Raw genomic sequence first — 115,343 nt, 5'->3', positions numbered from 1 at the left:
ATTGCTTGATCGGGACGTCTCGTTTACCAGCGAGGAATCTCCCTCGGCATTGCTCAGCGATTCGCGCAAGTCGCACGAGCTCTTGGGCGCTCCGCCGACCACGCTGGACGAGATGATCGAAGCCACCGCCCAGTGGGTATCCCGCGGCCTGCCAACCTGGGGCAAGCCCACCCACTTCGAAGTGCGGGACGGCAAATTCTGACCGCTTTCATTCCCTGCTGGCAGGTACCTTTCAAGTGTCGGACACATTCGAGGCATTACAGAGCGGCCTGGTGATTCCCGCCCATCCCTTGGCGCTCACCGAGTCGAAGCAGCTCGACGAGCGGCGGCAACGTGGGCTTAGCCGTTATTATCTGGCCGCGGGCGCCGGCGGCCTGGCCGTGGGGGTGCACACGACCCAGTTCGAGATTCACGAGCCGCAGACTGGTCTGCTCGAGCCCGTCCTGGCGCTCGCTGCCGAAGAGATGGACCGCGCAGAGCACGCTAGTGGCAACCGCCTGGTCCGCGTGGCAGGCGTTTGCGGCGACACGCTTCAGGCGACTCGCGAGGCGAGCATGGCCCGCGACCTGCGATACGACCTGGGGCTCGTGTCGCTGGCGGCGGTTGAAGACAAGTCGGTCGCAGGGCTGCTTGACCATTGCCGCGCCGTGGCGGAGATACTGCCGGTGTTTGGTTTCTACCTGCAGCCCAGCGTGGGCGGCATCGATCTTTCCGTCGAGTTTTGGCGCGGCTTCTGCGAGATCGAGAATGCGAAAGCGATCAAAGTGGCTGCCTTCGATCGCTACAGGACGCTGGATGTCCTGCGAGCAGTGGCCGAAAGTGGCCGGCAAGACATCGCGCTCTACACAGGCAACGACGACAACATCGTCGTCGACCTGCTCACGCCCTACGAGTTCCATGTAGCGGGCCAGCAGAAGCGAGTGCGTTTTGTGGGCGGACTGCTGGGACAATGGGCCGTGTGGACGTCCAGGGCCGTCGAGCTGTTGCAGCAGTGTCGCGACGCGATGAACGACGGGCAACTGAACCCGCAGTGGCTCCAACTGGCGGCCGAGCTCACCGATGCGAACGGCGCCATCTTCGATGCCCACCACGGTTTTCACGGCTGCATCTCCGGCATCCACGAAGTTTTGCGGCGCCACGGGATGCTCGAAAACATCCATTGCCTGTCGCCCCACGAGTGCCTGAGCGCGGGGCAGATGCAAGAACTCGACCGCATCTGGGCTGCCTACCCGCACCTGCGGGACGACGAGTTCGTCGATCAACACCGCGACGAATGGCTGCGAGGTTGACCGCTGCCAAACACCCGACGGGGGGGCAGCCTCCTGTATACTCATGGCGCAATCGCCCCGTCCGCCTGTTGCTACGAAGAGAGGTCGCCTATGGACCCCAACCACGTGCCCGTTGCCGACTCGTCGCCCTATCACGACGCCCTTGCCGAATGCGCGGCCCATTGGGCGTTGGACCTGGAGGACACCGAGCTCATCCGCGATGGCATCAACCATGTGTTCGGCACCGTATCCGACGCTGGGCAGCCGGTAATCATCCGTATCAGCGATGGGTCGGTCCGCGAACGGAGCGAACTTTTGGGCGAGCTGCTGTGGCTCGATCATTTGATTCGCCACGGCTGCACGGTGACCACGCCCATCGAATCGCGCCGCGGAGAGTGGCTCGAGACCATCGAGCTCGACATCGGCGAGATGCACGTTAGTTGCTTCAAACGTTTCGCTGGCCAGTCGGTGAACCCGGCGACCAATCCCGCGTGGAACGACGAGCTGCTACAGAATCTGGGTCGCGAAATTGCCCGCGTGCACCGCGCCTCGGACGACTTACAGTTGCCTGCCGACGAAAATCGCAAGCCGTGGTGCGACGATAAGGAGATGCAGATCCCCGATCCGCTGCTCCCCTGCTACAACCCGCGAGTGACGGAAAAGATGGCCGCGTTTCTCGAACAGGTGAAACAATGGCCGACACCGTCGCGACAGTTCGGCCTGGTGCATCGCGACCTGCATGCGGGCAACTTCCTGGTGGAAGATGGCCGGATCGAGATCATCGACTTCGACCTGGGGTGCTATGGTTGGCGGACGTGGGACTTTGTGGTGCTGCTGTTCGGTCACTACTATTATCCCAGTCTCCGCGTGCCCCATGCGTCGCCGGAGCTTGCCGGGCATGTGCTCTCGAAAATGGTAAGCGGCTACCGCGAGGAATACACGCTGGAGCGCGAGCAACTCGACTCGCTGGACGAAGTGATGCTGCTACCCACCATCCTGAACTATCTGGTTACCAAACCGGCTATTGAGCATTGGCAAACTGCATTTGGCAACCCCGCCACCACGGTAGCGGAAAGCTTGGCATGGATCGAGCAATTCTGGCTCTCGGGCGAGAGAATGGACATTGATACGAGCCAGATCTAGCCAACGGCTAAATTGTGGATCGTTTCTCGCCAGGCATTTAATTTCTTCTGGTCCGAAGTCACGCTTAGCGCCGCCAAGCCTACCCCCTATACTCTAGGACCTTTTTTCCGGTGGTGACGGTTCGTAGCCCCGGGCTACCGATCGCGCCGACCACCGCAGAACAGTAGGAGATGGAACCATGCACAAGGCAGCAGTTGCGATTTTGCTTGGCACGCTACTCGGCATGACGTCCTGCCAACTCGTCCAGGCCGCCGGCTACATCAAGTTCGATGGGGTCGATGGCGAAAGTACCGACGCGGCACACCAGGGATGGTCCGACCTTTCCCGCTTTCAGTTCGACATCCTTCGCCCCTTCGACAACGGCAGATTAGGTCGGGAGTCGCTCTCCACCAAATTCAGCATGCCAACCGACAGTGCCTATCCGTTTCTCACCAACGCCCTGATGCTGGCGCGGTCTTTCGATTCCGTGCAGGTCGAACTGTGGGACGACGACCAGCTGATGACCAGCTACGAATACGAAAACGCCCTGACGCCACAATTGTCCGTGACCTACTCGGGTGGAGCGCCGGGACAACTCAACGGCACCCTGGTTTCGGAGAGTCTCACGCTGAGTCACTACACGTACGATTCCCGCGATGGATCGCTGTTGGACGTCGTAACATTTGAGTACGACTTCTCGTTCCCTGCAGGGGCCGTGAGCGCGGGACCACTGCCCGGCGATTACAACGGCGATGGCACCGTCGACCAGTCCGACTACGGACAATGGAAGTCCCAGTTCGGCACCATTCCCGTGCCAATCGGCTCGGGCGCGGACGGTAATGCCGACGGGCTGGTGGATCTGGCCGACTACAACGTTTGGCGCAACCACTTGGGATCGACAACGACGCCGTCCATGGCTGCTACCGAAGCGGTACCCGAGCCAACCCCCCTGGCACTTGCTATCTTGGGGATTGTGGGTGTGGCACTTGTGAGCCGGCACCGAACCGAACCGTTGGCGTAGCTACCCGTGCGAAAGATCACCAAGACTTACTGCGACCCGCTCGACCTGGTATGGCTGCACGCCGCACGGCAGATGGGCATGCGAGTGGAGCGCAGCGCGGAGGTGAACGCCTCGTGGGATGGCGCCGGCGTGCTGACGATCGGCACATCCGAGACGCTGGACCCGGACGACTCGCTGGCGCAGATGATTCTGCACGAAACGTGCCACGCCCTGGTCGAGGGCCCCGCCTGCCTGACGCAACTCGACTGGGGCCTCTCGAACACCGACCCCGCCAAGCGGGTGCACGAGCACGCCGCCTTGAGGCTGCAAGCAGCACTGGCCGACCAGGTTGGCATGCGAGCATTTTTCGCCTCGACCACCATGTTCCGCGCGTACTACGACCAGTTGCCCCAGGAGCCCCTGGCCCCCGGCGACGATCCGGCCATCGAGATGGCCCAAGCCGCCTGGCAGCGAGCGAAAGAAGGTCCCTGGAGCAAGCCGCTCGACGAAGCCCTGAACCGCACGGCTCAGATCGCCCAGGCGCTGGAGGGCGCGACGCCGGACGAATCGTTGTGGCATGGGCAGGGGTCGGGAGCGTAGCCCGTCGGCACGGCCACCACGTCGATTACCCGGACTCGTGAGGCGGTTTCCATCGCCTCCAGACCGCCCAGTTCACGCTGGCTCCGAAGAACGCGCCCAGGTGGACGACGTAGGATCGCCAGGCCACCATAATGTCGTTTGTCGTGCCGCTCGACTGGTAGTTTGCCGTTGAATTGTTGCCGACGGTCTCCGCGATGACGATCTGCATGACCACGCACATGACGAAGATGCCGGCCAGTCCACCATAAACCAGCACCCGCCAGGTGTGGGCTGACAGCACAAAATTGAGTGCGACAACAATCCCGGTAAGTATCCAGCAACTCACCGCAAAATCGATCTGCGTGAGAGCCAGGGCGGCCGAAAAGGCAGCAACAAAGCCTAGGAGGAATCGGAGTGACATGGTGTTCCGGCATCCTTGTGGCGTCAAATTCCTTGCCCAGAAAACCCTAGGATGTGCCCGCTGATCCGTTTGTTCTCGGGGATGAACAACTTGCACCCTATCATCCATCCAGCCTGGCTGACAAGAAGTTGTCCACCCTGTTGCTTGACTAGGGTGTGGTCCCCCAGCGACGAGAACACCGAGCGCAGGACTTCGGCTGTTCGCGAACATTTGTGTGGATTCACGGACCGCGAACTGCCGCGATTGGCAGTGTTCTCATAGATGTAAAAAAAATCGCCGTTGAACCTGCGCTGCGATTTGGTCCAATAAGGGTGCGGCGCGTTCTGTGCGTTTGTGGTGGGCGATGGGCATGGTGCTGGAGACCGGTGGTCACATGCTGAACCGCTACGGTTCTGCTCCGGACGCAGCATTTGATGATGTTGGTGTTTCGGGTTCGCCCACGCCTGGGTGCCTCACAGGGTTTTGGGCCAAAGGGGTTTTGGGCCAGCTCGCTGCACATGTGGGGAACAACATCAAGAGTTTTGGGTCCCTGCCGATTCAGAATACCCGAAAAAACAAGCGTTTTTGTCACTTGAGTGGGACCAGAACGCTGAGGGTTTTGGACCCATGAATGTTTGTCCCCCGGTACTGGCCCAAATCTCCGGTGCTGAACCAGGCCACGTGAAGCCGCGGCACAGCAGCAAAACCCCGTGCTTGATGCCAATAAAACGGTTGTTGCAGGAGCGAGGCAAATCCTCACCGAAGCGTTTCGGTATACTAGCAGTATTTCACTCCCCCAGTTCCCCCTGATCCCACCATGCGCCAGTTTGCTCTGCTTCTGATCCTTACGTTCTTCGCCAGTCTGCCCCGCGTCGTCGTGGCGGACGATGATTGGCAGCAGCTCTTCAATGGCAAGAATCTCGACGGGTGGTACGCCAACTTCGACCCCGATGCGTTTGGCGTGAAGGACGGTGCGATCCGCATCCAAGGTGTCGAAAAGCGGGCCGCTCACCTGTTCTACGTCGGCGATTCGGAGAAGACGCCGGTGAAGTTCGAGAACTTCGAATTGAAAGTGATCGCGCGGGCCGAACCGGAATCGAACAGCGGGGTGTTCATCCATGCGGGGCTCGAGCTGCGCAACAAGTGGCGACACCTGGAGAAGGGCTACGAAGTCCAACTCAACAGTTCGACCAAGGAGCGACTGAAGACCGGCAGCTTGTACGCGGTGGTCGACGTCACGGAGTCGCCCGTCGACGAACGGGAGTGGTTTGAGATGCTCATTCGTGTCGAAGGCAAGCGGATCCGCGTGTCGATCGAGGGCAAGCAGGTGATCGACTACACCGAACCGGACGACGTAAAACGCCCCGCGGATCGCAAAGGGCGCGTGCTGCAGCCCGGCGGTGGCGGCATTGCCCTGCAGGCGCACGATACCGAGAGCGTGTGGTACTTCAAAGAGGTAGCCGTGCGGCGATTGCCGTGACATGGCAGGCTTTACGCAGTCGGCAAAGCTTGCCAACACGCTATCGCTTCGCCAGAAGGTGCCAGCAGCGCGGCGGCCGGCTTTTTTGTGCGTGCTAGCAGCGAAACGCTGAACCAACTGGCGGTGACTTCCGAACTAACGGTGATGGAACACTGCGCGGCGGGAGCGCCGCATGGCAGTTTACTTTTCACGGACGATGAACTTGCACCAGGCTGGGTCTTTCCGCTCACGGCTGCGCGTCGCGCGCCTACGCCAAGCGGAACGGACCACGAGCGAGGATAGTCCGTGTCTGAAATTACAAAGCTATTAGCAGCCGCCGGTTTGATTTCGGCTGGTTTCTTCGGCGCTTCGATGTTTGGCTCGCCAGACTCGGGCGGCACCTCCACCGGCGCGCCAGGCGATTGGACACCACAGCGGTTGGTGCCTCTGCAGAGCGATACCACCGCGGTGGCCGTACCCCAATTGCCATCCAATTGGGACGAGAACGTTGCACCGGCCTCGCACAACGACGGCAACCAGTTTGCGCTGGGAGCTGGTGGCCCCGTGACGAACTCGGCGCCGAGAGAGCATTCGGTTGCTCGCCAGACTTGGCCCAACAGCGATGCCAACGGGGCCGCGCCGGTTGGTTTGCCGGAGATTCGACGCACGCCGACAGGCGCCTCGGTGGCAACATCCGCTGCGGCGAGTGATCCACAGGCACCCTCGTTGACGCCGCCGCCACTGTTCGAGACTCCTACCCATGCATCCCCGCTGCGGCGAGCGACCTTCCCCCCAAGAATGAGCACCGAGAACGCGCCAGCCGTCAGCACACCGCCGCCAGCGACGGACACTGGTCCCAGTATCACGCTGCCAGATTTCGAAACCCGCAGCGACTGGCCCAACAACTGGGGCGCGTCCAACGAAGTCCGCTCGATGGCGCCGCTTGGTTCGAATCCTCCTGAAGACAACGGGGAATTGGTTTGGCACGTCGTGAAGGACGGCGACCGGCTGCCGGACATCGCCCAACGATACCTGGGGGATCCGCAGCGAGCGCGGGAAATCTATGAACTGAACCAGGATCGCCTGGAGAATCCCGACCTGCTACCCATCGGAGTGGAACTGCGAATCCCACAGCGGCGGACTTCCCCCAGCGTGATCAGCGTATTCGACTCCCATGGCCCCGCGGCGCAGCAGTACGCACCGCAAAGCCGCCTGGTGCCGCTGCCGGAGTTGCCCGAGTCGGTCCAACGGGCACCACGAGCCCGTCTGCAACCGCCGGTGAGCGCATCGCTAGTGAACGCGCCGTAGATGGGACGCACTGGTCCCCTGCCAGGCAAGGCTTCTGAGGGCACTGGCGAAAGACTAGTCGCGGCCGCGTTTGAGCCAATCGAAGTTTTCCTTGGCGACATGCGCGTTGAGGAACTTGATGATGGCCAGCTCGGCACCAGCACCGCCTTGAGTCAGCAGCTTGGTGCCTTGCAGTTTGGTGTTCGGGCCCAGCAGCGCCAGCGAATTGGGCACACCTGGCTCCAGGTCGTCGGGCTCGGGGTGATAACGTTCGAGTTGCTTTTCGATCCGCTTGGCGTCCGCCAAGTTTTTGCGTTCGTCACCACCGTACATGACCAGTACCGCAATGTGCTCCCGCACGCCCGGGTGTCGGAGCGCCTTGTTCATTTGCAGCCCCTTGTATGACCACTCAGGGGAGATAAGCACCAGGCCTTTGACGTCCTGTCCCTGCTTGCCGACGGCCAGCGGCGGGAAGCTCCAGTCGAGCATCGACCAGTTTACCGCCACCGAGGCCCCCAGGCTGGCGCCGACGATGGAAAGTCTGTTGAGATTCAATTCGCCAGCATCGTTCTTCTCGACCAGGAACCTCCTCACGGCGTTCATATCGAACTGCACCATGGCTCCCAAGTCGTTGCGGTCGAGCTTCGCCGCATCGATTTCACGAGCGTTTGCGCCCAGCCGTTGTTTGGTACTATCGCCATGGCCGCGAAGGTCGACCGTTAGCACGGCGAACGAGTCCCATTTGAATCCTGCTTTGTCGTCGTTGCCGCCCGCCTGCATCCGTTTGGCCAACTGGTCATACACGGCTCGCGAGTCTTTCCAATCGGCCAACATCACCACGGGCGTGGCGTCCTTACCGGCGGTGCTCTTGTAGTAGGTGCCTACAAGTTCAACCCCGTCCTTGGTCTTCATGTTCACCACCAGCGGATCGGGCACCTTGTTGTTGGAGCTCTGAGCCATTCCAGCGGGGGCGAAAACTACAGGCGACACCATGGTGAGCGTCAGGATGGCAATAAAATGGCGAGAAATCATCGACTTTCGATCCGAAAAGCGGGTTGCAGAGTTTTCTGGCACGTTCGAAACGCAGATTGGAAGAAAAACCCGCGTTCTACCGTTTATTATAGCAGATGAAGCATTGGCGGTGTAATAACGTCCGCGACCGGTGGTCGCTAATAAAACAGTTGCCGGTTTGTCCCGAATTGCCGACAATAGTAGAAGTTCGTCCCTTATCACCGTCGCTATTCGCCTCGCGTATGAATCTCGTCGAAAAACTTCGAATCTGGTGGTACGAGCTCACCGGCTCGGACGAACTGCCACTGGACCGCGAGGTGACGTCATGGCTGGTGAGCCTGACGTTGCATCTGGCTGTACTGATTCTGCTGGCAACACTGGCCTTCCTGCTTCCCAACAACGACCAGTACATGATCACGTCGGTGCCGCTGGACGTGGAAGAGGACCTGCTGCCGGAGGAAGTGCACTTCTCGGAACTCACGCCAGTGGAGATTGGCGCGCTGGGCAACGAGTCGGTCACCAACGCCGAGGCGGCGGCCCCGATCGAGGCCGATATCTCCGAGATCCTGACCGAAATCGAACCGATCAGCGTGATTGGCGAAATGCCGGCGCTGGATGCCAACGTCAAGATGCTGACTGCGCCCAATCCCAGCGACACCATGTTGGTCAAAGGCACCGGCAACGTCGGCACTACCGCGGCCGTGGGGGCCATCGATCGCATCACCAACGAGATCCTGCTGTCGCTGGAACAACGTCCCACTTTGGTGGTGTGGTTGTTCGACGAATCGGGCAGCTTGCAGTCGCAGCGAGAAGCGATCTCCAAACGCTTCAACCGCGTTTATGAGGAGCTGGGCGTCGTCGAGGCTGCCGGTAATCCGGCATTCAAGCACGACGAAGACAAACCACTGCTGACGGTCGTGGCGTCGTTCGAATCGACAACCACCGTGTACAACAAGAAACCAACCGGCGAACTGGAAGAAATCCAAGACGCCATGCAGGCGATCGACGAGAAGGCCGCCATGATCTACGAGAATCCCGAGGCCGCCTCGGGACAGGAGAACGTGTTCGGCGCGGTCGCCCAACTGGCCAGGGAGTACCGCAAGTTTCGCACCAGGGCGCCGCAACGAAATGTGATGCTCGTGGTCTTCACCGACGAGTCGGGCAACGATTTTCAGAACGTCGATCTGGCCGTGGAAACCTGCAAGCGGAGCGTTATACCGGTCTATGTCGTGGGAGTACCGGCACCCTTCGGTCGCCGGCAGGCCTACGTGAAGTACGTCGACCCCGATCCGCGGTACGACCAATCGCCACAGTACGTTCCGGTGGACTCGGGCCCCGAGTCGCTGATGCCCGAGCGCATCAAGCTGCATTTTCTGGGACGCAACGACGGCGACGAACGGCTGGAGTCGGGCTTTGGCGCCTTTGGCTTGGCGCGATTGGCCTACGAGACGGGCGGCATTTTCTTCTCGGTCCACCCCAATCGTCGCGATGGCCACGTCGGGCGCGGCCAGATCGACAGCATGACCACGCACCTGTCGCGGTTCTTCGATCCGCTGGTGATGCGGAACTACCGCCCCGACTATATCAGCGAAAGTGAGTACCGCAGCCGCCTGGCAGGCAACATGGCCAAGGCCGCGCTGGTGCAAGCGTCGAGCCAGAGTTGGACCGAGCAAATGGAGGACATTCGGCTGCGATTCCCCGTGGCGGACGAGGCGGAACTCGCACGCAGCCTGTCGATGGCACAGCGCGAAGCCGCCAAGCTGGAACCGAAGCTCATGCAGTTGGTTGGCACACTCGCCCAGGGCGAACGCGATCGCGACGAGATTACCGAACCCCGCTGGCGGGCCGGATACGACCTGGCCATGGGTCGCGCGCTGGCCGCCAAGGTCCGCACCGAGGGCTACAACACCATGCTGGCGATGGCCAAGCAGGGTATGAAGTTCGAGAAACCGAACAACGACACCTGGGTGCTACGCCCCTCCAACAAGGTCACCACCGGCAGCGTGCTGTCGAAGGAAGGGGAAAAAGCCCGTATGTACCTGGAGCGTGTGGTCGAGGAACATGGCGACACGCCATGGGCCTACCTGGCGGCCAAGGAGCTCGAAACCCCCTTCGGCTGGGAGTGGACCGAGACGTTCACCAACGTTATCGCCCGTCGCCAGAATCAGGGCAACGGCAACGCGAATCCGCAACCCCGCATGGACAACGTGCCACCCAAGAAGCCAAAGCGACCGGTGCCGAAGCTGTAGGCCAGATGCGGTAGGCTGTAGGCCACTTATACCATTGGGTTGGTGGCCTAATGCCCCCGCACGGTGGCAGTTGGATTTACTAGCGGTTGGCCAGGGCGTCCAGGGCGAAGTCGGCATTGGGGTCATGCTTGTAGAAGTAGACCGCGATGCGACGCGCTAGAATGCCGATGTACTCACGCTCGAACTGCTTGGGCGCCTTGTCCTGAATGGGAATGGCGCTGTTTTGCGGGAAGAGCACCTCGCCCAGGTCTTTCTCCCACAAGATGGAGTTGTTGTCTTCAACGTCATACAGGGTGATTTTCAAGTCGGCCGCACCCTGGTACAGCGTCTTGCCTTTGTACAGATCGAAGTGCTCCAGGTCGATCACCAGCAACTGCTCGGCTTTCACGGCGCCGCCCAGTTCTTCCATGTTGTCCCAATCGCTCTCGTCCATCCACTTGTCGACTTCGCGCGAGTCGACCATATCGATCTTGGGAACATTTTCGCGAAGCAGTTGCGTGACGTTACGCGCCAGGATGCGCGACGCGCCCGCGTGACTGTATTCACTGGACGAAGGTGGACGGCAAACCACCACCACGCGTTTGCCTTCGAGCTTGTCGCACACGGCAGGCACCACGTTGCCCCCCTGCAGAACCCAGATGCTGGTAGCCAACAATTGGTGACACCCAGTCGAGGGAATCAGCGACAACAGCATCAATGCGACGGCCATCTTGTGCAGCGTGCGTCGCGAGCAGGGAGAACGGTCCATCGTTTTCCTGAGGGGTCGGAGGTTCAGGGGCAGCCAAGTCCTGCTACCCTTTTTCAGTGGAAAAGTACTTCGTGCTATGGAATCCGTTCCAGTAGCAGCGCAAGTCCCGTGTGACGCATCCAGTCGAAAACGACTACCAGAGCCACGACGACGAGGGCGGGTAGTACCAAACTGGCGGTGGGGCGTAAATAGCACCATTGCCCGGCGGCCGCACTTGCTAGCAACCAAGGCACGCCCGCCATCGCCGCGATACACAACATCACCCCGCCCGGGTTGGCAGCCACGGCCCCTGGCAGGTCGCCGTTTAGAAGTCGCGCCCACGCGGTCGTCATTCCGCATGAAGGGCAGCGCACGCCCCATTGCTGGACCACAAAGCACTCGCCCAAACCAAGTTTTTGGTGAGTGCCGTATCCCTGCGAACTGGGCTCCAGCCTGGCGGCGGTCACCAGCAGTGCCAGCAGCACGAGCGCGAACACCACTAGCACGACTCGCTTGTGGAGGGAGAATAGCGGCGGCGGAGAAGGCATGCTCATGGGGCTGACCGGCGACAAGTAGCTTACCCGCTATTCTTGCACGTTCCGGCCGAGATGTGCAACGAACTATGCTTCAGCCAGCCAGTTCGGCGGCCCGTTTCTCGTCCACACACACCCGACGGACGCCGGTGGCCAGACCTGTTTCCTCATCGACGTCGACGATCGTACCATTCAGCCGCACGTCCTGGGTGGCTACATCGAACGGCACGGGGCGGGAGGTCAGCGTGCTTTCCAGCACCCGATCGATCCGGCGACCGATAATGCTCTCATGCGGGCCGGTCATGCCCACGTCGCATTGAAAAGCGGTACCGCCGGGCAACACGCATTCGTCGGCCGTGGCCACGTGGGTGTGGGTGCCGAGCACGGCGCTCACCCGGCCATCCAGATAGCGACCCATCTGCTGCATTTCGCTGGTGGCTTCGGCGTGGAAATCGATCAACCGCACTTTGACATCCGTTGGAATCTCCGCCAGCAGGGCATCGGCCGCCCGCCAGGGACTGTCGATGGGATTCATGAACAACCGCCCCAACAGGCAGGCGAACGCCACGGGTACACCGGAGGCCGTCTGTACCATCGCCCACCGCGGGCCCACCGCTTCCTCCGGCAGGTTGGCCGGGCGGACGATGTTCCGTTCCGATTCCAGCACTTTGTAGATCTCACGGCGGCGATAGACGTGATCGCCCAACGTAAAGGCATCCACGCCGGCCTCGACCAACTCGCGATAGTTAGCCGGGGTGAGCCCAGAACCGCCTGCCGAGTTTTCGGCGTTGGCGATCACCAGATCGATCGACTCGGCCTCGACCAGCGGCCGCACCGCCTGCCGCACCACTGCCCGTCCCGGTTTGCCAACAATATCGCCAATAAACAGTAGTCGTACCATGCGAAACGTGAACCCAGATCAAAAGGCGTGGATCGTGTGGTGATTGTGCGGAGCCGCCTGCGTGGAAGTTACTTGGCGGTCTCCGTAAAGCGGCTTTCACGGATCATTGTCACTTTAATTTCGCCTGGATACGTCAGCTGTTGTTCGAACGCCTGGGCGATGTCGCGACACACCTTGGCGGCCGATTCGTCGGTGGTCTGATTCGTGTTGGCAATCACACGCACTTCGCGGCCTGCCTGAATGGCAAATGCCTGACTCACACCATCGAAGCCGGTAGCAATGGATTCCAATTCCTGCATCCGCTTGATGTACCGATCCAGCGTCTCGCGGCGTGCTCCCGGGCGCGAAGCGCTGCAAGCGTCGGCCGCAGCACACAGCACTGTGTAGGGCATATCCGAGCGAATGTCGTCGTGGTGGCCCAGCGCGGCGTGCACTACCACCTCGTTTTCGCCGTAACGCTTGAGCAGGTCGGCACCAATCTTAGGATGGCCCCCTTCGGTATCGTGGTCGGCCGCTTTGCCGATGTCGTGCAGCAGGCCTGCACGGCGGGCCAGATCGCCATCCATGCCCATCTCTTCGGCCAGCATGCCGGTAACGAAGGCCACTTCGATGGAGTGCCGCAAGACGTTCTGACTGTAGCTGGTGCGATAACGAAGCCGGCCTAGCAAGTGAATCACTTTGGCGTGCAAGCCGTGGACGTCGGCCTCCTGAGCGGCCTCCTCGCCGAACTTGACGATCTGCTTTTCGACCTCTTTCTCCGTCTCGGCGACCAATTCCTCGATGCGACTGGGATGGATCCGCCCATCGGCGATCAGCTTGGCCAGCGATAGCCGGGCGACCTCCCGACGCACCGGATCGAACGCGCTGACGATCACCACGCCGGGGGTATCGTCGATGATCACGTCGACGCCGGTGATTTTCTCAAACGCCCGAATGTTCCGCCCTTCGCGGCCGATAATACGGCCCTTCATGTCGTCGTTGGGGATGTCGACGGTGCTGGTCGTGGCTTCGGCGGTGTGGGCAGCGGCGAATCTCTGCAGCGAAGTGATGAGCATCTCGCGAGCCTTGGGCTCAACGGCTTCGGCAATGGCTTGCTCGCGTTTCTTGATCAGCAATCCCTGTTCGTGCGACAACTCGGTATCGAGTTTCTTGAGCAGAAGCTCTTTGGCCTCTTCGCTATTCAACCCACTGAGTTGATGTAGAGTCTGCCGCTGCACGTCCAACAGGTCGTCGAGCTCGGCCTGTCGGCGGGTGGCGTCTTCCAGCTTTTCGGCAAGCTTCCGCTGGTTGCTCTCCACCATTTTTTCCTGCTTTTGCAGTTGTTCGCTGCGTTGTTGCAGGTTGTCGTCCGCTTTGTCGAGAGTCCGCTCGCGTTCGTGCAGTTCTTTGCGGACTTCAGACAACTGCTCTTCGATCTTGGCCTTTTCCTGCAGGGCCATCTCTTTGGCCTCAATGCGGGCCTCTTTGAGAATCGCCTCGGCTTTCTCCTTGGCATTATCCTCCGTTAGCTTCGCCAGTTTCTCCACATCTCGTCGACGGAGATAGTCAATGAATTTGACAGCGCCTAACATCGCGAGCGCCGCCACCGCGGCAAGCCCGAAGGCGGCTGCCTCGCTCATGGCGCCTAACAGCAACAAGCTGCCTTCCATTCGATCACCTTTCTACAACGGAACGTCTATGCTTAATCGCCGGCGGTTGGGCGCGAAAAAGGACGTCCACGCACGACGGGTAACGGCCTGAGGGACGTAGTCGTAGCGCTACCGACCAGAACCCTGGCCGCAAGGCAGAGAGACCGTCGCCACTCGCACCATCGACGTGCGGCAAACGGTCCAGAATTGAAGAGACTAAGCGGAATGTTGGCCACGGTCTGGCGGACGCACCTCGACACTAGCCAGCTGGAACTGGCCGGGCCGAAGCAGGGCGCCAAGTTCGTACCAATCGCGAAAAGCTCGTGCCAACCAGCTATAACGCCAGTGGGCCCTCGCCCTTGCGAAAACCTCTGGCCACCAAAGCCTCACGCCAGACCAACCCGTCGACCGAGCCGCAAAGCGGACCGCACGCGGTGATCTTGCGGGCTTGGATTGCCACGCGGATATAGTTCGTCGCCGACGTTGCTGCGCGGTGCCGGCGGCGCGGGCAATTAGCCAGCTTGCCACTAGCAACAACAACAGCCATGCTGGCTGCGAACGTGTCGCAATACTGTTTACAATCGTGCTCAGTGTCATCAACTGGAGTACCTGCCAAGCGATTGCCCTGCGGTCGACAAAACCGCACAATCGCAACGCTACGGAAGTCCGTCAATCGCCTACGCACAGCAATTCGCCCCCCAAAAGACACTGGGGGATAGATTGCTGTAACTTGTATGCTACCAAATACTTGCCAAACCGCAACACGGGATTCATCAGGGGGTTAGCGGCAAGCAGACCCGACGTTGCAGCCGTTTCGACTCCGTTACCGCATCTCGAGCAGCAATCTCCTTCCCCCCGCAATATTATGCTTACCTCCGCCATTGAGAATGCCTGGCCCAGTAGCACCTGGCGTGCGTGCCACGTGGTGGTGGCGGTATCTGGCGGGGCAGATAGTGTAGCCATGCTACGGGCACTCGTCAGAATCCACCAACAAACACGGGGCAAAGGGCAACTCACCGTAGCGCATTTCAACCATCGTACCCGAGCTGCGGCCTCGGATGACGACGCCCAGTGGGTGGCGGAACTGGCTCGCAAACTCAACCTAGACGCCGTAGTCGACCAGGCCCGGGCCGCCGGTAGTCTGATAGCCGAAGAACAGGCCCGTCGCGCACGATACGAATTCCTCCGCTCGGTAGCCGAACAGCGAGGGGCTCGCTTTATCACAACCGCCCACACCCAGGACGATCAAGTGGAGACGGTGTTGATGCGGGCGCTGCGGGGGTCGGGAATCGATGGCCTGACGGGCATCCCAGTGGTTCGGCCGCTCGGTCCCGCCGTGACGCTGGTCCGTCCGTTACTGTCCATCTCCCGGGCGGAGGTGGAAAGCTATCTTGAACGTCTCGGCCAGGACTATCGCCATGACGCCAGCAACCTGCAGTCGCACTATACCCGCAATTGGGTTCGCCGCGACCTGCTTCCGCAGATCCGCGACCGCCTGCCAGGGGATCCCGATGCGGCCCTGCTACGACTTTCGGAGCAGGCAAGCCAGTGGCGCGATGCCATCGAGCAGATCGCCGTCAGGCTCGCGGCGCGGGCGGTACAATACGGTGCCGGCCAACCTGCTCCGACCGTACGAATCGACACGCCCCAACTGGCCGACGAGCCCGCCATCGTTATTCAGCAGGTGGCTCGCACTGCCTGGCGGCAGGCCGGTTGGGGCGAGCAAGCGATGGGCATGACCGAGTGGCAACGCCTGGCCGCTGCGGTGGTGGACGACAGTGCTAGCACCTTCGTCCTGCCGGGAAGTATCTCCGTCCGTCGGCAAGGTACCGATCTCGTGCTCGAACGGTCGTAGAACGCCGGCACCCGGTTCCAGTAGCAAACACTGCTAGCTGAGCACGGGGCAAGGTGCCATCCTCCCTCATTTCCCTTGACCCCCTGCCCTTGTGGCATCTACTATCCTGCCGCGTAAATCCGGGCTCGCCGTACGCGCAGCCCGGCAGTCGCCATGGACGGCGACCGCCCCATAGTCCCGCTACGCAAGGAAGCGATCACCATTATCTGCCGGTTGGTCAACCTCTGTTGGTTCGCCTTTAAGTGGAGCATCATTACGATGCTGCTCACGGTGGTAGTTGTTGGCGGTTACCTTTACTGGCGGCTGGACGACGAATTGCGTCGGTACGCCGAGAACCTGCTCGCCGATCACTACACCCAATTGGATGTGAAACTCGGCGCGGCGCGGTTCGAAGCGGGGCGGGGCGTCATGCTGCAGAACCTGACGCTTAGCCAACGCGGCGCCGATGGCCGCCTGCAGGTGCTTGCCGAGGTGGACGAGATGCAACTGCTGGGGGCGTTCGACATGGAGGCGCTCTCCTCGGGCGAGCCCATCGTCGAGCGCATTCGCATGCGTACGCCGCGTCTGCACGCGGTACGGCAAAAGAACGGCAGTTGGAACGTCGAGCAGCTGTTTCCGCCGCCGGCGACCAGCGAACACCCTCCCATCGTCGAGGTGGTCGGAGCCCTGGTAACGATTGACGACGGCGGCATGGAAGGCAAACCTCTGCTGCTGCGCGACGTGAACTTGTCGGCCAAATGCGTCGCGCAATCCCCCGCCGCCAGCGACGATGCCCCAACGCTGCGAACTTACCAGCTGGAAGGATCGGTGGGAGGGGAACTGGCCGATGTGTTCAACTTCGCCGGTACTGTCCGCACCGGGAGTCCGGAGTTCGATTTCAAAACGACGATTACTGGCCTCGATCTTTCCTCGTCGACCATGACCAAACTTCTCGGCCGCGTGCCACAATTGGTTCCCGTGAGCGAAGTGGCTGGGCGGCTCGATACGATCATTCAAGTGAGCCGAGGGCTGCAAGGCCCGCCTACCTGGAAGGCCGATTTTGCAGCCAAGGGCTGTCGGGTGGCACTCACAGGAGTCCACCGGCCACTTACCGCCGTGTCGGCCAAGGGTACCGCCAGCAGCGGACAGCTCCAGATCCACGAGGCCCATGCCAACTTTGGCAAGTCTCGCATCAGCCTGGCCCTGACGCGCAACGGCTGGACATCCAGTGCGCCACTCGCCCTGCGAGCCAGAGCCGAAGACCTCGCCATCGACGACACCTTGGCCGAGATGCTACCGCCGAAAGCCGTAGAGGCGTGGGACCGTTTTCAGCCGGCAGGGTACGCCGATGTGGAGGTTGCGTTGCAGTTCATCGACTCGCGATGGATTCCTAACGCCACGCTCACTTGTCGCCATGCATCGTTCACCGACCGCAAGAAGTTTGACTATCGCGTGACCGATGGCGCCGGCACGTTGAAGCTGGTCGACGCCCAGGACGGCAGCGGACCGATCTTCGTGATCGAGAGTCTCACGGGCCGCGTCGAAGGGACCCCCATCTCGATCGAAGGCCGTTTCAGTGGACTCCCCGGACTGGGGGAATGCCGCCGACTGGGGGGCGAGCCCCTGCCGCCGGTAGGTTGGCTCAAGGTCCACGGCGAACGACTCCCCATCGTCGATGCGGTGGTCGACGCCATCGAACCCGAAGAGGGAAAGGTCCGCCGGATTGTCGACGCCCTGGACGCCAAAGGACGGGTGACGCTCGACTGGAAATTCGAGCGCACCGATCCCTTCAACGAACCACGCACGACCACCGACCTGACCTTCCACGATGCCCGACTGCGGTTCGATGAGTTCCCCTACCCGCTGTCGCACATCGAAGGCACGGCCACCGAGCGAGATGGCAACTGGCGATTCGACAACCTGGTGAGCAGCACACCGGGCACCACGAGAGTGGTTCGCGCTGGCGGCACCTGCAACAAGACGGCCGCCGGACACCAACTGCAGCTAACCATCGTAGGCGAGCACTTGCCACTGGATGACACGCTCCGGCTCGCGCTACCCGAAGTGCACCAGGCCGCCTGGGAAAAAATTCGCCCCCGCAGCGGCCGGGTAAACTTCCGTGCGGACATTGGTCACCACATCGGAGTCGACACACGGCCCGATGTCCGGTTGGCAATCGTCCCCCTGCCCGGCTCGCAATCCATCGAGCCGGTCTCCATTGAGCCTACCAGCTTTCCTTACCACTTGAAGAACCTGACCGGTCGGATCGACGTGGTTGGCAACCAGGTGACCTTCAACGGTATCCAGGCCGAACACGGTCAAACTCACATCGAAACCGACGGCATCTGGGTGCCAAACCCGCTGGGCGGCTGGCGACTGGAGTTTAGTAACCTGCACGTCGACCGCTTGGAGACCGACTTCGACTTGAAAGAGGCCGCCCCCACCGAGGTCAAGCGGATCATCAGCTACATGAATCCGGCTGGCACGTTCAACATCCACAACGGCACCGTTCGCTTCTCGCAGCAGGCAGCCGGTTCGACCAACCTGCAAAGCGACTGGAACATCTCGATCGGTTGCCAGCAGAACAACCTCGAGGTGGGGGTTCCGTTGAAAAGCGTCTCAGGCATTGTCCACTTGACCGGCCAGCACAATGGCAACCTTCGCTTCACCGCCGGCAGGCTGGAACTCGACAGCGTGTTCTGGAATGGCATGCAATTAACCAACGTTCGGGGCCCTCTGTGGATCGACTCGCAAGAGTGCCGCTTGGGACAAGGCGCGTACGAGCAGATAGTCAAGAGCCAGATTCCGATCAGCAAAGATGTTACCAAGAGCATCGAGTCCGACTTGTACGGCGGTCGACTGGCGCTCGACGCGATTGTGCCGCTGGAAGCACCTTCGCGCTATCGGTTGGCACTAGGAATCAACAAATGCGATCTGGCACGCGTATCGACGGACTATTTCGGCGGCTCGGTCGATCTGACGGGTACACTGACGGGACAAATGACGCTGGGCGGCATGGGACACTCGCTGGATCTGTTGAGCGGCAATGGCCGCATCCAGGTGCGCGATGCCCAGATGTACGAACTGCCGGTCATGGCTCGCATGCTCAAAGTGCTGCGTAATCGTGTTCCCGACAAAACGGCTTTCACCGGCGTCGACGCGCAATTCAAACTCGATGGCTCGACCATCCATTTCAATGAGTTCAACCTGCTGGGCGATGCGCTGAGTTTATACGGGGCCGGCGACGTCACCCTCGATCGGCAGTTGAACCTTAAATTCTACTCCACCGTGGGCCGCAACGACCTGCACGTGCCGCTATTGAAGTCGATGATCGGGCAGGCGAGCGCGAATCTGCTGTTGATCAAAGTGACCGGTCCCATAGAGAATGCCCGCGTGGACCGGGAAGCGCTACCCGCAGTGAACGAATTCATGGAGCAACTAGGCGGCGAAGGGGTCGCTACCCCCCGACCAACGAGAGGATTTTGGAACAGATGACCGGCGGTGTGCATCAATGAAAGCTAGGCTTTAGCAGCGGCGAGCCGACCGAGGTAGCCGCGAAGGAAGGGGCGATTCGGTGACGAACCGCTTTCGCCCCACAACCACCCACCTGTGACGGACATCGCACGCCCAACAGAAAACTTCCATCCCCCGCCCCTATCATGAGCATCGGTTCTTTTGGTGGCATCCAAGGCAGCGCGGCTGGCGCGCCGCTATCGCAGACGCGTGGCAGCGAAACCGAGAAGGCGCAGCAGCAATCGGCCGCCAGCGAACGGCAGGCCGACGCCGCCGATAAATCGCAGCGTGCCGCGGGCATCGGTACCACCGAGCAGGATCAGGAAGCCAGCGATCGCGACGCCGATGGTCGACGCCTGTACGAGGACGGCAGCGATCAGCACGAGCAAGTCACCGAAGAGCAGGGCTCGAGCGAACCTTCCACCTCGGGCGAGCCTCCCAAGAGCAAAGACCCCACCGGCCAGGCGGGTAGCCAGCTCGATCTGATGGGCTAGGCGACAATTCCGAAATCCGCATGACGAATGATGAAATCGGGAGTCGCCCATCGCTCAGGGGCCGTAACTCACTCTAACGATCGAGGGGCCATTTGGATTACAATGGAAGAATAATCGCGGACCTCATCATTGTTCCCCCCTAATCCCCTTCCCTTCCCCAAATGCAATTCACCAAGATGCACGGGGCGGGCAACGACTACGTGTACGTCGACTGCTTCGCCCAACCGATACCCGACAACGTCGAACAACTCGCCCGCCAGATTGCCGATCGACACTGCGGCGTGGGTGGCGACGGATTGATCCTGATCTGCCCCAGCGAGCGGGCCGACGCCGAAATGCGGATGTACAACGCCGATGGCTCCTACAGCGAGATGTGCGGCAATGGAATCCGCTGCGTGGCCAAGTACCTGTACGACCACAACATCGCCAAGAAGGAGACGCTCGCCATCGAATCGGCGGGCTCGCTGCTTACCGTTGAGGTCTTTACCTCCGCTGGCAAGGTGAACCGCGTCCGCGTCGACATGGGCGAGCCGGTGCTCAACGCCGCGCGTATCCCGACGCTGCTTCCCGGCGACCCGGTGGTCGAAGTGCCGCTGAACGCCCTGGGCACGTTGTTTCGCGTAACCAGCGTGTCGATGGGTAATCCGCACTGTGTGTTGTTTGTCGATCACCCATCGGACGAACTGGTATTTCGCGCGGGCCCGATCCTCGAGCGGCACGAGGCCTTTCCCAACCGCGTAAACGTGGAGTTCGTGCAGCAGCTAGCACCCGACCGCCTCAAACAGCGTACCTGGGAACGTGGCAGCGGCGAGACGCTCGCGTGCGGCACCGGCGCCAGCGCCGTGTGCGTAGCCGGCGTGCTGACAGGCCGCACCCAGCGCAAGGTGACCATCGAACTGCTGGGTGGCGAGCTCGAATTGGAGTGGAACGAAACGGACAATCACGTGTATATGACAGGTCCGGCCGAAGAGGTGTTTTCCGGCGAGTGGAACCAAAGCTAGCAACTTGGCCTCCTTGCCGTGACTCCGGCCGGGAAATATTCAAGTTTCGCGTCTCAATGTTCGAAGCAGGCTATTGAGGCTCTTCCGTAGACACTTTTCGCTTGTCGGTTTCAGGTCCGATGCAACTTTTCAATCGATACATCACCAGCCTCTTGGGGCTGCTGACAACCAAGAGCATTGGCACCTGGATGAGTTCGCTGGACTACCGGGTCCTGTACTACGATCGCTCGATCGATCCGGCGCTGGGGCCACCTCAGCCCGGCATCTACATCTTCTGGCACGAGAACATTTTGTTCCCGCTTTATTTGCGGGGACGGTGCCACCTGGCGATGCTGCTCAGCCGGCATCGCGACGCCGACATCCTGGCCCAAGTCGCCCGGTTCAGCGGCTTTGGCACCGTACGCGGTTCCACGGGGCACGGCGGCCGTGAGGCACTCGAGCAACTGGTTCAGTTGAGCCGCACCGAGCACATCACCATTACGCCCGATGGTCCTCGCGGCCCCAGGCGTCAAATGGCGTATGGTCCGGTTTATCTTGCATCGCGAACTGGATTGCCCATTATCCCCTTGGGCTTTGGCTACGACCGTCCATGGCGGTTGAACAGTTGGGATCGATTTGCAATCCCCCGCCCGTTGACCAACGCCCGGGCCGTAGCCGGCCCTCCGGTGTACATTCCGCGCGGTTTGGAACGCGACGCCATCGAACCCTATCGCGTAGCCGTTGAGAAGTTACTCACCGATTTGACGGACGAGGCCAACGCCTGGGCCGAAAGTGGCAAGCGCCGAGTTGGCGAAGAACATCTGGCCCGAACCTTTGGCCCTCCACCCCAACCGCGGGCCGCTTCGTTGCCCGCCACTAGATCTCAAGCGGCCTGAACGGTTTTTGGCCTGGGCAGACTCGCAGATCGTCCAGCGTGGCTGCCGCGATGGCTAATCCGCATTTTGGGGGCTTTTTTCGCTAGCAAATCCTGAGAGAATGGCACATCCCTTCACGCTAAAGGATTGGCCATCGGATGAGTTCCGCCTCCAGCACCAACACGCCACCAGCCGGCACTTCGGATCAGGCCCCGCTATCGGTCGCCCAACTCACAGGACGGCTCAAGGGCCTTGTCGAGGAAAGCTTTCCCGACGTGTGGGTGGCGGGCGAAGTGTCTAACTTCTCGCGGCCGCAATCCGGGCACTGTTATTTCACACTGAAGGACGACCAGGCCCAGATTCGCGCCGTCATGTGGCGAGGCTCGGCCTCGCGACTCGATTTCAAACTAACCGATGGACTGGAACTGGTCTGCCACGGGCGGCTGGACGTCTACGCGCCGCGGGGCAGTTATCAACTGGTGGTCGATCGCGCGCATCCGCAAGGCGTCGGCGCCTTGGAACTCGCGTTGCGTCAACTTCGGGAGAAGCTCGCTCGCGAAGGACTGTTCGATCCGGAGCGAAAACAGCCGCTACCGAAGTTTCCCCGCCGCATCGGCTTTGTCACCAGCCCTACGGGCGCGGCCATTCGCGACTTCCTGGAAGTATTGCGGCGTCGTTGGGCAGGCGTCGACGTATTGGTCATCCCGGTCCGCGTGCAGGGAGATGGAGCGGCCGATGAGATTGCCGCCGGCATCAAGGCGGCCGCACGCATCGAGCCCGCTCTGGACGTGCTCGTTGTAGGCCGTGGTGGGGGCAGCCTGGAAGACTTGTGGGCCTTCAATGAGGAGCCCGTAGTCCGCGCCGTGGCCGCCTGCCCGATTCCTACCGTAAGTGCCGTGGGGCACGAGATTGATGTTTCGCTCAGCGACCTGGCGGCCGACGTCCGCGCGCTAACCCCCAGCGAAGCCGCCGAGCGGGTGGTGCCGGCTGCCGACGAAATGGCTGGTCAGATTGCTCGACTGGGCGATCGTTTGCATGGCACCGTACGCCGCATGATTCAGTTTGCCGCGCAGCGCGTCGAGTCGCTCGCGGCACGGCGAGTGCTCGCCCATCCACACGCCTCGATCGAAGACCGCGCCCGTCGCGTCGATGAACTGGATGCCCGCGGACAACGTGCGATGCGCAATCTGTTGGGCGAGCGAAACCACCGCGTGGCCGCCCTGGCTGGCAAACTCGAGTCGCTCAGCCCGCTGGGGGTACTCGGTCGCGGGTACAGCGTGACCCAAGACGCACGCACCGGCCAAGTGATTCGCGCAGCTACGGAGCTGAAGGTAGGTCAGGAGTTGCGCACCCGCCTGGCAGAAGGTGATGTGGTGAGTGAAGTAAAACGAATCGAAAAATAGCCCCTGCTGAGAAACTCATGGCGAAAAAGAAGAAGGTGAAACGCAAGCCCGCGGCCCAGGAGCAGGTGAGCTTCGAAGAGGCGCTGGCCGAGTTGGAGACGATTGTCGGCGAACTCGAAGGGGGCGAATTGGGCCTCACCGAGGCACTCGAACGCTACGAGGCCGGCATCGCTCATCTGAAGCAGTGTCACGCCCAATTGCAGCAGGCCTCGCGAAAGATCGAGCTGCTCTCCGGCTTCGACGCGGCGGGAAACCCGGTGGTTCGGCCGCTGGACGACGAAGAAGACGAGTCGCTGGAGGCCAAAAAGGGTGCGCGAAGTCGCCGCCGGAGCGGCGTGGACGGTGGGGCGACGCTGTTTTAGAATAGAACACTGACCTTTTAGTCCTAAATCTCGACTCGCCTGTTTTCACATAGTTTTGCCAAACAATCGACCTGTTGGCGAGCTCGCTTTCCCAATTGCCCTCCCCCCTGCCTTGTCCGACTCTGTGCCTTCGCTTGCCCCTGCCGCCGAATTGCTATCGGAAATGGATTCAATGCGCGCCGGGGTCGACCAGGCTCTGGCCGCGCGGTTGGAGTTCGACCATGGCTGTCCCCCTCGGTTGGCCGAGGCAATGCGATACGCCGTGCTCGCTCCCGGCAAGCGGCTTCGCCCGCTGCTGACACTTCTGGCCGCCCGGGCGTGCGGCGGCAACACCCAGCGTGCGATGCCGGCCGCGTGTGCGGTGGAGTTCATCCACGCCTATTCGCTGGTGCACGACGACTTGCCGGCCATGGACGACGACGACCTGCGCCGCGGATTGCCCACCTGTCACAAGAAGTTCGACGAAGCCACGGCCATCCTCGTGGGCGACGCCCTGCAGGCCCGTGCGTTCGAAGTGCTGGCCACCGAACTGTCACCCGCCACTGTGGCGGCCGAAGCGTGTGCCGCATTGGGCCGAGCGGCCGGCGCGACCCTGCTGGTGGGCGGGCAGGCCGACGACTTGGCTGGTATCGATGGCGGCGAAGAGCGACCGAGGCTCGAAGCGATTCACCACCGCAAGACGGCCGCCATGATTCTGGTTTCGCTCGAGCTCGGTGCCCTGGTGGCCGAGGCCACAAACGAACAAAAGTCGGCCCTGGCTACGTACGGAGAGAAGTTCGGCCTGGTTTTTCAAATCACCGACGACCTGCTGGACGCCCGGGGCGACGAAGAGGAGGTGGGGAAGCGCGTGGGCAAAGATGCCGACCGGGGCAAATTAACCTACACTACGCTGGTGGGAATCGAAGAAAGCCGTCAATTGGTCCAGCGACAGGTTGACGAAGCACAGGCGGTACTCGAAGTGTTCGGCCAGGCAGCAGAACCCCTGCGACTGTTGGCGCGGATGCTGGTGGATCGGACCAAATAAAAGCATGACCAAACACTCCCCCGAACCGATTCTGCCCTCCCTGACCTCTCCCCGTGAGCTGGAAAAGATGTCGCTGCCCGAGCTGGAACGCCTGGCGGACGAGATTCGCGATGTCCTGTGCCACCTCGTATCGGCCCGGAGCGCTCACTTTGCCTCGAACCTGGGCGTGGTGGAACTGGCCATCGCCCTGCACCAGACGTTCGATTTTCTGCACGACCGATTGATCTGGGACACCGGCCACCAGATCTACCCCCACAAACTGCTCACCGGCCGCTACGACGACTTCCCCTCCATTCGTACCAAGGGTGGCCTGATGGGCTATCCCAACCCGGTAGAGAGCGACTACGACCTGTTCTGCACCGGCCACGCTGGTTCGAGCGTCGCCACGGCGCTCGGTCTGGCCAGTGGCGACGATTTGGCGCGGCGCGACGAGAACCGTTGGAGCGTCGCAGTGATAGGTGACGGAGCGTTCCCCTCGGGTGTCGTGCACGAGGCCATCAACAACGCCAAACAACTTGGCCGCCGCTTGATGGTGGTGCTGAACGACAACGAAATGTCCATCTGCCCACGCGTCGGCGGTATGGCCGACTATCTCGATCGACTGCGGATGAACCGCGGCTACATTGGTCTGAAAGACGAAATTGCTCGCATGCTTTCCAGCGTGCCGGTACTGGGCGACCCGGTCGAACGCTTCCTGGTACAGGTAAAGGAAGCCGCCAAGGCGGGGCTGAGCGGCGGCATGATGTTCGAAGAACTCGGCATGCGGTACTTCGGCCCCATCGATGGCCACAATATTGCGCTGTTGCGAAAATACCTGCGTATGGCGCGGCAACTCGACGGACCGATCCTGCTACACGTGGTAACCGAGAAGGGTCACGGTTTCCGCCCCGCGGCCGAAGATCCGGTGCTGTTCCACGCGCCGCCCCAGTTCAGCCGCCGCGACGACGAGATCGTCGAGATGAAGCAGTCCTCGTCGCGCAGCTACACCCATGTCGCTCGCGATGCCATCGGCGCCGCGATGCGACGCGACGACCGGGTGACCGTGATGACCGCGGCGATGTGCCAGGGCAACAAGCTGGAGCCAATTCGCGAAGAGTTCCCCCAACGATTCTTCGATACCGGCATCTGCGAAGCCCACACCGTGGCTTTCGCCGCTGGCCACGCGAAGGTGGGCTTGAAGCCCATCGTCGACATTTACAGTACGTTCCTACAACGATCGTTCGACCACGTCTTCCAGGAAGTAGCCCTGCAGGACCTGCCCGTCACCTTCATGATGGACCGCAGTGGGCTGTCAGGTCCCGATGGTCCTACGCACCATGGTGTGTTCGATGTTGGCTACCTGCGGCTGTTTCCCAACATGGTGGTCATGTCGCCTGGCGATGAGCACGATCTGGTGGAGATGCTCGACTTTGCACTCGAGCACGACTCCCCCTGTGGCGTCCGCTATCCCAAGGCCAAAGCAGTCCGTGTGGCTCGCACCGACAAGCAGGAGCGGGCCCCCATCGAGCTGGGCACCAGCGAAGTGCTGCGATGGGGTCGCGATGGCACCATCGTGGCCTACGGCCCCCTGTTGGGCGAATGCCTAGCGGCGGCCGCGTTGCTGGACAAGGAAGGGCTTGACTTTGGCGTCGTCAATGCTCGCTTCGTCAAGCCGCTCGACACCGACACCATGCTGCGCGCGCTGCGAGACACACCGCTGGTAGTGACCGTCGAGGAAGCGGCCCTGGCGGGCGGCTTCGGTTCAGCGGTGCTCGAGGCAGCCAACACCGCAGGCGTCGATACCAGCCATCTTCGCCGGCTGGGTATTCCGGACATCTACGTCGAACATGGCGAGCGGGAAGAGTTGCTGGCCGATCTGGGGCTGGACGCCGCCGGTATCGCGAAAGCGTGCCGCGAAGGCGTGCATGCTGAGGAACTGGCGTCGTAGCCCGCGCGGCTGGCGAAGCTTGGGGCCGGCAAAGCTTGCGGCCGCCACGACCAGACCTCTAGAATGGAAACACGTTCGCCGCGCGGCGGATCCTTTCAGGGGACTACAGGAGGGCCTGGCTATGCGTCTAGTCGTCTCGCTATCGTTTGCCTTGTTGCTGCTCTCAATTCCATTGGCCGCCATGGCCCAGCAACCAGCCAAAGCATCTACGGCCAGTGCAGATGAGCACTCAAAATCCGACGCGACGAAGAAAACGGAGATCGTTCAACTCGAGCTCTGGGTGCTCCGACTGTCTCCCGAGGCCGATGCCCATGCGATCGAGCAGGCCAGCTTGCCTCTAAAGGACCGCAAGGCAGTACTTGCACGTGTTAGTGAGCTCGAAGAACTGGGACTGATCGCCCACTCGCAATACTTGATGGCCTCGACCATAGACGATGAACGGCTGCGTCTAAATCTCGCCGCGCGCGAGCCTCGCATCGTCGGCACCGCCATGACTCGTACGGGGCGTACCTCCAATATCCAGTACGACGCCATAGGCACCCTGCTCGACGCACGGCCGAGCATAAAATCTCCATCGCTTGTCACCTGCGATTTGACGTACGAGGAGTCGTACATGCAACCCACGGAGGTCGCTCTGCTCGAGGATGAAGAGGGTCTCCAAGGAAAAGTGGACCGAATCCGCACCTTCGTGCATCAAGGTACGGTCGGCTGCCCCAACGGCGGCGCTACCGTGCTGATGGCCTCCGGTGGCAACGAGGCCACCGACCAGCCCGCCATGCTGATATTCCTGGCCTGCCGAGTGATGGAATAGAGCTAGGTGTCCCGACTGAACACTCCGCCACAGCGGTAGCAGCGGTCGCCCATGCGGGTGCAATTCCTGGCCCTCACCCGAAAGCACTGCCCATCTTCCATCCACAACTGCACGCTCGAGGCGGGCAGCACTTGGACCGGTGTGTAAAATCCCGCCCCCGTGCGCGATACGTCGGACAGGTACACCGCGTAGAACCGGTCGTGATACAGCATCACGGCACGGCTGCGGAGATACATCCGATGGTAACCTCGCCGACTATCAGGCTTCACCGGCATCGGCCCTTCCTTCTCCAAGAAATCGACGAGCCGCTGCGGCAATTGAACCTTATCGGGAAGCGATCCCCAGTTCGGAACGTTCAGTTGTTCTTGACTGCTGATATCCAGCATTCTGCCATTTCCTTATCGAATTGGGTACCAGCCCGGTTGGCGACGAACTCGGTCGCCTCGCGCATGGTCATCGCTTTACGATAGGGGCGGCTGCCGGTCAGTGCGTCGAACACATCGACCACCGACAACAGTCGCGCCCAGGGATGTATTTCGCTGCCATGGATGCGGACGGGATACCCATTGCCATCGAAATGTTCGTGGTGCTGATAGACCATCAAACGCTGCTCGTGCGAGACGTCGTCTCGGGTAGCCAACTCTTCGTAACCACGCTGCGGATGGGTTTGCACCAACTCCCGCTCCTCGGCGGTAAGCCTGCCGGATTTGGTTAGAATGTGCTTGGGAATAGACCGCTTGCCCATATCGTGGAGCATGGCCCCCATCGCGATCTGATTCAGTTCAACTTCATCGGTGATGCCCAATCGCTCGGCCAGCATCGTGGCGTAGCCGGCCGTGTTGGTCACATGAGTGAATGTCTGCGAATCGTGCCGGGCGATGGCAAACAATTCATCTGGCAATAGATGGTTCTCCGTGACCAGTGTGCTGATATGTTGGGAGACTTCGGCCACCAACCCAATGTAATGCCCAGGGTCGACCGCCTTGAGCGTGCGCTCGACTTCGTAGCACACGGCCGCTTGCAGCACCTGAAAACGATCGGCCGTCGGCATCGACTCGTCGGCAATAAGGTCGTCGATCGAGTCCATCCACTCCGCGCAGGTGTTTTTGAAGTCGATAGCACGGATGAACAGTAATTCGCCCTTCGACTCGATCAGGTCGTCCAGCGTGGCTTCATCGACTTGAATCTCCGCCTGGCGAAACAGGACGGCGCGGTCCGATTCGCCATCGCAGTAGTAAAGGGCGATCGGCAGCTGGTTGATCTTCCGCAGCATACTGGACGAGAGTCGCACGTATCCTGCGGGGCAGCGAGGTTTTTGTTTGGTAGTAGTGAACATGTCTTGGTTCCAATTACCCGGTGACAGCAGGGGGGCTGTGGCAGGTACGGAGAAATCCTAGCTTACGACCTACGGGTTGCTGCAAAAAAGCTCGGATTGCCGAATCCAGCGGCACCGAATGTGCCAGTATTGCCAGTTCCACAAAAGAAGCGAGCATGCCCCGGCTCGCGGAACGCGAGCGTGGCGTCGAAAGTGACCACAGAACCGGCCGCCCCGGGCAAGTTTAGTCGCCTTGGTGAAACTCTGCGCCGCAGCGGTAGCAGCAGCTTTCCAGGCGTACGCAGTTCTTGGTTCGCAGCTTCAGACTCTGCCCATCCGCCATCCATATCTGGATATCGGAGACTGGCAGAAGCTGCACAGGGGAGAAGAGCCCCACTCCGCTTCGCGACAAATCGGAAAGGTAGGCCGCGTAGAACTGATCGTGGTACAACAGCACTGCTGGCGTACGAAGGTAAAGCCGGTGATAGTTCCGCCGGCTTTCCGGCATCACCGGCATCGGCCCCTCTTTGTCCAGGTACGCGGCGGGCACCTCCGGCAGCCGAGCGCGGTCTGGAAGAGCCTCCCACGCGGGAACTGTCAATTGCACTTGATCGCAGCCACCCAACATTCGGCTATTTCCTTGTCAAATTGCGTTCCGGCGTGGCTCTCCACGTAGTCTGCCGCTTCGCACAGTGCCAAGGCCCTGCGATAGGGCCTGCTTCCGGTCAGGGCTTCGAACACATCGACCACCGATAGCAACTTCGACCAGGGGTGAATCTCACTACCCGGAATCCGCACCGGGTAGCCTGTTCCATCGATGCGTTCGTGATGTTGGTAGGCCATCAATCGATGCTGGTCTGTTACCTCAGTGCAAGTCACCAGTTCTTCGTATCCACGCAATGGATGCGTTTGAATCAGTTTGCGTTCCTCGTCGGTGAGTCTGCCTGGTTTGGCGAGGATATGCCTGGGAATGCAGCGCTTGCCAATGTCGTGCAACATCGCCCCCATGGCGATCTGCTTCAGTTCGTTGTCGCTATAGCAACCAAGCCGATCAGCCAACATCACGGCGTAGCCGGCCGTGTTCGTCACGTGTGTAAAGGTCTGAGAATCATGCCTGGCAATGGCAAACAACTCGTTGGGCACCAGCCCCGTTTCGGAAACCAGCGTCGTGATGTGCCTGGAGGTGTTGGCACTCAGCGTAATGTACTGTGCCGGATCCACAGCATTCAGCGTGCGTTGAACTTCGAAGCTAACCACCACCTGCAAAATCTTGAAGCGATCGGCCGGCGAAAGTGTTTCGTCGGCCACCAAATCGCCAAGCGAACCGATCATTCCAGCGCAGGCATCTCTCAGGTCCGTGGCACGGATGCAGAGCCAGTCCCCCTTCGACTCGATCAGCTCCTCCAGGGTTGCTTCATCCACCTTGATGTCGGCCTGTCGAAACAGCACTGGTCGTTCCGAATCCTCGCTGCACAAATACAGGGCAATGTGCGCGGTGTTCAACTGCCGGAGCATGGTCGGCGATAGCCAGACGAACCCGCGAGGCGCGGCATGTCTCTTTGTCGGCAGGGCAGCGGCTGGCATGAGGCATCCAGATATTGGGGGGACAGCAAGGGCCGTAAAGCGTCCATGAAAGCGTAGCTCAAACAAATCGGCTAGCTGCAAAACGCCCGTCGACGGGCCGGTTGCCGTGATTTTGCCGTTGGTGCCGCTGCAAGTGAATCGAGCGTTTATTTGGGATGGTATTGCCCCGCTGCGGCCGGGCCGGGACACTTACGTACAGTTAGTCAATCTGGCCCCCGTCCTCCCGATTCTCCCGAAATCTCCTATGTCCACCGACAAGCGTCATCGTGCAGTGCTGGTAGCCGATGGAACTCGCCCTCATCTCTCGGGCGAGCTCAAGCGGCTGGAGCCAGTCGTGGCGAAGCACCTCGAGGTGGTTGGCCGCGTGCTCGACTTGTCCGAAGGGACCATTCCCGACGAAGCGGAACTGGTGATCGTATTCGGGGGCGATGGCACCATGCTCCGCACTGCACATCTGATGGGCGAGCGGCAACTTCCGGTGCTGGGAGTTAATCTGGGAAAGCTGGGATTCCTGGCCCACATTCGCCCCAACCATCTGTCGACCGCTCTGCCGAAGATCTGCAACCAGGAAGCAAGCGTGGTGGAGCATCTGATGTTCGATTGCTCGCTGATGCGTCACGGCGAGGTCGTGGAAACGGAATTGGGTCTGAACGAAGCTTCGGTGCTAGCAGGCCCGCCATTTGCGATGATCGAGGTCCAGCTTTACGTTGACGCTGAATTGGCTACCACCTATAGTTGCGACGGCTTGATCGTCAGCACGCCTGTCGGATCGACTGCCCACAGCCTGTCGGCAGGCGGGCCGATCCTGCGAAAGGACCTGCAGGCGTTTGTGATCTCGCCCATTAGTCCCCATACCCTAACCAACCGCCCCGTGGTCGATTCGGCCGATCGCGTCTTTGAGTTGGCCGTGCCCGAACCCAACGAAGGCACGTCCTTGATTGTTGATGGACGCATGATGGCCAACATTTGCTCGGGCGACCGAGTTCGCATTGCCCGCAGCCGCGCCACCTTCAAACTGCTTGGAATTCCCGACCAGGGTTACTACCGAACGCTTCGCGAAAAACTTGGTTGGGGCGGACAACTCCGAGAAGATCCCCCCACCCCCTAACCCGCACTCACCTCCCTCGCGTGGAAAGGATGCCACCATGAGATACCTGGCTTCGCTCACTCTCGTTACGTTGCTCGCTGCTTGCACCTCGGTTCGCGCCGACGACAATCAGAAGATAACGCTCACCTACAAACTGAAGGCGGGCGAAACTCTGCGGTACACCATCGACCACCGCGCCAGCGTCCGCAGCACTATCGAAGGCACAACGCAGAAAGCCATCACACGGAGCGAGTCCGTCAAAGCCTGGAAGGTGCAGGACGTCATGCCGGACGGGGAGATGGAGTTCACGCACATTGTCGAGCAGGTGCGGATGGTCAACCGCCTGCCCGACCGCGCCGAGATGGTGTACGACAGCGAAGAGGACAAAACTCCACCTCCGGGATTCGAAGACGCCGCCGCCGCTGTGGGCACCGTGCTGAGCGTGATCCGCATGTCGCCTCGTGGTGAGGTCATCGAACGCGATGTCAAACACCACCAGCCCGCCGCAGATACCGAAGCGCCAGTCACCCTGTTGCTGCCCGAAAAGCCGGTCGCCGTGGGCGACACCTGGAACGAACCACGCTCGGTCCCCGTGCAAACGGCCGATGGTGCAAAGCGAGAGATCCAGACCCGCCGCCACTATGAACTGATCAAAGTGTCAGCCGGCGTGGCAACCATCGAAGTGAGCTACCAGGTGCTTTCACCCATCGATCCGGCCATCGAGGCGCAGCTCGTACAGCGGCTGATGAAGGGCACCGTAAAGTTCGACATCGCAGCCGGTCGCGTCCTCAGTCAGGAAATGGAAGTCGACCAGCGAGTGCTGGGCTTCGCCGGCCCTACCAGCAGCATGCATTACCTGATGCAGATGGACGAACGCCTGCTGGATGGCGAGAAGAAGGAGATTGCTTCGAAACCGTAAGGTGTTTGACGCGGGTGGACTGGGGTAGGAAGATGCTGGGAACAATGAACTCCACTCTGCCTACGGTCCCTCACTGCCCTTCGGTTATCGCTCGGACATGACGAAAGAACTGATCATCGTCGGTGGGGCGAACGGGACGGGCAAGACAACCTTCGCCCTGGAGTACGTCGCACAGCACGGTGTGGAGTACCTCGGCGCGGACGCAATAGCCGCGGAGATTTCGTCCGACGATCCCACCAGCGCCCGCTTTCAGGCAGGCCGGCGGTTCGTCACAGCCCTGAATGAACGTGTTCAGGGTTCAGAGTGTCTACTGATCGAATCCACTCTGTCAGGCGTTGCACTCCGTAATGGGCTCAAGCGTGCTGCGCAATCGGGATTCAAAATTTCGATCTTCTTCTTGTTCGTTGACACGCCGGAAACCTGCATTGAACGAGTAGCTCAAAGGGTTCGCATGGGCGGGCATGACGTCCCGGTGGAAGACATTCGTCGGCGGTTCGGACGGAGTATCCGCAACTTCTGGAACATCTACCGTGAAATGGCCGATAGTTGGTTGGTCGTCTATAATGGTCCTGAGGGCCCCCTCGATGTAGTCGTCGGCTCCCAGGACGAAGAGAGTATTCGCGACGCGAGTTGGTACCAGACTTTCTTGCAGCTTCTGATGTCGAGCAATCCATGAACGGAAACTCAACACTTAGTGCCGAGACCTACGCGAAGGTCGATGAGTTCATGCGGATTGCACGGAGTGCCGTGGCCAAGGCACAAGAACGATGCCGGCAGCGGGGAGTTCCCAACGTTTACTCCATCAACGGTCGGATCTACTACGAACTTCCCAATGGTGAGCTCTCGCTAGAGGATCCGTATCCCAAGAAGGAAACCGACGAGGCGTAGCTCGTCGGCTATTGGCCGCCCAGTGGGACGCTGTGCGTCAGATCTATCACTCTGACGCTCACGCCCCTTCCACTTCGTGTACGATGACCACGTCGTGCACGCCGCTGGCCATTTGGTCGCCATCGGGGCCAGCTGCCAGGTGCGAGCCGCCTACGATCACGATGCGGTCGCCGCGTTTGGCGTTACAGATAGAGCAGGCCCACTCGTCGGCGTGGCGGATCAGTTGCTGCATGTCGCATGCCGGGGCCCCGCGGAGAGGCGTAACCCCCCAGTACAGGCACATCTTCCGCAGCGTCGATTCTTTGGTGCTGACTCCAATGGTCGGCACCAGATTGCGATGCTGCGAGAGCGCCAACGCCGTGTTGCCGGAATGGCTGGCCACCACGATGGTCTTCGCCTGCAGTTCGTTGGCCATCAAGCCGGCGCCGCTGACCACGGCGCGCGTCACGTCGTGGCGTGTGGCGTATTCTTCGCGATCGGGAGCGCGCCACATCATGGTGGGAATGGCCGTTTCGGTGGCACGCGCGATGCTGTTCATCATCGCCACCGCTCTTGCCGGATGATTGCCGATGGCCGTTTCGCCCGAAAGCATGCAAGCATCCGCGCCGTCGAGCACGGCGTTAGCAACGTCGGTCACTTCGGCTCGGGTGGGTCGCGTTGACTGGTGCATGCTCTCGAGCATCTGCGTAGCGATGATCACCGGTTTCTCATAGCGGTGGCAGACCCGAATGATGCGTTTCTGCTCCACCGGCATTTCGGCCACATTAATCTCGACGCCCAAATCTCCACGGGCGACCATCACGGCGTCGCTGACCGCCACGATATCTTCCAGCCGGTCGAGCGCTTCGCGTTTCTCGATTTTCGCAATGACGTCGGCTTGCGAGCCTGCTGACTTCAGGATGTCCTTGAGTGCTTTGACCTCGTCCGGCGCGCGAACAAAACTCAAACTCACGAAGTCGACCTTGGCCTTGGCTGCCCAGATGGCGTGCATGTGGTCGGTAACGCTGATGGCCGGCGCGCTGAGTTTGACGCCCGGCAAATTGATACCCTGCCGCGAGCGGACGTCGCCGGGCTGCGTAACGATCGCTCGAACCCGTCCCGGCTTGACGTCGACAACGCGCATGATCACCGTTCCATCGGCCAGCATGACGCTGTCGCCCTTGGACAACTCGGTGGTCAGCGGTTCGTAGGTGCTAGTCAGTTCGCGGGGATCTTCCGACTCGTCGCCATCAACGAAGGTGTACTCGTCGTCTCGTTCGCAGTGGATGCAGCCGTCCGCCACTTCGCCCAGGCGAATCTTCGGCCCCGCGAGGTCCACCAGCACGGCCACCGGCTGGTTGAGCTCGTCGCTCACCTGGCGGATAATATCGACCTTGGGCTGCTGCTCTTCGGGTCCTCCATGCGCCATATTCAGTCGAAATACGTCGACACCGGCGCACACGAGCTCTGTGATTCGTTCCTTAGTGTCAGAAGCAGGTCCAACCGTGGCGACGATCTTGGTATACGACCGCTCGCGAATATCTTGTGGCTGTGAAGTCATGGAGTCCTTTGACATGGGCTCGAACAATCAAGTAGGGCGCGACCACCCTGATGTTTGTGCAGGCCCTATTCTGACGCCAACTGGCGATACTGGGAATAAGGGTTCGTGCCGAAAGGATGGTATCCGCATTTCGTGCGATCTGGCAGCCATTCGCGAGGCCGACCGTTGGCGATTGCCCGCAGGCTCGATTATGATGGCACCTTGATTCGATCCCCTTATCGACTAGCAATATGCCCTCCTCGCACGACTACTGGAACCGAAAAGCCTGCCTGATAACTGGGGGATCGGCCGGTCTGGGGCGAGTGCTGGCCGAGACACTCGTACGACGGGGCGCCCGCGTCATCATCAATGGCCGCAATCCAGAGCGGCTGGCGGCCGCTGTAACCGAGCTAAAGCAGCTCGGTGGCGAGGTTACTGGTGCAGTGGGCGACATTGCCGCAGTGGGATTTGCCCAGCAACTGGTAACCGACACCGTCGACTCGCTGCAAGGGCTCGACTTCGTCTGTCACGCGGCGGGGCGTTCGATGCGCGGAGAATTGGCAAGCACCAGCCGTGAAGACTTCAAGTCGCTGTGGCGCGTCAACACCCTGGCCGCCTTTGAGTTGGCCCGTGCGGCCGTCGAGCCCCTGACCACCACCCGTGGTCACCTGGTGCTGATCGGCTCGCTGGCGTCACGCGTATCGCCTCGCTTGATCGGCGCGTACGCCGAAAGTAAATTCCCGCTTACCGCCATGGCCCAGCAGCTGCGGCTGGAACGAGGGCCGGCCGGTTTGCACACCCTGCTGGTCTGCCCGGGGCCGATTGCCCGCACCGAACAAACACCCAGCGACCGCTACGAAGCCGCCGAGCAGGGTCTACCCGAAGCCGCCTCCAAGCCCGGCGGCGGGGCCAAGGTTTCCGCGCTCGATCCGCAAAAGCTCTGCGACCGCATTCTGCAAGCGTGTGAGTCGCGCCAGGCGGAACTCATCATGCCCGGGCGGGCACGGTTGCTATTCGTGCTAAACCAGCTCTCGCCCAAGCTGGGAGACTGGTTGCTACGAAAAATGAGTGGCTAATTGCCTTTGGCGGTGGACCGCTCTTGAATATTGCCTGAAGCCGCTCAGGAAGTCTCTTTGCCCAACTCCCGCAGCACGTCCATCGTGTAGAGTCCGCTATTGTGGCCATCGCTGAATGCGATGTTGTAGGCGTAGTTGCCCGTTGGCCTCATACCGGTGATGTGCAGCGGTGTCCCCGCACTCGGCGGAAGCACCGGCAGCACGTTGTCTGGTGGTGCCGGAGCGTTGCGTTTCTCGCGACAGGTCGCGCAGGGGCACGCATCTCGCAATTCGCGGACCGTGTATTCGCGCACCAGACCATCCGACCAGGTAATCTGCAGCCGGTCGTCGGAGGGTTTTTCGAGTTTGGTAGGCAGAATCATAAGTCGCTCGGCGAGCCAGTCGTGTCCCCTCAAGCCGCTACGCTACACACCACCATACCGACGCGCCAACGGCGCCGCACAGCAGCAACGCGGCGGCGCCACAACCGGTTGCTTGGGCCGGCACTCGGTCGGGGTACTCTTCGCGTAGGCTGTCGGTGAGTGTTTCGATAAATTCCTTGGACTCCTTGAGTCCCTCGCCGGTCGATTCGCGATAGATTTTGATGGCCTCGATCTTCTGGCCTCGGAAGATGGCTTCGTTAATCTGGTCGCGTTTCTCGTCAGTCAGCGACATTGGCTGGGGCTCCTACACGGTCGCAAAGAGAAGTCTCATGTACTGCAGAATTGTCGCCTGCGACAGCGGCCAAGGTCAAGGTGAGCTTTGTCCCACGCCGGAGGCCGATAAGCTATGCCACCTCGGCGGTCCATCACAGGGGCCAGCACTCCGATTTCCCACCAGTGGCCGATGGTTAAAAGTTTTCGTCCTCGGCTGACTGCTGCGGACTCAGCCGAGGGCTACCCGCACGGACCCAATCGCAAGCCAGGCTATAGACCACTGCGACCACGGCGTAGACAAACATTCCGCCCATGGCTCGCACGGCCTCTTGTGGTTCGTTGCCCCAGGCGACGGGTGGCGCCACGAGCACAGCGGCGCCACCTGCCACGATGAGCGCAATGCCGAGCGGCTGCAACAGGCCCAGGAACACCGCGCGTCGCAGGCTGCGATCGATTTCGATGGACGAGAGCGCTGCCGCCCCCCACCACCAGATGCCCGCGTAGGTCAAGGCGTACACCAACCATATTACCCACCACGTGGCCGTCGGCTCGATTCCGCGGTGGACCGCTGCAGAAACCAACAGGATCGGAATCTGCATCATCATGAACAACGCCATGAAGTCAACGATCTGGAACCGCGGTCGCGACATGTTGGCCACCGCGATATCTCGTGTGATGTCGATGCTCCGCATCGCCCGCCAACTGCCATAGAGCGCGGCAACAGTGGCCGGAATCAACATCAATCGCAGGAAGTGCTCAGCCATCGGATTCAGCCGCCAGCGGCTCGGGCGGCAGTTTTGCCCCCGACTGCACGAAGCGGATACCCCACGTCAGAAAACAACCTATTGCCGCGACAACCAGCCAGATCGCCAGCCAGAGCATCAGTGGCATGTCCGGCGAATACAGCGAGGCGACGAACAACAGCAAGAGTACGGTGCCGATGGGACACGAGGCCATGATGATGGGAAGCAAAACGGCGAGAAATAGCGCGCGTCGCTCGGCGTTGGAGATCTCCAGTGCCGTAAGCATCCTTACGCCGTGCCACCACATGGCCAGGAACACCAGCAGCACTGGCAGACTCATGCACCAAAGTGATGAAGCTGCGATATAATCGATATTTCCCGTGGCCTTAATCAGGAGCAAGGCGGGCGACACCACGGCGAAGATCGCCATGTAGTCGATCAATTGCGCGCGAAACGATGCCTTGCTATGCCGCAACTCCTCGCGGCGAAATAGCCCGCCCACCGACAGCAATGCCTGCCACCAGCCGGCAGCAACCGCGGTGGCTGCGACTGATACTACCAGCAGCTTGATCATGCCCCCTGCCCTCAACCGGAAACGAAAGCTCCGATTGTAGCAGACCCCAAGCTGGTGTGTGTCGGCCTAGGTCAGGCTTACGGCAGGATCGCCGCGGTGCCGACGGTGGCCCCTGCTTGGAACGCTGCAGCCCGCCAGGTGAAAGGCACCGCCGGAATCATGTACGGAGCACAGTTGCCCGGTCGGTAGTAGCCCAAAGGATACAGGCACTCGTTCGGCGGCGTGATGCCCATGCAGTACGGCAGTACCGGCAGTCGGGTGAAGAAGTGAGCACCCGAGACCAGCGGCTGAACACAAGGTCCCCACGAGTGGCCATACCGCTCAAGTTGCACCTGCTCGAAGTACAGCGGCTTGTGGCAATTGGCAGCCGCCTTCCACATGTAGGTAACCTCGGGCCAACTGCGAGGCGCGTAAGCACGTCCGTCGTCCAGTTGGCATTCGAACGGATAGTTCCAGCCTTCCAGACCACTCTGATTGATGTTCAGATCGATATCCGTGATGAGGTCGGAGAACACCCGCTCGCGAGCTTCGCCACAGGCTTGGCCAGCCTTCTCGAGCGCTTCTTCATACAGTTGTTGATCGTTAGGCTTCAGTTCGGACACATCGGAGATGATTTTTTGTTCGACAGCTGACTCTTCCAGGTCCGGGTCGAGATCCAAATTCGATTCACCCGGCTCGCGGATGGGTGGAAATAGCTGGTCGTCATCTGGAGCACTTTGATCCTGTACCGGCATGCTCGAATCCGGCACTTCTTCCAGCAGCTCCGGCTCGGTGGGCTGGGGCAGCTCGTCGAGGTTCAACTCCGGCAAGTCGCTGGGTTGCGGTTCGTCTCGACCGTACGGGCGATTGAGTTCGCGGCTAATTTCGTCGTCTTCGAATGGGTTCTGGGCAACGTGGTTCGAAAACTGCGGACCATCGAACCGACGATCGCGCGGATGGACTACCACGCTCTTCAAACGGGCCGCGCCAGACACGCTGACCGAAGGCGATTCAATCTCCTCGTAGGCCACCTGCACGACGCTATAGCCGCGGTCGCTGTGTGGCCGGGTTGCGACGCGACGCACCGGCTGCTTGAGATTGGAAGCGGGCTGAGCTGCAGGCGTGCGCGATCGCCACTGGAGCTGGGCGGGTTCGCCACCGAAAGACTGCAGAGCGGTTACCAGCAGAACCAGCGTGGCAAGCAACGCCGCGGGCAACCAGGTGGTGTCATCGAAAGAAGAGCGACGCAGGACAAAGGACGACTCCGCACCGTCGTCCACCCCGGCGAGGCCCTCAGGCCCCACCAGCACATCCAACCGGGCGAGGTCAGTTTGATTCCCCGCCGTGGTATTCGGTGGTGTAGTTTGGTGCTTCTTGCGTGATGGCGATGTCATGCGGATGGCTCTCCCTAACACTTGCCGGTGTAACCCGGACGAATTGCGTTTCCTTACGCAACTCGGCGATGGTCCTGGTGCCACAGTACCCCATGCCGGCTCGCAATCCGCCTACTAACTGGTAGACGAATGGCCCCAGCGGACCCTTGTATGGCACTCTTCCCTCAACTCCCTCCGGCACCAATTTGCCGTTGCCGTTTCCGTCGTCTTCAACGTCGGACTGGCGATATCTTTCCTTCGATCCGTGCACCATGGCCCCCAGCGACCCCATGCCGCGATATGCCTTATAGGTGCGTCCCTGGTACAGTACACGCTGCCCGGGGCTTTCGTCCAAACCGGCCAGCAATCCGCCAACCATCACGACATGGGCTCCCGCGGCCAGGGCTTTGGTTATGTCTCCCGAGTAGCGAATTCCTCCGTCGGCGATGATGGTCGCGCCCGACCCTTCGGCGGCCCGCGCCGCCTCGCTGATGGCGGTAACCTGCGGTACACCAATGCCCGAGATGATTCGCGTGGTGCAAATCGATCCCGGACCAATGCCAATCTTCACCGCATCGGCACCGGCTTCGACCAGGTCGCGACACCCCTCGTAGGTCGCCACGTTGCCCGCCACGACGTCGATGTCGTATTGGCTCTTAATCTGCTTTACGGTTTCAATCACGTTGCCCGAGTGACCGTGTGCGCTGTCGACCACCAGGAAGTCGACTTCCTTGCCGATCAGACTCTCGACGCGGTCGAAATCGAACACGCCCACGGCCGCGCCCACCCGCAATCGACCTTGTGCGTCCTTCACCGCGTGGGGGAAGCGCCGCATCATGTCAATGTCTTTGATGGTAATCAGGCCTGTCAGTCTGTAATCTTCGTCAACCAGCAGAAGTTTCTCGACCTTTTTTGCCATCAAAATCTTCTCAGCTTCTTCAAGCGTCACAGTCCCGGTGGCAGTGACGAGCCCCTCCTTGGTCATTACGTCCGCTATGGGCAGGTCGTCGCCTTCGAGAAAACGCATGTCGCGACGCGTCAGGATGCCCACCAGCGTGCCATCGGGCTTGGTGATCGGCACGCCGGATACGTTCGACTGCCCCATGGTGCTGCGGGCAGTGGCAACGCTAGCATCGGGCGGCAATGTAACGGGGTCGACGATAATGCCATTGGCCGACCGCTTCACCTTGTCGACTTCTTCGGTCTGGGCCTCGATGGGAAGATTCTTGTGAATCACGCCCAAACCACCCACCTGGGCCAGACCGATCGCCATGCGGTGCTCGGTCACCGTGTCCATGGGCGAGGAGAGCAACGGCACGTTCAGTTGGATGCGGCGGGTTAGCTGGGTGGATACATCCACCTGACTGGGCACGACCTCGCTGTAGCGAGGCTGGATCAGCACGTCGTCAAACGTTAGTCCGGTGATGGCGATCTTGTCGGCACTGGTCATCGGGCACTCCGCTGGGTTTGGGGTAATCCGCCATTTTGCCGACTCTTGAGGGACTCTGGCAAGTGACCGGCGGGCGGCCAGCGCGCCAGACCGAAAGACACGCACGCTCATAGAATTGGTAGAGCGACGGCCGCCACATGCCGAGAAACCCAAAAAACGGGTCCATTCACCCGTCAATTCCGATTCGGGCACCGGCTTTGCATTACGGATAGTGGTGTCACAAACGGCGAGCGGATTCCCGTGAAACGCTTCGCGGGGACCACTCCGGCCGTTGCCTGCTCCTATCGGAACCGAGCCCCCCCAACGAGGTCCCAGAATGAACTGTCCAGTTGCCCCCCGCTGGTCATTGCGTCGAATTACTGCCACCACTTTGTCCTTAATCATGGCGCCAATCGCCCTCGGGCAGACGGCCGCTCCTGATGTCCTGCCGGGCGAGACCTCTGTGCTGGTCTCGCTGAAAAGGCTCAGCGACTCCACTGCCGAGCCTCGCTTGGCGAGCGTTCCCCTGTCGACCAACACCGCTACCTCCCGGGTGCCGGTCCAGTTTGTGGCCACGCAGGCGGAAGAAGCCCAGGTGCTGGAAGAAGGTCCAGTGCATGAGGCGTTTGCCGAACCCATCTCGGCGTCTGCCGACGAAGGCGAAGTGATTGCCAAGGAGCCGCCTCAACCCGTCGACGAAACCCCGCCCGAATACCGCCCTGACGGCGAGAACGTGGAGTGGATACCTGGCTATTGGTCCTGGCTCGATGAAAAGAACGACTTTGTGTGGGTAAGCGGCGTTTGGCGCAGCATCCCGCCGGGGCGTGCCTGGACTCCTGGTCACTGGGCCGAGGTCGAGGGTGGCTACGTGTGGATCAGCGGCTTCTGGAGCGACGTCACGGCACAGCAGGTCGATTACCTGCCGTTGCCGCCCGAGACGCTCGAACAAGGTCCCTCGACCGCCGCCCCCAGCGACGACTACTTTTGGATCCCCGGTTGCTGGGTTTGGGAACAACAGCGTTATTCCTGGCGTCCTGGCTACTGGTACCCTGGCCAACAAGATTGGATGTGGGTGCCCGATCACTACGTCTACACGCCCCGCGGTGCAGTGCTGGTCAATGGTTACTGGGACTATCCGCTGCAGCGTCGTGGATTGCTGTACGCCCCCGTGTACTGGAATGGTGGCTACCGCTACGGCGCCGGCTATGCCTACACGCCGAACCGCGTTGTGAACACGGCCCTGCTGTTGTCGTCGCTGTTCATCGACAATAACCGAGGCTTCTACTACTACGGACGCGGCTACGGCTCTCGCGACCGCTACCGACCCTGGTACGACAACAGCCGGCGGGGCTTCTACAGCCCGATGTACGGATATTATTCGTGGCAATACGGCCGCAATAGCAACGACTGGAAGAACCGCTTCGACTACGACCGACGCCGTGGCGATGATTTCCGCGATCGTGGCCCCAACGACAACGATTCGATGAGGCTTGTTGGTTCGGTCGATCAGCTCAAGCAAAGCATCGACCAGGATCGGCGTGACGATCGTGATGGTCGCCGGGACCGCTGGAACAGCAACTTCCGTAAGCTAACGGACAACGAACGCCGCGACGCCATGGATCGCTCGCAGAAGATGCAGCAATTCCGCAACGCTCGTTCCGAATTCGAGTCGAAGCAACGCGGCCCGTCCCGTGCTCAACTCACTCGCAACAGCGATGACGATGGTCGTCGGATTGGGCCGAATGCCAACGCCCCCGGCAGCTACAAGCCGTCGACGTTCAACCTGCAATCTTCCTCTGCTGCGGAAGATCTGCGTCTCAAAGCACGTGCACAGCACGAGCGATACCAGCAGCGTGTGATGCGCTATAACCTCGACAATCGCAACGAGGAGCGGAACCTCCGCGAGCAAGCCGGCCGCCAGCGGGACGACTTCCAGCGGCGTGTGGACGATTCTCGCAAACAGCAGCGACGACAGGTCGAAGAGTTTCAGGATCAGCAAGATCGACAGCGAGAGCGGATCCAAGACATGAAAGTCGAGCAGCGAGATCGCATGCGAGAGACCCGCAGTGAGGATATCCGCCGCACGACGAGACCTCCCCAGCAACCCATCGATCGGGGCCGCGAAGCGCGCGGCAACGACCCAATCCGTCGTGGCCCAACGCCTGAAACGCGGGGCAACGCGGGTGGCAATCGCGGTGGCGGCGAAGCTCGTGGTAACTCCAACGCGGGTGGCAATCGCGGTGGCGGCGAAGCTCGTGGCAACTCCAACCGTGGTGGAAATCGCGGTGGCGGCGAGGCCCGTGGCAACCCCAACCGTGGTGGCAATCGCGGTGGCGGCGAGGCCCGTGGCAACTCCAACCGTGGCGGCAACCAGGGCAACCGTGGCGGAAATCGCGGCGGCGGTGGCAACCGCGGCGGCGGCGGCGGCGGTGGTGGCAACAAAGGTGGCAAGAAATAGTTAGTTAGCCAACTGCTTCCGCTAACTGTCGCATAAATTCACCGGGTAGCGTTCCTGCTTTCTCAAGCAGGAACGCTACCTTTTTTTGTTGGCCACCAGGGACTGGACTTGCCAACGACTGCCGCTTGCGGAGAATTATTAGCACCCACTTCGCCTTAGCTTCTTCTCGTGAGTGCATCATGCCCCAATGGTACAACATTCTTGTCGGTGTCGATTTGTCTCGTGGCGACTGGCGGGCAAATCCCGAAGGGGAAACGCCATCCCAATTTGCCTGCGAACGAGCCATTCACTTAGCCCAGGCTCTCGATGCGCATCGCGAGGATCCAGCGAAGCTTCACTTTGTGGCGGTACTCGACCTCGACGAAAAGACACAGCGACTGATCGCCAAGTCGCAAGCAGACGAAGAGACCGTGGTAAGTTCAGCCGAAGAGGCACTCCGGCATCATGTGGATGCGGCCGCCAAGGCAGGGATCAAGGCCGACAGCGAAGTTCTGCTGGGCCGGCCTCGAGTTGAATTGCTCAAGTACGTCAACGAAACAAAACCCGATATCGTACTCATTGGCAACCGCGGGCACGGCATGCTGGGGAGCATCTTGGTTGGCAGCACGGCCATCTCGCTCATCGCCCAAAGCCCTTGCCCGGTAGGCGTGATCAAGCAGCGTCCTAATCCCACGGTCGATCGCATTTTGCTTGGCACCAATTTCACACCGGTGTGCAATCGTTTGCTCGATTTGGCCATTCGCCTGGCCAGGCTCTTCAAAGCCGAGCTGCACGTCACGCACGTCGTGGAACCAATGAAACGACCCTTCCTGCAATTCAGTGCAGTGTCAGACGATGAGGTGAACGCCGCGTACGACGAAGCTGTCAGTAAGGCGCGAGCCAAGCTCGACGAAATCGCCGCGCGGGAGGATGCCGCCGCTCTGTCTCCCAAGATGGTCACGCACCTCGAGGAAGGCATCGCCAGCGATGTCGTCTTCCGGCAAACCAAGGAACTCGACATCGACGTATTGATGCTGGGCACCGTAACCCAGGGCGGAATGTCCAGCATGTTCTTCGGATCCACGGCACAGCGACTATTGCCGAACCTTGACTGCTCGCTGTTGACGATGCGGCCAGCGGAGACCGCTTAGAACACATACTGAGCGTCGTCTGTCTGAATGCGGATTACACCGGTGAAGAAGATGTGCAGCTTCGATTCGCGGGGCTGGTCCTTTGGTTGGTCGGTCTCGACGAAGAAGTGGATATTCTCACTGTCGTCGATTTCCCAAGTCCCCTCGATCTTCTCCGCCGTTGCGTCTTCGCCCAGCAGTACCAGCAACAGGTCGGGCGGAATGTCCGTTCCCTCCAGCACGAAGCGGTCCTTTTCGAACGACCATTTGAAAGCCCCATCGTCTTGCCCCGTGCGGTTGGTGCACTTCTTGCCAATCAAGTCGGCCTCTTCCACCGGCGGATAGTTATCTCCCGGGCTGGGCATTCCCCCAACGGGCCCACATCCGACGATCACCGAACAGAGCAACAGGCCAGCCATACAAGAGCGAAACATGGTTGGGATCCTTCGATTTATGGAAAGTCTGAGGTTCCAGTATTGCAGCGACACGCAATTGACGAGCTGCCGATCTTGAAAGTTCCCAGTTTCTTCTCAGCCCCGCCCTGCGATGTCCAGCGGATGCCGCCGACGCCACCATTTATGCAGTTCCATTACCACCAGAACGCTGAACGCCAGAGCGATGAGCGTCGAGCTCTGCTGTAGCGAGACCGGAGCGATGCCCAGCACCTGTTGAGTGGCAGGCCAGTGCATGGCCAGCACGTGCAGGCCCATTGCCAGGGCGGAACCAGCCAAGAGCAGTGGATTCGACCAAAGTGGCTTGCGCAGGGCGGAGGTCGTCTCCGACCGACAATTGCCGATATGCACAATCTCGAATAGCACCATCAGCAACAGGAGTGCATTGCGGGCTTCGAATTCGCTCCAGCCGGCCACTTCGATCATGTAACTGAATGCGGCAAAGGCCACCACGGCCATCGTCACGGCCGCCAGGATGGTTCGCTCGATCATCAAGCGGTTGAAGATGGGCTCGCCCGGGGGCCGCGGTCGCCGCCGCAGCACGCCCGACTCGCCCGGTTCAAATGCCAGCGCCACGTCCTGAATGCCATTGGTCACCAAATTGAGCCACAACAGCTGCGCGGGCAGTAGCGGCAGGATCGCGGCCCCGCTCGCTGCCGAGGGCCAGCCGCTCAGGATGGCGAGCCCCAACAGTACGACCTCAGCGGCGCCGGTGGAGATGAGCAGGTAAATCACATTGCGAACGTTGTCGTAGGCAATTCGGCCTTCCTCGATGCCGGCCACGATGGTGGCAAAGTTGTCGTCGGTCACGACCAGTTCGGCCGCCTCGCGGGCCACGTCCGTTCCGCTGCGCCCCATGGCCACACCGATATTCGCCTGCTGCAGGGCCGGCGCGTCGTTTACCCCGTCGCCCGTAACCGCTACGTAGTGCCCTGCCGCTCGGGCCGCCTCGACCAGGTCGAGCTTTTGTCGTGGTGTGGTCCGCGCAAAGACTCGCACCCGCCGCACCAGGTCCTGCAACTCTACAGGCGTGCGGTCGTTCAACTCGCTTCCCGCAACAACCTGGTCGGGCCCGATGGCCAGGTCGAGCTGCCGAGCGATAGTCAGTGCAGTCACCGGATGATCGCCCGTAATCATGCTAACTTCGATGCCAGCCGCACGGCACGCTGCGACCGCTTCGCGAGCGCCAGACCTCAACGGGTCGATCATGCCCACAAAGCCTACAAACTCGAGACCAGCCGGCTCCGAGGGGACCGACGACTCATCCATGTTGGATACAGGCCCAGTCGCCAGTGCGAGCACGCGGTAGCCCAATTCGGCCAAGCCAGCAGCCCGATCCAGCAACACCGATTGCTCCGAATCGTCCATCGCGCACATGGGTAGCACCCGCTCGGGTGCTCCCTTCACGCTGGCTACGACGCCTCCCTCCAGGCGGTTGAAGGTGGCCGCAAACTGCCTCTCGGCCTCGAACGGGATATCGTTAACCAACGGTGCCTCGGACAGCAGCGCGGCGCGAACTACTCCCAATTTGTGAGCCATGCTCAACAGCGCGATGTCGGTAGGATCGCCGCGCCAGACCCACGATCCGTCGCGCTCATACAGGTCGCTTTCGTTGCACAGCACGGCCGTGCGTGCCAGCAGCTTCAGCGCAGGGTCCGCACTGGCTTGCACCGGCCGGCCACGGTCCAGCACCTCGCCTGCGGGAGCGAATCCCTCGCCGGAAACCTCCAGTTGGCGGCGGTCCGCCAGTTCGATGGTGCGAACGGTCAGTTCGTTGCAGGTCAGCGTGCCGGTCTTGTCGCTAGCGATCAACGTGCAGCTACCAAGCCCCTCGACGGCCGCCAGCCGTCGCACGATCACCCCACGCTTCGCCATCCGCGTTGTAGCCACCGCCAGCGCCACGGTCAGAGCGACCGGCAGTCCTTCGGGAATGGCCGAAACCGCCAGCGCTACGGCGAACATGAACACATCGGTTACGTCGTAACCTCGCCATAGTACCCCCAGCGTGGCAATCACGATCACCGCAACGACCATGCTCCAGGCCACGACCCGCGTAAAATCGGCCATGCGATCCAGCAGCGGCGGCCGGCCGCCCGTTTTGCTGGTGATATCCAGGGCCAACTGGCCAACAGCGGTCTGAGCGCCGGTGGCAACCACAACGCCTTCGGCCCGGCCCCGCTGCACCATCGAACCCGCATAAGCCATGTTGCGACGATCGGCCATCGGTGTCGCCGCTTCGAACACGCCGTCGGCATCCTTGGAGACTGGCAGCGACTCGCCGGTGAGCAACGATTCGTCAATCTCCAAACCATGCGACTCCGACAAACGCAAATCTGCCGCTACGCGATTGCCGGACTCCAGCCATACCACATCTCCCGGCACGACCTCCTCGCCGTCCACCTCGCACATCTCTCCATCGCGCAGCACCGTGGCGCGGACCTGCAGCAGTTGCTGCAGTGCCCGGGTGTTGCGTTCGGCTTTCCATTCCTGGAAACCGCCAATCAGCGCATTGAGCACCAACACCATGGCGATGAAAGCCGCGTCGGTTGGCTCGTCGGGGTGCGTGGCAAGCGACACAACGGCCGCCACGATAAGGATGAGAATCAGAGGGCTGGCGAACTGCCTGAACGCAATCTGCCAAATGGGCGTGGGGCGAGCCTGGGGCAGTCGATTGGGGCCGAACTTCTGCAACCGCTCTTCGGCCTGGTCGGACGTGAGCCCCAAATGCTGGATACCTAGAGTCCCCCGCACCTCGGCAATTGTCGCCGCGTGCCAGTTGTGTCGAGGCGTCTTGTGCTTGGGAGCCACCATGCGATAACCAGCTGTGCATCAAGCGAACAGCTATTGGCATTATAGAATTCCAACAACTCCGGACACAATCTGTTGGAACTCCGCCCCCAGCATTGGCGTCGAACATCCGTGCAGCGGTCTCCCCCTACTCAAATCATGAGGAACTTGTCATGAACAGAAGCTTGCTGAGTCTCAGTGTCATCCTGGTGCTGGCAGCCCTACCCGCAGCTCAGGCCGACGACGCGGTCGACGACGCGGCCTTGGTGGCCGAAGGCAAAGTTTCTGCCGTAACGGTCTATCAAGGGCAGGCCTTGGTAACGCGCACGGTCGATTTGGCCGAAGTGTCCGGGCTGGCCGAAGTGGTGGTTACCGATCTGCCGCAGAACGTGCTGCCCGGCAGTCTGTACGCCGAGCCGCGAGATGGGGTCGAGATTCGCTCGGTCCGCTACCGGGTGCGGCCCATGGAGCTGGATGTTCGCAAGGAAGTCCGTGAACTGGACCAAGAGATCCAGGACGTCCAAGACGAGGTGACCGCCGTCCAGCGCGAGCAGCAACTGCTCAACGAGCAGCAGCAATACCTTAACAAGCTCGAGCAATTCACAACCGTCACGGCCGATCGAGAGCTGAAGAACGGCGTGCTCAACGCCGAAACGCTCAAGGAACTGACCAGCTTCAACTTCGAACAGCGGAGCAACATCGCGGCCAACCAACTGGAAACCAACAAGGCGATTCGTGACCTGCAGCGACAACTCGAAGTGCTGCAGCGCAAGCGAAGTACCGTGGCCGCCGGTTCGGCCCAGACCTTGCGCGAGGCGGTAGTGTTCGTGAACGTGGCGCAGGCCGACGGCGCAGGGATGAAGCTCAGCTACTTGGTAACCAACGCCACGTGGTCGCCATCTTACAACCTCCGCGCCACCAACGATCGCGACAAGGTGCAGGTGGAATACAACGCCTCGATCCAGCAAATGAGCGGCGAAGATTGGACCGACGTCGAAATGACACTCTCCACCGCCTCGCCCTCACTAGTTGCGCAGGCCCCGTCGCTCGATCCCCTGGTCGTGAAGCTCGGCCGCGAGCAAGCCGAAGGGGCGGCTCAGATGGTCGCCGGCGCAAAGAACTACAAGCAAGCCAAGCAAGCCCTGGAGCAACAGCGCGAACAGCTGGCTCAGGTACGTGGCAACGCCATCAATCGCAGCTCGTCCCCCAACCAGGCGGCAGATGACTTGTTCGGCAGCCCCACCGCCAACACCGCCGTTCAATCCAATGCTCAACAAGGTGCGGCCACAGATTTTTCTGGGGGCGGATTCGGCGGGCAGGTAGATGCCCGCTGGGCAGCGAGCGATCGCGAATCGGCCGATCGGTTTCTGAACGAAGTTGCTCAGAAGATGCAGATTCTCGACTACAACACGGCCCGCATCGAGATCAAAAAGCCGGAAGACCGGCAACAAGTCGAAGGTGAGGGGGTCAGCGTGAGTTATCGCCTGGCCAGCCGCATGACGCTGCCCAGTCGTAGCGACCGGCAGCTGATCCAAATTGCGGCCCATCCGCTGGCGGCCAACTTCTATCGGCTAGCTATTCCCGTGCTTACTACCAACGTCTACGAAGAGGCCCGCGCCTCGAACACCAGCAACGAAGTGCTGCTGGCAGGCCCCGCCTCCACGTTCCTGGGCGACGAATTCGTCGGTCGCGGCGAAGTGCCCACCGTGAGCGTCGGCGAGCAATTCGGTGTGGGCCTGGGCATCGATTCGTCGCTACGCACTACGCGTGAGTTGGTCGACAAGGTCGAGCGGATTCAGGGCGGCAACCGCGTGGTCGACTTCACGTACGAATTGACCATCGAGAACTTCGGCTCCGACCCAGCCAAGGTCCGGCTGCTCGACCGCATGCCCACCGCTGGCGAAGCCGACATCACGATTACGCTGCTGAAGAGCGACAAGCCCGTGAGCGAAGACCGCGCGTACCAACAACGTGGCCTCGAAGAGGGGATGCTCCGCTGGGATGTCGAAGTGCCGGCCGGCGCCACGGGTGTCGACCGCTTCGTGATGAAGTACACGATGCAAATCGAATACGACAAGCAGTTGTCGATCGTCGGTTTGCCGGCCAAGCAATAGCCCGAGTGTTCCGCACCGGATCAGCGCGGATGGACACAGTACTCAATGCGGTTCGGTGTCTCATCCGTGCAGATCCGTGGCTCGGATCGGGCAAGGGTGCGACCAGGGCAATCCTCTTAGCGCCGTAAGGCTCTTGGCAGCCGGGCCGAGACTTCCACGCCACGGTCGCCACCAAAGTGCGTGAGCACCGTGCCGACGTCGCTGACCGGTGCGTAGTACAACGGGCGGCCGAACAGCACCTGCGACTCACTATCCAGCACACATGCGCCGAACTCGGCGTTGGCCAGCGGCCAGAGGGTAAGAGAGTCTTCCCGCAGACGAAACCTCGCGCCCAGCCAGCCAAACTTTACCGTGGCCGTGTCTGCCGCCTGGCTCCCCGGTTGAGGTGTACCCCGATACAAATAGTATTCGATCGTCCGCGCGAACACGCCTGGCATCGAGCCCGATTCGGCCACGAGGTCGCCCTCGGCCGAGGTGATCCGGCCGTCCTGCCAGTAGACGTTCAGGTTCTGCAGGTTGCCGACGGTGTCTAGCGGAATGCTGAGCGCCTGGGCGAGCGCCACGCCGGCGAGTTCGCCCGACAGCGTGCCACTGGTTCGGTCTGCGGAGCGGACGATGGACGCCTGGCCAGCAAAGGTGGCCTGCTCTCCCCCTTCGACCACCAGCGCCCCAAGCGACACCAGCCAATCGGCCGGCACCTGCTGTCCGGCCGTATCGAGCACCACGCGCGTTGCGGGCGGGGTGACTTGACGGTTGCGAAGCACCTCGATGCGGGGACCTGCCGCGTTGGTTTCGATCACGCAGCGGCGTCCCGTGATCTCGCCTTGCTGCTGAGTGCTCTCCAGCGTGATCACCAGCAACTGACCGGCGAGCAGTTCTCTGGCGGAGGGGTGAGCGTTCTCTTGCCAGGCTACGTTGGCCAGCTCCACCCGGACGCTTCCCGGCCAATCGACCTCCAGCGTGCGATGCAGCGACGTTGCCAGGTGCGACAGTTCACCCTCAGCCAGGCTCACGCCCGACAGCCGCACGCGGGGCGTCGGGCCTTCGGTATGCACATGGGCCACCGCGGCGGTGAGCACCACCTCGCCGGTCTCGACGTTCGCCAACTGCAGATCGCGGCACCGCACCACGCCGGGCAGCGGCGTATCGACCGAGCTAGCATCGACTCGCATGCCGAGCATTCGCTCGACTACCGCCAGGCGGGAATCGGCCGTGGTGGGAAGCCGCTGATAGGTGGCCCACGCCATCACTGCTAGCGTGGGCAGAATGCAGCCGGCCAAAAACACCACGCGGCACATTCGGCGTTGATTCGATTGAAGCATGCCCTGCGAGCCACGGGCGTGCAGGCAGGCGGATGTCCAATGGCTAAACCGCGAGCGGTCGCCGAGGTGTCCCCCTACCTCTCCCGGGCCATTTTCTGGAAGAGTTCGTAGCGAGCTTGCATCTCTGGCAAGCTATCCCCTCCAAACTTATCGACCAGGGCGGCGGCGATCTCGAATGCAACCACGTTTTCCACAATCACGCTAGCAGCGGGCACCGCGCAGACGTCGCTCCGCTCGTAGCTGGCCGCGTCGGGCTGCTTGGTGTCGAGGTTAATCGACTCCAGCGGCTTGGCCAGAGTGCTGATCGGCTTCTTGGCCGCCCGCACCACCAGCGGCATGCCATTGGTCATACCGCCTTCGAGCCCACCCGCGTTGTTACTGGGACGGACGTAACCCATGTTCGGCGAGTCCTTCTGCGACTCGTCGTAGAGGATGGGATCGTGTACTTTCGAGCCCGGCAGCCGCGCGGCTTCAAAGCCCATGCCGATCTCGACGCCTTTGATGGCTTGCACCGCCATCACCGCCTGCGCCAGTCGGCCGTCAAGCTTGCGATCCCACTGGGCGTGCGTGCCCAGGCCGAACGGCAGTCCGTCGACGCGAACTTCCATCACGCCGCCCAACGTGTCGCCCGCCTTGCGGGTTTCGTCGATTAGCTTCTTGATGTCGGCGTCCTTCTCGGGATTGAGCGAGTAGATCTCGCTTGCATCCCGCGCGGCCTTCAGGGTTTCGTAGTCGCCATCGATCGGATCGATTCGCTCGCCGCCGAGTTCGGTGACGTAACCAAGGGCGGTGATGCCGAACGGCGCCAACAACTGCTTGGCCAGCCCGCCGGCCGCCACACGGACGGCTGTCTCGCGGGCGCTGGAGCGTTCGAGGATGCCGCGGATCGATCCCAGGTACTTCATCGAGCCAGTCAGGTCGGCGTGTCCCGGTCGGGGACGAGGCAGATCGTCCAGCCGCTCGAGTTTGTAGTCGCGGTTGGCCACCTCCAGCACCAGCGGACTGCCGAGCGTGGTGCCGTGCCAGATGCCGGTGCGGATCTGCACCTCATCGGTTTCGATCCGCTGCCGGCCTCCGCGGCCGTAACCACCCTGTCGCCGGCGGAGTTCCACGTCGATTTGGCTGGGATCGAGCTCCACACCAGCGGGGAAGCCATCAACCAGGGCAATGAGCGTCTGCCCATGCGATTCGCCAGCGGTCCAGTAACGAAGCATCTTGAGAGGAGCCAGGGGGTGAAAGGGCAGGAATCGGGAAACCCCCAGTATAGTTGGAAGCGAAAGGTTGAACTATCGGGGGCAATCGAGCGGGAAGAGCGTGTAGAATGGGCTGCGAACGGCTTTCCCCCGGATATTAGGTATGGAAGACGAAAACCCTTACGCCGCACCACAGGCCAGCCTGGAGTCGACGGTGCCCCCGCTCGAAGAGGTCGGCGTCGTACGCGATGGCAAGCACTTGCTGCTGTACGAAGGTGCCACGCTGCCCTCACGGTGCTTCAGTTGCAATCAACCGGCCACTCACCCCACCAAGGTATCGGCCGTAAGGAACTACGGCCTGTGGATTGCCATGCGGCTGGGAACCATCGGCCTGGTGGTCGCCGGCATGTTGGTCGCTCGCAGTTACGTACCTCGCTCGGCCGAGCCGTTGGTCACAGTGGCGGCCGTCTTGGCAATCGCCCTGCTGTACGGAGTCATCCGCTCGAACAACGCCACCCAGTTTTGCTTCTACACCTGCACCAAACACCGGATGTTGAGGTACCTGACCGTGGCCATCGGCTGGTGTGGCTTGCTGTTGCTCCTGGGCGAGGCGTGGCTTGCCGAGCTGTTTCCTGCCGCAGGGCAACTCGATTTGCTCCTGCCATTTATTGGGTGCATTTTGATCAGCAGGGTGATCGCGCGAAAAGCGCGTTTGCAGCTTCGTTGTGTCCCAAATCAGCAACAGCCCTTTATGTTCCATGGATTCGGCGGAGAGTTTTTGGAGAGCTTTCCAGGCGCCGACGAGGCGTAGCGAATCGGACTCTGGTCGAAAGCAAATCGATGGATGACGAAAATCCCTTCGCTGCGCCGCAAGCGGATTTAGATCCGGCCGACTTCGCTATCGAAGGCGATCCGTCGGTGGTGCGCGTCGACAAAAAGCTGCGCATGCCTGAGGGGGCTCAACTGCCGACGCGGTGCGTCAAGTGCAACCGGCCGGCAAAGACTCAGTGGGATGTGGCCGCCAACAACGGACTGAGTACACGCTCCGGCACAAGCGCGATACTGTTCGTCCTGCTCGGAGCTTTCCTGCTTATCGTGTTCACCGCCCTTGATATCAGCCTGTTATGGTTAATTCCATTCGTTGCTTTGGCTATAGGCATCGTGGTATGGATGGAGCGTCAGGAACCGCGACCCGTCTGTACGACCTTCTACGTTTGCCCTATGCACAATCTGCTGCGATACGTCGCTGGCGTCCCCATTGCTATATTAGCCGTTCTACTACTCAGCAGTTCCCGGTTAACCGACTGGACCGGAATCGACTTCGAAACGTTCTTCGAATTTCCACGAACGCTTTTCCTGGTCCTCACAGCAAATCTGATGCTTATGTTCGCTCCGCATGTGATCGGGAAGAAGCTGGAAAAGGGTTACTTTGAATACCATGGATTTGGCGAGAAGTACCTAAAGAACTTTCCGACAATAGAGCAACAAGGAGCAGTTTTCGACGAGGCGTAGCTCGTCGGAAGAACCTCCCAAGCACCCCTACCTCACTTCCACGCAAACTCACCACCGCTAATCCGCTCGAAGGCTTCGATGTACTTCGCGCGCGTCTTCTCGACGATCTCTTCCGGCAATTCAGGAGGCGTACTGTTGCGGTCCCAGTCGCTGGCCAGCAGCCAGTCGCGGACGAACTGCTTATCGAACGATGGTTGCGGGCCGCCGGGTTGGTACTGGTCGGCCGGCCAGTAGCGCGAGCTGTCAGGGGTCATCACTTCGTCGATCAGAATCAGTTCGCCGTCGGCATGGCCGAACTCGTACTTGGTGTCGGCCAACAGCAGTCCACACTTCTCGGCGTGGGCCGAGCCCTTGTTGAAAAGCTCGATGCTGCGGGCCTTCAATTCTTCGGCCAGCTCGGTGCCGATCTCAGCGGCCATCCGCTCGAAGGAAATGTTCTCGTCGTGCTCGCCCATCTCGGCCTTGGTGGCGGGGGTGAAGATCGGTTCGGGTAACCGATCGCTCTCCACCAGGCCAGAGGGTAGCTGCACACCGCACACGGTGCCCGACTGCTGGTACTCTTTCCAACCCGAGCCTGCCAGGTAGCCCCGCACCACGCATTCCATTGGGACCACTTGAGCCTTCTTGGTAAGCATCACCCGGCCGCGAAGTACCTCGCGGTCGACCCCGTCGGGCAGCGGCATCTGGTCGACTTCGGTGGTCACCAGATGATGGGGAGTGTCCAGTTGGTCGAACCAGAATTGGCTCACTCCGGTTAGCACGCGGCCCTTATCGGGGATGCCGGTTGGTAGCACCCAATCGAAGGCGCTGATCCTGTCGGTGGCCACCAGCAGCAGGTGCTCTCCCAGGTCGTAAACATCGCGGACCTTACCGTGCCGCGCGGGAATATCTGCCAGCTGGGTGTCGATTAGGGGGGTGGAGTGCATGTCCGTCTCCGGCTTCCAGGGGGGATTTGCGGCAGGCACCAAGTATAGCGTTGTCGGGGCGGCAGGCAGAGTGCTTGCCTCGGACCGCGGGTGTCAACTAAACTGGATTATTCGCCGCAAAGCGTTGGAGACTGCTGCCCCTCCTGCCGGTCGGCTCAGTGTCAACAACCCTTCCGCTCCGGCCAGCCGCGGCGGCTCACGCTCACCAAAGGTCCGCACCGTCATGGGACTGATGCGACTGTTTGTACATGACGGTAGCCGACTCGAGAGTCTCGACCCGACGCGCGTCCACATGATCGGGTTTGAGGAGCTTCCCTGGTTCTCGAGCGTCTTTGTCTCTGAGAAACAGCTGGTCATTCAGCGGGCGGAAAGCGACTCGGGCACGGTCTGCGTACCCTGGTTGGTGGGCGACCGGGGGGAGATGCTACTGTCGACCTCCACGCTTATGGAGCGTGACACCCCCTACTTCCTGGAAGTGGAACTGGCCCGAGGGCTGGTGCATCGACTGCGGAATCAGCTGGAAGCGTGGCGACAACTGGGACTGATTGTGCCGCCCGACCTGGACGAGGAGGTGCTCGCCGCCACGCGGCATTTCGCCCGGGCGGCGTCGCGGCAGCACGAACCCGACACGGCCGCCACCGAAGCCAACCAGGCCATCGAGCTAGCAGTGGCCGCTGGCGAACGCCTGGCCGCGGTGTACGCCGAGCAGGCGCTCGGCATGCGGACACGCAACGCCCCGCTGAACACGCTGCTGGGGGTCGACCTGAGTGGCGAATTGCCGGACGAAGACCTCCGCGAGTCGGTCACCGAGACCTTCAATCTGGTGAGCCTGCCGATGTCGTGGCGTGACATCGAAGCCAGCGAGGGCAAGCGAAAATGGGACAACACCGATAACGAACTGCGGTGGGCCCAGAAGAACGGACTGAAGGTCGTGGGCGGGCCGCTGCTGGAGTTCGACGAACGCCGGGTGCCCGACTGGACCTACCTGTGGGAAGGCGACTACGACACGCTGTCGAGTTTCATGCTCGACCACGTCCGCCACACCGTGAAGCGCTACCGCAGCAAGGTGCACCTGTGGCATGTGGCAGCGCGGATGAATCGTCCTCGCGTGCTGTCACTTGGGGATGAAGACCGCCTGCAGGTCGTGGCGTCGGCCATTCATACGATTCGCGATCTCGATCAGCGGACGCCCATCGTGGTGAGTTTCGATCAACCGTGGGCCGAGTACATGGCCACACAGCAAACGGACCTCGCACCGATGCATTTCGCCGACGCCCTGGTGCGGGCCGATCTGGGCGTATCGGGGCTGGGCCTGGAGCTGAACATTGGCTCGCAGCCACTGGCCACGGCGCCACGGCCTGCCCTGGCCTTCAGCCGGCTGGTCGATCAATGGGGTCTGTTCGAACTGCCACTGTTCCTGATGCTCACCATCGACACCCGGCGCAGCAAAGACAAGCAAGCTGACGGCGGCCACTCGCACACTCGCGCGGAGTGGGTCGAGCGTTATTTGCCGCCGCTGCTGGCCAAGAACTGCGTCCAGGTAGTGGTGTGGAATCAGCTTTCCGACAAAGGCGCAGAATTCCCTGGGGCCGGCCTGTTCGATGATCAAGACCAACCCAAGCCGGTGCTCAATGCACTCGCAGCGCTTCGTAAGCAGTATCTTGCGTGACTTCTTCTGCCTTGTGGTCGGCTTCCGTATCTTCGGTTCCGAACACGGCGCAAGCAACAGACGAGTGGCTGGTCAACCGCGAGCGGAGCTTCGACTCCGCGCAGTACGAAGCCAACGTATCGGCTGACTTCTTGTTGAGACCACACACGCGCAACGCACCATCGTGCGATTCGAGACGGGTGCGAAAAGCATCGAGCTGCGCGATCACCATTGGGGTGAGGGACTTGAACTGGGGTCCGAACTCCAAGACCACGCGATACACCAGATGACGCGACACCACGTTCCACAAGTCATCGGATAACTGCTGCTCGTTGACCGTGGTGCCCGACTCGCCTGGACTGAGCCGCAGGAATACCCAGTTGGGGCCGCGACTCACATCAATCTGAAAACCGCTCTCTGTGCCATTCATAGGCTGACGCTCCATCGTATGGGGATCGAATGGCGGCCTTGCCAGTGGGGGCTACACAAGCACCCGCTCAACCACCGGCCGACCAGTCACGGGAAACTGGTTGCCACCAGCAGGCGGAAAGAAAAGCAATCGAATCTCTTCAGGTGTCCATCAACGCCGCCTGCGCCTTCATCTTATGACGGCCTTTGCTAGGAATGCAAGCTCGAAAAACACAAAAGCGGAAACGCGCCAGCTAGCAGCTCTCGCGAACTCTACCGGCGACGAATTGCATCCCTCTAGAGGGTGAAGTACGCAACGCACTCCGCACCCCTAAGCGTCGATCATTTCTTTGATGGTCTTCAACGCCACCTCAAGTGCCTCAGGTAGTTTCTCAGGTTGTTTACCACCCGCTTGGGCCATGTCGGGACGACCGCCACCACCACCGCCAAGCGTCTTGGCCACCGGCCCAATCCACTTGCCTGCGCTCACCTTCGCCTGCTGCAAGTCTTTCGAAATGCCGGCGATCAGGGTTACCTTTTCGTCTCCCTCGCGGGCAGCCAGCAGCACAGCCACGCTGTCCTCTTTGGCGCGGAGCTGGTCGATGAGCTGGCGCATCAGGTTTTGCGGCGCGCCGGGCGTCTCGGCGACCACCACCGTGGTTGCGCCAATCTTGGTGGCCGATTCCAACAATTTGTCGGCCGAAAGCGGTCCCGCTGCGTCGCGTTCGGCCAGTTGCCGCTTCATCGACTCGACCTCCGACAGCAGCGACTCCACCCGCTCGGGCACCGCGAGCGGCGCCACCGATAGCAGACGTCCCGCTTCGGTGAGCGTAATTTTCGCTTGCTGATAGGACAGTTGGTCGGTGGGACTCGAAAGCTTCGGGCCGGGTTCGTCGCTGGCCGCACCACCGCTGGAAAGCAGCTTCTTCAGCGAACGTTGCTCGGCGAGTAGCGCGGTGACGGCCTCGGGAACCTGGCTCGCAGCACAGGAGAGCAGCTTGGCGGTCTTGTCGAGTGCCGTGGTGGTTTCGACCACCTGCTGCTCGGCCCGCTGGCCCGTAAGCGCCACGATACGCCGGGTGCCGGCCGAGACCCCTTCTTCGCTGATGATTTCGAACGCTCCCACCTGCTTGGTGTTGGTCAGGTGCGTGCCGCCACATAATTCGCGGCTGTTGGTACCTGCAGAGAGCGGGCCCATCGACACCATCCGCACGGGGTCGGGGTACTTTTCGCCAAATAGCATCATCGCGCCCTGCTTGCGGGCCTCGGCCAGTGGCAGGGTCTCCCACTTTACCTCGGCCGCCGTGGCAACGTCGGACGTCACATCTTCGGTAATCGCCGCGAGCTGCTCGGGCGTCACGGGGCTGAGGTTCGTGAAGTCGAACCGCAGCCAGTCGGCTTCCACCTTCGAACCCTGCTGCTGCGCGTGGTCGCCCAGGTGCTTGCGCAAGGCATGGTGCAGCAAGTGCGTTGCCGAGTGGGCGCGGCGAATTGCGTCGCGGCGCCCAGTGTCGACTGCGGCCTGCACCGTGTCGCCCTCGCTCATGACGCCACTCTTCAAGTGACCGATATGGACGAACAGCTCGCCATCCTTCTGCGTGTCGATCACATCGAACTCGAAACCCGCGCCCATCAACTTGCCTACATCGCCCACCTGCCCACCGCTCTCGCCATAGAACGGTGTCTTGTCGAGCACGATCCGCACGGGATCCTCGTGGCCAATCTCCTCCATCTTGTCGCACAAGTGATCGTTGGGCGCCTTGCCGGCAATAATGCCCAGCACCGTGGCCGAGGCCTCCGTGACGTCGTAACCAAGAAAATCGGTCTTGTGGTGAACCTGCTTGAGCGAGTCGATCGGTCCCTTCGAGCCCATCACAGTATGGGTCAACTTGCCCGACGCTTCGCCGTGCTCCAACATAGCCTGCTCGTAACCGTCCCAGTCGAACGCCAGGTTGTGCTCGGCCGCCAGCGACTCGAACAACTCCGGCGGCACGCCGAACGTCTGGTACAAGTCGGCCGCTACGTGACCATCCACGGTGGTGCGGTTTTCCTTGCGCATTTCGTCGAAAGACTGCTCGATACGATTGAGCCCGCCATCGATCGTGGCAAAGAAATTGGCTTCTTCTTTCTCGATCACGCCAGCGACGCGCTCGGTGGTCTCCTTCAACTCGGGATAGGTGCCGGCCATCATTTCGACCACGGTCGGCACGATCTTGCAGAGGAACGGATCACGGAGTCCGATCTGGTGGCCGTCGAGCACCGCGCGACGCAGCAAGCGTTTGACGACGTACTTTTCCTTGTTGGCCCCCGGATACACGTTCTCATGCACCGCGAAGGTGCAAGCGCGGACGTGATCCGTGATGCGGCGGAGCCGGCGGCCGTTTTCGCTGTGGTATTCGTATTTCACACCACACACCTCGGCCGCTGCCTGAACAATCGGCATCAGGATGTCGATGTGGAAGTTGGTCTCCACGTCTTGCAGCGCCGCGGCCGTGCGTTCGAGCCCCATGCCGGTGTCGATATTCTTCGATGGCAGCGGGCGGAGGTTGTCCGGCGGATCGCCCACGCGGTTGAACTGCGTGAACACCAGGTTCCAGATCTCCAGGGCCTCGCGGCCTGGAGCGGTGTAGTAAATCTCGCTACAGGGCCCACAAACACCGTCGGGGCCCTGGCTCGGCGCGCTGGCCGGCCAAAAGTTCTCGTCCTCTTCTTCGTAGCTGATGCGGCTGGTGGGCACTCCGATCTTCTCGTGCCAGATGTCGGCAGCCTGCTGGTCGTCCTTGTAAACGGTGACACTCAGGGTCTCGGGGGGCAAACCGAGCCACTTCTTGTCGGTCAGGAACTCCCAGGCCCAGTGAATGGCCTCGTCCTTGAAGTAGTCGCCGAACGAGAAGTTGCCCAGCATCTCGAAGAATGTGTGATGCCGCGGCGTGCGGCCCACGTTGTCGATGTCGCCCGTGCGCATGCATTTCTGGCAGGTGGTCGCCCGCGTGAAGTCGAGCTTCACCTTGCCCAAAAAATGGTCCTTGAACTGGTTCATCCCCGCCGGGGTAAACAGCACGCTGGGGTCCCAGGTCGGCACCAGCACGTCGCTGGCCACGCGGGTATGGCCCTTGGTCTCGAAGAACGACAGGTACTTTTCGCGAAGTTCGTCAGTTTTCATCGCTAATAGGGACGTGAGAGTGAGTTCAGGGGCCAACCACTGGCGACCTACGTGCCGCCGGTAAGGACCGTTGGATTTTCGCTAAACCCTGAATAATAACGCACTTCGGGCCTTCTCGGCAGGGCAGGCAAAATCGTTGCAACGTGGAGGGATTCGGCCCATAATCTACAACGGTGACCCGGGCCAACGGGCCCTGGGTTCGCTTCCCCTTCCCCCTGCACCCCGATTTCTCGCCAGTGAAACGTGGTTCAACCGGACGACTCGCCCCCTGAACGCGGGCGATTCGTGTTCCCCCGTTTCGTCTCCTGGTGGTGTAGCGTCGATGGCCTACTTAGCGATTCCCCGTATCAGCAAATTGTCTTGCCTGCTGCTGTGCTGCGGCGTGCTGGTTGCGGAGCGGGCGTCCGCCTACGGCACCACTCGCCCTGGCTGGCCTCAGGAGAGCCCGGGTGCCCCGGTCTATCTGACCTACAGCTACCAGAACATGTTCGACGGTGGACTGTTGGATCCTGAAGGGAATCCGGTGCCCGAGTCGCAGATTCGCACCGCCATCGAGGAGGCGCTCAGTGTATGGGCCCGATACGCGCCGCTACATTTCACCGAAGTGCCCGACGACGGGCTCAGCTATGCCTACTCCATGGAGTTCGGCACGCTTCGCTTTCGTCACCTGCTGATCAACGGTCCCGACCCACCCGACGGCGACCCCACCACCAAGGCTCGAGCCCGTTTTCCGGGCACGACCAAAGTCAGCGGCGACGTCGACTTCGACCATGGTGATCCCTGGTCCCTGGTAGGCACCATCCGCGAGCCCGACATCCTGGGTGCGACAATCCACGAAGTGGGCCACGCCCTGGGGCTAACCCACACCGGCGAGGTAGGGGCCAACATGTACTGGATCTTCAAACGGTACACCGGGCCTGGCAGCGGCGACTTGGAACCCGACGACATCGCCGCCATCCAAAGCATCTACGGCGCAGGCAGCGGCAGCGTCACTCCACTACTGCAGGTTCCCGAACCCACGTCGCTCGCGCTGGTGGCCATGGCGCTCGTGGCGGGGCTCGTCTTCAGAATACGACGAACCTAGAGGTTCAGGCGCGCGCCGCGTTAGCGGGCGCTCCGCGCGTCCCAAACCAGCCAGCAAAGCACAAGCGTACATACCCAAAAATCTGGCGACATTCCCACGGGGTTCCTCCCGGTTACACAAGCAAAATGAAAAGAAAAGTAGCCGACCACCTCAACGGTCAACGCAAGCTATACGAGACAGTGTAGTTGTGAGTTCGCTTAATCAATCGGCAATATTCCTCCCTTTATCAAAACTTCATCGCGTCGCATTGCGCCACCGGCACGCATGGAAAACTCTGCCGCGCGATAGCATGGCAGCGCGACGGGCAAGCTGATCGCGCCCCGGCCAGAAACCACTGACCAGTTCCGTCCAGGACCACACCCGGGTGGCTAACTTGCCAACTCGATATCCAGCAGTTCGATCATCGCGTACACGAACTGCCGCTTTTCGGCATTGAAGTGCACCCGCACGCCGATGGTCTTATCGGCCCAGCCGCGGGCGCTGCCGCCGCATTGATGGAACTCCTGCGCCATGGCGGTCCAGTCGCAAACCATCTCGATCAGGTCGACCTCTGTCATGTCGTTGGGGTCGTCGTGGAACTCGGGGTGGTGGCGGTTGTGGCTCATGTGGTGTGCGATGGCCGCTTCCACCTCGGCCTCGACGCCCGGCGGGAAGTCAAACGGGTTGCCCATCTTTCGGCGGCGATGGTGCTCGGTCAGCCAGATATAGGCAGTGCGTTCCTCGGGCTCGAACTTCGTGGCGTCGTGCTGCGCGGCCCGCGCGAGCAACTCGTCGGCATGGTCGGTTACGCGGGCCATCACCTCCAGGCACCGCCGCACCCGCGCGATGTGCTCGCGGGTCCGCCGTTCGTAGAACGCGATCATATCGGAAGTGGGTTCAGGGACTGCCATACCAAGATTTTAAGCCGCGTCGCGGAGCGAGCATAGCAACCGGGCGGGCTACTCTTGTTGTTCTCCCCAGGTTGCTCGGTAGTACGGCCACGCATCCAACAGGTACAGGCCGAACGGCACCCACCAGACGAAATCGTTCGTCGCACACATCACCACTGTGGCCAGCGGCCACTTGCCCGTGGCGATGAGCCCGGCCAAGCCGATAGGGCCGAGCACCTTGCCCGCCAGCCCTACGGCCGCAATCAGCCAGCCCTGCTCTGGGCGGCGAGCCACTTCCAGGTATAGCACGCCGTACAGGCCGATCACCATGCCCATGGCGGTGAAAATCTGCGGATGCACTGCCGGCGGCATCTCGGCCACGCGGAACAGCCACTGCGGATCCACCGCGGCCCACAGTCCCCACGCAATGTTGTACACGCCAGCGGCGGCGAACACCCAGCGATGCAGACGGCGACGCTTCATCGTTTGCCCCGCTCGTTCGCCCAGGCGAACTGCTTGCGAACTTTTCGCACGCGGGCCTTCACCGAAGCGGCCGAGTCTGCTTCCGCCATCGTGAGGGCCGCGAGCGACGTCTTGCGATGCGTGGGATGCTGGTCGGCGAGATTCGCCAGTGCGCTGACCGCCCAGGCGCGGACGAACTTGTTCTCGCCTATCGCTAGTCGAGCGGTCGCCGCCTTGAGCCCGCGACCGCTGGCCTTGGGTATCTCCACTGCGGATAGCATCTGCAGCAGGTGCAACTGCGAGCCCCACTCCGTTTCCTGGGCCAGCAGCAGGGCCATTCCGGACACGGTGTCGGCCGTGAAGTCCACACCACGGTCGTGCCACCGCTTGAGCACCCAAGTGGCGCCCGCACGCACGAGCGGGTTGTCGTGTTCGCCGAGCGCCAGCAGCTTCTGGATGTTCGCCTTACTGGCAGGCGTGCCTGCCGCCACTTGCTCCAGCGGTTCGGCGTGCTTGCCATCGAACGATTGAAGAGTTCTCAGCAAGCTTTGCATGGCGGGTGAGTTCTGCAGACGGGTGCCCGGGGTCGCGTTGGTGCTCTCAGTTTGTGATTAGGCCACACTCTACGTTAGAATTCAATCGATACACGGCTCCCCTGAATCGTCCCCGAGGTTTTCCCATGTCGAAGCTGTCACTCTCGCGTGTCGCGTTGTTGGTCTTGTGCGTTTGCGGTGCGGCCGTCGCTTGGGCCCAGCCGCCGGTGAAAATCATCTTTGATACCGACATTGCCGGCGATGTGGACGACGTGGGTTCGCTCGCCATGCTGCACGCCCTGGCCGATCGCGGAGAAGCCGAGATCCTGGCCTGTACCATCTCGTCGAACAATCCAAAATCTGCCGCCTGCGTCGACGCCATCAACACCTGGTACGGCCGGCCCGACATTCCTATCGGCGGAGTCGACGTGCCTGTGGCGGGGAAAGCGTTCGAAAAGCTGGTCGGCTCACGCTATACCAGGCAAATTGCCAGTGAATTCCCCCAGGACCTGTCCGAGAAACGGCAGCTACCGTCGGCCGTCAAAGTCTACCGGCAGGTGCTTGCTGCCCAGCCGGACGACAGCGTGACCATCGTGTCGGTCGGCTTTCTCACGAATCTGGCCGAACTGCTCGACTCGCCCGCTGACGAATTCAGCTCACTCGATGGCAAACAACTGGTCGCAGCCAAGGTAAAGCAGTGGGTCTGCATGGGTGGCGTCTTCCCCGAGGGGCACTTCGCCAGCGGCGAGGGCGAATACAATCTCAAGATCACACCGGAGGCTACCCAGCGGGCGATCAACGGCTGGCCCACGCCCATCGTGTTCAGCGGCTACGAAATTGGCGAGCGAGTGCTGACCGGCGCCGGGCTCGAGCGAGCCGCTGCCGATAGCCCAGTCCGACGCGGCTACCAGCTGTACAACGGCCTGGGCGATCGCAATAGCTGGGACCAAACGGCCGTGCTGCACGCGGTACGCGGAGCGGGCGACTACTGGGAACTATCCCCACCGGGCGTGTGCCAGGTGCCGGAAGATTCAGCCGGTTGCCACGAATGGAGCGAGAGCCCCGAGGGAAAGCACCGGTACCTGATCGAGAAGATGCCGCCCGCGGAAGTTGCGGCGGAAATTGAAACATTGATGATGGCGGAGCCGGCGAACAGTGACGGGAAGTGACGCAGTCGCTGGCAAACTAATTTTGGAACACTAGTATTCGCTAATCTTCGCTAATGAGGATTAGTGTCGATTAGCGGAGATTAGTGTTCTCCCCTATCCCACAACCCAGCCGACCAATGAAACAGCACGAAATAAACGCCGCTAGCCGTCATCATCGCGATGGTTCCGGCTTGCCACATCATGTCGCGGTAGGCTTCCAACGAGGGCAGTCCCGGCGCTGCCATGACGTTCAGCACAAACATATAAACAAACCCGAGCGCAAAACCGGCTGCCAGGCCCTTGAGGAAACGCTGTGGTATGCCTTCGACCCACGAGTCGTGCTTCGTTCCGAGCAGCACGCTAGTACAACCGCCCAAGAGGCACGGAAAGCCTACCATCACTGTGAGGAAATTGTAGCCGCACAAGGCGTAGTAGGCCGCCCCGATGACTAAGCCAGAGAACACTCCAAAAGCAGCCCATGGAATTGACCGGCGAACCCACCCCGCCCATATCCCCACAAGTGGCGGATAGATGAATCCCAGGTTGTTTGCCAATCGCAAGTCGTGTGCCCCGGCAGTTGGCATACTGTTCGGAACAAGTCTCATCGCAACCAAGAACGCGATGCCTCCCACAACGAGTCCTGCCAGCGAGATCCAGCCGAGCGGGACCACGCGAGGCTCGCCTGCGGGCACAATGGAATGGGGAGTTCGTGGCGAGGCGAATGGATTCTCACTGGTATCCATGGGATCTGACATGCTGGTGAGGCTCAATTGTAGCAGGATTCAATTTAGGTGTTGCAGCGAAGTCGCTACCTCGTTGGCAGATAGCTTCGTTTCTACCGGCAGCGATACGAACACAAAGCCTCGCTAATGAGTATTAGTGTCGATTAGCGGAGATTAGTGTTCCCCTAAAAACCCTACGGCAACAGTTCCTGTGGAATCTCGCCCGCCAGCTTCTGATCGTTAACTCTCTCGAGCCGGGCGAGTTCAGCTTTCACGTCTTCGCCATTCTCCAACCGACGCTTGAGGATCTGAATCTCCAGGGGCAGGATGTTGATGAAGTAGCTTTCGGCATCGGAAGCACCAATTTCCTTCTCCTTCGCCAGCAACCACTCAAGGCACTTGATCTGCTTCTCGGTGTAGTTCAGCTCGGAGTTCGCTTCGAGCCATTTCACCAGGCCTCCCGCCTCGTCGAATGGCGTGCCTTCCCAGTACGGCTGGGTGTGGTTCTCTCCGTCGCGGCCTTTGCGCATCAGTCCGTATCTTGAATAATCCTCGGGGCGATTCTGCAATTGAAAGTAGAGGTTCCAGTAGCAGGCGTCTCCCACGGAGTTGCCCGTGTGGTGATTGCGGAAGTTGATCGACTGGCGTTTGTCCTCCAAATGCTCCACCAGTACTGGAAATGCCAGCTCCTTGTACTCCATCAGCTCTGCAAACGCCTTGTAGCAACGCTCGAACCTGGCGCGATACTCGTCCGAATTGTCCCTGATGCCCGGGCTGAGCGCAGGTCGGTTCGTTGCATCGCCATCGGCAAACACCAACTGATCCACCAACGCTCGGATTTTGGCTTCCTGCTGCTTCGTAGCCAACGGATCAGCCTTGCCAGGAGCTTCCTGCGTCGCCTGCTGCCGAACAACCTGTTTCGCTTGTTGTGCAGATGCCATACCAGCAGCCAACGTGGCAATCAGCATCCAACTCGTGACACCAGTCTTCGACATCGTCCAATGAATCCTACGCTTGAGGCTTTTGCATGACCGTGACTTATGACTCTCATTGTAGAGCCACTTGCCACTTATTCTACAACAACATCCACACCAGTACCGGCGTGAGCAGCAGAATCCAGCCGCACACGGCCAACATTACGCCGGGCGTGGGGTTCGTCACTTGCGGTCGGGTGAGACCGAAGCGCATGCTCGTCATCCGCGCGAGTTCTTCGGGGAACCAAATGCAGAGCAGCGGCACTACGACATACCCACGTACGAAGTGCATTGGAAACAGACCTCCGTTGTCGAAGGCGTCCGGTAGGACATAGGCCACCGCTGCCGCGACCGCCCCGGAAAGCAGCTTCGACGTGAGCAGCGAGTAGATTAGGCCGAGTCGACGCTCGCTCTGGATCTGTTTCCCGAGGGTGGTTGCCAGCCGGTCGACCGCCGTGTTGCCTTCGACGTACTCCTCCAGCTTGGGCATCTGCCAACCCTCGATCCAGTGACCCTGGCAATCGTCGCACCGTTGCAGGAACACGCCCGAATCGTGCGCATATTCTCGCCGATCCATCAGCTTGCCGCACTTAGGGCAAGGGTAGTCAGGTCGCGTCGCCGGGACCTGCGCGGACGCTTCTACCGATTTCGCATAGCTTCGCACCACGGGGCCCAGCTCCCCCTGGTCGAGCCACAAACCCCCGCATTCGGCGCAGCGGTCGATCCGCTGCCCTGCGCAGGCTTCTTCGCGGAGCGGAGTTTGGCAGGTGGGGCATTGCATGGCGGAGCGGGTCGGCCGGGGAACGAAAAAGGTGCGATATTCTCAGCTAATTCGCTGCGAGGCAGTAGAAATTGTACACGCCCCACAGTACTATACATGCGCCCACATGCGGGTCGATGGGGAAGGTATGCGCTGCTGGTGGGTGTTGCCGCGCCTGCGGAGACTTGCCACACCTCTGGGGTTTTCCCACAACTCTGGAGTTTTTCCGCAGTTCGGTTTACCGATGGGGAACTACTCCCTGCGATGGGTACCGTTCGAGCGTCGCAATACCTTACAAGCAAAGCACTTACAACAACGACTTCAGGACACACCGAACGAATAAAGGGCCCATGGATCGATAGCCCCCCGAGGTGTAGCAAAACCAGGTGGGACAAAACAACGTGGGGGAGAATCGCGGGCGTGACGGGAGCCTCGATCGTGGTGGCTGCTGTGGCCCTTTGCGAGGTGGCGGTCGATCGGCGAAAATGGGGCGGTTCGACCGCCCCGCCCCCGCCGATTGGCTTCCCGATGGACCGACCTGCCGACCCCACCGCCGCGCCGCCCGACGAGTTGCGCGAGGTGCTGCAGGAGTACTGGGGGTACGATAGCTTCCGGCCGCTGCAGGCCGAGGCCATGAACTGCGTGATGAGCGGCCGCGACTCGCTGGTGGTGCTGCCGACCGGCGGTGGCAAGTCGCTGTGCTACCAGGCCCCTGCGCTCGCCATGCCTGGCGTAGCGGTCGTGGTGTCGCCGCTCATTTCGCTGATGAAAGACCAAGTCGACGCCCTGCGGGCCAATGGCGCGCCGGCCGCGTTTATCAATAGTTCGCTGTCGCCTGAAGAACGTCGCACCGTCACCCAACAGGTTCGCAGTGGCGAGATTAAACTGTTGTACGCCGCGCCGGAACGCATCGTCCGCGACCATACCTTGTCGTTCCTGCGGTCGGTTGGCGTGTCGTTCGTCGCCATCGACGAGGCGCACTGCGTCAGCACGTGGGGACATGACTTTCGCCCGGAGTACACGGAACTCGGCAAGCTCAAGCAAGCCCTGCCCGGCGTGGCGATTCACGCTTACACGGCCACCGCCGCCGATCGCGTGCAGCAGGATATTGCTCGTGGGCTTTCGCTCGAGTCGCCCGAGCTGCTGATCGGTTCGTTCGATCGCCCCAACCTGGTATACCGCGTGCGGCGAGCCTCGCGAAAGCTGCAACAGATTCAAGAAGTCATCGAACGACACCGAGGCGACTCGGGCATCGTGTACTGCATTAGCCGCAACGAAGTGGAGAGCGTCGCCGCCGAGCTAAAGTCCGCGGGCGTGCGGGCCGCACCGTACCACGCCGGCATGAGCGACGTCGCTCGCGGGCGGAACCAGGAGGGTTTCCTGGGCGACCGCATCGACGTGATCGTCGCCACCGTGGCGTTCGGCATGGGCATCGACAAGCCCAACGTGCGATTTGTGATCCACGCCGGCATGCCCAAGTCGCTGGAAGCCTACGTGCAGGAGAGCGGCCGTGCGGGTCGCGATGGTTTGGAGTCGGAGTGCCTGCTGCTGTACAAGGGTAGCGACGGCGTCCTGTGGCGACGGATGATCGAAGAAGGCGAACCGGCGGCCCAGGAGGGGGCGGTGCGATCGCTGGAGGAGATGATGCGATTCACCACGTCGGTCGGTTGCCGACATCGGGCGATCGTCGAGTACTTTGGCCAGATGTTCGAGCGGGACAACTGCGGCGCCTGCGACTTCTGCCTGGGCGAGCTATCGTTTGCGGACGACGCCTTGGTGAACTCGCAAAAGATCATCTCCTGCGTGGCCCGACTCCAGCAACGTTTCGGCGCCAGTCACACCGCCAAGGTGCTGGCCGGCTCGAAGGATCAGAACGTAACGCGGTTCAATCACACTGAATTGAGCACCTACGGCATTCTCAAACACGAGCACGGCACCACAATCCGCGACTGGATCGAGCAACTGGTGGGGCAAGGGCACCTGGAGAAAGTGGGCGAATATGGCGTGCTGCAGATAACAACCACTGGCCGCGAAGTACTCCGCGGCGAGACCACGCCCCAACTGCTGGCCCCCGTGAAACGCGTGAAAGAGTCGCGCACCCGCACCGAAGCCAACTGGGAAGGGGTCGATCGCGGGCTGTTCGATAAGCTGCGTGAGCTCCGCGCCGAGCTGGCCGCCGAGAAAGGCGTACCGGCCTACATCGTGTTTGGCGATAACGCCCTGCGCGACATGGCCCGCCGCCGCCCCACGACGCACGAGTCGTTCGCCGGCGTACGTGGCGTCGGCGCCGCAAAGCTCCGCGACTATGGCGACGTGTTCATCCAAGCGATTGTCGCGTACTGCAGCGAGATGGGCCTGGCCACGGAAGTGGAAGAGAGCTTCTGACCCGGCCAACTGCGAGCGGTGTCCGCCACAGACACAAAAAAAGCGGGGTTGAGCATTGCTCAACCCCGCTTTGAGGGTTTCAAATTGTCAGCAGCCGAAAGCTGCCTAATAAGTCGAGGACTTACTTGCGGCGGGCGAAGCCAACCAGACCGACGAGGGCCAGACCGGCGATAGCCAGGGTGCTGGGCTCGGGAACAGTCGCGGTAACCGTAAATTGGAGGTCACCCTCGCTGGAGGGAACCGTCAGGATGCCCGTTTGCACACCGTAAGCTTTGGAAGCGGCCACTGCACGATTGATACCTAGATCAATCGAAGTCTCATCCCAAGCGGGGATGGTGAACACATCGTTGTCGATGGTCGGCTGGCCGGTAAAGACAGTGTCATCCAATGCACCAATGGCTCCGGCCAGCAGGTCGGAGAAATCCACCCACTTGTCGGTCAGGTCAATAGTGCTGCCAGGTGCGGGGTCAGTAGGATCGCCTGGATCACCACCAATGACACCATTCATGATAGGCACCGACAGCATGGTCAGCGGAGCGTCGCCAGGATCGGCGTTGCTGAAGTACTGCAAAGTACCATTGGCATCCGGGGACAGGGTGACACGTGCCGTGGGGACATCGGTACCACTGGGAATGTCGGTACCAACACCAGGTGCCCAGGCGTAGTTGAATCCATCCGTGTCGGAAATCTTGGCAGAGGAACCCGGTGCCAAATTGGCAGCGGCACCAACCGTCAAAACGGGCATGGCGGATGTTGAAGTCAAACCACCGATGGTGACAAAGGTGTCGAACTCAACGCCTGCGTCCACACCGAACAGGGCAGGATTCGGGGCAATATTAGCTCCGAAAGCGGCGTTTTGATAGATGTCACCCGAGGTGAGCTCGATGACCATCTGCTGACCGCGGAGGTTGCTGTCAAAACTGACCAGCACGTCATTCGCGATGTAACCAGCGCCCGCAGCCTCAGCTGGGGTCTGGGCAAATTTGACATCTAGGACTGCGGCATTGGCAAAGCCTGCCGAAATCATGATTAAGGAACAAACAGAAGCTGCAAATAGTTTACGCATGTTTTTTTAAACTCCACTGAGACTGCTAAGTATGTGTAACTCTATGCTGTCAGAGAAAATGTTAAACCGAAGGGCCTGACAGCCTTGAGTGCTAAACAACGCACTCAACCGGTGTACATCTGCATTAGCTAAATTCCTATCTGCTCAAGCCCAAATACAGTCTGTGCGAAGTCGAGTATATCGTCAAAACTCAATGACAATGTTATACCGCAGCGCCCCGACCAACGCTACTGCCAGCAGGATGGGCTACAACTTTACGACTGGCGTGCACGGAGGCCAACCAAGCCCATCAAGCCACCAACCAGCAACACCATCGTGCCGGGTTCAGGAACAGCCACGGCGGATACTGCACCGCTGAACGTATTCCAGTTCGACAGCAGACGAGTCAACTCGTCGTCATCAATATTGTCGCCAATCGGCTGATCACCATCCCAAGTGCCAGGAACCGATGCGGAGGGCGAGTTCCAGTTCGACAGCAACAGCGTCAGGTCGCCGTCTTCCACACCACCGCTTCCATCGAAGTCGCCCGGCAAAAAGTCAGGACCAACTGGCACCGTAACAGCAGGGATGTCATAGATGTCGTCAGAACCAACACCATTGTTGTTGTCCTGAGCAATCAGGCCACCAAAGGTGGCTTCGTTGACGGTAGTGGAGAAGGTCAAAGCCGCGTAGTCACCGGCAGCGGTGAAAAAGGTGCTTCCCAGCGGCACGAAGAGCGAGTCGACGGTGCCTGCACCCAAGTCGGCGGTAACACTGGCGTAGTCGGTCACACCCTCGGTGATACCACCACCGATGTAGGGGTCGATACCAGGATTGATGATGGTGCCGTCTTCCTGGAAGTCGGGAGCAACAATCGCCCAGGAATCCTGAATCAAGCCGCCATCGGCAACTTCGATCTGGAAGGCCGTGGCGAGCGAGCCGCCAACACCTTCGCCAGTGCCGAAGTCGGCGAACAGGCTGGCGTCCGGAGTAAAGGACAAAGTCCAGTCGTATTGGCCACCACCAGCGTCAACACCAACCAGTGAGGCGGAGGGTTGGGCAAAGGACTGGCTACCACAGAAGACAGCTACCACTGCTGCCGCAAAAAATCTCTTCATTGACATTGCTATCTCTCCACCCTCGTTGATTGAAAGACGACGATTGCGAAATTGGATGAACTCTAATTGTCTCGTCATTGGTGCAATGGCCGCTTGGCCACTCCTCTTCTACGGGGAACTTTCAGCTTGACCTCCGATAGAACGAAGGCGAGTTCGGTGTGACTTGAAAGCTAATTTCCGAACTGCTGAAACATTGCCCGTAGAAGATGAGTGGTGGTCAAGCAGACAAATCCAATTCGATGCTTCTAGTGGGACAATCCACGTACGAAGTTCCGCATTAGAATCTGTCTCTCCAAACCAATAACACAACTCTCTTGGTGACCACCAAACGGGCAGCGAGTTCAATGGTCGACACGGACGCATTATGTTAGGGCTTTTCGGGGCTGTCAAGCAGTTTCTAAGGTTAAAAGGGCTTTTTCGGTAAAATCTCACATACCCGCTTAAACGGTCCCTCTTAAACACGGCGTCGCCGCCGCGTTATAAGGGCTGCAATAGCGGTAAATGCGAGTAACGTAACGGTTTGTGGCTCGGGAACGGCCGCGGAGCTGATCGGTGCGGCGACGATCGGTGTAGCCGCTAAACCGAAGTTATTCTTCCAGACGGTGTAGTCTCCCGCATCTATGACGCCGCTTTGATCGCCGTCAGCGGCGGAGCCAACAGGCGAGACGGCCAATCCTAGCGTGTTTCGCCAGACTGTGTAGTCGGCGAGGTCGACAATGCCATCCTCGTTATAGTCGCCGAAGTCGGCGGTGGGGACCGTTAGATTGGATCGCACGATGGTGCTGGGCGTGATCAGGTCGGAACTGGCGCCAATGTCGGTGGCCCCTGAGGGGGCGTTTACAAAGACGTGCCCCTGAGGCATTTGTGCTGCGGTACTGTAGAAAGCGGGGCTTTGTCCTGCGGCGAAGGTTCCGGAGGCCAACACGGCGGCCTGGTCCCAATCGGGGTCGCCCAGGTCATCGCCATCCCCCCAAAGTGGGTTGTTGAGATTTTCGAGCGTGCTTCGCACCGGGCCAATCGCCGAGGCGTTGGGAAAATCGGTGGCCTGGTCGGTGTAGTTGGGCGTGGCCCCTTCCGGGTCGACAATGGAGCCTACACCGTAAAAATGCGTCTGTTCGGTGGCAGGAGCCGATGCGCTGGCCTGATAGAAGCCCAGGTTCACATAAGTGCTGTGGTTGGCCACGATCGGTTGAAAGCCAGCAATATTGCCGCCATTCACCGTGCCGTTGGGGGCCAGGTTGAGAATGCCGGTGGGGTTGATATCGCGGAGATAAAAGAAGACATCCAGCAGGCCAGACTCGTCCGTTTTGGCGGCCACCTGCCAGGTTCCCCCGGAGCTGGGATTGGTATCGTCGTTGTAGAACACGTTGAGACTGAGATCGATTGCGTCTGCTTGTACAACGCCGGAAAAGACGCTCAAAAACAGCGCAAGGGTCAGCCCAAGGCGGGGGGCAACTGCGGGGATACTATTCACGGATGAACCTCTGTTGATACCGCCTGCTCGAGGCGCTCGCCGCCGATTGCCCCGAAACCAAGATGCTTGGTGGCGCTTGGATCGCTCGACGCGAGTGTAATTTCCACGGCAAAAAACGCCGGTTGTGTGAGAGTTGCCCACCAATCCCGCGATAGGCGTGAAGGGGCAGGCAGTCTCTGTTCCATTTCTTCAGTTTACTCAGGTCTACCAAACCCTCAAGCAGTTTTTCTATTCGCCCGCGGGTCGGCTCGATTTCGCTCTCTATGGGAGATGCCGCAGTGGGAATTTGGACGCCGAAGGCGTAAACTCGGATAATTGGTCATCCCCCCCCGTACGAGTCGCTGGTCGACTTGGCGGTCGACCACTCTTTTAACCCTGGAAAAACCGAGGCAGAGCGCCAAAGTGGCCGAATTGCGGACCTTTGTCTTCTCCGACCTGGTGGGGTCGGTGGACCTGAAGAGCGAGATGCCTGGTGGCAGCGATGCCGAGCGGGACGAGGCGTTCGTTACCCAAATTCTTTCGCCCCACCGCGACCGGATTGAGAATTTTGCCACCGATTTCGGTGGGCGCGTCGTGTCCACTGCTGGCGATGGCCATTTCCTGGTGTTTGCCGACGCCGCATCGGCGGCCCGCTGGGCGATGGAAATTGTCCGCACCCACGAGGAGAAGCCGCTATCGAGCCCGCTGGGCACCAAAGCTCAAGTGCGAATCAGCATGCACCTGGGTTCGCCACAAATCGACCCTCGCGACCCGCATAACTTTGTTGGCAAGGCCGTCGATTACGCCGCACGGCTAAACGACTTCTCGGCGAGCGGCCAGATCCTGGTATCGCGGGCGGCTCGCGCCATTCTGGAAGATGCGGGGCTGAATGGGGTGGAGTTTCACTCGCATGGGCGCCGCGACCTGAAGGGTATCGGAAAAGTAGAAATACACGAGTTACTGTTCGACGGCCGCCAGCCACAGGACACGCGTCGCACGCCCAAGCCCGAAAAGCCACGCGACTGGACGGTGCATCCCGATACGGTTGCCTACTCGAAACTCGCTGGCATCTTGCCCGATGGAGGCGTGCCCGCCAGTACCACCACGGTGCGTCCCACGCGGTTGGGTAACTACGAACTCGGCGCCTTGGTCGGTGCCGGCGGCATGGGCGACGTATTCCAAGCGCGGCATTCGCAGTTCGGTCGGCTGCGGGCAGTGAAAGTAATCAAGCCGCACCTGGTGGCCGCTGGTCAGCACGAGGTGGTGAAGCGGTTTTATCAGGAGATCAAAGCGATTGGGGGTCTCGAGCACCCCAACATCGTGGTGGCAATCGACTCCTCGACGCCGGATGACGAAACCCACTTCCTGGTGATGGAATACGTCGATGGCACCAGTGCCGGCGACCTGGTCGAGCGGTTCGGGCCGATGTCGGTGGCCAACGCCTGCGAGGTAGCGCGGCAGACGGCCATTGGGCTCGATTACATCGCGCAGCAAGGGATGGTGCATCGCGATATCAAACCTTCGAACCTGATGATTACGTCGGTGGCTTCGCCACACCTGCTGGGCGCAGACACGCCGGCGGTATCTCACCAGCAGCCCCTGGTAAAAATACTCGACCTGGGACTCGCGCTACTGGTGGGCGACGACCATGAGCGGCTTACGCGCCTCGACCATCGGGCGATGGGCACGGCCATGTACATGAGCCCCGAGCAGTGGCGTACGACTAGTGTCGACATTCGTTCGGACATTTACTCGTTGGGCTGCACGCTGTACCACCTGCTAAGTGGCAAGCCGCCGTTCCTCGACTCGGAACTGCGGCCCGAGAAAGCGCACGAAAAGGGCAAGGTACCGCCGATCCGAGGTGGCCAGCAGATCCCGCGCCCGCTGTGGACCGTCCTGCGCAAGGCACTGGCCAAGGATCCGCACGAACGATATCAATCGCCCGCCGAACTGGCAGAAGACCTGGCGCAGTTTGCCGTGGGCAACACCCTGGTCGATCTGGTCGAACAGTCTCGGCACAAGCCAACCAATGCACCGACTCAGCAGGGCCACGCCAGCGACACGCTGGCGGCCAACGGTACTCACTCGGATACGCTCCTAGCGGGACGACAACTCGGCTCGTCACTCACCGCGACGCCAGCAGCCACTCGGCGGTGGTTGTGGGGCGCGATGGCGGCACTGGCGGTGGCCGTGGCGGCAGGCGTCTGGCTGGCGGATCAGGTTTCGCGAAGCGAGGCCCAACGGGCCCAGGACAAACGCGAAACCGCCGCCTTCGCAGCCGGCGTAGCCGCCAAGAACATCGCAACTGAGATCAACAGGCGGTTCGACCGTTTGATTGATCTATCGCTGTCGACCGCCCCCGTATTGCCAGGCCCGGACGGGGGCAAGGTTTCCTTGCAGAAGTATGTCCAGATAGTAGATGACGCCTCGCGGGACCCTTCGCTGGATGCGAGAGAGTTTCACGAGCTCTGGAAACCGCTAGGCGTGTGGCTGCAGGGGGAGAAAGACGACTACGACCGGCGCAGCCCTTCGGAGAGTTGGTTCATCGTGATTCGCGATGGCACTCAAGTGGCCCGGGCGCCCAACTCCCGCAGCGTGGGAAAGAACTACGCGCACCGCGACTACTTTCATGGCCAGGGCACCGATCTTGAGGAAGGTGCAACTGGCGTCGCCCCCATCGAGTTGCCCCACCGTTCGGCCGTGTACGAGAGCACTTCGACGAAGAAGATGAAGGTGGCCTTCAGCGTGCCGGTTTGGGATAGCTCGAGCCTCTCGATCAACAGCCAAGTGGCGGGCGTGTTGGCCATGAGTCTCGACCTGGGGGGATTCCTGGCCCTGGAAGACAGGCTGCCCCCCGGTAAGGAAGTCATGCTGGTCGATCTGCGGGTCGACGAGATCGAAGGGACTCCCAAGCGGGGACTCATTCTGCATCACAACGATCTGGCCAACCGCAACAAGGCGGGAAGTCTGGCGCGGTTGTCCGAAGATCTGCTGGTGCGCGTCGAGAAGGCGCTAAAGTCGGGCGAGCGACTCAAGATTATCGACGACTACAGCGACCCGCTTGGGCGGCCCGGTAAGGGGAAATTCTGGTGTGCGGTGGCTCCTGTCGAGGTACTGCGAAACAACGATGAAGTTATCCCCACTGACTGGGTGGTCTTAGTGCAAGAGGAAAAGTGACCTCCTTGGTGGCTTTCCGGCCACCACGCTGGTCGCCCACCTGCTAGCTAGCTGCTCGTCCGCAACTTCGGGGGCCCGTTCAGCCCCCCGCTGCTGCTCAACTATTGGGCAGCAATCCGCCGCTTCGGGCAACGTTTGGCCTCTTCTTGGGCACTTACGTCATTGGCACTCCGATTGCATGTCTGCGCCGCCCCGGCGTCACTTACCTTTCGCCGCAGGGATGCTGGCAGCCGCCAGTCGCCCACCCCCCCCGGAACAAGAACAAGGCAATTTCGAGTAACTGCATGGCTAGCTCGCCATTCAATCTGATTCTCTGTGCGCTCATAGCGGCCACCTCGGCATGCTGCGTAGCCAGCGCTAGCGATTTCTCCTTGGCGGACGTCGAGAAAATCGCCGAGCGGATGGCCAAGGAGCCCCACACGCCACCCACGAAGGTAGGTGGGCCCTTCCTCGACCTGAACTACGACACGTACCGCCTGATCGCACAACGCCACGAGAATGCTCTGTGGCGCGATCTCGGCTTGGAGACCTGGGTCGAGTTCTTCCCGGCCGGCTTTCTGTTCGAGTACCCCGTCAAAGTGCACGTGGTTGAAGGCGACCAGGTGACCGAAGTGGAATATGGCGACCGTTGGTTTCAGTTCCGCGGCGAAGCCGAGCGTCTGGCCGATGCGCCAGGTGGTGGTTTCGCGGGGCTGCGTTTGATGTCCCAACTGCCCGGCAACGAACACAAAACAGAATACTTGGCCTTTCTCGGCGCGAGCTACTTCCGCGGCATCGGCAGCGGTCAGTGGTATGGCTCTTCGGCACGCGGACTGGCCGTCGACATTGGGCTCGGTAAGCCGGAAGAGTTCCCGCGGTTTCTGGAGTTCTGGATCGAACGCCCCGACACCAGCAAGAGCGACTGCCCCCAGCGGATGTGGGCCCTGCTGGAAAGCCCTGGGGTCGTGGGAGCCTATGAGTTTTGCATTCGTCCAGGCGAGGAGACCAAGGTAGGCGTCACCGCCCGCATCTGGCAGCGGCACGGCATTCAGAAGCTGGCCCTGGCTCCGCTGACCAGCATGTTCATGTGGAATCCAGCTACCAAGCCTGCCAACGACCCGCGCCCCTCGGTGCACGATGCGGATGGCTTGCTCATCCACCGCGACGACGACGAATGGGTGTGGCGCGATCTGAAGCGTCCCGTGAAACCACAAGTCGAAGCGTGGCAGGTACAGCAACTTCACGGGTTTGGGCTGATGCAGCGGGATCGCGATCCCGATAACTACCAGGACAACGAAGCACACTACCACCTGCGGCCCAGCGTGTGGGTGGAGACCGGTGCACGCGACGCCTGGGGTCCCGGCACCGTCGAGTTGCTGGAGCTGCCCGCGGAGCACGAAGGCGTCGATAACATCGGTGCCTACTACGTGATCGACCAGACGAAGGTCGACCTTAGCCAGTCGATCGAGATCAACTACGAACTGAGCTTCGGCACCTCGCTGCCGTGGGGACATCAGGTTGCCCCCGTTATCGACTCGCAGATTCGGCAAGCAAACGGCACCGTGAGCGTTGAGTTCCAAATTCCTGAGAACCTCTCGGGCGACGACATCGTACTGTCGCCCGTGGCAAAGTGCTCCCACGGACGGATCACTTCGATCGACTACACGCCGAGCGGCAAGTCGACCGTCGAGGTATCGATTCGTTACCAGGCCGACGAAGCACGCGAAGCGCGGATCGAGGTCTGGCTGGAGAAACAACAGAAGAAAGTCAGTGAGGTTTTCAGCCATCGCTGGAGCCCCGCCGTAGAGAACCTGAGATTGGTGAATCAATGATGGATATTCAACACCCCGCACACGCGTTTACCGTCACCTCGCATGGTGTGGAAGAGTTCGACCAGCACGCCAGTGCCGAACTCCACCACCACCGCCAGCAGGCACGCATTCTGGTGGCCGACTACGCCCGGCATCAGGGACTCCGCGACCCCGACCAACTAGCCCGCCTGGCCAGCCAGTGCGTGCAGACGGCCGACGAATGGCTGGCCCGGCAGGTGTCCGAAAGCGAACTCCCTTCGCTCGAAAGCGTATCGGTTCGCATTGCGGCCCGCACGCTCGGGCTAGACCAACCACCCGCGGCGGAGGAGTCGCCCAGCCCAACGACTTGGGTTCCCGAGGGATGCCAGCGGCAAATGCCCGCCCAACCGCTAGGCGAGTTGGTAACGGCTGCGTCGCCCACATTCTGGAAACAGGTCCTCACGCAATTCACGGCGTTTGTGGCCATTGCCACATCGAAGATCGGGCTGTGATCCTCACCGCCACATTGCTTACCTCTGCCCTCCCCCGCAGGTAAACCACCATGTTTCAATGGCACTTGACTGCTGCGCGTGCTGCGCTGGTGATGGTCGCCGCCATGCTCGGCCTGTTCATCACTAGCACGCTGCTGCCCAATATGACCGTCGACGGGGTCACGCTGGCCGATGTGCTGGTAGCGGGACTGCTGTTTGTGCTGATCACCTGGCTGGGCCTGTGGTCCGGCGTGGCGACCATCGGTTTCCTCCTCGAGCTCACCGGCCGCCGAGCGTCGAACGTTGAACTGGCGCCGGAGCTTCGCAATCCCAACTGCACTACGGCCGTCCTGATGCCGGTGTACAACGAGGACCCCAAAGCGGTATACGCCGGCTTGGAAGCCATGCGCGAATCGGTCGCCGACGCGGGCCTGGGCGATCAGTTTCAGTTCTACATCCTCAGCGACTCCACCGATCCCGACAAATGGTTGGCCGAAGAGCGCGAGTGGCAGCAGCTCGACAAACGGCCCGAACTGCCGCGGGTGTTCTATCGCCATCGGCCGCAGAACACCTGTCGCAAGGCGGGCAATATTGCCGATTTTTGCGAACGATGGGGCGCAGCCTATCGTTATATGGTTGTCCTTGACGCCGATAGCTTGATGGAAGCAAGTGTACTCGCCGAACTGGTGAGACGTATGGAGGCGGATCGGCGTCTGGGCATCCTGCAAACTCCCCCCCTGCCCTTGGGCGATTCGTCGCTGCTGGCACGCAGCCAGCAGTTCATCGCCCGACTCTGCGGGCCCATGCTCTCGACGGGTCTCTCCTGGCTCTCGGGCGATGGTGGAAACTACTGGGGGCACAACGCCATTATCCGCGTTAGCGCGTTTACACGTTACTGTGGATTGAGCGAGCTGCCCGGCAAGAAGCCGCTGGGTGGCGAGATTCTCAGTCACGACTTCGTCGAGGCCGCCTTGATGCGACGCGCCGGCTACAAGGTTCAGCTGGCCGCCGACTTGCTGGGCAGCTACGAACAAAGCCCCACCACGCTGACCGCTTATGCCCAGCGCGACCAACGTTGGTGCCAGGGCAACCTGCAACACACGCGACTGATTGCCAGCAAGAACATCCCGCTGGAAAGCCGGTTCCACTTCCTCACGGGTGTGCTCGCCTATGGCAGTTCGCCGCTGTGGGCCATGTTCCTGCTGCTTAGTCCGCTGGCGTTCTATCATGGGCAGCAAGCTCCCGAAGGCCAGGCGGCGTGGGTGCCGGCTGCCATCTTCGCCACGGTGCTCGCGCTGCTGTTCCTGCCCCGGCTGATGGGATACCTGCTTGCCGTGAAGGACCAGCACGAACGCGCCGGCTTTGGCGGCGCAGGGCGACTTGCCCTTGGCACCCTGGGCGAACTGATGCTCTCGGTGCTGCTGGCCCCCATTATGATGACTTTCCATACGCTGTTCGTGTGGTCCACGCTCCGCGGCAAGTCCGTGGAATGGAATGCCCAGGATCGCACCGGTGGCGGACTCACCTGGGGCGACGCCTGGTGTGCCCACTGGTGGCAAACCGCGCTGGGTCTCATCGTGGCCGCAGTCTCCATCTGGATGTCTCCCACCTTGGCACTCTGGCTGTTGCCCATCACTACGGGGCTCGTCCTCTCGGTTCCGCTTTCGATCATGGTTAGCAGCAAGACGCTGGGCCAACGACTTAAGCGATGGGGATTGTTGACGGTGCCCGAGGAAGTCGAACCGCCGGCCATCGTGTGCCGCTACCGGCAGCACCTGACCGAGATCGCCACCCGCTCGCCCGCCGAGGTACCATTCCTCGATTTCCTCCGCGACGCCACGGCCGTGGGCGATCACCTGCATCTGCTCGAGTCCACCAAAGCGGTCCGCCCTGCCGAGCCCGCCGCCAAGCAAAGCATCCTGCAATGGGTGACCGCCCCGCGCGTGCGCGACCTGGCCCGCGACGAAAAGTGGGCCGTGCTGTCCGATCCCGAACTGCTCGAAGCGTGCCACGTCGGCGTCTGGACCGCCGCGACGACCTAGCCTCGCTAACAGCGAAATCGCGGCGCGCACCCCATCCGGCACCGCACGCAGGTCCGGCCCGTACCGCGCTCGTTTGGCGACTGCTGTTTGTGGTCCCGTTTTTTTGGGCCCAGCCCCCCCCCAATCGCATCCGTGGGCCCAAAACTCAGAGGGTTTTGGTCACCCCCCAAGTGGTGAAACCCCTTGTTTTCCAGTGCAAACCAACCGCCGGGTGCGACAAAACCCCACGAGTAGTCCCCACCTATCCGGCGAGTTGTCCCAATACTCCCAGGTGGGCCCAAAACCCTTGTGGTCGCCCAACCTCACCTACTCACCTACTCACCCGCGACTAGCGCCGTCGGCTCAGGTAGCTTGCGCACCTTCCGCGCATCCACCCAGCCCGCGCGGCACCTTCATTAGATCGCACCACTGCGCGATATCTACGGCAACTTTTTTACAACCGAGTTTTCGACGCCCGACCGCGCCGCCACCATCCACGATCCGAAACGGGGACACTCATCCCCGGCCATCCCTCACAGAGCACATCAGGCGAACGCCGTCCCCCAAATGAAGCAATCTGCGGGGCGGGATCTGGATGGGTGCCATGGCCCCGCTTTGTTCGCGAAGTCTCTTCGAGCGGGACAAAACCGGCCTGTGGGCAGGATTCCGGGCCAGCGTACTTACCAACGCCGTCCCCACACCCGCGGCTAGCGCCGTCGGCTCACTCCACCCCGCCAATCGTCGGCCTGGTTGCGGTAACTTAGCGCTTCCATACGCAATCTTTAGCTCTTAAAATCCGGGTGTCAGGCTTACCTTGTCATCAGCGCGACTATTCGGTGCGGAGTTTTACGATGTCCCCACAGGACCAGGAGCTAGCCTCCACCGTGCTGTTTTGCCGCTCGCATGCGAATGGGACGGTCGCCCCCTACTGGCACGAATCGGGCGACTTCGAGTTGCCGGGGCAATTCGAAATCGGTTTGACGGTCGCCGATCGCTATTTTCTGAAGGAGTACCTGGGCAGTGGCGCCATGGGGCGGGTGTTTCTGGCCAACGACTTGCGTCTCGAGCGGCCCGTGGCGATGAAAGTGGTGGCCCATCACTGCGAGAACGTCGATGATCTGGAAAAAATCCTCGAGCACGAAGCCAAGATGGGCGCCAATCTGCACCATCGCGGCATTGCGGCCGTTTACGACTTTGGCTTTCACGGCGATAAATCGTTCACTATTTACGAGTACGTCGAGGGCGAAACGCTGCGCAAGCTGCTCGAGCGGCGGCGTCGCCTGCCGCTGGAAGAAGCCCTGCCCATCGTCAGCGAGTTGGCCGTTGCCCTCGACTTTGCCCACCTTCGCGGTGTGGTGCATCGCGATCTGAAACCGGCCAACATCAGCTTCACCAAAGGGGGCGAGTTCAAGATCCTCGACTTTGGACTCGCCCGCGATACCCGGCAGGAGATCGAGGCCGGCGTCTATTCCGGCACGCCCGCCTACTCGTCGCCCGAGCAGTGCGCTTGCCGGCCGACCGATGGCCGATCGGACCAATACGCGCTGGCATTGATCGTGTTCGAGATGCTCACCGGCCAGAAGGCCATCGCCAGCGGCAACCCGGCGAGCGTGCTCAAACGGCAGATCCACGACCAGCCGCCACGCCCCCGCGAACACTTGGCCGATCTGCCCGAATCGACCGAACTGGCCATCCTGCGGGCGCTGAGCAAACATCCGGCCGACCGGTTCGCAACGTGCCGCGAGTTTGCCGCCGCATTGGGCGACGCCCGCGCGAGCGCCACGCACACGGTGTCGACGCCCGTCGAACGGCGGATCGGATTCTACGTGAGCCACGTGGCCGAGGAGTCGTTGCTGGCCCGGCAGATTGCCTGCGAACTGGAACACGAACGGTTTGTCACCTGGTACTACGGCCGCGACGCCATCCCTGGCATCCCGTTCTTCAGCCAGGCGAATGCGGCCATCGAGCGATCGCAGGCGGTGCTGCTGTTGCTGTCGCGGCCGGCCCTGCGCTCGGGCGACTTGCGCCGCGAGATCGAATACGCTCACCAGATCGGTTGCCCGGTGGTGCCGCTCTTGATCGACATGGCGCGGGAGGAGTTCGAGCAACTGGCGCCCGCCTGGCGGCAGCTTGTGGGTGGCTCGACCATGGTGGAGTACCGCCGCAATACGGCGCTGGCGCCGTTACTGGAGCGAATCAACAGCGCGGCCCAGGCCCTGGAAATAGCCGCCGACCGCCAGGAGCGTGGCGCCCCGCGCGTCGACACGCCCAAAGTAGTGGGCCAGACCTGGGCCACCGACGCCAATCAGATCGAAATCGCCGACCTGGACAAAGTGCTGTTCCGCAACGAACTGATCGACAGCTTCCTGAACAGCCCCCACCGCCACTTCATCTCCGCCACCAAGGGGTTTGGCAAGACGCTGCTGTTGACCTGCAAGCGGCACCTGCTCACCCAATCGAGCGCCTCGCGCAAGAAGGCGCCGATCATGGTGCCCGAGGGGCGACCCTACCTCGACTTCATGAGCGAGATGCGATCGGTGTCGTCCCGTTACGAGGAGCCGTTGTCGGACGTGTCGATGACCAAGCGGCTGTGGAGTGCGGCGCTCCGCGTGTCGGCCATCTCCCACTTTCCGACCGTCATCGACAAGGTCGAAGCGCGGGAGCTGGACGTCTATCCGAGCCTGATTCGTCATTGGCTCGGTGGCGTGAAGATTCAGCCTACCGTGGTGTTCAAGGAACTCACCACGCTGGGGGTCGGCGAACTGAACCGCCTGATCGACCGCACCGAGAACTTTCTCGACCACAACATGCGACAGATTCACGGGGGAGCCTACTTCTTCATCGATAAAGTCGACCAGGCGATCCGTCACTTGTCGCAAGACGCGTGGATCGCCGTGCAGGCGGGGCTGATCGAAGCGGCCTGGGACCTGATGAACGCCAATAGTCACCTCAAGGTGTTTGCCTCGATTCGCCAGGAGGCGTTCAGCAACTACCAGTCGGACATCAAGTCGAACCTGTTCGCCTCCACAATCTGCCTCGATTATTCCGACGAGGATTTGCAGGCCTTGTTCGATCAACTGGCCCAATGCTACGAAGGGCTGCCCGACTTCACCGAGTTTCTCGGCCTGAAGGTCATCCGGCACGGGCGTCGCCCCGCGCCCGAGGACGCGTTTGGTTACGTCCGTCGCCATACGTGTGGCCGCCCCCGCGATCTGGTGGCCATCGCATCGCGGGTGTCGTCCAACCGTTCGACGATGAACGAAAGTCGGCTGCGGGAAGTGGTTCAACAGACTTGCGCCGACGTGGTGGTCTCGAATCTGTTCGACGAGATGAGCGTTTTCCTGAACTGCCTGGGCGACCGAGACGCCCGCATGCGATTTTTGTCGCGGGTTCCCAGCAACATCCTCGAGCGGCAGGTTGCCGTTCGGATGTGCGAGGAATTCAACGGCCTGGAGCCGGACACGCTTGCCCACTTTGCGGACGACTCGAGCGCCGTCTACCATCCTTTCCGCGATCTCTATTTTGTGGGGCTGTTGGGCGTGGTGCGGCGCAACCCCGAGTCGGGCATGCTGGTGCAACGCTTCCGCCGCCCACACGATTCCGTTTCGCCCACGGCGACCGAACTGCTCGAATCGCCGGTGCTATTGATCCACCCGGCGCTCGACACGTTCATCCGCCGGCAACGCATCGGCTCCGATTTCATCCAGTTCCAGCACATCCGCGTGGGCGAGAAGCTGGTGTGGCAACCTTACTACACCAAGCTGATGCAGGTCGAATCGCTGCTGCCGCAGATCGAGGACCGCCAGTTCGTCGAGCTGACGCACCAGGTCCTGAAGCGCATCCAGGCCCTGATCGACGCCGGCCCCCACCGCCTGGCCCGCGTGGAGATCGAAACCAGCACGGAATGGAAGACGCTCTATGCTTACGAGCACAAGGATCTCTGTTCGGATGTGCTCTTGTGGCTGGAAGAGTTGTTGGGGGAATTTTGACAGTGATTTCGCCATTGGGAAGAGACGGGATTTACAGGATTGACGGGATGGACTTGAATCCGGTCGATCCTGTCAGAAAACAAAGCCGGCTACCTCGCAAAACATAAATGACCACCCTCGTCGCCCTCGTCACCGAAGATCGCTATACCGCCACCGAGGCGGCCGCGGGCGATTGGTATCTGCAAAACATCCTCGATGAAGATCGTCTGCTGAGCGAGGCGCTCGCGCGGCTCGATCTCTCCTCAATGCGGGTCAGTTGGAGCGATCCGTCGGTCGACTGGTCGCAGTTTCGCTGCGCGGTGATTCGCTCGACTTGGGACTACTTCGATCGCTTCGATGAGTTCCAGGCGTGGCTCGATCGGGTGCAGCAGGCTACCCAGGTCTGCAATCCGCCCGCGACACTCGATTGGAACATGGACAAGCACTACCTGGCCGATCTCGAGCAGCGGGGCGTGCGGATTGTGCCTTCGCGATTCATCGAGCGCGAGACTTCGGTGCAACTGGCGGCGCTACTCGACGAAACCGGTTGGCAGCAGGCCGTAGTAAAACCCTGCATCTCGGGCGGTGCGCGGCATACCTATCGTGTTGACGCATCGAACGCTAGAGAAATCGACGCGGTACTGGCACCGCTGCTGGAGCACGAGTCGTTCCTGCTGCAACCCTTCAAACAGTCGATCGTCGAGCAGGGTGAGGACACCCTGATGATGTTCGGCGGCCGCTACACACACGCGGTACGCAAGCGAGCCAAGCCGGGCGACTTCCGCGTGCAGGACGACCACGGCGGCACCGTCGAGTTGTATGCGCCAACGCCCGAGCAGATCGAACTGGCCCACGAGGCCATGGCCGCCTGCGACGAATTGCCCGTCTACGGACGCGTTGATATGGTCCAGGACGCCGAGGGCCACGCCGCTGTGATGGAACTGGAACTCGTGGAGCCGGAACTGTGGCTACGGCTGCATCCACCGGCCGCGGTAGTGATGGCCGAGGAGATTGCGCGTTGGTTGGAACAATGATGACCAAGTACCCAATGACCAATGCTTGGGCATTGGTCATTGGGTACTTCGACATTCGTCATTGAATTTAGATCACCACCGGCTTTCCCAACTTCCGTCGCACCGGCACAAACTGCCCGGCGTGCATCATGCCGTGCATGGCAAGCAAAATCCACACGGCGCCGGTGGTGGGAAACAGCTGTCGGAACGCCTCGGGTGCCGGCGCATCGAGCTCATCCTCAGTCACTTTCTCCAGCGCCGCTTTGCTCGCCGTGTGCACTTTCTCGAACAGGTCCTGGTACTCCTGCTTGGTGTAGTAATTTGCCAGGTCGAGGTTGCCAGACTGCTCCTTGGAGTGTTTGTCGGCGAAGCCTTCGGGCAGTTCGGGAGCACTGCCGGGCACGAGCATGTCCAACATCCGACACTCGGAGGTAATCAAATGCCCCAACTGCCAGGCCAACGGGTTGCAGCCCTCGGCCGGTGTTGAGATCAACTCCTCGTCCGTCAGGTCGCTAAAGTAGGAGTTCAGCACAAAGTTGCTGGTATCGAGCGTGGCGGCGATGGCCTGATTGGCGTTCATCTTCTGTATTCCTTAACACAAGTGGCGATAGTTACCGTCATGCAACCATATCCGATCATTAGAAATCCGGTAAGCGTCCGTCTAACTGACCACTGAGCCACCTACATGCACTCCGCGGAATCGCTCCTGCCGGCGTCGCCCCAACCACCGTCGTAGTAACGAGTTACCATCAGGGAGTTGGCAAATCGTCGCCTCTGCCTACAGTACCAGTTTGCCAGTTCGCTAAGACGTTATCGATACAGCTGTTTTTGTCGGATTAACTAGTCCTCAACCACCAGAAAGACAGCTAAGCTACATATGCCGGCCGAAGGCCGCTCTACTCGTCTGAGTTATCTAGCTCAACCTCTGGAGGTTTCTAACTATGCGCTTCAAAATAGCGCTAGCCATCCTCGCAGCACTGGTACCTTGCCTGGCTGCTGCACAAACACCAGATAGAACCCAGCTGCCGATTCCGGATGTCGAGCCCCCGACCTACTCGGAGCTGGATGTGCGAAACGTGGACCGGCCCAGTCAAAAGCTGCGCTTGGCCGCGCCCGAGGACGCACCCAACGTGCTGATCCTTCTGCTGGATGATGTCGGCTTCAGCCAGTCATCGCTTTATAGCGGCGCCGTGGACATGCCCACGCTCGGGGCACTTGCCGAAGACGGCTTGGTCTACAACCAGTTCCACACCACGGCGGTGTGCTCGGCAACGCGTACGGCGCTGCTGACGGGGCGGAACCATCACCAGAACAACATGGGCTCCATCGCCGAGACGTCGACGACCTTTCCCGGCAATACGGGGGTGCGCCCAAACTACATCGCGGCGCTGCCCAAGATCCTGCGCTACAACGGCTATTCCTCGGCGATGTTCGGCAAGAACCACGAAATCCCGCCCTGGGAAACGGGCCCGGCCGGCAACCGGACGCTGTGGCCCGGGCAGGTGGGCTTCGACAGGTTTATGGCTTTTTCGGTGGTGAGACGGACCAGTTTCAGCCGGTGCTTGTCGACGGCATGACCCGCATCAAGACGCCAAGAGAGGAGGGGTACCACTTCACCACCGACATGACAGACCAGACCATTCAGTGGTTGAACCTCCAGAAAAGCTACAACCCTGACAAGCCCTTCTTCATCTATTATGCCCCCGGGGCCGTACACGCGCCTCACCAGGCTCCGCGGGAATGGATCGACCGATTTAAAGGCAAGTTTTCGATGGGCTGGGATAAACTGCGGGAGCAGACGTTCGAGCGACAGAAAGCGGCCGGCATTATTCCCCAGGACACCGTCTTGCCCCCCATGCCCGACAGGGTCCCGCGCTGGGACTCCCTAACCGCTGACGAGAAGAAGATTTTCGAACGTCAGATGGAGGTCTACGCAGGCTACCTGGCGCACACCGATCATGAGATCGGGCGAATCATCGAAACGCTGAAGAAAAACGGCGAGTTCGATAACACCCTGATCTTCTACATCGTTGGCGATAACGGCGCGAGCGGCGAGGGCAACCGTAACGGCAGCCTTAATTCTCTGGCATTCTACAACGGCGTCGAGGAAGACCCGCAGTTCGTGCTAGAGAACATCGACGAGCTGGGTGGAGAGGACAGCTTCGGCCACTACGCGGCGGGCTGGTCCATCGCCGGCGATACGCCCTTTGCCTGGAACAAGGGCATGGCATCCGACTACGGCGGCAGTCGCAACGGCATGGTGGTGAGCTGGCCCAAGGGAATCCGGCAGGGGGAAAAATCCCTGCGGGAGCAGTGGACGCACGTTATCGATGTGGCGCCGACGATTCTCGATGTGGCCGACCTGCCGGAACCCGACCTCGTAGAGGGGGTTGAGCAGATCCCCATGGCAGGTGTCAGTTTCGCCGATACCTTCAAGGATGCCGACGCCAAAAGCAAGCACACAACGCAATACTTCGAACTGGGCGGCAACCGGGGCATCTACCACGATGGCTGGCTGGCCCGCGTGGTGCACTTTCCCCTGTGGGAGGACACCAAGGTTTTCAACACGCTGCAGAACGACAAGTGGGAACTGTTCGATACCACGAAGGACTGGGCCCTCGCGAATGATCTAGCCGCGAAAAATCCCGAGAAGCTTAAAGAAATGCAGGAGCTGTTTGACGAGGAGGCGGAGAAGTACCACGTCTACCCGATCGACGACAGAAGCCTGGAGCGCATGAATGCCGAAACCGCCGGCCGCCCGGATGCACTGTTCGGCAAGAAAAGCCTGACACTGTATGCCGGCGCCCAGGGCATCCCGGAAAACTCGTTCCTGAACATCAAGAACAGGTCTTTCGATATCAACGCGATCATCCACACCGACGACGTGGCCAACACCAACGGGGTGATCATCGCGCAAGGTGGCAACTTCGCGGGCTGGTCGCTGTATGTCAAAGATGGGAAGCCCATCTTCGAATACAACTGGCTGAGCTACGAGTACACAAAGGTCAGCAGCGATGTCCCACTCAAAGAGGGTGAGAACGAAATTACCGTCAAGTTCCGCTATGACGAAGATGGCAAGGGAGGGGAAGGGAACATCAACGGCTTGGGCAAAGGCGGGCACGCCTACCTGTATGTCAACGGGAAGCTCGCAGCCGAAAAACTGATCCCCAACACCATCGCCGTGATGTTCTCCCTGGACGACGGTGTCGGTGTCGGCGAGGACGAAGGCGGCGCAGTGAGCAAGGACTACAAGGCACCTTTCGTCTTCAATCAAGAGATAGAAAGTGTAACGACTGCACTCGTTGAGTAGTTGATCAAACTGTCTGGTCAATCATCCAAGAGACGCCCTCTGGGGCGTCTCTCTACATACCATTCAAGGGAGTCCTTACGATGTCACGCTCCGCCCTGTTGCTGATATTCACGATCGTCTCGACTGCGGCGGTCTCCGCCGAACCCGATCGGACCAAGCTGCCTATGGAGCTTGCGCCGTTCGAGGGCAAGATCGGCAAAACCTACAAGGAATCGGAATCCGACTGGCAGGAACCACCTTCGGCACCCGAGGGCGCGCCGAACGTGATCGTAATTTTGCTGGACGATGTTGGCTTCGGTCAAACTTCGACTTTCGGCGGATTGATCCCCACGCCGCATCTCGACAAGCTCGCTGGCGAGGGCATCAAGTTCAACCGCTTCCACACCACGGCCATTTGTGGACCATCGCGGGCCGCCCTGCTCACGGGGCGCAATCACCATGAGTGTGGCAACGGATTCCTGATGGAGTGGGCCACTGGATTCCCTAACTACTCGACGATGCTGCCGAAGGAAACGGCCACCATCGGCGAGATATTGAAGGACAACGGTTACAACACCTGGTGGTACGGTAAGAATCACAACACGCCCGACTGGGAGACCACGGTCGCGGGTCCCTTCGATCGCTGGCCGACCGGCATGGGCTTCGAGTACTTCTATGGCTTTATCGGCGGCGAGACCCACCAGTTCTATCCCGTGCTGTACGAGAACACGACGCCGATCGAGCAAGAGAAGTCGCCCGAGGAAGGCTACCACTTCATGACCGACATGACCGACAAGGCCATCGCGCGGATGAAGTTCGCCAAAACGGTCGCCCCCAATAAGCCGTTCTTCATGTACTTCGCCCCCGGCGCAATGCACGCCCCGCATCATGTGACCCAAGAATGGCGTGACAAGTTCAAGGGCAAGTTCGATATGGGCTGGGAAAAGTACCGCGAGATGGTTTACCAGAATCAGCTTGAGCAAGGGATCATTCCCGCGGGCACGAAGCTGACTCCGCGCCCGGATTGGGTACCAGAGTGGGACTCTCTGAACGACGAGCAAAAGAAACTCTACTGTGCTTTCATGGAAAACTTTGCGGGATACTTCGCGTTCACCGACCAGGAGATCGGTCGACTGCTGGACGCCGTGAAGGAACTTCCCGATGCCGAAAACACCATGGTGATCTACATCGTGGGAGACAATGGCGCTTCGTCCGAAGGAGGTGCTGATGGCACGCTGAACGAGATCAAAGGATTCAACTCGCTGACAACCTCCATCGAAGACATCCTCGCGAATATCGACAAGCTGGGCGGCCCCGAGTCGGAACCCCATTACCCCACGGGTTGGGCCTGGGCGGGCAACACACCGTTCCAGTGGGTCAAGCAGGTTGCCAGTCACCTGGGCGGCACCCGCAACCCGATGGTCATCAGTTGGCCCGCACGGATCAAGCCGGACGACAAGCCGCGCGACGCTTTCCTGCACTTGGTGGACGTGGTGCCGACGATTCTGGAAGCCGCCCACATCCCCATGCCCGAAGAGGTGAATGGCTTTGAGCAAAAACCGCTGGCGGGCAAGTCGTTCCTGGCCAGTTTCAGCGACCCAGATTTCGAAGGCCGCGACCAGCAATACTTCGAGGTATTCAGTAACCGCTCGATCTACCACGACGGCTGGAAAGCCAACGCGCAGCACACGTTCCCCTGGCGTCAGGATTACGCGCCCGGCAACTGGGAGAAAGACCAGTGGGAACTGTACAACCTGAAAGAGGACTTCAGCGAATCGAATGACCTGGCAGAGCAAATGCCCGGCAAGCTGGCTGAGTTGAAGGCCCTGTTCGCCGAGGTGGCCGAAAAGAAGGGACTGTACCCGCTGGACGACCGAGGCGCAGGACGACTCGCAGAACCCAAACCACCCGTCCCGGGTTCGGTCGAAAATCCCAAGACCTACACGTATGCCGCGGGGGCGACGCGCATCGCGGAACCCGCGGCACCGCCGATGAAGAACAAATCGTGGACGCTGACCGCGAACATCAAGACCGAGGGCGAGGACACCGAAGGTGTGGTTCTGGCGTTCGGCGGCGTGGCTGCCGGGCTCGTCCTGTATCTGGACGACGGTGTCCCAGTGTTCGACTACAACTTTTTTGAAAAGCATACCATCCTCAGAGGGGATGGTCCTTTACCCGCGGGCGAGTCAGTGGTGACGGTCGATTTTGATTTTCAAGGGAAAGAACCAGGCGGCCCCGCAGCGGTCACTCTGTCTGTCGGCGGCAAGAAAGTGGCCGAGGCAAAGATGGAGGAGACGGTCGGGATTCGATTCGGTCTCGACTCATTTGGAATCGGTGAAGACTCCGGACAGCCGGTGACGTTCGACTACAAGCCGCCGTTCAAGTTCACCGGCGAGATTGAGAAGGTGGTGGTGGAGGTGAAGTAGGGCTCTAGCTGCGTGAACGCCGCCGGCAAACGGCGAATCCGAGGGCTACAAAACCGAGGCCTGCTAGCGTGATGGACATTGGCTCGGGAACGATGGTGTAAAGGTAGGCCTGGCCAGACCAGATGCCGTCCACCGTGTGATAGGGCGATCCAATCAGTACAGATTTTTGGTCCATAGCTATGGACCATGTACCTGCACCCCCTTCAGGAAGATCATCGAAATCATTGAGCACACTGCCATTGGTCGCATCGAATAAAAGCGGCGTCCAAGCTCGCCTGGATTGTGGTTGGGCCAGGTGCGACTCAACCACCTTCCGACCAAAACATTGGAGCCTTCGAGCGTCACAGCCCCACCGAAGTTGTCTTCTACGTAGGGTGTGGGGTCGTCGAAAGTCCGAATGAGCATGCCCGTCAAGGCATCAAACAAGTGAACCTGTCCGACATTCGGTCCGGAAGTGTCATCATAGGGTGCCCCGACCAAAATACGGTCGCCATCCATTGACACGGACGCGCCAAATTGATCGCGGGATGTCACTGTAGGATCGTCGAAGGTGTGCAGCAAATTGCCGGTGGTGGCGTCGAACAAATGCGCCTGCCCAACGTAAGGTCCGTTTGTCTGATCGTTGGGCGCCCCGATGAGCACACGGCCGCCATCGAGAGCCACTGAGTGGCCAAAGAGATCGACGGTGGTCGGAGTGGGATCGTCGAAGGTCCGCAGCAAGTCGCCAGTCGTAATGTCAAACAGATGTGCCTGGCCTACGGAATCGCCATTCGTATCATCACTAGGAGCCCCGATTAAAACGTACTTCTCATCCATTGCCACGGAGTTCCCAAAAAAATCGAAGGAGTTTCCGTGATCACCACCGTCCGTCGGCGTGGGGTCATCGAATGTGTGCAACAGATCACCGGTCTCAGAATCAAAGAGGAATGCCCGCCCCACCCTTTGTCCGTAGGGACCATTTCGGGGTGCACCGATCAATACATGAAATCCATTGATCGCCACAGATGCACCAAAAGCGCCGCTTGTGTCGGTCCCCCCTTCAAACGTCCTCAGCACGCTGCCCGTGGTTACATCCCACACGATCACTTGCTCTGGTTGCGGATATCTGCCAGGGAGACATCCGAAACATCCTCCAGGTGCCCCAACCACAGCGCGTTCTCCATCAATCGCCAAAGAGTAGCCAAACTGCATGAAGTTGACCGGCGTCGGATCATCAAGAACCTGCGATAGAGGGTATTGAGATGCCAAAGCCCCCCAGTTGCCGAACAGACACAAGACAACGAAGAAAAGTAGAGCAACTGCAATTTTTGCGATTCTCTGCATAGATTTTTACCTTGTGCATCCTTGCAGGTCAGCTCAGAGATGATGGAGCAGACCCACTCCTCTTGGGGAGACTGCTCACAATTGATAGCACCACCGGCACTCGCACGTCAATGTCGTTATAGCGTCCAATTGATGAAGTTAGTGTGAAACAACGAAAGAACAATAGAGCACACGCCAGTCTAGATTCATACACTGGCTGCCGGCTTAAAGAGAGATCAAATAACCTCCCCGGGCCTGAGAGCCCGACCCTCCCGCCAGCGGGAGGGTGATGTCGATTGCTCTTGCACTTCGTGCTCTCCGTGCCCTCTGTGGTTCATTCCCCCGAGGCTCAAGACACCGCTGGTTCGGTTTCCAGTTCCTGCACCGGCAAGTCCGGTGGGGCGGCTTCGATCACGCGCATCGAGCGCCACTTGCCGCCGAGGAAGCGTAGCAGGAACACGATGCCCATCACCCACACCCACAGGGTGATGACGGCCCAGCAGCCGTAGACGCCGAGTTCGAGCCATTCGACGGCCACCCAACTGAGCACCGACAGCAGTGTGGCCATTACCATGCTCACGCGCAGCACAAAGCGAGTGTCGCCGGCGCCTTTGACGGCGCTGGAGAACATCATGCCCATCGCGTCGAGCAGGTTGTACGCCGCCACGAATCGCAAAAGCGACACGGCTAGCGGGTGAACCTGGTCGCGCATCTCGCCCGAGCGATCGCCGGCAAAGAACCAAATCAGGAAAACGTCAGGCACCGCGAGGTACAGCACCGAGATGCCCGCCATATAGCAGAGGGCGTAGGTCAGCGCGGTCCAGGTGGCGCGGGAGGCCAGGTCGTCGCGATTTTCGCCCAGGTGTTGGCCAACCAGAATACTGGCGGCCATCGACATGCCCCAGATCGGCATGAACGCCAGGGTGCTGACCGAAAAGGCCATGCTGCTGGCCTCGGCTTCGATAATGCCGAGTCGTCCAATGAGCACGATGAACACGGTGAAGCCGACAATGTCGAGCGCAAGCTGAAGGCCGCTCGGTCCGCCGTAGTAGATCTGCCGAATAAATAGCGGCCAATCGAATCGCAGTCCGGCGACGGTGCCAAACTGCTCGCGATGCTGCGGCTGCAGCACAAGGTAAGCGTAGATGGCGGCTTTGATCCACAGCGACACGACGGTCGCCCACGCCGCGCCGGCAATGCCCATGGCGGGGAAGCCGAGGTAGCCGAAAATCCAAACCCAGTCGAGCGCCAGATTCAACACGGCAACCGACGTATCGACCACCATTACGACGCTAGTCTTACCGCGGCCACTATAGAATGCGGCCAGCGCTTGCCCCACGAGCATCGCCGGGCCACCCCAACAGAGGATCTTGAAGTAGATGAGCTCGAGCTCCATCACCTCGGGTGTGTGATCCGCCAGGCGGAACATGGCCGGCGCGAGTGGAATCGCCAGCAGAATGATGGGCGATACGGCCAGCGCCATCCATACGCCCTGCCACACGGCCAGGCCAATGCGGTCGTGTCGCCCGGCGCCGAAGTACTGCGACACGAACGTGCTGGTATACATGGCAATGCCCAGTGGCAGGCAAAGCGTAGAAAACCACACGGTGCCAGCGGCAAAGGCGGCCGTCATGGCGTCGCCCGAGTCCCACTTCAGGAGCACCCGGTCGACAAACGTCATGATGGTCCAGGACAGGCTGGAGATCACCAGCGGCAGCGCCACCAGCAGCACCTCGCGGCCGCCGGCGGGTCGACGCCACCAGCTTTGTTCGTCGGTAGGCGAACGGTGAGGGTCGTGCGGGGCGGACGATCCTTCGTAGGGATTCGCCTGCGGCTCGTTACTGAAAGTATCCATGTCGCCTGAGCCACCGAGCAAGAAAGCGGGTCCTGGGTGCGGGGTGAGACACGTCAGAATAGCCGCGGGTTCGCGCTTCGGCTACGGGCAGGAATAGACCGCTGAAAAAAGCTCGAGATTTGTCGTTAGTCGGCCACCGGTCCGTTTCGCTGCACAACGCCGCGATGCAGGGCGCCGGCGAACAAATGCTGCACCAGCGTCATGGTGAACACCGGCAGCAACAAGATAGCATGCTCCTCCAGCACACTGCTGGCCAGCGCCAGGGCGAGCCCGGTGTTCTTCATCGTCAAGGCGTAGTCGAGCGCGGTAATCGTGGTGCCCGAGCCTCGAAACACTCGGCCCAACACTTGCGCCACGACCAGACCGACGAAGCACAACACCAGCGCGGTCACCACGCAAATCAGCAGCCACATCAGGCGGAAGTCGTCCTCCATCTGCGGCAATGCACTCGCGGCGTTAATGTAGTTCAGCAGCAGCAGCGTGCTGGCACTGGTCAACAGCACCGCCTGACGATGCCGCGCGACGCGTTCGGCGCCGACCGCCCAACGCATGATCACTCCCACGGCCGTGGGCAAGAGCACCCAGACGACGAACTCGAGCCCCGTGAAGCTGGAGGTCAGTTGCTCGAGCGCCTGCGACTCCGCATCGGAGAAGGTGAGCCCCAATAACTTGAGGGCCAGGGGAATCATCCACGGACAGACAATAATCGATAGCACCACCAGTGCCAGCGCCCAGGACAGCTCGCCGCGCGACTGCTGGGTCCACGCCGCGGCCGAGTTGGCCACAGGCATCGATGCCACCAGCGCGAAGCCCACCAGCAGCGTGGAGGCGGCCGTGGAGTCGATCACCATCGGCATCGTCCACCAGGCCAACAGGATAACGACCGCCGGCGCCAGCCACACCGCCGACAAGGCGGAGATCAGCAGCGCCGGCTGACGGAAGACCATCGGCACGCGGCGGATGTCGACTCCCAAGGCGGCCAGGTACAACAGCACGGCCACCAGCAGTTGCGACATACTGGGCCGTGCGATCTCGGGCCATTGCTCCGGCAACTGCCAACTGCGGATTGCCTGGCCAGGCGCCGGAAATACCAAGGCGATGGCGTAGCACAGGATCAGCAGCAGCGGCAAACGATGCCGCACCGATTCGCTGATGCGAGTTGTGTAACGCTCGAGCATCGCCCGTGTCCGGAGGGTCCTTTACGGCGGCTGAAAATGGATTGAAAACGTGCCTGCCCCGCGGGTCTATCCTCCGCCCGCTACGGCGGTGAGGGAGGGCAGGGAAAACTCATTCTCAGGCCGCTGCTTCTTGTGAAGGTCTGTCAAAAGCGGTTCGCCAGGATGCCGGCGACGCACCTGCCGGACCGTCGCTCATTGTAACTGCTGCCAAGTGTAGCAGCCGACAAACGTGCCCCGCCACCTTGGTTTTCGTCGGCAAAACCAGGGATTATTACAGGTATCGCGATTCCGCGGCATCCCACATGGGCGGCCGAGGTCACGCTGCTGGCCCCGCCGACCGATTCGAAGCGGCCCTTGCGCTTCGTCGAGACGAACTTCTGACAGATAACTAGTTGCCCAGTTGTCGATTGAGGTCGGCAAGCTGCGACTGCAGCTCGGTGATGCTGGTCTCGGCTTCTTCGCGAAACGCCGACAAACTCGATTTCAACTCCGAAAGCTCTTCCCTGAGCCGGGCCACCTCCGCCGACGAGCTGGAACCCATCGGCGCTGCCGCCGCGGTGGGTGCAGGGGCCGGCGTGGGGGGGGCCGGAGGTGCGGCCGACACCGGTGCGGCCGAGGGAGGGTTGGCCGGCGCGGCAGTGGGGGCATCGCCCGGCATCGACACACCGAACTCGCGGCGCACCTTGTCCATCTCACGGGGCTGGTACAAGTTGTGCGTTACCACGGCGCCGCGTCCCGGCGGGGTGAGATACACGACCAGCGACTTTTCGAGCAGTTTCTCGAGCAGCGGCCCCAGTTCGTCCATGCCTTTGATCGGCTCCATTCGGGCCGCGCGGCCGCGGAGTTCGCCAATGGTCTGTGCCCCGCGCAATAGCAACTCGGCCATCACGGCCAGTTCCACCTTCGACACGTCCAACCAGTCGTAGGCCAGGTGCCGGTACTTCTCCACCCGCCCGTCACCCTGAATGATGGACACCGCGCCAACTTTGCGAAGGTTTTCGATCGCGTCCATCACGCGGTCTTCGTCCACCTCCATTTTGGGAAAGCGATTGCTCTTCTGGTTCGAACCGGTGATCAACCCCTTGAGAGTTAACGGATAGGCGTCGGGCGTGGTCTTGGCTTTCTCCACCAGGACGCCCAACACCCGCCGCTCCAAAGCTTCGAGCTGAGTCCACTTCGGCATCGTGGCAACTTCTTCACTCATCGCGGCATATCCTTACACGGGCCCGGGGGGTGCAATCCAAACCATGCATTCTACCGGGGGCCGCACAGGCGAGCAACGCGGTGACCTGGTCGCCCACCCACCAACACACTTAAGGCTACTCGTCGCGGTGAACGGTCTCGGTCGAGAACGCCGGCAAACAGATGGCCACATACTGGGCCCCTTGCTTGCCTGGCGTGCTGTAGCGGACCCACTCGCCAGCGTCGACCACAATCGCCTGGCCAGCCGCCACGCGGAACGTTTCCGCCTGAGTCTCGACGACCAATTCTCCAAGCAGCACCAGCGTGTACTCGGCAAACTCGGGCGTCTGCCCTGGCTCCGACCACCCCGCGGGGCTGTTCATCAACGCCATACTCATATTGGCGTCGCCACTGTTCACACGGCCGACAAACTCTTCGATAGTCTTCGGTGGAGTGCCAACGGCTTCGACGCGAGTGGGCGATTCGATGAGACGTGGCATGTGGTACTTTCTCGGAGTTGAATGAGGGACGATTGGACCTATTGGTACGGACTCGGACCCTCCGCGCGGGGACGAAAGATACAAACCTGTCTTCTTGTCGATTGTAGCGCACCTCGCTTGCCCTCTGCAATCACGGAGAGGTCCATGTTTATTCCCAGGCAGGCCTCCACTACAATCGCACCGGGCTCCACGCGCTACAACCAGCAATGAAGTCCCTCTATTCACGTCATGGCGGGCCCTACTCATCAGCGCGAGGCATTCCGACCTCGCTGGAGATAACAACATGCAACTCAGTCGAACGCTTGCCACCAGTGCCATTGTTGCGGCGCTCGGGGGACTCCTGTTTGGTTTCGACACCGTCGTGATCTCGGGCGGCGAGCAACAACTTGAGCAGTTGTTCTCGCCCGTGGCCGATCTGTCGCCCTGGTGGGGCAAGTTCTGGCACGGCTTCCTGATGGCCAGCGCGCTGATTGGTACCGTGGTTGGATCGGTGTTGGTTGCCAAACCGTCCGATCGACTCGGCCGCCGCGGCGTGATGTTTTATCTGGCGCTGTTGTTTTTCGTCTCCGCCCTGGGCAGCGCGCTGGCGTGGGACTGGTACTCGCTGGTCATCTTCCGCTTCATCGGCGGATTGGGCGTCGGCGGGGCATCGGTGGTCAGCCCCATGTACATTGCCGAAATCTCTCCCGCCTCGCTGCGGGGCCGATTGGTGGCGGTCACGCAGTTGAACATTGTGCTGGGCATTCTGCTGGCGTACCTTTCGAACTTGCTGATTGCCGGCATGGACTTCGGCGCAACCGAGTGGCGGTGGATGTTCGCCGTGGAGTGCCTGCCAGCGGCCGCCTACTTCCTGCTGTTGTTCGGCACGCCTCGCAGCCCACGCTGGCTGGTGGCCCAAGGCCGCGACGACGAAGCACGCAGTGTGCTCGAGCGGGTGGGCATCGACCCCACCGAAGGCACCGTCGACAACGAACTGGCCGAGATCCAGAAGTCGATCGACCTGGAGCACCATAACCTCACCGAGCCGTTCTTCCAGGCCAAGTACATGAAGCCGATCCTGCTGGCCTTCGCCATCGCGGCCTTCAACCAATTGAGCGGTATCAACGCCATCCTGTACTACTCGAAACGCATCTTCGAGTCGGCCGGTTACGAAGGCAGCGCCAGCCTGCTGAACTCGGTCGGGCTGGGCGTGGTGAACCTGGTGTTTACGATCGTCGGCATGATGCTCATCGACCGGGTGGGTCGCCGCAAACTGCTGATCGTCGGATCGTTTGGCTACATCGCGACCCTGAGCGCCACGGCCTGGGCGTTTTACACGCAGCGGATGGACGATGGCGGATTCACCGCCGGCGGCAGCCAGGTGGTGCTGGTGAGCCTGCTCGTGTACATCGCCGCGCACGCCGTGGGGCAAGGCGCGGTGATCTGGGTGTTCATCGGCGAGATCTTCCCCAACCGCGTCCGCGGCCGCGGCCAAGCCTTCGGCAGCTTCACGCACTGGATCTTCGCCGCCGCGATTAGCCAGACGTTCCCCCTGATCGCCGAACAAACGGGCGGCGCCGTATTCGCCTTCTACGCGGTGTGCATGGTGGGGCAGCTCATCTGGGTGCTGACTGCCATGCCCGAAACCAAGGGCGTACCGCTGGAAAAGATTCAGGAGCAGCTGGGGATCGAGTGAGTGGGTCGTTTAGGAGGCAACAGTGCGAGCAGCGAGCACAAAGCTGCGACCGCTGGTCGCGCAGAAGCTATCGTCCACGAACGGACGCGAACCATTGGACTTTGCGTCAAGCATTTCCCCGAAGGGGATTCAACATCGTAGCCCAGGGTTGCGTGCAAGCGAGTTCCACGAGCTTAAGCGCTACCCTGGGTAAGCTCAGCGCGTCTCCCGCTCTCCTGTATCCAAATCAATCTCCACGCCGGTACCGTCGGGAAGCCACTCGGTGCAGTGCATCTCACAATCGGGCCGCAACTTCTGGAACTTGCGAGCCCCGTCCAACGAAATTCCATCACTAAGTGAGATTTCCAGGTAGCCCAGGTTCTTGAGCTGGGTGAGTTGCTGGAGTCCGTCGTCGATGATCTTCGTCTTGTCGATCTTCAAGACTTCGAGTTGGTCGAACTTGAGCAGCGTTGGAACGGAGGCGTTTGTTAGGCTGGCACCAGTCAGGTCGAGACTGTTCAATTTCCTCAACGACGAAAGGCTTGAAAAGTCTGAATCGGTGATCGGTGCAACATGAAGGATTAACACTACGAGTTCCTCTAGTTTGCCTATCTCTGCCAACGACTTTCCCGTGGCTCCTGTCTCCCATAAATGCAGCCACTGAAGGTTCTTCAACTCGACAAGTACGGCAAGGCCTGAATCAGATACATTAGGACACCGAATCAAGTCGAGACGTACAAGTTGCTCCAAACCACCAAGTGCTTTGACCTGTTCGTCGGTGGCGTCCGAGGAGAACACCTGGAGACTTGTGAGGTGCTTGAAATCCTTAACCTTCAATACATGCGAGCCACTTGCGTCCTGACCCATTAGCGAAAGCTCCTCCAACTGCGGAAGGTTGGATAGACGAGCTAGTGCCTCAGGAGTGATCGACGTTCCCCACAATCCCAGCCCTCGGAGTCTTTCCATCTTCAGAAATGAGCCGACGCTGGAATCGGTGATCCCAGTCCCCCCCAAACTCAGGTTCTTGAGCCCGGGTAACTTGACCATAGCGCGAACTTCATCATCCGTGCCTCCATCGTCGGGTATCCAAATACTCTCGACACTGGCAAAGATATCGTACCCCAGCACCCACCGGATCAACCACGGGCCGGGTGGTTCAATTGAGGTGTGGTACTCCTGCAGCTCCGGATCCCACTGATAGTCGTAATTGACGTCTCCGCCCGCCGCGATCACACGCTCCACCACCGGCCGTTCGATACTCTTCCGCCACACGTGCTTGCCCAGGTACCCACACACTAGCGAGAAGACCAGCATCACCACCAGCAGTGTCCGCAGACGGAAGCGGGTCAGGCGGCGGAGCCAGCGGGTTGGTCGGCGGGCGATCATGTTCCTAGCTTACTAAATAGAGGTGTGCGGCAGCGCGGGCATTTGTTTTTGGCAATCCGCACAAATCCGCTCTAGGTTATGCCGGTACTTTCCCGGGAAAGTCCGCCTAAAACGTTCCGCCCGCGATTGCCTAACCCCTACCGCGAGGCGCATAATGATGTATTGGGCGGCGAGAGGGCGGTTTCGCCCTGTTTTGCTAAGTTATTGGCAGTGAACGAGTTGGCGCACGCGCCATGACCGATGAATAGTCAGAGCCTGAACTACATCGAACAAATTTATTCCGACTATTTGTCCAACGCCGAAAATGTGTCGCCTGAGTGGCGGCAGTTTTTTCAGGAAAACGGTTGGCGAGCGGCCACGGATAACGTGGCAGTAAATGGTTCTCAGAATGGCTCGGCCGAGCCGCCCGCAGCCACTCCGCCCCCGCCGCCGGCCAATGCGCCCCCGCGGCCTCAGACAGCCGCTTCTCCCCCGCCGGAAACGGCTGCTGAGCCCCTGGAAGCCCCGCCTCAACCCTTTCAATCGAAGTCGCCGCCCCGCGTTGGTGGCGAAGGTCGCCCGGCTCGCGGCGACGTGCAACTGGTCGCCCTGCAAGAGCGTGTCGACCAACTGATCCGCAATCACCGCGTTCGCGGGCACATCATCGCCCGGCTCGACCCGCTAAAGCAGCCCCGCCCCCAACCGCCCGAGCTCGACCCCGCCTACTACGGGTTTACCGAAGCCGATTACGACCGGGTGTTCTCCACCCGCACCTCTTACGGCCCCCAGGAGCGAACGCTTCGCGAGATCGTCGGCTGGTTGCGCAACACCTACTGTCGGTTCATCGGGGCCCAGTTCATGCACATCGACGACTTGTCGGTGCGGCAGTGGCTGCAGGACCGGATGGAGTCGAACGAAAACCGCATCCACCTCCGCCGCGACGAACAGCTCCGCATCCTCCGCAAACTGACCGACGCGGTGATCTTCGAAGAATTCATCCAAAAGAAGTTCCTCGGCGCCAAGAGCTTTTCGCTCGAGGGAGCCGAGAGCCTGATTCCGCTGCTCGACATGGCGGTGGAAGATGCTGGCTCGGATGGCGTGGAGGAAATCGTCCTGGCTATGGCCCACCGCGGCCGCCTGAACGTGCTGGCCAACGTCATCGGCAAGGATCCCCGCCAGATCTTCCGCGAGTTCGAAGACGTCGACAGCGAACAGCACATCGGCCGCGGCGACGTGAAGTACCACTTGGGCTACTCGAGCAATCGCCGCACGGCGAACGGCCGCGACGTGCACCTGTCGCTTTGCTTCAATCCCAGCCATCTGGAGTTCGTGAACACCGTGGCGATGGGCCGCATGCGGGCCAAGCAGGACCGCACGGGCGACCGCGAGCGGCGGAAGGGCCTGACGCTTACCATCCACGGCGACGCCGCATTTGCCGGCGAAGGGGTCGTGCAGGAAACGCTCAACATGAGCGAACTGCCCGCCTACACCGTGGGTGGCACGATTCACCTGATCGTGAACAACCAAATCGGCTTCACCACCACGCCGCAGGAAGGACGCAGCAGCGTCTACTGCACCGACGTGGCCAAGCTGCTGCAGATTCCGATCTTTCACGTTAACGGCGAGCACCCCGAAGCGGTCGCCCAGGTGCTGCGGCTGGCGATGGACTTCCGCTACAAGTTCCAGCGGGACATCGTGATCGACATGTACTGCTACCGCTTGCGTGGCCACAACGAAGGCGACGAACCGTCGTTCACGCAGCCGCTGCTGTATCAGGCCATCGAGCAACGCAAGAGCGTTCGCAAAGGCTACCTCGACCACTTGCTGGAACTGGGCGGCGTCAGCCGTCAGGAAGCCGAGCAAATTGCCGAAGAGCGGCAGGCCCACCTGGAGCGCGAGTTGGCTTCGGCCCGCAGCGAACACTTCGTGCCCCAGCAGGACATGCTGAATAAGGTGTGGAAGGGTTACCGCGGCGGCAAAGAGAGCGAAGCACCGGACATCGACACCGGCATCGACCGCACTCGGCTGTCGCAACTGCTCGAAGCCCAGACTTACGTGCCCGAAGGGTTCACCGTTCACCCCAAGATCAAGCGTGGCATGGACCGCCGGTTGGAGATGGCCCATGGCTCGGTGCCACTTGATTGGGCGGCCGCCGAATCGCTGGCCTTTGCGTCGCTGGCGACGCAGGGTTATCCGGTACGCCTCACCGGTCAGGACGTGGAGCGCGGCACCTTCAGCCACCGCCACGCGGTGCTGCACGACGTGAAGAACGGCGCCACGTTCATGCCGCTCAACCACCTGTCGGAAGACCAGGCCGTGGTCGAGATCTTCAACAGCCCCCTGTCGGAAGCCGGCGTGCTGGCGTTTGAGTACGGTTACAGCCTCGACTCGCCCGATGCCCTGGTCATGTGGGAAGCCCAATTCGGCGACTTCGCCAACGCGGCCCAGGTGGTGATCGACCAGTTTATCGCCAGTGCCGAGGACAAGTGGCGCCGGCTCAGTGGCCTGGTGCTAATGTTGCCACACGGCTTCGAGGGCCAGGGCCCCGAGCACTCCAGCGCCCGACTCGAACGATTCCTGCTGCTTGCTGCCGAAGACAACATGCAGGTGGTCTACCCCACGACCCCGGCCCAGGTCTTCCACTTGCTCCGCCGCCAGATGCTGCGTCACTGGCGAAAGCCGCTGGTGGTGATGACCCCCAAGAGCCTGCTGCGGCAGAAAGACTGCGTCTCGTCGATGGACGATTTGGCCAGCGGGCAGTTCGAGCGGGTGATCTCCGATCCGAAGATTCCCGACTTGAGCAAGGCCGAACGGATTTTGCTCTGTACTGGCAAAGTCTATTATGAGCTTTGTCAGCGTCGCGAAGAGCTCGAATTAGAGAAGGACGTCGCCATTCTGCGTGTTGAGCAGCTTTATCCCTTGCCGACGAAAGCATTGGAGAAGGCGCTGGCCACCGCCCCGGACGGTGCACAGGTGATCTGGGTACAGGAAGAGCCTGAAAACATGGGTGCCTGGCGGTTCCTGCGGTGCCATTACGGCGACAACCTGCTAGGCCGGTTGCCGATGACTTGCGTCACCCGCCCCGCCTCGGCGAGCCCCGCCACGGGTAGCCGCTCGGCGCACGTGTGGGAGCAGAATAAGCTGATTGCCGAAGCCTTGGGCGAGGAGTAGAGGAAGTTCGGCTCCCAACGGCTCCCCGTATACCGGCGTGTAAACGAACAACTGGTGAGTAGGTAGCCAGGTGAGTAAGTGAGTAGGTGGCAGAACATTCAATGCGTGATGTCCCGCCTACTCATCTATGCACCTGCTAACTTGCGCCATAACAAGCGCGGACTTTGCCCGCTATTTGAATCAACCGAAGACACATCCAATTCCCCCCACATCCACTATGTCTAATACTGCTGGCGTCGAAATGGAGGAACTGCGAGTTCCGGAAGTCGGCGAGTCGATCTCCGAGGTCGTCATTGGCCAATGGCACAAGAAGGAAGGTGATCCGGTGGAGCGCGACGAGGAACTCGTCGAGCTCGAGTCGGAGAAGGCCACGTTCGAAGCCCCGTCGCCGACGGCCGGCACGTTGGCCAAGATTATCAAGGGCCCTGGTGCGTCGGCCGAAGTGGGTGAGGTGATCGCTTACATCGATCCCAGCGGAAAAAGCAGTGGTGGCTCCTCGGCTCCAGCCGCAGCGGCCAGCTCGCCCGAGCCCACTCCGGCAGCTCCCGCGCCTCAGCCCTCTGCCCCCGCGCCCCAAGCCGAGGCACCGCAGCCGCCGGCACCCGAACCGCCCACCAAGCCCGAGTTCAATCGCGAGCGTTCGCCGAATCACTTGAGTCATCGCGACCAGCCCGGTGCCAACGATCCCGACTTGGTGGAGACAGCCCCGCGCGTGATGCCCTCCGCAGCACGACTGCTGGGCGAGCATGACATCTCCGCGACCGATGTCGAAGCGACCGGCCCTGGCGGCCGGCTGCTGAAAGAAGACGTATTGCGTCACGTGTCGGATCCACCGCACGCTGCGGCCCCTGCCCCACAGCGGCCCTCCGCGCCCGCTCCGGCAGCTCCCCCTGCTGCTGCGAATCGCAGCACAAGCGAGCGTGAAGAGCGTAAGCCGATGTCGCCGCTCCGCCGCCGCATCGCCTCGCGGTTGGTCGAAGCCCAACACAACGCCGCCCTGCTGACCACCTTCAACGAAGCCGATTTGACGGCTGTCAAAGAGCTTCGTAAGGAGCACGGCGAGGCCTTCCAGAAGAAGCACGGTGTGAAGCTCGGCTTCATGGCTTTCTTCGTCAAGGCCGTGGTCGAAGCGCTGAAGAACTGCCCCGAGCTGAATGCCAGCATCGACGGCGACGAACTGGTGTACAAGAATTACTTCGACATCGGCATCGCCATCGGCACCGAGAAAGGCCTGGTGGTTCCGATCCTTCGCGACACCGACCGCATGGGCTTCGCCGAAATCGAAAACACCATCGCCGACTACGGTGTCCGCGCCCGCAGCGGCGACCTGAAGATCGACGAGATGATGGGTGGCACGTTCACCATCAGCAACGGTGGCGTGTACGGCTCGCTGCTCTCGACCCCCATCGTCAACCCGCCGCAAAGTGGCGTGCTCGGCATGCACAGCATCCAGGAACGGCCAGTCGCCATCAATGGCGAAGTGGTCATTCGGCCGATGATGTACCTCGCCCTGACGTACGATCACCGCATTGTCGACGGCCGCGAAGCGGTCACCTTCTTGCGGGAAATCAAGGAAGCCATCGAAGAGCCCGCCCGGATCTTGATCGAGATTTAGGTGCCGGACCGGTGCAATCCGGGCCACGAATGGCCAACCGCCAACATGGATCAAGGTGAGTACGTGACCAGGTGAGTAGGTTTTCTGCACCACCTGCGCACTTGCTCACCGACTAACAGAATCACCAAGCTCCCATGCAACACGACCTGATTGTTATTGGCGCCGGCCCCGGCGGATATGTAGCGGCCATTCGCGCCGCGCAGCTCGGTATGAACGTCGGATGCATCGAGAAGGAAGCGGCCCTCGGCGGCACTTGCCTGCGGGTCGGATGTATTCCTAGTAAGGCGCTGTTGGAGTCGAGCGAGCTCTACGAAGAAGCCCAGCACAGCTTCGACAAGCATGGCATTATCGTCGACAAGATGTCGCTCGATCTCGACGCAATGATGCAGCGCAAGACGCGCGTCGTCGACGGTTTAACCAAGGGCGTCGCGGGGCTGTTTAAGAAGAACAAGATCGCTCACTACCAGGGACGCGGGCGATTGGCTGGTCCCGGGCAGGTGGTGGTGGCCTCGGCCGAGGGTGAGCAAACCATCTCCGCGCCGCATATCCTCATCGCCACCGGCAGCAAGGTCGCCAGGCTCCCTGGCGTCGAACCCGATGGCGAGCGAATCGGCACCAGTACCGAAGCCCTCAGCTACAGCAAGGTGCCCGAACACCTGGTGGTGATCGGCGGCGGCGTGATCGGCCTGGAACTCGGCTCGGTATGGCGACGGCTGGGCTCGCGGGTCACGGTGCTCGAGTACCTCGATCGCATCATGCCCGGCACCGACAACGAGGTGGCCAGCGCCGCCCTCAAGCTCTTCAAGAAACAGGGGCTCGAGTTCCACCTGGGCTGCCGCGTGACCGGCGCAACGAGCAAGAAAAAGCACGCCCGCGTCGAGATCGATGGCCAGGACCCCATCGAATGCAACAAGGTGCTCTTGTGCACGGGACGCGTGCCAATGACCGACGGGCTGGGGCTCGAATCGGTAGGCATCGAGCTCGACAAGCGGGGCCGTATTCCGGTTTCGGCCGACTTCAAGACCTCGGCCGACGGCATCTACGCCATCGGCGATGTGATCGAAGGCCCGATGCTCGCCCATAAGGCCGAGGAGGAAGGCATTGCCTGCGTCGAACAAATCGCCACGGGGCACAGCCATGTCGACTACAACGCGATCCCCAGCGTCGCTTACACGCACCCCGAAATCGCCTTCGTCGGCAAGACCGAAGAACAACTCACCGACGAGGGCGTCGAGTACAGCAAGGGCAAGTTCACGTTCTTCGCCAACGGCCGCGCGAAAGCCCTCAACCAGACCGATGGCTTCGTGAAGGTGCTGGCCGACGCCAAGACCGACCGCCTGCTCGGCGTACACATCATCGGCCCGCGAGCAGGCGACCTGATCGCCGAAGCCGCCACGGCCATGACCTTTGGCGCCAGCAGCGAAGACGTCGCCCGCGCGTGCCACGCCCACCCCACACTCTCCGAAGTGCTAAAGGAAGCGTGCATGGCGGTCACGACCGGGGCGATTCACTCTTAATCGCTGCACGAACGCAGCACCTTGCGCCGCGCCCGAAAGCAACTGGCACTCCCACCGGTAGCTATTGTTGGGAACTTGGGTAAGACGATTTTGCGCATCGTTGTGGCCTACTCGCGGATATTCATATCGCGAAGGCTATTAATTCCTCTCGCTGCGCAATATTTTTTGCATCTCAGCAGCAAATCGCTTATGATCAGCGGTCCCGCCGCTGTGGGCGTCCGCCCACGGCTCCCCCCTCCCCTATAGCCATGAGGTGCGCTATGCAAGGCATGCATGCCAAGTCGCGTGGTTTCACGCTGGTTGAGTTGTTGGTGGTAATCGCCATCATTGGAATTTTAGTTGCCCTGTTGTTGCCCGCCGTGCAAGCGGCGCGGGAATCGGCTCGGCGTACGCAGTGCACGAACCAAACCAAGCAGATTGGTTTGGCGTTGCAGATGCATCACGATCAGAAGGGCGTACTACCGTCGGGTCGCAACGAAACACGGCAGTTCGGTCAATCGTGGGCGTTTCAGTTGCTGCCGATGATGGAGCAGCAGCAGATGTTCGATTCGCTGGTCAAAGGCGAGCGAATGGATAGCGATTTGAACGCCGCGGCCATGCGAACCCCGGTAGACACGTTTGTCTGCCCTAGCCGTCGCCGTCCCGAGGCGGATCGAGATTTTGACAACGACGATCAACCCACCCAGATGCCAGCCGCTGGAGCGCTGGGTGACTATGCCGCGAATGCCGGGCATCGACAGTTGATTGGCATGGCAGTCACCAGCACCGACTCGCGACCAGCTACCGAGCGGATCGTGGCCGAGATCTCAGGGCCCATCTATACGTACTCGAAGATCAAGTTTCGCCGCGTCATCGATGGGTTGTCCAACACCTTGGCCATTGGCGAGCGTCACATCCCGGAAGTCACCGACGAAGAACCTGCCGTGGGTGTGCACTACTGGCAGGGGGACACCGCCTTCTTTGCGGCCGATAATCCCGACACGATTCTGGCCGTGCCGCCTCACGGACTGCGGGCCGAAGGCCAAGAGGCCAAACCCGAAGAGGGCCAAAAGCCGCGCGAGTCGTTCGGCGGCCCCCATCCCGGCGTCACGTTGTTTGCGTTTCTCGATGGCCACGTCGATCCACTGCAAAACGACACCGATCTGGTCACGCTGGCGCGGCTATCCGCCATCGGCGATGGTGAGGTCATTAGTTTACAGTAACGCCCCGTCCGTCAGTCGACGCTGCTGTTAAGCCCGCGCTCGCGGGCGAGCGTCAACGAACTGGTAACCTGACGGCCGCGAAAGAAGTTGGGTGCCACCCACGAATTGGCGTCTAGCGGGATCGTCACATCCACGGTGACCTCCGAAGTATCCTCAGTGATAACCGAAGGGGTCACCGTGATCGTGGGATTCTGCGTGAACACCGAGTCGAGCACCAATTGAGTGGACGCCTGCACGTCCTCGACCGTCGCCCCCGGCACGATACCTCGACGACAGCCTTCGTACACGGCGTTTTCCGCGGTCTGTCGCAGGGAGTTAACACGGGAATACTCGAATGACGTGAAGGTGAAGAGAAACAGAATCGGCGCGCACAGCGCAAACTCTACGGTGGTCGTACCACGGCAGTTTCGAATCAGTCCTCTCATCGGTGGACCGCCTTTTCGTGTGGGGCGTGGGTATCTGGAACTGCACACTTGCCACTCGTTACTCGGTGAACATTACCGGTAGCGTCAGAGCGATTTCTTCAAATACGTCTTGCAGCGTCTGGGCGTCGGGGGCGTGGTAGAAGTTGCCTCCGGTGGCGGCCGCCACGGCCCGCATCTCGTTCTGATCGGCCCCGTCCCCAAAGGTCACCGCGTGAATGACGATGTCGTGCCGCAACGCTTCCGGAGCAACATCGCGCGGTCGATTGCCTTGCGTGTAGTTGCCATCGGTCATCAGCACCATGGTCTTGGCGGCAAACGGTCGCGACGTCGAGGGGTTTGTCAGCGCATCGATACCGGACCGAATTCCCTCGCCGATGTTGGTTGCGCCATTGAACTTGGTACCCGACAAAGTCGTCATCGCCGACTCGGCGTCGCCATAGTCAGCGCTGAGTTGCTGATTGATATCCGCCACGTTGTTCGAATTGCCGCACCATGTGCCACTGCTGGAATAAGAAGCCAGCGACAAGTACTCATCCTGCGGTGTGGTATGCAGCGCCGCGACAAAACGATCGAAGGCCCGCGTCAAAGCCCGCCAACGGCTCTGACTCATGTCCGGCGGCCGGCAAAACCGCGGATCGGAGGTCGACATGGTGGGAGCATTGTCATTGAGAAACAGCTTCATCGAACTCGACCGATCGACCACGATACAGATATCGCGATCGAGTCGAACGACGGTCGCCGTGCTCAGTGGCTGAAAGTCCATCACGTTGAACACCCGGCCGAACATCGTCGGCACGCTGCCCGACGGAGCATCGCGGGTGCGGCGACCGAGTACTCGGACTGCGTTGATCGGCTCGCCCGCGGGCTCGAATGACCAGGCGCCACCACGTTGCTGCGTGGAACGCCCGAAAACAATATCCTGTTCTACGTCGAGCAGCAGCGGATCGCCTGCTACGAGGTTTGATTGGGCGATGTCGATGGCGGCCTGGCGCGATGCATCGAGGTTCTGCTCGCGCGACAACGCTTCGCCAGCAGCTCGGGCCGCGGCATCGGTGGCGGCGCGCAGTTTGGTGCGAGTGAGTTGCAGGTAGGCCACGTCCACGGAAAACGCAACGCACGCCAGCAGCGCAATCATCAAGAAACAAACCAGCACCACCATTACGCCTCTTCGATCGTGCGGCCTCGGGCTGCCAACTCGGGGCAATCGATGCATCAGAGAAGCGCGCATGGCTGGGTCCTCACGTTTGGAGAATTGCAATCGGGGAAAGGGATCACTATTCCTTGACCATCACGGTGCTGGACGACAACGTCCTGCCGCCAAAAAACCATGGTGGAACGAGAGCATTGGAATCGCAGGGGGCCGACACAGTCACGGTGATCGCCTGCCCGCGGGGCACCGACTTCACATCCGGCGGCGAGATGTCGACGTCGCCGTCCGCTACGCGGCGGGCCGTGATCATCTCGCTGCACTTGGTGTTCACCTCTGCGGTGGTCGAATCGTAGTTGATGGCCACCCGCGCCCCTTCATAGCTGGCGATCGCCAGACTGTGGCTCAGGTAGATCATGCCACAGGCCTCGATCGAAGCGAGCAACAGCATCGCGACAAGAGGCAGACAGATGGCGAGTTCCGTGGCTGCGACAGCCTTGCGTACCGAGGGCATCCTGCCGCGAGGCTTGGCGGCGAGCATGGGAGGCTTTCGGCTTGAGGAAGCAAAGTGCGGACACGTAGTCCGCTTGGTGATAAGTGACAGGCTCCGGTGACCACCAGGTGCCACCGACACTTCCATGCCGTGTGCCTACTAAAAAGATACTACATGAATCCGGATGAGGACGGCACATTTTGATAGTGAGAAAACATTACCAACAATACGTCCGTGAATACTACGGGGGACGACCACCAACTGGGGGGAAGTGACCTCTCCGCAGCATGCTGGAGGCCCTGCCGCGCACCGAGCCACCACTCGCTGGGCAAGCCTACCCACCCAGGCGCAACCCGCGTGTCACTCTACGTGTTCTGCGGCCACCTCTTCAGATTCGGCCGATAACGCCGGCAGCTTCCACCCGCGGTGCAGCGCCAGCAAGCGAAACAGGATAATCATCGCGATGGCCACCGGCGCTGCGAGTTCCTTCGCGGCAGGAACTTGGCTTAGCAAGATAAAAATCCACGAGCCAACAAACGAGCACGTGGCGTAGAGCGGTGTCGATGGTCGGAACAGGCTCGGAATGCGGTTGCAGATCGTGTCGCCAATCACACCACCGAAGGTGCCGGTAACCGCCCCCAACATCGCAGCAATGAACCACGAGGTGCCCTCGTCGAGTGCAGCATCCGCTCCGGCGATGCTGAAGAATCCCAGCCCCAAGGCGTCTGCCAGATCGAGCAAGCGTCCCGAGTTTTTGGGCACCTTCAGAATGAAGAACGCAGCGACCGCCATACCGAACACGATCACGGGGTAGTGACTCGCGCGTATCCAGAACAGCGGGTGGCGATCGAGGAACAAGTCGCGAAGCGTGCCGCCGCCAAATGCCACGATGAACGCCAAGCTGAAGACACCCACGAAGTCCATCTTGTGTTGCCGCGCCAAGAGCACGCCGTAGATCGCGCTGCAGATCACGGCCAGTAGTTCGATGACTTGAAGCATGTAAGGGCAGACGCACCGGACGGTGGAGATATCACCGCGGCAGCCACCCCCAATGGATGGTCCCGGCCGCGAAACAGGCAGCAACCTTCGCAGTATAACTACCACCCGGCCCGCGCGCTAGGTGCGGCTTGCCCGCCTGCGTGTGTTGCAGGCTCATGCAGGCGGGGTGAGCGTCGTGACCATGGGCGGGTTCGTGATCCGACGCACCAACCAGTACAGCAGCAAGCAACCGACGACTCCGCCGGCGATGTACACGCCCGTCGGACCGATGGTGTCCAGCACCACGACCAACAATGCCTTCAGTCCACGCTGCCGCCCCGTGATGTCCGCCTCTTGCCCAGCGGCCAATTCGGCGGCTGCCTTTACGAACAAGAATATGAATAATGCGGTGACACCAAGCGCAATCAGCGGTGCCCTTGCTGCTCGAAGCGGACTCCATTGTTCGGTGGAACGATTCAACGCGAATAGCTGTTCCAGCGAAGAGAGCGCCGAATCACGCGTCTAGACATCGGGTAGCGATACCATGGTAAATCGATTTCGACCATCGCGTGCGTATCGCATCGTAATTTCGGTGCTGTCAGCCTCCGTTTCGATCCGACGTAGTGTTTGATCGTTGATTTCGACGGCCTTGTCGCCAAGCAACGTCAGCGGCGATTCGTCTTGTGCCAACCGCTCGGCGACGCGAGTCAATTGGTCGTCAGCGGCACTGCCAACGAACACCCGCCCGTGATGTATGATCAACGTCTTGTGCGTAGGCGACTTCGGGTTGTGCCATACACGGACCATGAGAATCTCTCAATTGGTTTTGTCTGCGTAATACGAGAACCACAGTGCGGGGCGTCTTTCACTGGTCGAGCCTGGATTGTACCGCTCGCAGCCGCCTTACACCTAGTATCGTCTCGCATGCTGCTCGGGTCCAAACTGTAGGGACTAATCTGTTACAGCGGCATCACTTTGGCACCCTGCTTGAGCACCTTTCCATGCCCCCTGGAATACATGACCTCGATGTCCTTCATCTGTCTCACCGTCGTCGAAGCCCCATCGGCACGATCCGTTCCTGTCCAGGCATCGGTCGCCCCCTGCCCTTCGGATCCGTGGAGCAATGGCCAACCCATCGTCGCGATTCGAGCTGCCAGCCGGGGCGAGTTGGCTGCCATCCTCACACCACCGACCGGGGAGGATTGTCGGCCCACCCCAACCTTTTGCCTGGCAGTGAAGCAGTCGATAGAATCGCACAATGGACCGACCAGCCCCCCGAATTCATCGACCACCCCGTGTGGGGCTTCTCCGGATAGCCCTGCTCATTGCCTGCCCGCTGCTGGTGGCCTTAAACTTCCTTCACCATCGCTCGACCGAACTTGGCGACCCGCTTGGGGTTCACGTGGACACAGGATTGGTGCTCGCGGCAATCGCTCTGAAGTGGTTCGTGCTGGTAGGCAGCGTGATGGTCTTGCGGTCGTGGCTCGAAGCGATTCAGGGGCGTCCGAAGCAAGCGACTTTTGAAGTGCTTGCAATGGGGCTCCCTCTCGTACTGTTGACTCTAGTTTTAGCCGTCACTCGTGTACATTGGGCGTACCGACTGTCGAATGGAAGTGAAAAATACCATTCGTTCGTATCGGCAGACGACACATTTGCGGTCCAAGACGCCAACTACAGCCGAGTAAGTTGGCTCTGGCAGCATGGCGTCACTCAGATTGCCGAATCCTTGCTTGTGTTCCTCGTCATCTCCGCATTGGCGATGCTCGGCGTGTTTTTGGGACGCCGGGCATGGTGGTTCCCCGTTGTTGCACTTCCCGGGATACTGGGCGTGTACTCCTTGCTGTTCGGACTGTTTGTCATTGACTTCGATGTATTTCACGGGGACATCTGGTCAGGAGCTGTGCTCCTTGACTTGCTTTGCCCACCCTATGTCGAGCCCTATTCTCTCATTGCGTCGCTGTACTACGCGACCTTTGCTGCGTCGCTGGCTTGGGTCACGATCTGCCGAGGACGGCTCCGCTCCGCTCAAATCGAAGGGGCGCCAGGGGCGATCGATAGCTAGCCTGCGCCAGCCTCCTCTTACAGCGTGCGGAGCGGCTGGGGAGACTGGCCCTGTGCGTCGCATCTCGGGCCACCGCGGCAACGGTGACTCTCGGCCCCCACTTGCACTTTGGCTCATTCCCTACTACTCGTTGGGGGCACTGGTCGCTTGGAATCCAGCCAAAAAATCGTTTTCTCCCGGCGATTCTTGCTGCATGGGCCTAGCTTCCAACCTCCCCCCCACCCTACACTATGGCAGTCTACGAAGTCGTGTAGCGTCGGTTCGTGGAAGCAACTCAATCGAAGGACCGCTTCCTGTGCTACACGCCTGTGCGGATCGCACTCCCCTCTACGACGTCACTCCTCTCAGCGACCGGTATGAGTTCGATATGGCAACGGATACGGTTTCGGAAAACGAAAAGACCGACCACTTAGACGCCACCGTTACGCAGCAAGTAGCGATTGCAGACGACGGCGTCCCGATGCGCGATCCACTCTCTTGGCCACTATCGACGGTCGAACCAATGCGCATCCGTTGGCAATACGTGGTGAGCATCGCCGCGATCCACTTGCTGGCCTGCCTGGCGTTGGTGCCCTGGTTCTTCAGTTGGACGGGCGTGGTGCTATGCGTGCTGGGGCTGTATGTCTTTGGCACGCTGGGAATCAACCTCTGCTATCACCGGTTGCTGACGCACCAGGGCTTTGTCGTGCCCAAGTCCCTGGAGCATGGGCTGGCCCTGCTGGGCGTTTGCACGCTGCAGGATACGCCAGCCTGTTGGGTGGCCATGCATCGCATGCACCACAAGCATTCGGATACGCAGCCGGATCCCCATAGCCCGATGGTGAACTTTTTGTGGAGCCACTGTGGCTGGTTGATGGTGGTGAATCGCGACTTTCGCAACGTGAACTATTATGAACGCTTCGTCCGCGACATCCTGAAAGATCCGTTCTACTTGCGGTTAGAGCGCAAGGGATTTTGGTTTATGATCTACGCGATCCACGCCCTGCTGTTTTATTTGGCGGGGTTTACCATCGGCTGGCTGGCCAATGGAACCATCGGGGCGGGGGTGCAGTTAGGGCTGAGCCTGGTGGTGTGGGGCGTCTTCTTGCGGACGGTGCTCACCTGGCACATCACCTGGAGCGTGAACTCGATCACGCATCTGTGGGGCTATCAGAACTACGAAACCCGCGAGAACAGTCAGAACAACATCCTGGTGGGCCTGTGGAGCAATGGCGAAGGCTGGCACAATAACCACCACGCCGATCAACGGGCCGCTTCGCATGGCCACAAGTGGTGGGAAATCGACGTCACCTGGCTGACGATCTGGTCGATGGAAAAGCTCGGCCTGGCGAAAGACGTCGTACGTCCCAAGGCATGGTCCCAGGTGGCTGGCAAATCGGGGCGTTAAGGCCGCAAGCGCTCCCCTGCCCTTGAGTCGCCTGCTCCGTTTATCTTTTCAAAGGCTGGATACGCAAGTTCCTCGTAGGACGGAAGGTCGATCTCGCGTTGCCACTCGGTCAGCTCGTGTTTGAGTTCCGCCACTTTGTCTCGCCTGCTCTCCGCCAGGTCGTGCTGTTCGTAGGGATCCTGTTCCAGATCGAAGAGTTCGTACCGCCGCTCGAGTCCGTGCGGTGTCGGGTAGTGTTCAATCAACTTCCACCCCTCCTTGCCGATAATCGCTGCACTTGGCCCGAAGGTTCTGTCCGTTTTGTAAGTTGGGTAGTGCACTAGCTCGCCATAGCGCAACCAGTGGAGCGACCTGGGCGGAAGCGTGGCGGAGGGGTCGCGGAGCAGAGCGGAAAAATCGACGCCATCCATTTCTCGATTCTGCTCCTGCTGCCCGGCTACCCCCGTCATAGCCAGGATGGTCGGGTACAGATCCTGCCCCACCACACGTACTTTGCTGGTGGCCCCCGGCCGAGTGACTCCAGGCCACCTGACAAACAAAGGTACGCGTACGCCCCCTTCGTAGAGCGTCGTTTTGCCAGAACGCATGGGGGCATTCGACGTAATACCCCGGCGTACTTCGCCACCGTTGTCGCTGTAGAAAATCACGATGGTGTTGTCGGCCACTCCACTGTCTTCGAGGGCCTGCAGCACAATGCGAACGCTGTCGTCGAGGTGCTCCACCAAACCGGCATATTCGGGATTGCGGTGCTTTGCACCCGGTTTCTTCAGGGCAGAGTACTTGTCCACCTTTTCGGGCATGGCCTCAATCGGCGTGTGGACCGCGTAGTACCAGAGATTCAGAAAAAAGGGCTGGTCACCCTGCGCCGCTTGCTGGATGAACTTGGCCGCTTCGCTACCCAGGCTAGGCGTCAAATGATCGCTTGGCCCGTAGCTTTCCAAATCGGGAACGGCGCTCAACTTGGCATTCTTGCTGCCTTTTCTCCTATCGCGAAAGGGATAGAAGAAGCTGCCCGGGCAGCAAAACTCATTGGCGGCGACCACGGTTGCGAAGCCTTGTTGCTCTGGACGGTTTGCCTTCGCTTGTCCGACGTGCCACTTGCCAATGTGACAAGTGTTGTAGCCCCCGTCGCGCAAGGCCTCGGCCAGGGTGTACTCGGTGCCTACCAGAAAGTCGCCCCCGCCACCCATCTTGCGAACTCCGCCGTGACCTACAATGCCTAGCTTCGCAGGATTCTTGCCACTGAGTATGGCCGAACGACTGGGCGAACAGGTTGGCGCGGCATAAGCGCGATCGAATCGCATGCTCTCCGCCGCCAATGCGTCGATGACGGGCGTCTGGTGCAGATCGCTACCAGTGCACCCCAGGTCGACACATCCCAGGTCGTCGGCCAATATCAGCACAACGTTCGGCCTGCGCACCGTGTCGTCGGCATTGGCGTGGCACACCACCACTTGGATGGCGATGCCAAGCGCGATGAATCTGACAAACAGTGCATTGGCGTGCTTGGTCATGCTGCATCCATTGTAGAAGTATTTCGACAGGTCCGATCCCGCGGTACTCGACTTCTGCTCTGCTTCCAACCCTTTTCATGGGGGCGGACCCCACGCGATGATTCTCCGCTGCTTGATGGCCAATTCGCGGCAATCAGGCGATAGCCGTGCACTTGTGGCGACCACTGCCGTAGTATCGGGGGCCATGCTCCGCTCAAGTCGTGCCAGACCTGCCACCCTGGCAAGCCAACGACTTGAAGTTCGCCCGATAGCGACACCACCAGAAGAGTTCCGCCCGCGGTAAGTCGACTATCATGTTTATGTCGTCGACCGTCACGATTTCATCGAAAATGTCGCCATTTTCTCACATCGGGACCGCGCGGTGGGCGCGGCATGCGGTTTTACCAGCGGAGCAGCGGTGTCACCGACCCACGCCCCGCGGGGGAGCAAATGTGCACCGGCCGATGGCGGTGGCACCAGGCGACTTACCGCGAAAGGTCGTTGGTCGGC

At 60.8% G+C, this 115,343-nt stretch carries 96 protein-coding genes and 1 pseudogene (1 of these 97 only partly in view); 48 read left to right on the top strand and 49 right to left on the bottom strand.

The window, feature by feature from the left end; all coding sequences use genetic code 11:
• The 5 genes from NG895_RS06425 to NG895_RS06405 form a co-directional block, all read left to right on the top strand.
• A protein-coding gene (locus NG895_RS06425; protein ID WP_252851643.1) for an NAD-dependent epimerase/dehydratase family protein crosses the window boundary here: on the top strand, positions 1–202 show its final stretch. 836 nt of this gene lie to the left of the window's left edge; only the last 202 of its 1,038 coding nucleotides appear in the window; the start codon falls outside the window, past its left edge; its stop codon occupies positions 200–202.
• 34 nt (positions 203–236) lie between these two features.
• On the top strand, positions 237–1,289 hold the full coding sequence (locus tag NG895_RS06420) for a dihydrodipicolinate synthase family protein (protein ID WP_252851642.1): 1,053 nt from the start codon (positions 237–239) through the stop codon (positions 1,287–1,289).
• 90 nt (positions 1,290–1,379) lie between these two features.
• Positions 1,380–2,411, top strand: a complete 1,032-nt coding sequence (locus NG895_RS06415) for a phosphotransferase enzyme family protein (protein ID WP_252851641.1) — start codon at positions 1,380–1,382, stop codon at positions 2,409–2,411.
• 178 nt (positions 2,412–2,589) lie between these two features.
• Positions 2,590–3,411: a type VI secretion system tube protein Hcp gene (locus NG895_RS06410; protein ID WP_252851640.1), complete on the top strand. Its 822-nt coding sequence runs from the start codon at positions 2,590–2,592 to the stop codon at positions 3,409–3,411.
• Between the two features lie 6 nt (positions 3,412–3,417).
• The gene (locus tag NG895_RS06405; RefSeq protein WP_252851639.1) at positions 3,418–3,990 is read left to right on the top strand and encodes a hypothetical protein; all 573 of its coding nucleotides are present in this window, start codon (positions 3,418–3,420) and stop codon (positions 3,988–3,990) included.
• Positions 3,991–4,015: 25 nt separating this feature from the next.
• Here the strand turns inward: NG895_RS06405 and NG895_RS06400 are convergent, their stop codons facing one another.
• Positions 4,016–4,390, bottom strand: a complete 375-nt coding sequence (locus tag NG895_RS06400; protein ID WP_252851638.1) for a hypothetical protein — start codon at positions 4,388–4,390, stop codon at positions 4,016–4,018.
• 796 nt (positions 4,391–5,186) lie between these two features.
• Here NG895_RS06400 and NG895_RS06395 point away from each other — a divergent pair.
• Together NG895_RS06395 and NG895_RS30535 are read left to right on the top strand one after the other, a co-directional pair.
• Complete coding sequence (locus NG895_RS06395; RefSeq protein WP_252851637.1) at positions 5,187–5,849, top strand: 3-keto-disaccharide hydrolase; 663 nt, start codon at positions 5,187–5,189, stop codon at positions 5,847–5,849.
• 285 nt (positions 5,850–6,134) lie between these two features.
• A complete protein-coding gene (locus NG895_RS30535) occupies positions 6,135–7,136 on the top strand; it encodes a LysM peptidoglycan-binding domain-containing protein (protein ID WP_252851636.1) in 1,002 nt (333 codons plus the stop codon).
• Positions 7,137–7,190: 54 nt separating this feature from the next.
• On the opposite strand, the gene NG895_RS06385 is transcribed toward NG895_RS30535, so the two are convergent.
• Positions 7,191–8,147: an alpha/beta hydrolase gene (locus NG895_RS06385; protein ID WP_252851635.1), complete on the bottom strand. Its 957-nt coding sequence runs from the start codon at positions 8,145–8,147 to the stop codon at positions 7,191–7,193.
• Between the two features lie 221 nt (positions 8,148–8,368).
• Here NG895_RS06385 and NG895_RS06380 point away from each other — a divergent pair, with 221 nt between their 5' ends.
• Positions 8,369–10,375: a vWA domain-containing protein gene (locus NG895_RS06380; RefSeq protein ID WP_252851634.1), complete on the top strand. Its 2,007-nt coding sequence runs from the start codon at positions 8,369–8,371 to the stop codon at positions 10,373–10,375.
• 79 nt (positions 10,376–10,454) lie between these two features.
• Here NG895_RS06380 and NG895_RS06375 read toward each other — a convergent pair whose 3' ends face one another.
• The 4 genes from NG895_RS06375 to rny all read right to left on the bottom strand — a co-directional run bounded on the left by NG895_RS06375 (position 10,455) and on the right by rny (position 14,185).
• On the bottom strand, positions 10,455–11,123 hold the full coding sequence (locus NG895_RS06375) for a hypothetical protein (protein WP_252851633.1): 669 nt from the start codon (positions 11,121–11,123) through the stop codon (positions 10,455–10,457).
• A gap of 74 nt (positions 11,124–11,197) precedes the next feature.
• Complete coding sequence (locus NG895_RS06370) at positions 11,198–11,656, bottom strand: DUF2752 domain-containing protein (RefSeq protein ID WP_252851632.1); 459 nt, start codon at positions 11,654–11,656, stop codon at positions 11,198–11,200.
• 73 nt (positions 11,657–11,729) lie between these two features.
• The gene (locus NG895_RS06365) at positions 11,730–12,536 is read right to left on the bottom strand and encodes a TIGR00282 family metallophosphoesterase (protein WP_252851631.1); all 807 of its coding nucleotides are present in this window, start codon (positions 12,534–12,536) and stop codon (positions 11,730–11,732) included.
• A gap of 68 nt (positions 12,537–12,604) precedes the next feature.
• Positions 12,605–14,185 carry a ribonuclease Y gene (gene rny, locus NG895_RS06360; protein ID WP_252851630.1) on the bottom strand — a complete coding sequence of 527 codons (1,581 nt, stop codon included), beginning with the start codon at positions 14,183–14,185 and terminating at the stop codon, positions 12,605–12,607.
• An 844-nt stretch (positions 14,186–15,029) separates the two neighbouring features.
• On the opposite strand from rny, the gene tilS reads away from it, so the two are divergent.
• The 10 genes from tilS (at position 15,030) to NG895_RS06310 (ending at position 27,387) form a co-directional block, all read left to right on the top strand.
• A complete protein-coding gene (gene tilS, locus NG895_RS06355; RefSeq protein ID WP_252851629.1) occupies positions 15,030–16,019 on the top strand; it encodes a tRNA lysidine(34) synthetase TilS in 990 nt (329 codons plus the stop codon).
• A gap of 153 nt (positions 16,020–16,172) precedes the next feature.
• Positions 16,173–19,493 carry an AsmA-like C-terminal region-containing protein gene (locus NG895_RS06350; protein ID WP_252851628.1) on the top strand — a complete coding sequence of 1,107 codons (3,321 nt, stop codon included), beginning with the start codon at positions 16,173–16,175 and terminating at the stop codon, positions 19,491–19,493.
• Between the two features lie 164 nt (positions 19,494–19,657).
• Entirely contained in the window at positions 19,658–20,005 is a 348-nt protein-coding gene (locus tag NG895_RS06345) for a hypothetical protein (RefSeq protein WP_252851627.1), read from the top strand.
• A gap of 161 nt (positions 20,006–20,166) precedes the next feature.
• Positions 20,167–21,006 carry a diaminopimelate epimerase gene (dapF, locus tag NG895_RS06340; RefSeq protein ID WP_252851626.1) on the top strand — a complete coding sequence of 280 codons (840 nt, stop codon included), beginning with the start codon at positions 20,167–20,169 and terminating at the stop codon, positions 21,004–21,006.
• Between the two features lie 119 nt (positions 21,007–21,125).
• Positions 21,126–21,881: a lysophospholipid acyltransferase family protein gene (locus NG895_RS06335; protein WP_252851625.1), complete on the top strand. Its 756-nt coding sequence runs from the start codon at positions 21,126–21,128 to the stop codon at positions 21,879–21,881.
• Positions 21,882–22,018: 137 nt separating this feature from the next.
• A complete protein-coding gene (gene xseA / locus NG895_RS06330) occupies positions 22,019–23,263 on the top strand; it encodes an exodeoxyribonuclease VII large subunit (protein WP_252851624.1) in 1,245 nt (414 codons plus the stop codon).
• A gap of 17 nt (positions 23,264–23,280) precedes the next feature.
• Positions 23,281–23,625 carry an exodeoxyribonuclease VII small subunit gene (gene xseB / locus NG895_RS06325; RefSeq protein ID WP_252851623.1) on the top strand — a complete coding sequence of 115 codons (345 nt, stop codon included), beginning with the start codon at positions 23,281–23,283 and terminating at the stop codon, positions 23,623–23,625.
• A 112-nt stretch (positions 23,626–23,737) separates the two neighbouring features.
• A complete protein-coding gene (locus NG895_RS06320) occupies positions 23,738–24,649 on the top strand; it encodes a polyprenyl synthetase family protein (protein ID WP_252851622.1) in 912 nt (303 codons plus the stop codon).
• Between the two features lie 4 nt (positions 24,650–24,653).
• Positions 24,654–26,576, top strand: coding sequence for a 1-deoxy-D-xylulose-5-phosphate synthase (gene dxs / locus NG895_RS06315; protein ID WP_261360688.1), 1,923 nt, complete (start codon positions 24,654–24,656; stop codon positions 26,574–26,576).
• A gap of 121 nt (positions 26,577–26,697) precedes the next feature.
• Positions 26,698–27,387, top strand: coding sequence for a hypothetical protein (locus NG895_RS06310; protein WP_252851621.1), 690 nt, complete (start codon positions 26,698–26,700; stop codon positions 27,385–27,387).
• 2 nt (positions 27,388–27,389) lie between these two features.
• On the opposite strand, the gene NG895_RS06305 is transcribed toward NG895_RS06310, so the two are convergent.
• From NG895_RS06305 to NG895_RS06290, 4 genes are all read right to left on the bottom strand, one after another.
• Positions 27,390–27,773 carry a PilZ domain-containing protein gene (locus tag NG895_RS06305; protein ID WP_252851620.1) on the bottom strand — a complete coding sequence of 128 codons (384 nt, stop codon included), beginning with the start codon at positions 27,771–27,773 and terminating at the stop codon, positions 27,390–27,392.
• Positions 27,743–28,723: an HD-GYP domain-containing protein gene (locus NG895_RS06300; protein WP_252851619.1), complete on the bottom strand. Its 981-nt coding sequence runs from the start codon at positions 28,721–28,723 to the stop codon at positions 27,743–27,745. Before NG895_RS06300 ends, NG895_RS06305 begins: the two co-directional genes overlap by 31 nt.
• 223 nt (positions 28,724–28,946) lie before the next feature.
• A complete protein-coding gene (locus NG895_RS06295) occupies positions 28,947–29,330 on the bottom strand; it encodes a PilZ domain-containing protein (protein WP_252851618.1) in 384 nt (127 codons plus the stop codon).
• Entirely contained in the window at positions 29,300–30,286 is a 987-nt protein-coding gene (locus NG895_RS06290; RefSeq protein WP_252851617.1) for an HD-GYP domain-containing protein, read from the bottom strand. The genes NG895_RS06295 and NG895_RS06290 overlap by 31 nt, the downstream gene beginning before the upstream one ends.
• 244 nt (positions 30,287–30,530) lie before the next feature.
• Between NG895_RS06290 and NG895_RS06285 the strand changes: the two genes are divergently transcribed.
• The 4 genes from NG895_RS06285 (at position 30,531) to NG895_RS06270 (ending at position 33,180) form a co-directional block, all read left to right on the top strand.
• Positions 30,531–31,394: an NAD(+)/NADH kinase gene (locus tag NG895_RS06285; RefSeq protein ID WP_252851616.1), complete on the top strand. Its 864-nt coding sequence runs from the start codon at positions 30,531–30,533 to the stop codon at positions 31,392–31,394.
• A gap of 37 nt (positions 31,395–31,431) precedes the next feature.
• Positions 31,432–32,292, top strand: a complete 861-nt coding sequence (locus NG895_RS06280; protein ID WP_252851615.1) for a hypothetical protein — start codon at positions 31,432–31,434, stop codon at positions 32,290–32,292.
• A 97-nt stretch (positions 32,293–32,389) separates the two neighbouring features.
• Positions 32,390–32,968, top strand: a complete 579-nt coding sequence (locus tag NG895_RS06275) for an ATPase (RefSeq protein WP_252851614.1) — start codon at positions 32,390–32,392, stop codon at positions 32,966–32,968.
• Positions 32,965–33,180, top strand: coding sequence for a hypothetical protein (locus tag NG895_RS06270; RefSeq protein WP_252851613.1), 216 nt, complete (start codon positions 32,965–32,967; stop codon positions 33,178–33,180). Before NG895_RS06275 ends, NG895_RS06270 begins: the two co-directional genes overlap by 4 nt.
• A 58-nt stretch (positions 33,181–33,238) precedes the next feature.
• Here NG895_RS06270 and pyk read toward each other — a convergent pair whose 3' ends face one another.
• Positions 33,239–34,720: a pyruvate kinase gene (gene pyk, locus NG895_RS06265; RefSeq protein ID WP_252851612.1), complete on the bottom strand. Its 1,482-nt coding sequence runs from the start codon at positions 34,718–34,720 to the stop codon at positions 33,239–33,241.
• A 230-nt stretch (positions 34,721–34,950) separates the two neighbouring features.
• Here pyk and NG895_RS06260 point away from each other — a divergent pair, with 230 nt between their 5' ends.
• A complete protein-coding gene (locus NG895_RS06260; protein ID WP_252851611.1) occupies positions 34,951–35,775 on the top strand; it encodes an SDR family NAD(P)-dependent oxidoreductase in 825 nt (274 codons plus the stop codon).
• Between the two features lie 44 nt (positions 35,776–35,819).
• Here NG895_RS06260 and NG895_RS06255 read toward each other — a convergent pair whose 3' ends face one another.
• From NG895_RS06255 to guaB, 6 genes are all read right to left on the bottom strand, one after another.
• The gene (locus NG895_RS06255; RefSeq protein ID WP_252851610.1) at positions 35,820–36,137 is read right to left on the bottom strand and encodes a gamma-butyrobetaine hydroxylase-like domain-containing protein; all 318 of its coding nucleotides are present in this window, start codon (positions 36,135–36,137) and stop codon (positions 35,820–35,822) included.
• A 37-nt stretch (positions 36,138–36,174) separates the two neighbouring features.
• On the bottom strand, positions 36,175–36,429 hold the full coding sequence (locus tag NG895_RS06250; RefSeq protein WP_252851609.1) for a ribosomal protein L7/L12: 255 nt from the start codon (positions 36,427–36,429) through the stop codon (positions 36,175–36,177).
• 175 nt (positions 36,430–36,604) lie between these two features.
• On the bottom strand, positions 36,605–37,174 hold the full coding sequence (locus NG895_RS06245; RefSeq protein WP_252851608.1) for a hypothetical protein: 570 nt from the start codon (positions 37,172–37,174) through the stop codon (positions 36,605–36,607).
• On the bottom strand, positions 37,167–37,727 hold the full coding sequence (locus NG895_RS06240) for a hypothetical protein (RefSeq protein WP_252851607.1): 561 nt from the start codon (positions 37,725–37,727) through the stop codon (positions 37,167–37,169). Before NG895_RS06240 ends, NG895_RS06245 begins: the two co-directional genes overlap by 8 nt.
• Before the next feature lie 77 nt (positions 37,728–37,804).
• Positions 37,805–39,100, bottom strand: coding sequence for a hypothetical protein (locus NG895_RS06235; protein WP_252851606.1), 1,296 nt, complete (start codon positions 39,098–39,100; stop codon positions 37,805–37,807).
• Entirely contained in the window at positions 39,033–40,529 is a 1,497-nt protein-coding gene (gene guaB, locus NG895_RS06230) for an IMP dehydrogenase (RefSeq protein ID WP_252851605.1), read from the bottom strand. The genes NG895_RS06235 and guaB overlap by 68 nt, the downstream gene beginning before the upstream one ends.
• Positions 40,530–40,911: 382 nt before the next feature.
• Here guaB and NG895_RS06225 point away from each other — a divergent pair, with 382 nt between their 5' ends.
• Together NG895_RS06225 and NG895_RS06220 are read left to right on the top strand one after the other, a co-directional pair.
• Positions 40,912–42,966 carry a hypothetical protein gene (locus NG895_RS06225; RefSeq protein WP_252851604.1) on the top strand — a complete coding sequence of 685 codons (2,055 nt, stop codon included), beginning with the start codon at positions 40,912–40,914 and terminating at the stop codon, positions 42,964–42,966.
• A gap of 179 nt (positions 42,967–43,145) precedes the next feature.
• Entirely contained in the window at positions 43,146–44,096 is a 951-nt protein-coding gene (locus tag NG895_RS06220) for a universal stress protein (RefSeq protein ID WP_252851603.1), read from the top strand.
• Here the strand turns inward: NG895_RS06220 and NG895_RS06215 are convergent.
• Together NG895_RS06215 and NG895_RS06210 are read right to left on the bottom strand one after the other, a co-directional pair.
• Positions 44,093–44,509, bottom strand: a complete 417-nt coding sequence (locus NG895_RS06215; RefSeq protein ID WP_252851602.1) for a hypothetical protein — start codon at positions 44,507–44,509, stop codon at positions 44,093–44,095. The genes NG895_RS06220 and NG895_RS06215 overlap by 4 nt on opposite strands.
• A gap of 96 nt (positions 44,510–44,605) precedes the next feature.
• The gene (locus NG895_RS06210) at positions 44,606–47,335 is read right to left on the bottom strand and encodes a cation-translocating P-type ATPase (protein WP_252851601.1); all 2,730 of its coding nucleotides are present in this window, start codon (positions 47,333–47,335) and stop codon (positions 44,606–44,608) included.
• A gap of 152 nt (positions 47,336–47,487) precedes the next feature.
• On the opposite strand from NG895_RS06210, the gene NG895_RS06205 reads away from it, so the two are divergent.
• Positions 47,488–49,428 (top strand): mucoidy inhibitor MuiA family protein, encoded by a 1,941-nt coding sequence (locus NG895_RS06205; RefSeq protein ID WP_252851600.1) that lies wholly within the window; start codon positions 47,488–47,490, stop codon positions 49,426–49,428.
• Between the two features lie 116 nt (positions 49,429–49,544).
• Here the strand turns inward: NG895_RS06205 and NG895_RS06200 are convergent, their stop codons facing one another.
• Both NG895_RS06200 and aroC read right to left on the bottom strand, forming a co-directional pair.
• A complete protein-coding gene (locus NG895_RS06200; RefSeq protein ID WP_252851599.1) occupies positions 49,545–50,750 on the bottom strand; it encodes a hypothetical protein in 1,206 nt (401 codons plus the stop codon).
• Between the two features lie 74 nt (positions 50,751–50,824).
• Complete coding sequence (gene aroC / locus NG895_RS06195) at positions 50,825–51,964, bottom strand: chorismate synthase (RefSeq protein ID WP_252851598.1); 1,140 nt, start codon at positions 51,962–51,964, stop codon at positions 50,825–50,827.
• Positions 51,965–52,106: 142 nt separating this feature from the next.
• Here aroC and NG895_RS06190 point away from each other — a divergent pair, with 142 nt between their 5' ends.
• Both NG895_RS06190 and NG895_RS06185 read left to right on the top strand, forming a co-directional pair.
• Positions 52,107–52,754, top strand: a complete 648-nt coding sequence (locus NG895_RS06190; RefSeq protein ID WP_252851597.1) for a hypothetical protein — start codon at positions 52,107–52,109, stop codon at positions 52,752–52,754.
• Between the two features lie 29 nt (positions 52,755–52,783).
• Positions 52,784–53,455: a hypothetical protein gene (locus tag NG895_RS06185; protein ID WP_252851596.1), complete on the top strand. Its 672-nt coding sequence runs from the start codon at positions 52,784–52,786 to the stop codon at positions 53,453–53,455.
• Between the two features lie 32 nt (positions 53,456–53,487).
• On the opposite strand, the gene NG895_RS06180 is transcribed toward NG895_RS06185, so the two are convergent.
• Positions 53,488–54,381: a phosphoribosylaminoimidazolesuccinocarboxamide synthase gene (locus tag NG895_RS06180; RefSeq protein ID WP_252851595.1), complete on the bottom strand. Its 894-nt coding sequence runs from the start codon at positions 54,379–54,381 to the stop codon at positions 53,488–53,490.
• Here NG895_RS06180 and NG895_RS06175 point away from each other — a divergent pair.
• Positions 54,380–56,050: an endo-1,4-beta-xylanase gene (locus NG895_RS06175; RefSeq protein ID WP_252851594.1), complete on the top strand. Its 1,671-nt coding sequence runs from the start codon at positions 54,380–54,382 to the stop codon at positions 56,048–56,050. The two genes, NG895_RS06180 and NG895_RS06175, sit on opposite strands and share 2 nt — an antisense overlap.
• Here NG895_RS06175 and NG895_RS06170 read toward each other — a convergent pair.
• Positions 56,010–56,459: a hypothetical protein gene (locus NG895_RS06170; protein ID WP_252851593.1), complete on the bottom strand. Its 450-nt coding sequence runs from the start codon at positions 56,457–56,459 to the stop codon at positions 56,010–56,012. The two genes, NG895_RS06175 and NG895_RS06170, sit on opposite strands and share 41 nt — an antisense overlap.
• A gap of 309 nt (positions 56,460–56,768) precedes the next feature.
• Positions 56,769–59,600: an alanine--tRNA ligase gene (alaS, locus tag NG895_RS06165; protein WP_252851592.1), complete on the bottom strand. Its 2,832-nt coding sequence runs from the start codon at positions 59,598–59,600 to the stop codon at positions 56,769–56,771.
• 322 nt (positions 59,601–59,922) lie between these two features.
• Here alaS and NG895_RS06160 point away from each other — a divergent pair, with 322 nt between their 5' ends.
• On the top strand, positions 59,923–60,684 hold the full coding sequence (locus NG895_RS06160) for a matrixin family metalloprotease (protein WP_252851591.1): 762 nt from the start codon (positions 59,923–59,925) through the stop codon (positions 60,682–60,684).
• A gap of 368 nt (positions 60,685–61,052) precedes the next feature.
• Here the strand turns inward: NG895_RS06160 and NG895_RS06155 are convergent, their stop codons facing one another.
• From NG895_RS06155 to NG895_RS06145, 3 genes are read right to left on the bottom strand one after another with little or no spacing between them, the layout of a single operon-like run.
• Positions 61,053–61,574 (bottom strand): DUF5662 family protein, encoded by a 522-nt coding sequence (locus NG895_RS06155; RefSeq protein ID WP_252851590.1) that lies wholly within the window; start codon positions 61,572–61,574, stop codon positions 61,053–61,055.
• Positions 61,575–61,622: 48 nt separating this feature from the next.
• Complete coding sequence (locus NG895_RS06150) at positions 61,623–62,036, bottom strand: hypothetical protein (RefSeq protein ID WP_252851589.1); 414 nt, start codon at positions 62,034–62,036, stop codon at positions 61,623–61,625.
• Complete coding sequence (locus tag NG895_RS06145) at positions 62,033–62,569, bottom strand: hypothetical protein (protein WP_252851588.1); 537 nt, start codon at positions 62,567–62,569, stop codon at positions 62,033–62,035. Before NG895_RS06145 ends, NG895_RS06150 begins: the two co-directional genes overlap by 4 nt.
• A 125-nt stretch (positions 62,570–62,694) precedes the next feature.
• Here NG895_RS06145 and NG895_RS06140 point away from each other — a divergent pair, with 125 nt between their 5' ends.
• Entirely contained in the window at positions 62,695–63,717 is a 1,023-nt protein-coding gene (locus NG895_RS06140; RefSeq protein WP_252851587.1) for a nucleoside hydrolase, read from the top strand.
• Between the two features lie 80 nt (positions 63,718–63,797).
• Here the strand turns inward: NG895_RS06140 and NG895_RS06135 are convergent, their stop codons facing one another.
• The 3 genes from NG895_RS06135 to NG895_RS06125 form a co-directional block, all read right to left on the bottom strand.
• On the bottom strand, positions 63,798–64,451 hold the full coding sequence (locus NG895_RS06135; protein WP_252851586.1) for a hypothetical protein: 654 nt from the start codon (positions 64,449–64,451) through the stop codon (positions 63,798–63,800).
• 161 nt (positions 64,452–64,612) lie between these two features.
• The gene (locus NG895_RS06130; RefSeq protein ID WP_252851585.1) at positions 64,613–65,413 is read right to left on the bottom strand and encodes a hypothetical protein; all 801 of its coding nucleotides are present in this window, start codon (positions 65,411–65,413) and stop codon (positions 64,613–64,615) included.
• A gap of 79 nt (positions 65,414–65,492) precedes the next feature.
• Positions 65,493–66,173: a TFIIB-type zinc ribbon-containing protein gene (locus tag NG895_RS06125; protein WP_252851584.1), complete on the bottom strand. Its 681-nt coding sequence runs from the start codon at positions 66,171–66,173 to the stop codon at positions 65,493–65,495.
• Between the two features lie 399 nt (positions 66,174–66,572).
• On the opposite strand from NG895_RS06125, the gene recQ reads away from it, so the two are divergent.
• Complete coding sequence (gene recQ, locus NG895_RS06120; RefSeq protein ID WP_252851583.1) at positions 66,573–68,537, top strand: DNA helicase RecQ; 1,965 nt, start codon at positions 66,573–66,575, stop codon at positions 68,535–68,537.
• Positions 68,538–68,658: 121 nt separating this feature from the next.
• Here the strand turns inward: recQ and NG895_RS06115 are convergent, their stop codons facing one another.
• The 3 genes from NG895_RS06115 to NG895_RS06105 all read right to left on the bottom strand — a co-directional run bounded on the left by NG895_RS06115 (position 68,659) and on the right by NG895_RS06105 (position 72,174).
• Positions 68,659–69,564, bottom strand: coding sequence for a PEP-CTERM sorting domain-containing protein (locus NG895_RS06115; protein WP_252851582.1), 906 nt, complete (start codon positions 69,562–69,564; stop codon positions 68,659–68,661).
• A 293-nt stretch (positions 69,565–69,857) separates the two neighbouring features.
• Entirely contained in the window at positions 69,858–70,706 is an 849-nt protein-coding gene (locus NG895_RS06110) for a PEP-CTERM sorting domain-containing protein (RefSeq protein WP_252851581.1), read from the bottom strand.
• A 448-nt stretch (positions 70,707–71,154) separates the two neighbouring features.
• Complete coding sequence (locus tag NG895_RS06105) at positions 71,155–72,174, bottom strand: hypothetical protein (RefSeq protein ID WP_252851580.1); 1,020 nt, start codon at positions 72,172–72,174, stop codon at positions 71,155–71,157.
• Between the two features lie 402 nt (positions 72,175–72,576).
• On the opposite strand from NG895_RS06105, the gene NG895_RS06100 reads away from it, so the two are divergent.
• The 6 genes from NG895_RS06100 to NG895_RS06075 all read left to right on the top strand — a co-directional run bounded on the left by NG895_RS06100 (position 72,577) and on the right by NG895_RS06075 (position 84,613).
• Positions 72,577–75,330, top strand: a complete 2,754-nt coding sequence (locus tag NG895_RS06100; protein ID WP_252851579.1) for a protein kinase domain-containing protein — start codon at positions 72,577–72,579, stop codon at positions 75,328–75,330.
• 284 nt (positions 75,331–75,614) lie between these two features.
• A complete protein-coding gene (locus NG895_RS06095; RefSeq protein WP_252851578.1) occupies positions 75,615–77,141 on the top strand; it encodes a glucan biosynthesis protein in 1,527 nt (508 codons plus the stop codon).
• On the top strand, positions 77,141–77,611 hold the full coding sequence (locus tag NG895_RS06090) for a hypothetical protein (protein ID WP_252851577.1): 471 nt from the start codon (positions 77,141–77,143) through the stop codon (positions 77,609–77,611). Before NG895_RS06095 ends, NG895_RS06090 begins: the two co-directional genes overlap by 1 nt.
• Positions 77,612–77,661: 50 nt before the next feature.
• Positions 77,662–79,632: a glucans biosynthesis glucosyltransferase MdoH gene (mdoH, locus tag NG895_RS06085; protein WP_252851576.1), complete on the top strand. Its 1,971-nt coding sequence runs from the start codon at positions 77,662–77,664 to the stop codon at positions 79,630–79,632.
• Positions 79,633–80,462: 830 nt separating this feature from the next.
• A complete protein-coding gene (locus NG895_RS06080) occupies positions 80,463–83,600 on the top strand; it encodes a serine/threonine protein kinase (RefSeq protein WP_252851575.1) in 3,138 nt (1,045 codons plus the stop codon).
• Between the two features lie 107 nt (positions 83,601–83,707).
• On the top strand, positions 83,708–84,613 hold the full coding sequence (locus tag NG895_RS06075) for an ATP-grasp domain-containing protein (RefSeq protein WP_252851574.1): 906 nt from the start codon (positions 83,708–83,710) through the stop codon (positions 84,611–84,613).
• 67 nt (positions 84,614–84,680) lie between these two features.
• Here NG895_RS06075 and NG895_RS06070 read toward each other — a convergent pair whose 3' ends face one another.
• Positions 84,681–85,172: a DinB family protein gene (locus NG895_RS06070; RefSeq protein ID WP_252851573.1), complete on the bottom strand. Its 492-nt coding sequence runs from the start codon at positions 85,170–85,172 to the stop codon at positions 84,681–84,683.
• A gap of 361 nt (positions 85,173–85,533) precedes the next feature.
• Between NG895_RS06070 and NG895_RS30825 the strand changes: the two are divergent.
• From NG895_RS30825 to NG895_RS06055, 3 genes and pseudogenes are all read left to right on the top strand, one after another.
• A pseudogene (locus NG895_RS30825) lies at positions 85,534–86,894 on the top strand (sulfatase-like hydrolase/transferase); the annotation flags it as partial.
• Entirely contained in the window at positions 86,874–87,902 is a 1,029-nt protein-coding gene (locus tag NG895_RS30820; protein ID WP_425267208.1) for an alkaline phosphatase family protein, read from the top strand. The pseudogene NG895_RS30825 and the gene NG895_RS30820, both read left to right, overlap by 21 nt.
• An 80-nt stretch (positions 87,903–87,982) precedes the next feature.
• Positions 87,983–90,307 (top strand): arylsulfatase, encoded by a 2,325-nt coding sequence (locus NG895_RS06055; RefSeq protein WP_252851570.1) that lies wholly within the window; start codon positions 87,983–87,985, stop codon positions 90,305–90,307.
• Positions 90,308–90,311: 4 nt separating this feature from the next.
• On the opposite strand, the gene NG895_RS06050 is transcribed toward NG895_RS06055, so the two are convergent.
• The 6 genes from NG895_RS06050 to NG895_RS06025 form a co-directional block, all read right to left on the bottom strand.
• Positions 90,312–90,482, bottom strand: coding sequence for a PEP-CTERM sorting domain-containing protein (locus tag NG895_RS06050; RefSeq protein WP_252851569.1), 171 nt, complete (start codon positions 90,480–90,482; stop codon positions 90,312–90,314).
• A 2-nt stretch (positions 90,483–90,484) separates the two neighbouring features.
• Complete coding sequence (locus NG895_RS06045; RefSeq protein ID WP_252851568.1) at positions 90,485–91,630, bottom strand: WD40 repeat domain-containing protein; 1,146 nt, start codon at positions 91,628–91,630, stop codon at positions 90,485–90,487.
• Positions 91,631–91,958: 328 nt separating this feature from the next.
• Entirely contained in the window at positions 91,959–93,464 is a 1,506-nt protein-coding gene (locus NG895_RS06040) for an MATE family efflux transporter (protein ID WP_252851567.1), read from the bottom strand.
• Positions 93,465–93,589: 125 nt separating this feature from the next.
• Complete coding sequence (locus NG895_RS06035; protein ID WP_252851566.1) at positions 93,590–94,642, bottom strand: bile acid:sodium symporter; 1,053 nt, start codon at positions 94,640–94,642, stop codon at positions 93,590–93,592.
• Between the two features lie 388 nt (positions 94,643–95,030).
• Positions 95,031–95,846 (bottom strand): DUF480 domain-containing protein, encoded by an 816-nt coding sequence (locus NG895_RS06030; protein ID WP_252851565.1) that lies wholly within the window; start codon positions 95,844–95,846, stop codon positions 95,031–95,033.
• 115 nt (positions 95,847–95,961) lie between these two features.
• On the bottom strand, positions 95,962–96,324 hold the full coding sequence (locus NG895_RS06025; protein ID WP_252851564.1) for a cupin domain-containing protein: 363 nt from the start codon (positions 96,322–96,324) through the stop codon (positions 95,962–95,964).
• Between the two features lie 283 nt (positions 96,325–96,607).
• Here NG895_RS06025 and NG895_RS06020 point away from each other — a divergent pair, with 283 nt between their 5' ends.
• A complete protein-coding gene (locus tag NG895_RS06020; RefSeq protein ID WP_252851563.1) occupies positions 96,608–97,999 on the top strand; it encodes a sugar porter family MFS transporter in 1,392 nt (463 codons plus the stop codon).
• A gap of 195 nt (positions 98,000–98,194) precedes the next feature.
• Here the strand turns inward: NG895_RS06020 and NG895_RS06015 are convergent, their stop codons facing one another.
• Positions 98,195–99,364: a leucine-rich repeat domain-containing protein gene (locus tag NG895_RS06015; RefSeq protein WP_252851562.1), complete on the bottom strand. Its 1,170-nt coding sequence runs from the start codon at positions 99,362–99,364 to the stop codon at positions 98,195–98,197.
• Positions 99,365–99,604: 240 nt separating this feature from the next.
• Between NG895_RS06015 and NG895_RS06010 the strand changes: the two genes are divergently transcribed.
• The 4 genes from NG895_RS06010 to NG895_RS05990 all read left to right on the top strand — a co-directional run bounded on the left by NG895_RS06010 (position 99,605) and on the right by NG895_RS05990 (position 106,848).
• Positions 99,605–102,514 carry a 2-oxoglutarate dehydrogenase E1 component gene (locus tag NG895_RS06010; protein WP_252851561.1) on the top strand — a complete coding sequence of 970 codons (2,910 nt, stop codon included), beginning with the start codon at positions 99,605–99,607 and terminating at the stop codon, positions 102,512–102,514.
• Between the two features lie 217 nt (positions 102,515–102,731).
• On the top strand, positions 102,732–104,129 hold the full coding sequence (gene odhB / locus NG895_RS06005; RefSeq protein ID WP_252851560.1) for a 2-oxoglutarate dehydrogenase complex dihydrolipoyllysine-residue succinyltransferase: 1,398 nt from the start codon (positions 102,732–102,734) through the stop codon (positions 104,127–104,129).
• 134 nt (positions 104,130–104,263) lie between these two features.
• Positions 104,264–105,646 (top strand): dihydrolipoyl dehydrogenase, encoded by a 1,383-nt coding sequence (gene lpdA / locus NG895_RS06000; protein ID WP_252851559.1) that lies wholly within the window; start codon positions 104,264–104,266, stop codon positions 105,644–105,646.
• Between the two features lie 248 nt (positions 105,647–105,894).
• A complete protein-coding gene (locus tag NG895_RS05990) occupies positions 105,895–106,848 on the top strand; it encodes a DUF1559 domain-containing protein (RefSeq protein WP_261360686.1) in 954 nt (317 codons plus the stop codon).
• 11 nt (positions 106,849–106,859) lie between these two features.
• Here the strand turns inward: NG895_RS05990 and NG895_RS05985 are convergent, their stop codons facing one another.
• From NG895_RS05985 to NG895_RS05955, 7 genes are all read right to left on the bottom strand, one after another.
• Positions 106,860–107,273 (bottom strand): TadE/TadG family type IV pilus assembly protein, encoded by a 414-nt coding sequence (locus tag NG895_RS05985; RefSeq protein WP_252851558.1) that lies wholly within the window; start codon positions 107,271–107,273, stop codon positions 106,860–106,862.
• Positions 107,274–107,331: 58 nt separating this feature from the next.
• Positions 107,332–108,501, bottom strand: coding sequence for a vWA domain-containing protein (locus NG895_RS05980; protein WP_252851557.1), 1,170 nt, complete (start codon positions 108,499–108,501; stop codon positions 107,332–107,334).
• 46 nt (positions 108,502–108,547) lie between these two features.
• Entirely contained in the window at positions 108,548–108,961 is a 414-nt protein-coding gene (locus NG895_RS05975; protein WP_252851556.1) for a TadE/TadG family type IV pilus assembly protein, read from the bottom strand.
• A gap of 312 nt (positions 108,962–109,273) precedes the next feature.
• Positions 109,274–109,912, bottom strand: a complete 639-nt coding sequence (locus NG895_RS05970) for a trimeric intracellular cation channel family protein (protein ID WP_252851555.1) — start codon at positions 109,910–109,912, stop codon at positions 109,274–109,276.
• A gap of 153 nt (positions 109,913–110,065) precedes the next feature.
• Entirely contained in the window at positions 110,066–110,371 is a 306-nt protein-coding gene (locus NG895_RS05965; protein WP_252851554.1) for a hypothetical protein, read from the bottom strand.
• 42 nt (positions 110,372–110,413) lie between these two features.
• On the bottom strand, positions 110,414–110,698 hold the full coding sequence (locus NG895_RS05960; RefSeq protein WP_252851553.1) for a hypothetical protein: 285 nt from the start codon (positions 110,696–110,698) through the stop codon (positions 110,414–110,416).
• Positions 110,699–110,850: 152 nt separating this feature from the next.
• Positions 110,851–111,027 carry a hypothetical protein gene (locus NG895_RS05955; protein ID WP_252851552.1) on the bottom strand — a complete coding sequence of 59 codons (177 nt, stop codon included), beginning with the start codon at positions 111,025–111,027 and terminating at the stop codon, positions 110,851–110,853.
• A gap of 122 nt (positions 111,028–111,149) precedes the next feature.
• Between NG895_RS05955 and NG895_RS05950 the strand changes: the two genes are divergently transcribed.
• Both NG895_RS05950 and NG895_RS05945 read left to right on the top strand, forming a co-directional pair.
• On the top strand, positions 111,150–111,953 hold the full coding sequence (locus NG895_RS05950; RefSeq protein ID WP_252851551.1) for a hypothetical protein: 804 nt from the start codon (positions 111,150–111,152) through the stop codon (positions 111,951–111,953).
• 295 nt (positions 111,954–112,248) lie between these two features.
• On the top strand, positions 112,249–113,340 hold the full coding sequence (locus NG895_RS05945; RefSeq protein ID WP_252851550.1) for an acyl-CoA desaturase: 1,092 nt from the start codon (positions 112,249–112,251) through the stop codon (positions 113,338–113,340).
• Here NG895_RS05945 and NG895_RS05940 read toward each other — a convergent pair.
• Positions 113,337–114,854, bottom strand: coding sequence for a sulfatase (locus tag NG895_RS05940; RefSeq protein ID WP_252851549.1), 1,518 nt, complete (start codon positions 114,852–114,854; stop codon positions 113,337–113,339). The genes NG895_RS05945 and NG895_RS05940 overlap by 4 nt on opposite strands.
• Positions 114,855–115,343 lie beyond the last annotated feature (489 nt).

It is taken from the genome of Aeoliella straminimaris, assembly GCF_024054565.1.
Classification (GTDB): domain Bacteria; phylum Planctomycetota; class Planctomycetia; order Pirellulales; family Lacipirellulaceae; genus Aeoliella; species Aeoliella straminimaris.
Note: the sequence above shows the minus strand (reverse complement) of the source record. Positions and strands in the feature narration are given on the sequence as shown.

Bases quoted from the DNA above. Each gene is read 5' to 3' on its own strand.
- NG895_RS06415 (WP_252851641.1), top strand. From the start codon at position 1,380: ATGGACCCCAACCACGTGCCCGTTGCCGACTCGTCGCCCTATCACGAC.
- NG895_RS06410 (WP_252851640.1), top strand. From the start codon at position 2,590: ATGCACAAGGCAGCAGTTGCGATTTTGCTTGGCACGCTACTCGGCATG.
- NG895_RS06400 (WP_252851638.1), bottom strand. From the start codon at position 4,390: ATGTCACTCCGATTCCTCCTAGGCTTTGTTGCTGCCTTTTCGGCCGCC.
- NG895_RS06395 (WP_252851637.1), top strand. From the start codon at position 5,187: ATGCGCCAGTTTGCTCTGCTTCTGATCCTTACGTTCTTCGCCAGTCTG.
- NG895_RS06385 (WP_252851635.1), bottom strand. From the start codon at position 8,147: ATGATTTCTCGCCATTTTATTGCCATCCTGACGCTCACCATGGTGTCG.
- NG895_RS06380 (WP_252851634.1), top strand. From the start codon at position 8,369: ATGAATCTCGTCGAAAAACTTCGAATCTGGTGGTACGAGCTCACCGGC.
- NG895_RS06375 (WP_252851633.1), bottom strand. From the start codon at position 11,123: ATGGACCGTTCTCCCTGCTCGCGACGCACGCTGCACAAGATGGCCGTC.
- NG895_RS06370 (WP_252851632.1), bottom strand. From the start codon at position 11,656: ATGAGCATGCCTTCTCCGCCGCCGCTATTCTCCCTCCACAAGCGAGTC.
- NG895_RS06365 (WP_252851631.1), bottom strand. From the start codon at position 12,536: ATGGTACGACTACTGTTTATTGGCGATATTGTTGGCAAACCGGGACGG.
- rny (WP_252851630.1), bottom strand. From the start codon at position 14,185: ATGGAAGGCAGCTTGTTGCTGTTAGGCGCCATGAGCGAGGCAGCCGCC.
- tilS (WP_252851629.1), top strand. From the start codon at position 15,030: ATGCTTACCTCCGCCATTGAGAATGCCTGGCCCAGTAGCACCTGGCGT.
- NG895_RS06350 (WP_252851628.1), top strand. From the start codon at position 16,173: ATGGACGGCGACCGCCCCATAGTCCCGCTACGCAAGGAAGCGATCACC.
- NG895_RS06345 (WP_252851627.1), top strand. From the start codon at position 19,658: ATGAGCATCGGTTCTTTTGGTGGCATCCAAGGCAGCGCGGCTGGCGCG.
- dapF (WP_252851626.1), top strand. From the start codon at position 20,167: ATGCAATTCACCAAGATGCACGGGGCGGGCAACGACTACGTGTACGTC.
- NG895_RS06335 (WP_252851625.1), top strand. From the start codon at position 21,126: ATGCAACTTTTCAATCGATACATCACCAGCCTCTTGGGGCTGCTGACA.
- xseA (WP_252851624.1), top strand. From the start codon at position 22,019: ATGAGTTCCGCCTCCAGCACCAACACGCCACCAGCCGGCACTTCGGAT.
- xseB (WP_252851623.1), top strand. From the start codon at position 23,281: ATGGCGAAAAAGAAGAAGGTGAAACGCAAGCCCGCGGCCCAGGAGCAG.
- dxs (WP_261360688.1), top strand. From the start codon at position 24,654: ATGACCAAACACTCCCCCGAACCGATTCTGCCCTCCCTGACCTCTCCC.
- NG895_RS06310 (WP_252851621.1), top strand. From the start codon at position 26,698: ATGCGTCTAGTCGTCTCGCTATCGTTTGCCTTGTTGCTGCTCTCAATT.
- NG895_RS06305 (WP_252851620.1), bottom strand. From the start codon at position 27,773: ATGCTGGATATCAGCAGTCAAGAACAACTGAACGTTCCGAACTGGGGA.
- NG895_RS06300 (WP_252851619.1), bottom strand. From the start codon at position 28,723: ATGTTCACTACTACCAAACAAAAACCTCGCTGCCCCGCAGGATACGTG.
- NG895_RS06295 (WP_252851618.1), bottom strand. From the start codon at position 29,330: ATGTTGGGTGGCTGCGATCAAGTGCAATTGACAGTTCCCGCGTGGGAG.
- NG895_RS06290 (WP_252851617.1), bottom strand. From the start codon at position 30,286: ATGCCAGCCGCTGCCCTGCCGACAAAGAGACATGCCGCGCCTCGCGGG.
- NG895_RS06285 (WP_252851616.1), top strand. From the start codon at position 30,531: ATGTCCACCGACAAGCGTCATCGTGCAGTGCTGGTAGCCGATGGAACT.
- NG895_RS06280 (WP_252851615.1), top strand. From the start codon at position 31,432: ATGAGATACCTGGCTTCGCTCACTCTCGTTACGTTGCTCGCTGCTTGC.
- NG895_RS06275 (WP_252851614.1), top strand. From the start codon at position 32,390: ATGACGAAAGAACTGATCATCGTCGGTGGGGCGAACGGGACGGGCAAG.
- NG895_RS06270 (WP_252851613.1), top strand. From the start codon at position 32,965: ATGAACGGAAACTCAACACTTAGTGCCGAGACCTACGCGAAGGTCGAT.
- pyk (WP_252851612.1), bottom strand. From the start codon at position 34,720: ATGACTTCACAGCCACAAGATATTCGCGAGCGGTCGTATACCAAGATC.
- NG895_RS06260 (WP_252851611.1), top strand. From the start codon at position 34,951: ATGCCCTCCTCGCACGACTACTGGAACCGAAAAGCCTGCCTGATAACT.
- NG895_RS06255 (WP_252851610.1), bottom strand. From the start codon at position 36,137: ATGATTCTGCCTACCAAACTCGAAAAACCCTCCGACGACCGGCTGCAG.
- NG895_RS06250 (WP_252851609.1), bottom strand. From the start codon at position 36,429: ATGTCGCTGACTGACGAGAAACGCGACCAGATTAACGAAGCCATCTTC.
- NG895_RS06245 (WP_252851608.1), bottom strand. From the start codon at position 37,174: ATGGCTGAGCACTTCCTGCGATTGATGTTGATTCCGGCCACTGTTGCC.
- NG895_RS06240 (WP_252851607.1), bottom strand. From the start codon at position 37,727: ATGATCAAGCTGCTGGTAGTATCAGTCGCAGCCACCGCGGTTGCTGCC.
- NG895_RS06235 (WP_252851606.1), bottom strand. From the start codon at position 39,100: ATGACATCGCCATCACGCAAGAAGCACCAAACTACACCACCGAATACC.
- guaB (WP_252851605.1), bottom strand. From the start codon at position 40,529: ATGACCAGTGCCGACAAGATCGCCATCACCGGACTAACGTTTGACGAC.
- NG895_RS06225 (WP_252851604.1), top strand. From the start codon at position 40,912: ATGGCGCCAATCGCCCTCGGGCAGACGGCCGCTCCTGATGTCCTGCCG.
- NG895_RS06220 (WP_252851603.1), top strand. From the start codon at position 43,146: ATGCCCCAATGGTACAACATTCTTGTCGGTGTCGATTTGTCTCGTGGC.
- NG895_RS06215 (WP_252851602.1), bottom strand. From the start codon at position 44,509: ATGTTTCGCTCTTGTATGGCTGGCCTGTTGCTCTGTTCGGTGATCGTC.
- NG895_RS06205 (WP_252851600.1), top strand. From the start codon at position 47,488: ATGAACAGAAGCTTGCTGAGTCTCAGTGTCATCCTGGTGCTGGCAGCC.
- NG895_RS06200 (WP_252851599.1), bottom strand. From the start codon at position 50,750: ATGCTTCAATCGAATCAACGCCGAATGTGCCGCGTGGTGTTTTTGGCC.
- aroC (WP_252851598.1), bottom strand. From the start codon at position 51,964: ATGCTTCGTTACTGGACCGCTGGCGAATCGCATGGGCAGACGCTCATT.
- NG895_RS06190 (WP_252851597.1), top strand. From the start codon at position 52,107: ATGGAAGACGAAAACCCTTACGCCGCACCACAGGCCAGCCTGGAGTCG.
- NG895_RS06185 (WP_252851596.1), top strand. From the start codon at position 52,784: ATGGATGACGAAAATCCCTTCGCTGCGCCGCAAGCGGATTTAGATCCG.
- NG895_RS06175 (WP_252851594.1), top strand. From the start codon at position 54,380: ATGTCCGTCTCCGGCTTCCAGGGGGGATTTGCGGCAGGCACCAAGTAT.
- NG895_RS06180 (WP_252851595.1), bottom strand. From the start codon at position 54,381: ATGCACTCCACCCCCCTAATCGACACCCAGCTGGCAGATATTCCCGCG.
- NG895_RS06170 (WP_252851593.1), bottom strand. From the start codon at position 56,459: ATGAATGGCACAGAGAGCGGTTTTCAGATTGATGTGAGTCGCGGCCCC.
- alaS (WP_252851592.1), bottom strand. From the start codon at position 59,600: ATGAAAACTGACGAACTTCGCGAAAAGTACCTGTCGTTCTTCGAGACC.
- NG895_RS06160 (WP_252851591.1), top strand. From the start codon at position 59,923: ATGGCCTACTTAGCGATTCCCCGTATCAGCAAATTGTCTTGCCTGCTG.
- NG895_RS06155 (WP_252851590.1), bottom strand. From the start codon at position 61,574: ATGGCAGTCCCTGAACCCACTTCCGATATGATCGCGTTCTACGAACGG.
- NG895_RS06150 (WP_252851589.1), bottom strand. From the start codon at position 62,036: ATGAAGCGTCGCCGTCTGCATCGCTGGGTGTTCGCCGCCGCTGGCGTG.
- NG895_RS06145 (WP_252851588.1), bottom strand. From the start codon at position 62,569: ATGCAAAGCTTGCTGAGAACTCTTCAATCGTTCGATGGCAAGCACGCC.
- NG895_RS06140 (WP_252851587.1), top strand. From the start codon at position 62,695: ATGTCGAAGCTGTCACTCTCGCGTGTCGCGTTGTTGGTCTTGTGCGTT.
- NG895_RS06135 (WP_252851586.1), bottom strand. From the start codon at position 64,451: ATGTCAGATCCCATGGATACCAGTGAGAATCCATTCGCCTCGCCACGA.
- NG895_RS06130 (WP_252851585.1), bottom strand. From the start codon at position 65,413: ATGTCGAAGACTGGTGTCACGAGTTGGATGCTGATTGCCACGTTGGCT.
- NG895_RS06125 (WP_252851584.1), bottom strand. From the start codon at position 66,173: ATGCAATGCCCCACCTGCCAAACTCCGCTCCGCGAAGAAGCCTGCGCA.
- NG895_RS06115 (WP_252851582.1), bottom strand. From the start codon at position 69,564: ATGATTTCGGCAGGCTTTGCCAATGCCGCAGTCCTAGATGTCAAATTT.
- NG895_RS06110 (WP_252851581.1), bottom strand. From the start codon at position 70,706: ATGTCAATGAAGAGATTTTTTGCGGCAGCAGTGGTAGCTGTCTTCTGT.
- NG895_RS06095 (WP_252851578.1), top strand. From the start codon at position 75,615: ATGGCTAGCTCGCCATTCAATCTGATTCTCTGTGCGCTCATAGCGGCC.
- NG895_RS06090 (WP_252851577.1), top strand. From the start codon at position 77,141: ATGGATATTCAACACCCCGCACACGCGTTTACCGTCACCTCGCATGGT.
- mdoH (WP_252851576.1), top strand. From the start codon at position 77,662: ATGTTTCAATGGCACTTGACTGCTGCGCGTGCTGCGCTGGTGATGGTC.
- NG895_RS06080 (WP_252851575.1), top strand. From the start codon at position 80,463: ATGTCCCCACAGGACCAGGAGCTAGCCTCCACCGTGCTGTTTTGCCGC.
- NG895_RS06075 (WP_252851574.1), top strand. From the start codon at position 83,708: ATGACCACCCTCGTCGCCCTCGTCACCGAAGATCGCTATACCGCCACC.
- NG895_RS06070 (WP_252851573.1), bottom strand. From the start codon at position 85,172: ATGAACGCCAATCAGGCCATCGCCGCCACGCTCGATACCAGCAACTTT.
- NG895_RS06055 (WP_252851570.1), top strand. From the start codon at position 87,983: ATGTCACGCTCCGCCCTGTTGCTGATATTCACGATCGTCTCGACTGCG.
- NG895_RS06050 (WP_252851569.1), bottom strand. From the start codon at position 90,482: ATGGACCAAAAATCTGTACTGATTGGATCGCCCTATCACACGGTGGAC.
- NG895_RS06045 (WP_252851568.1), bottom strand. From the start codon at position 91,630: ATGCAGAGAATCGCAAAAATTGCAGTTGCTCTACTTTTCTTCGTTGTC.
- NG895_RS06040 (WP_252851567.1), bottom strand. From the start codon at position 93,464: ATGGATACTTTCAGTAACGAGCCGCAGGCGAATCCCTACGAAGGATCG.
- NG895_RS06035 (WP_252851566.1), bottom strand. From the start codon at position 94,642: ATGCTCGAGCGTTACACAACTCGCATCAGCGAATCGGTGCGGCATCGT.
- NG895_RS06030 (WP_252851565.1), bottom strand. From the start codon at position 95,846: ATGAGTGAAGAAGTTGCCACGATGCCGAAGTGGACTCAGCTCGAAGCT.
- NG895_RS06025 (WP_252851564.1), bottom strand. From the start codon at position 96,324: ATGCCACGTCTCATCGAATCGCCCACTCGCGTCGAAGCCGTTGGCACT.
- NG895_RS06020 (WP_252851563.1), top strand. From the start codon at position 96,608: ATGCAACTCAGTCGAACGCTTGCCACCAGTGCCATTGTTGCGGCGCTC.
- NG895_RS06015 (WP_252851562.1), bottom strand. From the start codon at position 99,364: ATGATCGCCCGCCGACCAACCCGCTGGCTCCGCCGCCTGACCCGCTTC.
- NG895_RS06010 (WP_252851561.1), top strand. From the start codon at position 99,605: ATGAATAGTCAGAGCCTGAACTACATCGAACAAATTTATTCCGACTAT.
- odhB (WP_252851560.1), top strand. From the start codon at position 102,732: ATGTCTAATACTGCTGGCGTCGAAATGGAGGAACTGCGAGTTCCGGAA.
- lpdA (WP_252851559.1), top strand. From the start codon at position 104,264: ATGCAACACGACCTGATTGTTATTGGCGCCGGCCCCGGCGGATATGTA.
- NG895_RS05990 (WP_261360686.1), top strand. From the start codon at position 105,895: ATGAGGTGCGCTATGCAAGGCATGCATGCCAAGTCGCGTGGTTTCACG.
- NG895_RS05985 (WP_252851558.1), bottom strand. From the start codon at position 107,273: ATGAGAGGACTGATTCGAAACTGCCGTGGTACGACCACCGTAGAGTTT.
- NG895_RS05980 (WP_252851557.1), bottom strand. From the start codon at position 108,501: ATGCGCGCTTCTCTGATGCATCGATTGCCCCGAGTTGGCAGCCCGAGG.
- NG895_RS05975 (WP_252851556.1), bottom strand. From the start codon at position 108,961: ATGCTCGCCGCCAAGCCTCGCGGCAGGATGCCCTCGGTACGCAAGGCT.
- NG895_RS05970 (WP_252851555.1), bottom strand. From the start codon at position 109,912: ATGCTTCAAGTCATCGAACTACTGGCCGTGATCTGCAGCGCGATCTAC.
- NG895_RS05960 (WP_252851553.1), bottom strand. From the start codon at position 110,698: ATGGTCCGTGTATGGCACAACCCGAAGTCGCCTACGCACAAGACGTTG.
- NG895_RS05955 (WP_252851552.1), bottom strand. From the start codon at position 111,027: ATGGGTTGGCCATTGCTCCACGGATCCGAAGGGCAGGGGGCGACCGAT.
- NG895_RS05950 (WP_252851551.1), top strand. From the start codon at position 111,150: ATGGACCGACCAGCCCCCCGAATTCATCGACCACCCCGTGTGGGGCTT.
- NG895_RS05940 (WP_252851549.1), bottom strand. From the start codon at position 114,854: ATGACCAAGCACGCCAATGCACTGTTTGTCAGATTCATCGCGCTTGGC.